We start from the raw sequence: 83,855 nt of genomic DNA, 5'->3' as shown, positions 1-83,855 counted from the left end.
GTTCAACGTTTTGCCCATCAGCTTGTACAACTGTTAGTTTTAGTTCGGGAATACGAACGTCAAAAAAAGTATTGCTTGAGCCATTAATAAACCTAAGTCTTACTTTTTCTCCAACTTTAAACATTCCTCGCCAATTTGACATTGGCGTACTACCGTTCATTAAAAAGGTCATTGCTGATGCAGATAAGTCAGCTAAATCTGTAGGATTCATTCTCATTTGATTCCACATTTTGCGGCGTTGCAAAGCATTCGAAACACCGCTATTTGAAACGTCATCAAAAAATTCTGGAACAGTGGGCTGATTGAAGTTAAATACATCACTCTGTATTTTTAATTTGCGGAACAGCGCCATTGGGTCATCATCAGTCCAATCAGATAATTGAATAACATGCTCGTTATCTGCACTAATAATATCTTTTTCTCGCGGTTCAATAATTAATGCACCGTACATGCCAGTCATTTCTTGAAAGCCACTATGTGAGTGATACCAATATGTACCGCTTTGTTGTAATTTAAATTTATAAACAAAGGTTTCGCCAGGCATAATGCCTTTAAAACTGATACCAGGTACGCCATCCATTTGATACGGTAAAATAATGCCATGCCAATGAATTGAACTCGGTACTGATAACTTATTTGTTACTCTAATAGTAACGTCATCGCCTTCTTTGAGGCGCAAGGTGGGGGCGGGTATAGAGCCATTGATAGTTGTCGCCATACGTACTACGCCAGTAAAGTTAACCGGCGATTCATCTATAACCAGATCAATTACTTTGCCGCTAAGTTCGGGCACAGTGCCTGTTATTGTTCCTGCTACTAAAGATGATGCAGCATGTAATACACTCGGAAAAGCAGCAAGTACACCTCCTGCAATTAAGCCTTGAACAAATCGTCTTCGTGGTGTGCTAACCTGTTGTGATGACTTTTTAAACCCCATTTCCTTACTCCTTCATACCAGAATATGTATTGAGTATAGAAAATAGACCTGTCTTAAACATGACGCGAACATTACAAAGTTGTAATGTTGGTGTCATGTTGCTGTAGTGACAGATACTGCATAATATTTGCAGAGGTAGTTGTTAGGACTTTAATGAAGGAATTGTATGCGCTTATTAGTTGTTGAAGATGAATCAAAGACAGGAGATTATTTAAAACAGGGACTAAGTGAAGCTGGTTTTCAGGTTTCTTTGGCGCGCAATGGACTTGACGGTCATCACCTAGCAATGACCGACTTATTTGATGTAATAATACTTGATGTCATGTTACCTGACGTATCCGGTTGGAAAATTTTACAGTCGCTACGTGAAGCAGATAACAAAACCCCAGTACTATTTTTATCTGCTCGCGATAGTATAGACGATAGAGTAAAGGGGCTCGAACTTGGTGCTGATGACTATTTAATAAAGCCTTTTGCTTTTGCTGAAGTTTTAGCAAGAGTACGCACTCTTATTCGCCGTGGTGTAGTACAAACAGTTGACGATATACTGATAGTTGCTGATTTAGAAATGGATATTCCAAAGCGAAAAATACAACGTGCAGGCAAGCGTATTTTATTGAGTAATAAAGAGTTTAGCTTACTTGAACTATTGTTACGGCGCGAAGGTGAAGTACTGCCACGTTCGTTAATTGCTTCTCAAGTATGGGATATGAATTTTGATAGCGACACCAATGTGATTGATGTTGCCATTCGTAGGCTAAGAGCAAAAGTTGATGATGACTTTACTGTTAAATTAATTCATACGGTTCGTGGTATGGGCTATAAATTAGAGGTTGAAACTGATGGCTATTAAGTCACGGCCTTTATCACTTACGATGCGTGTTGTGTTGTTTGTCGCTGTAACCGTTATTGCGTGCTTAACTTTAGTTGCCACCTTAATAAATAGTTCGATAAAACATCATTTTTTCCAGCAAGATAGTAGTGAACTGCATGTTATTAATCAATCTATTGAATTAGTTTTAAGACAACAGTATAAATCAAACCTGAAACTTAAAAATGAATTATCTAACGCTGTAGCGGGTCATCACGGTGTTTACTATCAGGTAAATACCGCAAAAGGAGAGCTCATTTTTCAAAGTTCTGAACGAGATTTTAGTGATTTTGTAATGAGTGCTAATGCTTCAGCTGGCTTTAACCGTAACAACATTACCTCATGGCAAAATGATACCCACACCTACCGAGCTCTGGTGAGTAATTTAAGTACTGGGCAACAGCAATACAAAATTACTACAGCGATAGACATGAGCTTTCATTTACACTTTCTCAATCAATTTCAACAAAGTCTTTGGGCTATTATGTTTGGCTCTGCGGTACTCATTTTATTGGTGGCTTGGTTTGCTATACATCAAGGATTAAACCCTTTACGAGGTTTGAGTCAGAAAATGCATGACATCCAAACTAATAAGATGGATGTAAGGCTTGATGAAAATAAAGTGCCTATTGAGCTTGTTAATATGGTGCAGTCGTTTAACTCGATGCTCGACAGGCTCCAAGGTGAATTTATTCGTTTATCAAATTTCTCTAGTGATATTGCGCATGAGTTACGTACTCCACTAACAAATATAATCACTCAAACACAGGTTGGTTTATCTAAAAAAAGACAGTTGTTAGAGTATCAAGAATTATTGTTTTCTAATCTAGAAGAGCTGGAACGACTAACTAAGATGGTTAGTGATATGCTTTGGCTTGCAAAAACTCAGAATGGACTGGTTAAACCCGTTCAAAATACCCTAAAAAGCCATGATGAAATTGAAGCATTATTTGAGTACTTTGATGCTTTGGCTGAAGACTCATTGATTACATTTAAGAAAAAAGGTCAAAACCTTTGTTTTTATTGTGACAAATTACACTTTCGCCAATTATTATCAAACCTCCTATCCAATGCAATAAGGTATGCCCCAAAAGGCTCATCAATCACAGTAAATAGTGAAATATTTACCGCTGAAAAAATATGTATTTCAGTGATTAATACTGGGGAGAGAATACCTTCTGAGCATTTACCTTATTTATTTGACCGCTTTTATCGACCCGATAAATCGCGCCAACGACACAGCGATGGAGCTGGTTTAGGGCTTGCAATAGTTAAAGCTCTAGCGCAAGCAAACGGTGGAAATATAGAGGCCAGTTCAAATAATCAAACTACCAGCTTTAAAGTTTTTCTAAATTTAGCTAAAAGCTAATTATTAAATTTAATAACCCAATGTTTGCTTGTACCTCTAGACTTCCCAGCTTTCATTAAACACCGGTTTATAAACTTAAAGTACAAAACGGAAGTAAACTTCCGGTTTCTAACCCAATATTGCTATATTTCGGAAGCAAACTTCCGTTTATAGGAATTCAAAGGTAGTTATCGGAAATATACTTCTGTTTTTTGAAAGCGTTAACCTAGATAGCTATATGAGCCATTTTTCGGGGCCTTATTTGAGCGATCAGCGGTCATTGAGATTGGATAAATTTTAAAAATAACCAATATAGTTTATAAATACAGCAACCCAGACGACTGAACATATCAATAGCGCAATTAGTACTGCTGCGGAGCCTAAATCTTTAGCGAGACCAGACAATGGATGAATTTCTAAGCCAACTCTGTCTATTGTTGCTTCTATTGCTGTATTAACAATCTCTGCGAATATCACAAACAAAACAGAGATTAGGAGCATGACCTTTTCGTAAATACCTATCTGCCAAATAGAAATAATAGTTAGCGATAAAGCAAGTAATAAAAGCTCTTGTTTAAAAGCAGCTTCATTTTTGGCAAGCCATTTAAATGCACGCTGTGAATTTTTAAAAGCTAAAAATACTCGATTAATACCTGACGGCTTATTTACATTATCAAACTGCATTGGGAATCCCCTCATTGTAGGCTTCGGCCTTACAGGCGTTAAAAATATCGTATATAGGTTGGTACTGGTTGCTATTTACATGAGTTAATCCAAGCAAAGTGTCAAAAATATTGTCGTGTGAAAATGTTTTTGAGTGTTGCAACTCAACACAGCGATTGAATTCAGAGTCAGTAAGTTTATTACTCCAAAAAATCATTGGGATATGAGTTTGCTCGGTTGGTGCTAATGCATAAGGAAACCCATGAAGGTATAAGCCTTTTTCACCAAGTGACTCACCGTGATCTGACACATACAAGAGTGATTTTTCCGTTTCGTTACTTTCTTGTAATACTTTTATTAATTCGCTCAATATCCTGTCTGTGTATGCAATAGTGTTATCATATGTGTTTGTTAGCTCTGTTGTAGTACAGTTCTGAATATCGCTTCGATCGCAGTCAGGTTTAAACAAACTTGCGTGTTCAGGGTAACGACGATAATAAGTTGGCCCATGTGAACCTATCATATGTAGAATAATCAATTTATGCTTAACGTTACTTTTAGCTATTCTGTCTTTGAATTTCGAGACTAATATTTCATCAAAACAGTAATCACCGTCACAGAGCGAGTGCTTTTTGTTCGGCTCAATGTTTTCTGATTTGACGCGAGCACACACTCCTTTACAGCTGCTATTATTATCAATCCATGTCACTTCAACACCACTACGCTGGATAATGTCTAGGACATTTTCTTGACTATTAGCAAGGCGAGAATCATATTCTTTGCGATTAAGCCGTGAAAACATACAGGGCACGGAGATAGCCGTTGCCGTTCCACATGATGAAACATCACTAAAATATTTCACGCCCAGCTTAGAGGTATAAGCATTCGTTGCTCTACTATAGCCTTGCAGTGAAAAGTTAGCAGCCCGAGCAGTTTCGCCTACAACCATTACTGTTAGCGAGGTGGTCGTTTTATTTTCTAAAGCTGGTAAATTATCAAGTACCTTAAAAGGTAGTGGGGGGTAAAAGTAATTATCTCTCAAATATTTATAACCCGCTGTATAAAAAGCAAACGGGGTGATATAGCTTGTAAGCTGTCGGTTATTACGCCCTACAGAAGCGTACTCTTTATAAAAGGTTGCTGCTATTAAAGCACAACAAAGCAAAGCAAATAGATTTAGCTTCACAAAGCTCTTTAAACGTACTCTAAAACTACCAATAATTATGAACTTGGAAAATAAGTAAGTAGGTACAATTCCTAATAAAACTACAAATATTACAAGCTGAAAATTTAAATATGAAAATGCTTCACCTGAGTTTGTCTCAACAATATTTTGTAACATGCTTTTGTCAAAAATAACGCCATAATTAAGTGTTGAATAAAACAATAATGAGCAAAGTAAAACGCTAAATAAAAGTACGGGTTTAACAAAAGTAACTAAGGACAGCCAACTCAAAACTAAAATAGTCAATGAGAAAAGCAATAAAGGAATAGACGTGATAAAAAGCCAATTTATATGGCCTGGCTGTGTTGCAGCAATAAAGGTGTTGTATAAAAACAAGCCATTAAATACGATAACGATATACATCGAAACTAAGCAAACAAAATGACTATAACTTACATGCCAAGACGAAATGTTAAAAATTTGAAAAGCATTTTTCATAATTATTCCTTATCGCTATTTTTATCAGCTAAACGATAAAGCTGCTCTGTGTAAGCTAAGTTGCTAAATAGCACATGAGCGAGTGCTTTTTCAGCTAACGTTTTATCTGCGTTTTGCGGTTTATTTCTTTTTTGTATTTTGGTTTTTTTGTTATAGCGCCAATAGCTAGTTTGTTGATTTGGCGTTAGGATGACAGCGCGATCATTTTCTAGGTATGCAAAATTGTCGTAGTACTGCATCATCGCGCGTTCAACTGGATAATTTTTGGTGAGATCAAAGCCCACCATTGGAGTTGCTTGGTCAACTCCTAAAAGTGACAACAAAGTAACAGGTAGGTCAATTTGACTAACAAGTCTTGAGTCGCGTTTAGCCTTCATATCGCTGTTTAAAATAACCGCAGGTATGTGAAAAGACTTTAAAGGGACGGGCTCAGAGCCAAAAACACGCACATCATGGTCTGCCACAACCAAAAATACGGTGTTTTTCCAGTACGATTGTGTTTTTGCTTTATTTATAAACTTCCCTAGTGCGTAATCTGCATACTTAATTGCAAGATCACGTTTATAGTTTTCAGGGCTATACCCTTCAGGTAGCGATACCTTACCTTGTGGGATGTCAAATGGATCGTGATTGCTCGAAGTAAATACAAGACTAAAAAATGGCACTGCCGCATTACTTAGTTTAGTCAGTTCCTTATCTGCTTGTTGGAATAAGTCCTCATCACTCGCGCCCCAAGATGAGATAAACTGAGGGTTTTCAATGTGGTTGATGTCAACAATATCGTTAAATCCGTTTCCTAGGAAAAAGCTTTTCATATTGTCAAAATGACTTTCACCGCCGTAGATAAATTGGGTAATATAACCTTGTTGACTCAATACATCAGCTAATGAAAAAAAGTTATGCTGGGATTTAGATAGTTTAACTACCGAGCGAGATGGAGATGGCATAAAGCCAGTGGTAATTGCTTCAATACCTCTCACGGAGCGCGTTCCCGTAGCATAAAGGTTGTCAAACCCCCACCCTTGTTGATATAGCTCATCAAGTTCAGGAGTTATACCTAACCCACCAAGTTGTCCAACAAATCGGGCACCTAAACTTTCCTCAAGTATAATTACTAAGTTTTTTTTAACTCCAGACACAAAAGGTTTGTTATGTGCCAAGGTCGGAATATTTCCGGTGACAAACTGCTTACGATAAGAAGCCTTTTTGACTATATCTATAACTTGCTGATGAGGCATTGTGCCATACAAATTGCTAGCACTTTTTTCGTTACCCATGTTTTTCAGCGCAAACGCAACACTGTAAGTGGAGTTAAGAACAAGTGAATTTACTAGTGAATCTTGAGAAAAATAGACTAATGCAGGGTTAAGCGGCCGGTGGCTCAATGTACCTCTGGCAGCAAGGAAACAAAGCATTAAAACAGCCATAAGAATAGATAAATTAGCTACTTTTTTCAGTGGCTGTACTTGTGGTTTTGTGAATGCTCTATATAAAAGGCGATAGCTGTAAATACTTGTTATTGTCGCCACAAGTAATGTACTTAGCATTGCTAAAAGGTGACCATGAATTAGCATCGAGAATACTTCTTGTGGGTAATCAAGATATTCAATATATAACCGGTTAGGCCTTACATCATATTGAGTGATGAATGCAGCTGTTGATGTTTCTAAAATAACAACAACAGTCGCAATAATGCTACCGTAAAGCGAAAACATGCGCTGGAATAGCTTTGTTTTAGAGCGTGCAATTACATGCAGCATCAATATCAGCACTCCAATAGTTGCTAAGTATCCAACGCTACTTAAGTCTATTTTGATAGCACCTGAAATGACTGGCCAAATATCACCATCATTTAATCTTGAATGTTGCCATATCAATAGCCCAATTCGGGAAGTTATAAAGATTGATAACAATATAAGTGTAAAACGTAACAAGGGTTTTAAAACGGAAGTATTTGCTGACATAGTTGTACTCGTCTTTAAAAATTGCAGCAATACTAAAAATCGAAACTTAAGAAATCCTGATGATAAACTTAATAATGGCTATACTATAAAAACTTAAGGAAGCCTTAAGTAAAACTTAAGTTATATAGCGTAACCTAGTGATTAAGATGTATTTTCAGGTGAACAAATAGAACATGAAGTTATTAATAATTGAAGATTCAGGGTCACTGCGACGTAGTTTACGGGTTGGCTTAACAAATTTGGGCTTTGCGGTGGATGAAACCGGTGATGGCTCACAAGGGTTGAGTATGGCAATGACAGGTGAATATGAGCTTGTAATACTTGATATTATGCTACCTAGTATCGATGGCATCACTGTACTGCAAACCATAAGAACAAAACAGCTTGATACTAAAGTTTTAATTTTATCCGCAAAGCAAGAACCTGAAGACCGCGTTTTAGGGCTTCTAACCGGAGCGGATGATTACCTCACTAAACCTTTTTCATTTGATGAACTTCACGCTCGACTCTTAAATTTAATGCGTCGTGGTGGACTAAAAATGGTCAGTGATATTATAGTTATTGATAATTTAGCCCTGAATTTACAGTTAAAACTGCTAAAAGTTTCTGACAACGTTATTGATTTAACACCCAACGAGTACAAAATTGTCGAATGTTTATTTAGCAATCAAAATAAAGTGTTTAGTGCGGAAAAGCTAAGTACCTATCTTGCAGGACAGTATGATTTAATATCGAAAAACTCGATTGAAGCCCATTTATCATCTGCTCGTAAAAAAGTAAGAGTTGCAGGGGGAGAGCTACCAATTCAAACCAAACGTGGCTTTGGTTATATTGTGCAAGGGCAATGATGAAATCTATTCGCAGTAAACTAGTAATTACTCTCTCAGTAACTATAACAGGGTTAGTTTTATGCATATTGTTGGCCACTGATATTGCTGTTGATAGCTGGATAGACAATGAGTTTGATCGCAGCCTGCAATCTAAAGCAGGTATGTTAAAGACCTTAGTAAATAAGACCGATAATGGTTATTCCTATAATTTTTCCAGTGAGTTTATGCCTGAGTTCGCAGGAGAAGTTGAGCCCGAATACTTTCAAATATGGAACAAAGAAGGTACCTCCATCCGCTCAAAAAGTTTAGATTTATTTGAGGTTAAAAACCTACCATTTGAAAACTTGGAAATTGGCGAATCAAAAATACGACCTATTCAACTACCTGATGGTCGAGATGGCCGAATTTTTTACAGTCGTTTTATACCACAAGTAAAAGATAATGCATCAGTTGACACCTCTAAAAAGACAGACGGTGAGTCAATGATTTTAGCTTATACAGCATCCTCTGAGGAAGTTGATTTTGTACTTTGGTTGATTGACGTTATTTTTATAGTCACGACGATTACAGTTATTGTATTTATTCGATTGTTTGTCAGAAAGGCCATAGATACATCACTTGCGCCATTGGTACAATTAAATAAGGATATCAGTCAGTTAAGCATTATCAGTGAAGGCTCAGAGATATTTATAAAAGAGCCAGTTAAAGAGCTCTTGCCAATTGTTGAAAGTTTAAATGCCTTTATTAAAGAGAACAGGCAACTTTACCTAAGAGAGAAGCGCCTCACATCAGATATTGCCCATGAAATAAAAACGCCCATTGCCGAACTAATTAATATGGCAGAAGTCTCCATACGGTTTCCAAATGAAAAAGAGCTCAATGATGACTTTAAGCCTGAAGCTTTGAAGATAAGCCTGAGACTTAAAAATATAGTCTCAAATTTATTGCTATTACATAAATACGGGGGAGGTAAGCTGAACAAGCGAGATGCCTGTGATTTAAATCAAGTTATTAGCAGAATACTGGAAACCCATGATTTATCACGTGTAAATTTGCAGTTGGATGAAAATGCACCAGCAATTATGAGCAACTTGTTTGCCCTTGAATCAATTTTTAGCAATTTAGTTAACAACGCGAAACAATACAGTCCACTCGATTCAAAAATTTTAGTCTCCACGAGAGTTGTAAGGGATAAAAACTTAATATTATCAGTTACTAATTCCCTTAATGAACCTTTGAATGATAGCGATATAGACCAATTATTTGACCCATTATGGCAAAAAGACACTTCAAGAACATCGATTGATAACTTTGGATTAGGGCTATCAATCGCTAAGACGCTTAGTAAAGCAATTGATGCGCAATTAAGCGCGAAAGTTAGTGACAAAAAAATTACATTTTCTTTAGCCTTAACTACGGATTAGCTTATTCACTAACTACATAGAAATAAAGGCTGGGGTGTACAATTATGTGAAGAGGCTCCTATATACTTAATTTTCTGGCAGCTATAAAACAATCAACACCTTTTCTGCGGCTTAGCTGGGTGTTGTTATCACTGTCCGCTCATGGAATAAATGCGTCTGTTCGATTTGATTGACTTTATTTGTTCAAATCTGACAGTTTTGGTTAGATCTTATTAAATGAATACATTACGCGCTTATCTTGTTAAGCAAAAATGCTAACTAAATCACTGTTAAAAGAAAGTCCGCTTAAGCTATTTTCATTAACCAGAGATTTAAACGCAGCATTACAATAAAGTGCTGTCCCACCTTGCATGCATGATTTAAAAACAAGCTTTTTGTCTGATTTAAATGATAAGGATTTGAGGCCATCCTCAATACCATTCAGGTAAGCCTTTTCAGTAAGAGATTCGTCTTCTTCTTCGAAAACGAGTGGATTAAATAAAATTAGCTCTTTATCACACCTAAGCGGTATAAACTCCCCGTATACTTGCAGATAGTTCCCTAGGGCAATATACGCTTTTTGGTTCAAAACAAGGTAATTCGTAAATAAGTTTACGTCGTAGGCTTGCTTTAAAGCTTCTTTTTCAACCTTGCAGCTAAATCCGTTTTTGACTATATCCGTTATTCTAGTTTTGCCGCTTGGAAAGCCAATCTTGGCTAATATTACTGCTTCTTTATAACTGAGGTTATTTTCTTCGGCAATTTGGTCTGCCATCGATACGTTATCTAGGTCAATTATATCGTATGTTCTATCTGGTTTGTGTAATTTATAAATATCGAGTTCCTTTCCCATAAGTAATCCTTTGTGAAGTAATATTTGTGCTTATTAAAGATTAATGAAGCCAGAATATCAACTCCTTCGGCAACGCAAACAGAATCTTATTGAATATTAGCCAAATTTTATTAGGCTGGATTACTAAGAAAGTGCGCGTTAGTTATACCTGTACTCTATTCATTTATTAGCTTTTACTGTATTCATTTATTAGCTTTTACTGTATTCATTTATTAGCTTTTAATGTAGAACTAGCAATATTTACATAATACAGATTCTCATCTTTGCCTACCAAAGCCCCTAGGTATCTACCGTAATGTAGAGCTCATGACCTTTAAAAGTAAAATAGACAGATTAGAAGGCGATAATCGCCTTATTTATCTTCCATAATATCTTTAAGTGCAATGCGCTTTAGCTTAGTACCATCGCGATACCCTTTTACTAACAATTCATCTAATACAGCGCCAGTGTAGAAGGTATAGCCATTTTCTTCATCAACGGGAAGCTCGTATACAGAGCCTGATATTTGAGGCCAAATCCAATAATTCCCACAGGGTGATAAGTGAGGTAGAACCATTGAACCTGAGCTTACTCTCCATTCATCATCATTTTTCCACGAACAAAACAACACATAGCAGGGTTTGCTATCAATAGTTTGAAACGTTAAAACAACCCACCCTTCTGGCTTGTGTTTCATATGTCACTCCATCTTGTTTACAAAAAAATTTAAGCCTCCATTAACCTTAACTTAATAAACAAGAACACCCCCTCTTTTTTCTTAAAAAACACAAAAAATAAAAATGCTTAAATTAACCTAGAATTAATATCGTTGGCATTTTATGAATTTTAAAACCCAAATCAAAGACACTTAAAGAAGATAACGAGAGGTCTGACCAGTTTAACCTTCTCTATTTCTGTAATATCTGCAATCATAGTGACTGCCTTTTGAAAAGCATCAACCTTGCTGGGGGCTAGGTGTGAAATTTTAAATTTAAGCTTTTAGGAGCAGCACTGAATACTAATTTCACTTTGGGTGTTTTACTTGAACATAACAACTTCATGTTAAACACAAACATAAAATCGGTTTGGATAAGGTAAAAACAACTCGAGAAACCTTCACAGTACTTTAAAGATAAATTTTTTTTGAGAATAAATAATTTGCTCGTAGAAAAAACATTGAACTTAACTTTTGAATTTTAAAGTGAGATTAACCCTTGAAAATAAAACAAAATTTTCAGTGGCTCCAAGGATTGATAAGCCTAATTATGACGAAAGGAATAATGTAAAAATGCTTACCAAGAACAACTATTCTAAAGATAAACCTTTTAATTTATCACCCATTATCTATAGTGTAAAGACATTTATTTTTTGGGAGGTAAAATTATGACCGTTACAAAGACGAACGCTAACGTTCACAGAGGTCGATTTGTTATACGATTTTACTCCCATAAAAATCAGTGCGCACTTAATCCCGAGTCATTTCAGGAGCTGATCCTGGCTTTTAAACTGGAATGTGACCCTAATGTGAAGCTGTTTGCCACCCAGCCTGAGCAAATAGAAGTGACTATAGACAAAAAAGTTTACCGCTATACACCCGACTTCTTAGTCCTATATCATTCTGGCTTCGCTGAATATATTGAAGTTCATCATGAGTCTCAGGTTGATAAAGAGTATCACTCGAAAATTCATCTTTTTAATGAGTACACCCGAAAAAAAGCACAAATAGGTTTACGGTTAATCATCGTCGATAAGCTCAATACTATCTTTATGGCGAACCTTAATCTGATAACAATGTATTACTCGGAGCATTCATTCCCATTAACAATGCTGCCTGATGGAGATTTAACCTTTGGTGAACTCATCGAATGCTTGGAGGGTATAGCTAAAAACCCAGTGGCAGAGGCTTATGGACTAATTGCATCAAATGTATATAAATTCGATATGGAGAAGCCGTTAAACGCCTCTACTACATTGATGCGAGGTCACCTCAAATGATCGGATATGCTACGGGTACTGACTTGACTAATAAGTACGGTAACGTTGAATCTATTGCGTTTGTTGACAGTACATCAATACTCCTTTCCGGTGATGGTATAGAGACTAAGAAGCGCCTATTACCTCGAGACGACTTTGAGAAATCAATTGATGATCAAGGCTTTATATTAAGAAGCGCACAGCATCCACATATTGAACTAACAGAATATCAAAAGTTAACGGTTACATCACGATTGATTTATCAATCTATCTTGAAAGAACTGGTTAGTGAAGGATACCCTGCTACAACCAAGAAGACATATGATGAGCTCATCAAACGAGTCGAGAGCCAACATCCTGCAACTATTGCCACAAAACACCCGCAATGGAAAACGGTATGTCGCCATTGGCGCGTATGGGTTCAATCAGATTTTAATGATGAGGCGCTTGCGGGAGTGAAGCGTAATAGGCCTATACGGCTAAATGCGGCCACTGAGGCTTTCATACAGCACTACATCGCTACCGTCTATTCGTGTAATAACTCTGCTTTCAAAGGCGCATATTACAGTAACTATAAACGAGAAGCGCAAGAAGCTAGCTTGAAAAATAATGAGATTCAAATCGCATCACAACGCACCTTTTACCGCCGGTTACAAGAGCTTACTGATGCCGAAAAACTTGCTAATTTTAAAGGCCTTTCACAAGCGGAAATCAATAAGCGACTAACAACGCTACGTAAACGAATAAAAACCTATTACGCAATGCAGCGCGTTGAATGCGACCGTGTTGTGCTAAATATGTGTTTAATTGACGACAAAACAGGTCTTCCGACACCGCCTATTTCTTTGTATGTAGCAATAGACGTATACACACGCGCACCTATCTCTGTGGTGCTTAGCTTTGAACCTGAAAACTCTGCCGGTGGGCTTAACCTTTTACGTCAAATATTTATGGCGGATAGTAATCTTACAATGAATGGACGTAAACCGACTACATTGATTATGGATAATGGCCCAGGGTTTAATAATCGTTTGATAAAAAAGGCTGCGGAGCGACTAGAGTTAAATATTCATTATACACCATCAAATCAACCTGCTAAGAAGCCATTCATTGAGTCATTTTTTAATGTGTTAAGAGATCACTTTTTTTCGGGTATGAAGATTGAAACGCAAAGTGGTGAGACGAGTATTGGATTTCAAAGTTATTCAGGAAAACGTACTAACCCGAACTCACTCGACACAATTCCATTAGCTAAACGTGCGGATATAAAGGTATCTGATTTTACAAAGCTACTGAATATATTTTTGACAGAATACATGCACAAACACCATAAACAGGCTGGCCATACGCCTATCAAAAAATGGAATCAGTCCATTATTGATACGCCTATGCCTTCATTCACATATGATCAGCTACAACATTGCTTCCACGTGTCCAGAGCCCAGGCCTCACATAAATTACAGCAACGTGGAACTATCAGATGTTTAGGTCAAGATTATTACAGTGATGAGCTAAAACAACTATACGCGGCTACTAAAACAGACATGGAGCTGGGTGAAAACCCCTCTGTTTATGTGTTTCATGACGACCTAGATGCCAGAAAAGTAACAGTTCAAGCAACACTGCCTGGCGAGAACAATCCTGTGGAAATAGTGGCTGATAATATTGACCATCATGATACTAAACTACCAGTCAGCTTTGCTGAACTAAATGGCAATCAAACTCTGACCCAACTCGGAATATATACAGAAACTTTCTCCCATACTCCTACTGGTCACTATGTCGGTGAAATAACTGAATTCGTAAAGCAAAAGCCCAATCGCAAAAAGCACAGGGGCCCGAAGGTAGCGTCTTTCAATAAAAATACGAAAGAGAACTTATCCATTGTAGAGCGAATAAAAAAATCTCATAAAGTGAATGAACTTAAATCACAGATATCGCACTCAGGTGAACAAGATACCTACGCAGATACGATAGTGAGCAAAACCAGAGAAATGGCCTCTACCCGTTATAATGATGATGAAGGAAATGAAAAACAATGGTAACTATGCCCAGTACAATTTTCGCATGTGACATTCAAATGAAGATATGGCAGAGGATAGCGGAAATCCACAATATGTATCACGTACCTTCAGAGGATAAACGAGCTCAACTTATTTATGGTGCCTCGGGTGCTGGCAAGACGTATATATTAAAGCAGTATCACGCTCAGTTTTTACCTGTTACTAAGCCAGAAAAAACGACAAAACCAATCTTTTATGTCGCTTTTAAGGAGTTTAAAAAAAGTACTGCAGAGATAACTCGATTTTTAATTTCAGAGCTAGAGGGAACAACACAAAACTCTCGCACTACTGCAGCTGAATTGGATGCCCAACTTATCTCACTTCTCAAAGACCTAGAAGTGGAGCTAATCATTCTTGATGAAATTCAGAATATTGCCTCAAGTTATGATGGGATAGAGTTTCAACGAATTATTAAATATTTTTGCTATCTGATCGATAGCAACAAGATCCGTTGTTCGATTATTTTCGCCGGTACAAGCAGTGCTAAGCGCCTTATTACATTTGGTAGAACCGCCGGTAAATTTGACGATGACGAGCAGATGTCTCGTCGACAAATGCGCCCCATTGAAATTAAGCCAATCCTTCCTAAAACGAAAAACTGGATTGCCTGTTGTAATTGGTTCATTCAACAAGTTGGGTTGCCAAATTTAACAAAGGATGAGCACAGTGAGCTACTTGATCGTATTTACCTTGCGTACAGTGAGCACACCATGAGTACAATGCGCGATTTATTTTTACGTAATAACACACGAAATGCAAAAAACTATGATCAGCTTATAGAAGCCTTATTTGAAAACTTTGAGAAATATGCAATTGGGGCTGTCAATCCATTTGATTATGAACTTTTAACAAAAAAACAATTAGATGCATATCTAAATGAGCAAGATAAAAACCTTAGAAGTCAGTTCTATTCGGGGTTATGCTAATGCGTTTCCCAATAAAACCCTCTTACTATGAAGCGGAGTCAGGTATTGGTTATGTACTTCGTTTACTTAAAAGAAATGGCATACAATCAGAATCTCGCGTACTCAATAAGGCTATGCTAACCAGTATCATCAAAGGTAGATCAACAAAGAACGGACTCCTTGATCACCTTATTCCTATAACTCGCACTTTATCATCATTAAAGATAAAGTGCTGGACACATGCGAGATTGCTAACGCCACAAGTTTGTCCAGATTGTGTTAACCAATATGGGTATTTTAGGGCCCAGTGGCAAAATCCATTTTTACGACACTGTATTATTCATGAGTGTGCCCTGTTATCCGAATGCCCTCATTGCAATTCACCGCTGCAATTTACCATTAATCTTCTAAATGGCCGCTGCACATCACCTTTATGCGGCTTACGCTTAACGCATATACCATTGAATAATCAATTAAAATCACCTGAACAAGTCCACGATGCATACCTCATAGCTAAAGTGATAGTTGACGATAGTAATACACGAACGAGTTTCCCACCAAAGGAGATTACCTCCACATTATTAAATAGAGCGGCTGATATTCTTAATAACCCAGATAGTGCTAGAGTATTCTTAAGTGAAAGGGCTAAACGTGTACCAACAGATCTACCGTTGAACATTGAGTTTCACAAAATTGAAATTATTGTTCAGAATTTGCTATGTGAATGGGGGTCATTATCCACACTATATGAAATGTATAATAGCGAGTATATTCGTTCAAAAGCTCCCATAACTCAGCTTTGGTTTGAAGCTCAAACAGCCTCCTCTATAATTGGGGTAACGTTTAAACAAATCGCTCTTTTAGTCGAAGTTGGATTGATAAGAACTGATTCAAAAAAGGCCTTAAGAACAGATACTCGCGTTGAAATATCAGGTGTTTATACCTTTTTAGCCGAGTTCAGCCACAATAAAGATTACGTCCCCCTTTCTGAGCTACGTCGCTTTATGGCTCTTCATAATATCTGTATAACTGATGTACTGATAGCTGCTAAAAATAAAGAATTATTAATAACATACAAACCTTCATTAGACTTAATGCATTCCATACACGTTTTGCCTGAAGCATTCGATACCTTTTGTAAATTACATACTCAACTTATAAGAGATAAAACGATGTCCGTTGCAAACGTAGCTGAAGTCACCGGTATACCAAAGGTAGAACTAATGAGGTTGATTAATACCGGTAAGCTCAGGCCCGTTTACATTCATGGCAATAATTCAAAACGTATACTTAATTGTGATACTTTGAAGTTGGCGAAAACACAAAACAAACAGCTATCACTCGACATTTAGCACTTTGTAATTTCAACTTTAATTTTTAGGCCGAGACTTGCTCTCGGTCTATGCTTTATTAATAACAATACCGGCAGTTCACTAAAACTAACCGACTGAATATCAATAAGTTTAACTTTCCCTTTTTTAATAAAGGTTTAGTAATTTAATCCATAACTAAACCTAAATCAAACCAAATTTGAATTAACTTAACATTACAAATGAAGCTTCGCATATCTGCATTTTAGCTTTCACTTAAATGGCTTCATTTCTCTTTATCCTAAAAATCCATTTTCTAATCGATTTACTACACTTTTACTAAGTAAATATTAGCGTATAGTGTTCGCCACTAATTTACCGAATACAGAATCTACTTAATTATGTGCTCATTAATATCAAGTCAGAGTTCTTCAGTGGCAGAATGAGAATATGCAAGGCAGAATGAGAACTTTTTGGCTGGATGAGAATTTGTGTTGGGGCAGTTTTTAGCTATAAATAATTCTCAATTTAAGAGGCGCAGTACCCATAAAGAATACAAGCTAAGTTATTGTTTTGAAATCTTATTACTTGGCTGAGATTCTCAAGTTATATGGCGCCGATCAAAATGATCAGTGCCACTTAAATCGAGAATACACGGCGCGTTGAGAACTTATTGATTTATAATGAAATATGGCACTTAAATTGAGATTTATTAACTTAATTACACTCTAAAAATAATTATGTTTTTTATTAGGTAAATTTCTTAAACAACGAGAAATCGCTTGAAAACATCTATTTCAGTAAGTGATTTGAAGTGGTAATTTGCCTAGTTATTAAAACGTATACTTCTTGCTTAAACATATGGTCGAAAATTAGATGCCCTGATGAAGATTAAAACCTTGGCGGGAAAGCTTTTCAAGACCCAAAGCAACAGTATTTTATGAGTCGGTATCGTTTTTGACTCATCGGAAAATAACAATACGTAATCCTATATTCGGGGTTCATTTTTCCATTACATAAGCACTAGTGTAAAACTAATGCCTCCTTTTTCCAGATTAACTTAATCGATTAAGTAAAACCTTAATTAACCTAGTGCCGAATGATGATAAACACATTGTATTTCAGTTAAAACCTAAATGCAGAATCACAACCTTAAAGCATTAAAATTTAGTTTTACAGCATTAATATTCACACTTTTTATTTTCTCCCTCTAGGTCACTCATTAAGACCGCAAGTAAACACTAACCCATTTACCCCCATATATATGACCAAACCTTAATTCGAGATGAATTAATTGGGTTTTGTAAAAGATAATTCATGCATTAGTTTTTATATTTATATTTATGTTTATGTTTATATTTATATTATTAAATCAGTATACTCTTACTAAACATGCAACTTAATCGTTTAAGTACTAGAGAAAGTAGTATATAGTCACACTGCTAATATCAATTAGCGAGGACATTATTACGCCTGAATTTCTTGGCTAATTCCAGAAGATAAACTTTAGCCTTTGTCCGAATCGATTTCGCTTTAAAAGTCGCATACATTCAAGTGAATACAATTGGTTTTCACTGAGGATAATTGATTTAGACTAGGGTAACAGGGTGTCTTATTAGGAAGAGGCTATTCTTTTACGGGAAACATTTTCAATTTAGTGAGAAGATATTGATGGATAGTAAAATAAGTAAATCGACAATCCCAATTTTGTGTGCATTTCTGGGTTTAACAACGGCAGCTGTTGCAGAACCTTATCTACAGCCAGGTCCCGAGCCGACACTTCACACCCAAGAGGCATTTTCACCTGAGAGTAATTTCACTGCGAAGTGGACGCGGGCTGATGCACGCCAAATCAAGCGCATGTCTGATCCGACGGCAGGTTCACGTCAAAATTCGATGCCTGAAGAATATACTATGCCTGATATCCCGCAAAACTTTCCCGACATGTCGAACGAACAGGTCTGGGTATGGGACTCTTGGCCTCTTACTGACGAGAATGCTAATCAGTACAGTGTCAATGGGCAGGAGATCATTTTTTCTTTAGTAGCTGACCGTAGCCTTGGCTTTGATGACCGTCATGTTTACGCAAAGATCGGCTACTTCTATCGGCCGGCTGGGATTTCCGCTGACCAACGCCCAGAAAATGGTGGTTGGACCTATGGTGGTCTCGTGTTCGATGAAGGTGTCACCGGTGAAATTTTCGAGGACCAGTCTTATAGCCACCAGACCCAGTGGTCAGGCTCGGCGCGTATTTTTCCAGGTGGTGAAATAAAATTATTTTTCACAGATGTTGCATTCTACCGAGACCAAAACGGTGGACCGGACATCAAACCGTACGACTCTCGACTCGCCCTAAGCGTAGGCCATGTGCATGCTAATAAACACGGTGTGAGATTCACCGGGTTCAATAAAGTTACGTCGTTACTCGAGGCTGACGGCACTTACTACCAAAATGCTGAGCAAAACCCTTACTATAACTTCCGCGACCCGTTTACTTTCGAAGATCCGGCTCATCCAGGTGAGACCTATATGGTATTTGAGGGCAACACGGCGATGGATCGGGTCACTGCACAGTGTGATGCTGACGACCTTGGCTACCGGGACGGCGACCCTTATGCAGAAACCGTAACTCAAGTGAATGCATCGGGTGCGCCCTTTCAAATCGGTAACGTTGGTCTGGCCAGGGCTACGAACGACGACCTGACCGAGTGGGAATTTCTGCCGCCTATTCTATCTGCAAACTGTGTCACCGACCAGACTGAACGACCGCAGATTTACCAACAAGATGGCAAGTACTATCTTTTCACTATTAGCCACAGCACTACATATGCAACAGGTATTACTGGCCCCGAGGGCGTATATGGTTTCGTAGGCAACGGTATTCGCAGCGATTACCAGCCGATGAACCAGGGATCTGGGCTGGTGCTCGGTAACCCAACAAACCTCAATTACTGGCCAGGTAGCCCGTTTGCGCCAGACTATAATCAGCATCCAGGTCAATTCCAGTCATACTCACACTATGTGATGCCTGGTGGTTTAATCCAATCGTTCATCGACACAATCGGCACTAAAGAAAATTTTCGCCGTGGTGGGACACTTGCACCTACAGTTAGGATAAAAATTAACGGCGACTCGTCAGAGGTTGATTATTCCTATGGCGTAAATGGTTATGGGCTAGGTGGTTGGGCCGATATCCCTGCAAACCTGAATGTGAATTCGGGCGGACAGATCAAGCCACTTAAGCAATAACTTTAGTAAATTAACTTATATAGTCCTTACAAGGGGGAAGAGGAGAATGTGTTGTACCGACGTATCCTCTTCTCTCTTATTTGTACCTGACAAATAAAAGTATGCGGATTCATTGGACAGCCTCACAAACTGTCAGTCTGTTTTTTTGTTTTGCGGCAGTGACTTTTGAAGCACTGCATTTCTTTATTTTACAATTTTTTTGTACCGCCCATACCATCTATCATGCTCATTGAGTACCTTTGCGCAACTACTTTACTTTTTATCCGATTTTCCAATAAGGAGAGTTATGAATAACAATTTTATTTTAATATCTGCAAGTCGCTGGTCTTTGGCAATTTGCATGTTGGTCGCGCTGTTCAATTCAGGGGGGTCATCGGCCGTTGAATTCGGTTCCGAAGCAGCAATCAGCTCCTCACCGTTGCCCCTGTTGACAGAAAAATCATCTAAATACCAGCGTCCGACTAATTGGGCACGATATAGACCCGCAATGCACCTGACCCCCGAAAAACACTGGATGAACGATCCTCAGCGTCCAATTATGATTGACGGTATCTGGCACTACTATTACCTTTACAATGCCGATTATCCTATAGGGAATGGTACTGAGTGGTACCACGCAACCTCGGTTGACCTTGTGCACTGGCAAGATCACGGCGTGGCAATTGATAAGTATAAGAATGGCCTCGGCGATATTGAAACCGGCAGCGCAGTAATTGACATCAATAACACTGCAGGCTTCGGTCCTGGCGCGGTAATCGCCATTATGACTCAACAGCACGAGGGTGTGCAGCGTCAATCACTCTTTGTCTCGACTGACGGCGGCTATCGTTTTAAGGCGTACCAAGACAACCCTATTATGGACAATCCAGGATCCCAGCATTGGCGTGATCCTAAAATAGTCTGGGACGACACGCGCAATGAATGGTTGATGGTTCTGGCTGAGGGTCATAAGATCGGCTTTTACACATCGCCCGATTTGAAGCATTGGAAGTATCAGTCTGGGTTCAAGCGCAGCGACCTTGGAATTCTGGAATGTCCAGACCTGTTCCGGATGTCGGTCAACGGTGACACTGCAACTACACGATGGGTGCTGGTAACTGGCGCGAACGGCTTTAAAAAAGGAATGACCACGGGAACTGTGTACTGGACCGGAGAATGGGACGGAGAACATTTCACCGCTGATCACGATGAACCTCAATGGCTAGACTTGGGCGCCGACTTTTATGCCGCAGTGACATGGGACGACCCCCGCAACAATGACGCCGAACGCCTTACTTCGCGCTATGCCATCGGTTGGCTTAATAACTGGGCCTACGCCACCAAACTCCCAACCGATGACTGGCACGGGGGAGCTAACTCGGTCGTACGGCGCATCATGCTTCAGTCCGTCGACGGTAAGCCACAACTTGTATCGCAACCCATAAATGCGATCAACAAACTTGAAGGCAGTACAGTAGCTCGATCTAATATTCGGGTGACGGAAGCGTCGAAAACGACACTCCCTCAACCTCCATCCGACGCCTACCGTCTCCGTGTGAAGATTAATGCGGATTCAGATGCTAAAGAGGTCCGCTTCCGACTTAAGGAAGGAAAAAAGCACTTTTCTATCGTTGGGTACAACCTTGCGAATGATACTGTATTTATCCAACGCGATAGTGATGCTATAGCCAATGCGATGCCCAAAGTTTACCGCGAGATTCGAAAGTCGCCCGTACAAATGCGCGATGGCTTTGTCATGTTGGATATCATTGTAGATACAACATCCATTGAGGTCTTTGTAAATAACGGAGAAGTTGTACTTTCAAATCTTGTATTCGGTGCCCCCGGAGAAAATGCCCTCTCGGTCGAGTCAATTGGCGGGAATACCGAACTGAGCTTATTTGAGCTAGCTCCTTTGAAGGTTGCCCCGATCATTCGCAGTAAAGGTAATACGCGCTAGGCCTATGCTCCCGTGAAATTTTCGCCTAGATGTATTTTAAGGTGTTGCTAGTTATTGTGTAATTAATAGATATCGTTCCAATATGCTATCTCTCTAAGAACAAAGAAGCTCGACAGCTATTGAAGTGAATTGAGCTTCCTGAAAAAACAATGATGCGGGTCTAGTTGTACATCAGATTGACAAAACCAGAGAGATGTTGATAACTCTATAATTCACACGGAGTTTGATTTGAAATTTATCAACTAAAGTAGAGGGCTATATTTGTAATTCGTATCAGCTTTTTACTAACGTAATGGTAAAGTAATTTTGGACACCCATTAAGAAGGAAATATTATGCTAATAAGCATATAAATTTGGGTAAAAATCACAAAATTAAAACGCGAAACTTATTCCGCAGTAATCAAATAAGAAACTACTCAATTAGCTTAATTTAGGTTTAACGACAATTGACTCTAAGATTAAATATAAAGAACCTTAAATTGTGGCCAATATAATTGGCCACTACATTTCGAGAATCCCTCCACAAATATACATCTCAATTGTTGGATGTAGTACCACTACAATGGTGAGTACTTTGCTGAGGTTCTGACAAAAGCATTATTCATATTAAGCTTAATAGGAGCGTTATAAGGTTGCTCGATTTAAACTAAAAATGTCTTTCGTTTTAGTAAACTCACCTCCACCCAGTTTAACCTCGCTCTTTGATGCAATGGGCGCGGACTAATACCACCCACTAAATACGAGTAAATATTGCGTTGCTTGTATTGAGCTAATACTAAAAAACATAAGGCTTAATAAACTTTTAATTATCAATGCCTCAACTTACCAGTATTTAGCTAGCAGAGAAAATATAATACAAAAAAGCCGAGCTCTTAACTCGGCTCAAGTTATTAACAAGGAGAGGTTTTGTTAAACGTTCTTACTTTGGCCTTTAAATCAAATGCAGCATAAGCGGCTACAACAATAAAGCAACCTGCAGGCACCATATATGACAATGCAACGCTGTAAGTATCAATAAATACAGCTTGAATTACAGGTACTATTGCCCCACCAAGAATCGCCATAACTAAACCTGCTGCGCCTAGCTTAGCATCGTCACCTAACCCGTGTAGCGCAATTGCATATATAGTAGGAAACATTAATGACAAACAAGCAGAAATACATACTAGTGCCCAAACACCACTTATATTAGGCATTTGCACCATGTAAATACATAACATCATTGCTATAAGAGATGTAGCCATCAGTAACTTTGCAGGACGGATAAATCCCATAAGCCACGTCATTACAAAACGAGACACTAAAAATGTAATCATACTGTACTGTAAAATTGTACCGCCACTGACCTCATTTGTATTCAACGCTTCCATTACATATTGAATCGTAAAGGTCCATACACATGTCTGTGCAGCAACATTAAAAAATTGGGCTATTACACCAAAACGATAATGGGTATTTTTAAATAAGCGTTTAAAGGCTGGCTTAAAATCAACATGTTTTGAGACCTGCTTCTTTTTACAAAAATCCGGCGTTTTAGTGAACGCGATGGCAAGCCAAATAAAAACAAGCACACATGCCATACCCACATATGGCACCATTACGGCATCCAATTCGGCGCTTATTATATTTTTGAGCTGCGAAGTAGTCATGCTCGAACGCTCATCGGAAGTAGCGGTATTCAAGCTTGGTAAAATAAGAGTAGCAGCCAAAAACACCCCTATGTTTGTCCCTACCGGATTAAATGATTGCGCTAAATTCAACCTTCGAGTTGCACTTTGCTCATTCCCCATCCCCATAACATAAGGGTTTGCAGATGTTTCTAAAATAGATAGGCCACCTGCAAGTATAAATAAAGCCGCTAAAAAAAAGCCATAGGTCATTGCTTGACTAGCAGGGTAAAACATAAATGCGCCCATTGCAGCCATGCCTAGCCCAGTTAATACGCCAACTTTATAAGAAAACCGTTTGTTAATATAGGCAGCAGGAATAGCTAAGCAAAAATATGCGCCATAATAACTAAACTGCACCAATGCGGATTGCACTGAAGACATAGTAAAAATTTTACTAAAAACTTTTACTAACGGATCGGTCATATTTGCAGCTGCACCCCAAGCTGCAAAACATAATACGAGTAAAATAAAAGGCACGACCATCTCTTTTGAGACCAGAGGTGCTTTCGTGTGTGTGTGTGTGGTCATTTCAGTGTCTCAGTTGTTAACTTTAAGTAAAGCATTTAAACAGGTATATATCTGCACGTCAATAAATCAACTATAGTTATTTATTGCGCTTTTAGCTTTATATAATCTCAATATATTATTCAACAAAGTAGCAAAGCAGCTCCCATTTATACAGGTTGCTGTATCGCCAAACGGGATCTTGCGGTGTACAATAAATTAAGTTATTCAAGACAATAACCAACTAGGTAGGAATAATTATTAAAGCTAAAAACCCTCGATTTACATCACAAGAAGGCAGAAGCCAATCAGGCCTGCGTGCTTATAATGAACGTCGAATTATGACGCTGATCCGTCAGCAAGGTAGCGCTCCAAAAGCTGAAATTGCGCTGAAAACAGGGCTTTCTGCGCAAGCGGTTACAGTTATTATTAATAGCTTAGAAGCCGACTCCCTGTTAATAAGAAAAGAGCCACAACGAGGCCGTGTGGGGCAACCCACAATCCCCTTTGCACTAAACCCTGATGGCGCATTTGGTATAGGTCTAAAAGTAGGTCGCCGTAGTTTTGATTTAACACTTATTGATTTAATGGGAAATATTCGTGCTACGCTTCATGAAAATTGCGCTTACCCAACAGTAGATAGCCTACTAACCTTTTTAAGAAAAGGTATAAGCGTACTAAAAATGAGCCTTAATAAAGACCTAGCAGATAGGATTTTAGGCATAGGCGTTGCTACTCCTTACGAGATTTGGAATTGGACAGAAGAAGCCGGTGCCCCTACTGAAATAATGGAACAGTGGAAATCTTTTGATTTTAAGTTAAGAATAAATCAAATAATTGACCTACCTGTTTATGTTTGTAATGACGACACAGCTGCTTGTTCAGCTGAGTTAAGCTTTGGAAACCCTACCCGATTTACAGATTTTTTATATGTTTTTATAGGCACCTTTATTGGGGGTGGCGTAGTCATAAATGAATCATTATTTACAGGTAAAAAAGGCAATGCAGGCGCTATTGGCTCACTTCCCAAGCCTATGCTTAATAGCAAAGGTCAACTTAGTTCTCAGCAGCTTATTATGCAGTCATCTTTATATATTTTAGAAAAAATGCTTAAAAATGATGGCTACAACACCGATATACTATGGAGTTCTAATGAATATTGGGGCGACTTAGGACCTGTTTTAGAAAAATGGATAGATCAAGTTGCTGACGGCCTCGCCTATGCAGCATTATGCTCCCTTGCGATTTTTGATTTTGAAGCTGTCGTTATTGACGGCGCTATTCCCATAAACGTTAGAGAAAAAATAGTACTCGCTACCCAGATAAAATTAAGCGAAGCAGATCACCGTGGTATTAATCGCTGTGAAGTAAAAAGTGGTTCTATTGGCGCTAAAGCACAATCAATAGGCTGCGCTAACTTACCGTTACTCATAAACTTTTCACAAGACAACACTATCCTTTCACACCATTAAAGCAATTCTGAATTCACTATTAGCAGCTTGCGCTTAGCTTGAGCTGCTATATACAAAGTACCTTTTCATAAATCACATAGACTAATAAGTCACCATTATGTTTGTAAAAATTAATAAATAATAATAGTTGATTTATTAAATCAAGTTCTCTACATTCTATTCACAATTTTGAAAACACTGACTCGTTTGATTAATAAATCACAAAATTGTAAACACACACAATAAAGAGAGAACAACATGAAAAATATGTCTGCTAAAATGACCTTAATAGCTACGGCAGTTGCTATTTGCATTTCACCCAAAGCTAAGTCGCAAGCCCAAGGTTCATTAGAAACAAAGAGTGATTTAGGTTTTGAAAGAATAATCGTAACAGGTACATCTCGACCCAAAGAAAAAATTGAGTCAACGAATGCAATGACAACGTTTAACGAAGCAAAGTTAGAGCAGTTAGCGCCCCACAGTGTAGCAGAGCTCGTTAGAAGTATTCCTGGTTTTCACGCCGAAGACACCGGCGGCGAAACGGGTAATAACGTGGCCCCCAGAGGTTTCCCACTTTCAACCCAAACTGAATTTACAGCACTACTACGTGACGGTATGACTGTATTTTATAATCAAGATATTTTATTCACTCAAAATGACAGGTTTACTCGACTTTCAAGTTATGTAGGTAATGTGGAAGCAATAAGAGGCGGTGCATCCTCTATATTTGTTGGTAGTGCACCTGCAGGGTTTATTAACTTTATCTCCCGTGAAGGGGGCGATGATACTCAAGGCGATGTATTTTTTGAAACCAACAGTAATAATCGTTTAGGAGTGCAAGGTTGGGTAAGCGGCTCTATTAATGATCAAACAACCTATGCGGTAGGCGCTTGGTACCGTGAGGATGACTCAGCACGCGATCCTGGGTATACAGCAAACCAAGGTGGTGAAATAAACGCTAATATTAAATATTTTTTTGATGATGGTAATGGATTTACGCGCTTTGAAATAAACAAACAAGATGACAGTTCATTCTTTTTTATCCCACAACCACTAACGGGAAGCACTACCGATGCGCAAACAATACCTGGTGGTATGGATATAAGAGACGGAACAACAGGTAATTCAGCAGGTGCTCGCCTTTTAACGCTAAACAACACCCCAAGCGGAGACATAGATTTAGACGTAGCAGATGGCAACTACGCTGACGTCACTTATTTTGGTAACACTACCGAAATAGAAATAAACGAGAATTTAATTTTTTCTAACCAAATGCGTTATACGGATATGTTAACTACATTTACCGGTATCATAAATGTAGGTAATGCCGAATTATTATCAGATAAAGCGCAAGCCATTTATGATGCAAATGCAGACCAATTAAGTAATGCACTCGTAAACGGTAATTTAAATTTTGATATTCGTGATGCAGGTACAGGGTTTAGTGTTGCAAACTCAAGTGATGTAAACTCATATAACACAAATGGCTACGGTATTAATGCCGGCTTTTGGCACAGACGCTTCGAAGGCGATAACTTTCAAAATGAAACTAAATTAAACTACACATTCGATAACATGGGGGATGGCACTCTCTATGCAAACTTTGGGTTATTTTTCTCTAATATCAATGGTCACGTAACTGACTACCGTATTAATACATTACAATCAATTGAGCCTCTACCACAACGATTAGATATTGTTTTTACCGATGAACAAGGTAACGATATTGGCAGCGGCACATATAAAGGTATTCAGTCAGGGTCTCATGGTTATGCAGATATTGTTTACAGTGAAAAAACTCTCGCGCCGTTTGCCGATTTTGAGTACGAACTTGAAGATGTATCTTTCAATTTAGGCCTAAGATACGAAACATTAAAAGCAGATGGAGAGGCGCAAAATCAAGCAGAATATACAATAAATAGCTTTGCCAGTGATACAGATACTATTAACGGCAATATCTCCTTACCTTTTGGCGCAGGCACCTTCAGAAACTTTAACGTTGAATACAATGAACTTGCTTGGACAGTGGCCGCAAACTATAAATTTAATGATGATTTGGCTGTATTTACACGTTACGCAGATGGCTTTCGTATGCCTGATGTTGACAAGTACATGGCAATTACAGGCTTAGCAAATCAGCAGGAAATTGACGAGTTTAATAATTCCAATCGTCGAGAAACACAGCCGGCATCAACGGTAATGGCTGAGGTAGGCATCAAATATAATGAAGGCGACATAGCCGCATTTATAACGGGTTACTTTGCGGCTGCTGATGATTTATTTTTTAATGTGCCAACGGTTGAAAACGGCCAAGTTGTTCAACGCCAAGCATTTAGAAATACGGAAACTCTTGGCGTTGAAGCTGAGTTAAACTTTCAAGTTACCGAAGGCTGGCGCGTTGGTGTTTCTGCTACTTATCAATCTCCAGAGTTTGTGAACACCCCTGCCGCTCAATACCTTGATGCGAATGGTAATGCTGCGGCTATTGATATCAATGGCAACATGCCTGTACGTGTTCCTGAGCATTTTGGACAACTTACTAGTAGCTATGAATTTGATGATTTTTCTTGGGGGATGGCAACACTACATGGTAGCTATTCATGGAGTGGTAAACGTTATGCTGATGATGCCAACACTGCGGAGCTTCCTATGTATGGCATGCTAAATATTGGTTTATCGCTTGAAAATGAAAAAGGCTACTACCTTCGCGCTGATGTAAAAAACCTAAATAATTCTGAAGGGTTATCAGAGGGCGATCCACGTGCAGGTGAAACAGTTGCGGGTCAAGCAACTACGTTCAATGCACGGGTTGTGCTACCACGCACATTTAGTATTAGCATAGGTAAGCGCTTTTAATTTTATTTTTATCGCCTGCTTAGCAGGCGATAATGTTTACTATTATAGGAGTATTTACGATGGAAGTACTTGCAATCGGCGAGGCGTTAATCGATTTACTTTCAAATGAATGTATAAACGAAAACACCTCAAATCAGTCGTTTAGTTTTAACCAATTTGCAGGCGGTGCACCAGCAAATGTAGCTGTAGCAGTGGCTAAGTTAGGTGGTAAAAGTGCACTTTTAGGAAAGGTAGGTGATGACAAGTTTGGCCACTTTTTAATTAATGCCCTTAAATCCCATAACGTAAATACAGATCACCTTGGTTTATCTCTAAGGGGTAAAACTGCCATTGCTTTTGTGTCTTTAGATAAAAGCGGTGAACGTACGTTTGAGTTTTATGACAAATCCGCAGCCCATTACGACCTTCATATAACAGATCTAGATCCAACCTTATTTACGCAACCTAAAATTGTTTCATTTTGTTCAGGCTCGCTAGCCAAGCCACTCATTTACGATACCACTGTATATGCTATGCAACAGTTTAATAAAGTTGATTCTATATCCTGTATGGATATTAATTTTCGCCCGGCATTTTGGGATGCACCTCATACTGCAGCATCAGTAATATTTGAAGTTGCCAAAACAGTTAATATCATCAAAGCGAGTAAAGAAGAGCTAACTATGTTGTATGGGATAGAGCATATAGAAAGTACTATAAAAGCGTGGATTGATAGTGGTGTAACGTTAGTACTTATGAGCGATGGCGCCAAGCCAATTTCATTTACATCTCAATCTTTCAGTGGAACCTACCCTTGCCCTTATGCAAATGTTGTAGATACCACTGCTGCAGGGGACTCATTTATTGGCGGCTTTTTATATCAACTAGCTAAGCAAATTTGTAATCGTAGTGAATTTTCTACTTGGACTAATAATTTTGAAAACGTTTTAAAAGCTATTGACTTTGCGACTAAATGTGGAGCATTAACAGTCTCTAAATTTGGTGCCTTTGATGCACTGCCAACACAAAGTGAAATAGCTAACCTAAAACTTAAATCCGCAGCTGTGGCATAGCTTATAACAATAAAATCCGTAAACTAAATTTTGGTTACTAATTCCATACCAACTAGACTTTTTTGCCTTTAGTACGTATTTGTTAAAAGATAAAGCTTTCTTAAACAGAAAAAACTATCGGCAAAAAAGTATGCGTGAAAAAATAAATTTAAATCCCTTTCTACTTAGATATGTCTTTAGTAGTGCTATATCGACCCCGCTTATTTATAACTTTGAGCCATTTAAGCTTAGGGATGCGCATTATTACGAATGGCACTAGCACTTTGTTTATTAAAAACTCCTGAAATAAAAAGCCAACTAAAGCGCTTTAACGCGACACTTAATATTCTTAGCCAAAACATGCTTGCTCTTGAGAATCCGCTTAACCAAACGTAAAAAATAATTAGGCTGCACTCTTTCAAGAAAGCATGCAAATAAGCGGCTAGAGTTAAATAAGCTTTATTATAGGATTAACTAAAATGGAGTACTTTTTAAATTCACTTTATGTAATTGTACTAACAGTAGGCTTCATCAAAGTTTGTTGTTTATAACCGTAATCTAAAGCCGTAAATGTAGCGCTTACTCGTATTTGAGCCACAAACCTACCAGTCTAATATTCTTAATATTATGCAGGTGGCGTTTTTAATACCTATAAAAGGCTAATCAGTAATAGCGCTATCAAGCAGTGCAGTAACAACCACTGGTTTTATTAAGTAAAAGTTCGCTGTTAAATCCAGCTACAAGATTATTTATAACCGTTTCAACAAAACCACTGCCCTGCGCGCAGCCAAGCCCTTGAGAAAGCGGGCCGGCATAAACAAAGTCACCTTTATCGTTAATCACCACGGCAGCTGGTGTAGCAGGGAGCAGTATTTGTAAAGAGGCTGTTTGCTCAATATTGATAAGCGTAATATTTTGCGCTTTAGAAAACGCAGCCAACTGTTTTAAATGAGGCTGGGCTTGCTTGGTGCAGCCACAGTCAGGGTCAGTAACGATAATCAATGAATTATACTTTGCAGCTGTAAACCCTATGTGTTGTTTAAATTTAGTAAACCACCCTGGTTGATCAAGCACGCCATAGCTGTCAAAAACGCGCAACTGATTATATTGATAATAAACTAAACCAGAAACCGTCAATACTAACCACAGAGCAATCACTGCACTCATTTTAATGGATGAATTACTTAAATTTAGCAATGCTTTGCTCTAATACCGCAATACTTACGTCGATCATTTGTACTTTAGCGGTTAGTTTTTCTACCACTTTGGTATCTTGATATTGGCTTTGCTGCATTTGTTCTGTGCTAGAAGCTATTTGTTTTGTGTTTACAGCTTGCTCAGCAACAACTTGCGCTACAGAGTGAGTACTCTGGCTGACAGCTTTTATTTGCTCACTCATGGCGCTTATGTTTTCTTTCATGGTGGTGCTGATATGCGTTAAATCAACAACAAAATCGACACACTGGCTCATAGATTGGGTTGACGTTTTACTGTTTGTAACTAAATCTTTTAATGTTAAAGCAATTTTATCTGTCGTGGCTTTACTGCTTGTAGCAAGCGTTCTGACTTCATCGGCTACAACTGCAAAGCCGCGGCCATGCTCACCCGCTCTTGCGGCTTCAATGGCTGCGTTAAGCGCAAGTAAGTTAGTTTGCTCTGCAATGCCTGATATTTCATTCAACAACCCTGATATTACATCGCCAGCGGCCACTAAATGATTTATTTGCTCTTCTGTATGATTAAGTAAATTAAGTAGCTCCGTGCTTTTAGTGTCTGTTTGCATAACGTCATTTAAGGCGCTATTTGCAGCTTGAGTAATGTTATCTACTTGCTGCTTTAACACTTCGCTTTCATGCTCAACTAAGCTAAAGCCCTTTGCAACTTGAGCACCAGAGTCAGCTATATCATTAGTTTGTTGCTTTCTTTGCTCTGCCCCGCTTGCTAGCTCATCGTGTACGTTTATTAATTGCTGCGAATTTTGCTGCAGTGAAAGAGACTGCGTTTGCACTTGCCTAATTACATCTGATAAATAACCCAATAAAGTATTAAAGCCCGCTACTGCATTGCTATTTTTATCATCGGCCCTAAGCGAAAGCTGTATATGCTCGGGGTCTTGCATAATGGCTTCGGTCGCTTTGGTTAAAGACACGCCAGCTCGGCGCTCTTGTTGTAGAGTTTTAGCAATATAGCCTGCTACAAACACTTCTACTATTGCATAGCCGGCATGTATAAGCACCGTAGTAAACGCCAGTCTATCTGGGTCAAATACATAAAAGCCGGTGTTTTGTGTTTGTAAAAAGTAAAAGCTTAAATGATGAACGGCCACAAAAATAATGGCCGTAATAAACACCTGCCATTGCACAAACATGATCAACATGGCCATTAAGATGAATATTTCGAAGTGTATTTCTATTAACCCGAAGGCTTGTTGTATATGCAAAAAAGAAAACATCATAATTGCCGCAGCCACAACATGGCCTGTGATTGGGTTATTTTGCTGAGTTTTAAGTAACCATATAGGCATTAAACTTAAAGGTAGGCCGACTATAAATGCTTGTGTAAGTGTCCCAAAGTACAAGCCTAGGGCGATAGACTCTACAAACAAAAAAATAAATATTATGGTGAATAAACGACTTACACTATTCATAAATGCCTTTAATTATTAAAATTTTTTTGAACAAAATCAGGGGTTGTACGTATTAGCTAATAATTACGACCACATTTAATTATCAATATAGCCTAGCCTGCCAACTTTACTTAATAATTGATAAAACCGCTTTAAATTCAGGTAAGGCTGCGTTTTTTGTCCACTGAAAAATGATACTTTCTACGCTTGTAATTATTGCCCCAGCCTGTTGTAACTGCTCTAGAGCTAGCGATTTATGCATCGTATTTCGTGAACCCACAGCATCTGCCGCTACATGCACCTCAAATCCTTGGGCTATTAAATCTAAGCAGGTTTGTAAAACACATACATGCGCCTCTGTGCCTATTACTATAATTTGTGAACGCGTAAGCTTTGTAAACACAGCATTAAATGCAGGCTCATTACACGCACTAAAATGCGTTTTTTCAACAGTCTGTGCGTTTATAAGGGTGTTTTTTAAAAGGCTGTTTGTACCACCAAGCCCTTGAGGATATTGCTCAGTCACTATGCTAGGAATTTTAAAAAGGGCGCTTACTTTGGCAATTTTTATTGCCCACTCTAGTAAATCAGAAAAACCACTAATAGCGGGAGAAAGCTTATCTTGAATATCTATCACTAATAACACGCTGTTATCTGCAGACAAATTTTTGTGACTAACCATAACACCCCGCTTTTAAGTAATTATAATTAGTAAGCGTAGCTTAAATGATTATAAATAACTAAATTAGTGCTTTAATTTAGTTGTTATAAGTTGTAATCCACATTTTAAAAAATGTGCTATATTTAACTTTTATATATATATCCCTGCCCTAGAGCGAGTTTATTAGTGCGATTGAGTATTTTGTTTTTTCTCTTCACCACTGTATGTTTTCTTTGTATTACTAGCGTATCGGCCTCCACAAATTATGCTCAACAACTACAACGAATATCTACCGATGAAGGTTTATCCCAAAATTACGTAACTAAAATTTTGCAAGACGATTTAGGTTATATTTGGATAGCTACAGCGCAAGGGCTTAATCGATTTGACGGCTACACGGTAACCCCTTTTGATGGCGGATTTACCCTTAACGAAAACTTCATCACTACACTATTTAAAACGCATGCAGGCAATATAATTGTTTCTACTGAGCTTGCCGGTGCCTATTTAGTTAACCCAAAAACGTTAACTACTCGTAATATATTTTCGGGCAATCTTGCAGGTAATACAGCTAGTTACGCTTCAATTGAAGCGATAGCCCAACACCAAGATACCTTTTACCTTGCCATTTTAAACAACGTGTATTCACTTAACTCTAAAACAAATTCACTTACTTTAGAGTTTACTATAGGCAATGAAAACAGCGTGGTGCGCGCGTTAAAATATTACAAAAATACGCTATTTATAGGCACACAAACGGGTTTATTTAGTTACGACCTAAAAACAGAGTCATTAACCCCTCTTAATTTACATACTCCCGATAAACAAACAGTCGATAACAGTAATGTTAAGTTTTTATCTGTAGACCCCGCGCTAGGATTATTAGTAGGCACCGTTGAGGGCATGTACGCATTAAGTTTAAATAGCTCAGCAGGAGCAGCTGCAGATCAAAGCACTAAAAGCGTGATTGCTGATTACAATATTTGGGATTACAGCAATACACCCTATGGCGAATTTATTGCCACAGAGCATGGCTTGTTCGAATTTAACCGAGAAAAGGGCACCACTGAGTTAATTCTTAGCTTTGATCAAAGTAAATTTAATATTACCGAAAATACTATTAACGATTTAATGGTCGACTCAAGTGGCGTGTTTTGGCTGGCGTCGCGCACTCAAGGCGTGCTTACTTGGTCAATAAACACACGGCGCTTTAACAAAATCACCCTACCCGAAAACAACTATATAAACAGTATTTACCAAGACGATGATTTAACTATGTGGTACGGCACCGACAATGGCCTTGCTCATGTAAATGCTAAAAACAAAACAACCTACTACCTAACCTCGCAAGACCCTAAAGCGGTTTATGGTGAATACGCTATTTTTGCAATTAATAAAGCGCATTTAGATTCCACTTCGCGGTATTTATGGCTAACGGGGTACTACAGTTTAATTTTATTTGACAAAGAAACAGGCACTGCCGTTGCCAAAAAAGATTTAAATAACGCACTGTCTGAAGGTGCGGTTATTTATGGTTTGTCTGAGGTAGCCCCCGACACATTCGCTTTTTATAATGATCACAGTTTTTATGTTTATAATGGTAAAGCAGGCTTAACGCGCGAAATTAACGGGTTAAAACAACATGTAAACCCTTTAGAGGCCTATACTTTTCATCGACCTTTTGATGATTACCCAAATGAAGTTGTATTAAGTACAACTACCCACTTTTACCGGTTTAACGAGCAAACAAACACCCTTACCACTATTTATAAAACCAGCAAAAAAGACAGCCAAAATTACCACACAGTAGAAAACTGGTTAACCGATAAAAATAACATTTTATGGTTAGCAACAACCAGCGAAGGCCTAGTGGGTATTGATGCGCAGAGCTTTGAAAAAAAGCACCACTTTAACGTAAGTAACGCCTTAAAAACGCAGTCTATTTATTCACTTATTAGCGATGAGTATGGTTATTTATGGTTTAGCAGTAAAAATGGTTTGTACCGCTTAAATACCGATACGTTAAGGCTGCGAGTTTTTACAGTAAAAGATGGTTTATCGGTTAATTTATTTAGCACTTTAGGGGCAATTACGCTTAAAAATAACACTGTAATGTTTGGCAGCAGTTATGGTGCAATTTCGTTTAACCCCGCTGAGTTTTTACAGCAAAGCACGCAAACAGCTACCTCAATAACCGATATTACATTAATGTCGCGCGATTTAGACTATCAGCCAAATCAGTTTGCCACCTCTGCATTGCAATTAACACATGAAGATATGGGTTTGGAGGTCAGCTTTTCTAATTTTGATTTTCAAAATAGCGCGGAAACACGTTACAAAATTACGCTTCAAGGGCCTACTTCGCTAGAGTATGATGATTTAAAAGCAAACAAAATATTTTTTACAAAGCTCCCACCAGGAAATTATCAATTAAAGGCCAGCGCGTATAATTTTAATAGTGCGACTGAATCAAAGCCGGCGCTGTTAAATTTTAATGTGGCATACGCGCCGTGGAAGTCTCCTTATGCATATGCAGCTTATATTTTAATTATTATAACTGTGCTGTGTTTACTGTTTTGGCAATACAGAAGCAGACAGCTAGCCATAGCTAATGCGCAAAAAGCGACTATACACTCGCAAAAACAAACCGAGCTTGCGCTCAGTAACAATAAAAGTGGCATTTGGGATTACCATTACAGCGACGATTCAGTAAATACAAACCGGGGAAGTGAGCTTGGGTATACTAATTTGCCAAACCGTATTCCATTAAAACATTATTTAGCTTTAATTCACCCTGAAGACAAACCGCGGGTTATTTCGCACTGGTTAAACTTTACCAAACAAAAAAAGCATGAGCATTGGCAAGCAACTTACCGGTTAAAGCATAAGCTTGGCCATTGGTTGTGGTATCAAGATTTAGGGCAAATTATTTATGACGAACACACAAATAAACCGATATCTGTATCTGGCATATATACCAACATAACTGAGCAACGTGCCAATGAGCAGCAAGCCAACATTTTAGGTGAGGCGTTTGGGCAAATAAACGACTGGCTGCTTATTTTAGATAATAATTTGGTGCCGGTTTCTGCAAATAACAGTTTTATAAAAACCTTTTCGCAAACTCATAAACATCCGCTTAGCTTAAAAGTGTTTGTTAATGCGATAGGTAAAGCGCAATGTAAAAGCTATGCCAACACATTAAAAAGCTTAACAGCAAAACAAAATTGGCGAACTGATGCCGTTATTAAAACTGCAACTAACCCGCACCACCCCATACATATAAGTGCCACTGCAATTGCTAAAGATACACATAGCATAAGTTACTATGTGATTGTTATTTCGGATTTAACCGAGCAAAAAAAGGCAGAAGACGAGCTGCGCTATTTAGCCAATTTCGATCCCCTTACACAATTACCTAACCGCAGTTTAATGCATCAAAAAATTGGTAAATCGATTAAAAAAGCTCACCAGCAGCTCACTCAAAGCGCTTTACTATTTATAGATTTAGACAAATTTAAACCGGTAAACGACACATTTGGCCACGCAGTGGGAGATCAACTACTGTGTAATATCACCCAAAGAGTGAGCGCTATGTTGCCAAGTAATGCCACGCTAGGCCGCCAAAGCGGTGACGAATTTTTAGTGCTTATTGATAACGTAGAAGACATAGCCGCACTTAATAACATAGTCAAAAGTATCAGCTCAGAACTTGCCAATAAGGTCATTATCGAAGATTTTTCTATTAATATATCAGCCAGTATTGGCGTGGCTTTATACCCATTTGATGCCAGCTCGACCGATTTACTGATCAGAAACGCCGATGTAGCCATGATGCATGCAAAGCAAGCAGGCAGAAACGGGTTTAAGTTTTTTAACGACTCGATGAACGAGCAAATAAAACAAAAGCTCATCCTCGAAAACGATTTAAAAGACGCCGCGAAAGATAATCTATTATTTAATCACTACCAACCCATAATAGACACGCACGCACAAACAATAAATGGGGTTGAATTACTTATGCGCTGGGAAAATAACGGCCAATTTGTCTCGCCGGCTTTATTTATCCCTATTGCTGAAGAAACAGGCCTGATAGAAGCATTAACTGAGCAAGCTTTAGAGCGCGCGCTAACTGAGCTAGCCCCTACATTGGCCAGCAACCCATTGTTTTATATTTCACTTAACTTGTCGCCAAAGCACATTTTAAGGACGAATATAGCAACCAAGCTGACCAATATATTAAAACAGCATCAAATGAGCCCAGTGCAACTGCGCCTAGAAATAACAGAAAACATACTGCTAGAAGACAAGCAAAAAGCCGCAAAGCAACTACAAAAGTTAAAATCGGCTGGTTTTAAGCTGTTACTCGATGATTTTGGCACCGGCTACTCATCACTTACTTATTTGAGCCAGTTCCCTATTGATGTCATTAAAATTGATCAAAGCTTTGTAAACAGCATTGGGGTTGATAAAAGTGATGAGTCGATCATCAAAACCATTTACACTTTGGCTCAAAACTTAGAGCTTTATTGCATAGCCGAAGGCGTTGAAACTAAGCAACAAAAAGCCTTTTTAGAAGGGTTAGGTTGTCATGTTTTACAAGGTTATTATTTTGCAAAACCAATGAGGGCAGAGCAATTACAAAACCCCGAAACACATGAGCATATTCACACTTTAATAAAAAGTTAGCTATGAATATGCTGGCATTCGTGGCTTTCTATTTGTAGTACGCTGCTTTTAACATTAAAACGCGCAGCGAGAAGTTTTTCTATTTTTAAGCGGCAGGCTTCATCGTGCTTTTCAATTGTACAATGCTCTTTTAACACCACGTGAGCGCCGACAATAATATCGCTGTCTTTGCGCGAGACCGTCACATTATGTACGTTATGCACATGCTCTAACTCGGTAATTGACTGCTCAATATCCTTCACTTTAGGCAACTTAGCGTTATTAAAGAACAGCCCCTTAATACAGCTCGTGATCACTTTACCACCGGTAAATAACACAAACGAGGCAATTAGCATGCTCGATAAAATATCAATAATGCTCCAGCCCGTAAAATAAATAAGTACGCCAGCTATAAACGTAGAAATGGTCGATATAATGTCAAAAAACGAATGTAAAAATACAGCGTACACATTAATGCTTGCTTTGCGCCCTTTATAAAGTACCCACGCTGCAGCACCATGAAATAAAAACCCCACAGAGGCAATACTCGACATTAAAAAGCTGTTTATTGCTAAATCATGGCCATCGTTATGATGGGAAATTCTCTCTACACCTTCATATAAAATAACGGAGCTTATCGCCAAATACAGTAAACCATTAATTAAACCACCAATGAGCTCAGCGCGTTGATAGCCATCGTTATAGGTTTTAGCAAAATGAATTGCTAAGCTTGAGGCAATAAGGGCAATAAATAGCGAGCTATTATGCACAAATAAGTGCCCTGCATCGGCAAGTACAGCAAGCGAATTAGCGTAATAAGCGCCAATTACCTGAATTACCATAAATGAACATGTTATCGCTAAAGCGATAAGTAACCGACGACGAGACGCCTGGTGTGTAGTGATTTCTGTCATGAAATGCTTGAAAAACCTATACTTAAAATGCAAATAAGCCGTCAGGTGGCTTAGAGTAGAAAAGGGTAATGATATACAGTAGCAATTGTAATACGAAGCCCTCTTAAACGCACTAAAAACTTAGCAAAATAGCTAAAGTTGTACTAAATAACATAGTAGGAACAATTAAATTGTATGTAAAATCAACTGGAGCAATGAGTGGGCTTAAAACCAATCGAAGATATGTGGAGTACTATAAAGCTTATTCCGTTTGCCGTTGTACTTTATGATGCTAAAACACAAGCCTATAAAGCAAACACTCAAGCGCAGAGTATATTTGATTTACCCTCACAGCCAACCTTAAAAGATGCAGACTTTAAGCACCTCACGCTAAGTAGTCCAGAAAGTAAAAAACAATTTACTGTTGCGCAATTGTTTGAAAAATACTTAGTTATAAATACTAACTGCCACGTATTTTTACAAAAACAAACACACGGCCTATTACTAAACGCCAAACTTGCCTCGCTAAATAGTCACTTATACATTGCTACGTTTGAGATAATTGAACACAACGAAGATGCGCAATATAACTTTGATAAAATTATTTCAAAAATTTCTACCGACTTAATAGATATTCAAATTGACGATATTGATACTCATATAGAGTTTGCGCTTAAAGCCATTGGCACTGTATGCCATGCCGATAGAAGCTACTTATTTAAATTTTCTGACGATGGTAAGTCAATGCGCAACACCCATGAATGGGTTAATCAAGGTATTCAGCCATTTAAAGATCAACTACAGCACATACCAAAAAACTCACTCCCCTACTTTGCTAATTTAATGGGCACCACACACTTATTTAAAGTGAATGATGTTGCAAGCCTCCCAGAAAAAGCGATTAAAGAAAAACAAGAACTTGAGCGTGAAGGTATTCAATCGGTACTGTGTATTGGCCTTCGCTACGATAAGGAGCTAGTAGGCTTTATTGGTTGTGATTGTGTAAAGCAAAAACGTGAGTGGACAGACTTAGACTTAATTAGGATAAAACTAGTAGGTGAAATAATCGCTAATGCGTTTAAAAACTTAAACTACAAGCAAGAGCTTCAGCATATTCAACAACAGCTAATTACCGCAAATCAAAAACTTAACCACCTTGTTAATACCGACAGCCTCACCACAATTGCAAATAGACGTTGTTTTGACAAAGCACTAGAGAGCGAAATTAAACGCTGCGCACGTGCTAAGCAAACCGTTAGCTTAATTATGTGCGATATAGATTTTTTTAAAAATTACAACGACAGCTACGGCCATCAACAAGGCGATGAAGCCTTAGTTAAGGTGGCAGCTGCGCTTAAGTCGCAATGCCGACGCGAAGGCGATTTAGCCGCGCGCTATGGCGGTGAAGAATTTGCCGTCATTTTACCGGCAACTGATGAGCAAGACTGCCAGCAATTTACCCGCTTAATTCAACAAGCAATTAACGCGGCAGGCATAAAACACAATAATTCTACCGTAAGTGAGTACTTAACATTAAGTATCGGTTTTTATTCAGCCACGCCTGATAAAAATAGCACGCCACAGTGCTTTATAAGCAAAGCCGATCAAGCACTCTATACCGCAAAAGAAACAGGCCGTAATAAGGTGTGCCAATTTACATAACTAAATCTATTATAAAGTAACGGGCGGCTCTAGCTGCCCGTTTTTTATGCCTGATATTTTAAATACATTACCTTGTAATGACTGGTTAGTTTTTACATTACTGTCATCTGCAGAAGTTACAAATAGCCACTGTGCGTTATTGCCACCAAAGGCAACGCTTGTAGGTTTTGTTGCAGCAAGTGGTAGTGTGTTTAAAACCTCCCCATCTGGCGATAAACACATAACGCAGCCCATATCCCATACCGCAAGCCATAAGTTGCCAAGGGCATCAATCACACAGCCATCTGGGTCTACTTGGGTATTTTTAAATTGATAAAAAACTTGGGCGGGTAATATAGGCTCGCCGCTGTCTGGGTTTACATTTAAAGTAAAAATACAGCTGGCTTTAGAGTCGCAGTAATAAGCACGTGAGCGCGCTTTATCAAAACATAACCCGTTGGGAATGGTTAAACCTTGCACCACGCAATTAAGCGAATTTTGATAAAAACGGTAAATCTTACCTTCGCCTGAGCGGGCGTTTGTATCCATAGTGCTTAGCCAAAAACCACCCCAAGGGTCTGCCCGGCCATCGTTAGAGCGCCGTGTGGACTGGGTATTTTCTAAAAATGTGAGCGTTTGGCGCACCCCAGAAGCTATATGGTATTTATATATACCCGTACTGGTGCCAATAATAAGGTGTGCTTTATCAAGCCACGCTAAAGCCGAAACCGTATCTTGCATTTCAACTTGTGTTAGTGAGTCAGGCTTTGTTAAACACTTACTTAGCAGAAGGTTTTTTTCTATATCTACCCAAAATAGCGTTTCAAGCAAAGGGTGCCAAAGCGGGCTTTCACCTAACTTATTTTGCAAATTACTAAATACGGTCACACTTAAGTCAGTCATAAATAACGATTCTTTAATATTAACAAAGCCTTGTATTAATAAATACTTTATCAGAAATACCCAACACTTACGATTAAACAAAACACATAAGCAGCTAAACGCTTTTGCTAAGCCAAACAGTGCACTAATAGCAAATAGCTTAATTAAGTGATTTAGTTTTAAATACTAAACCATGTTGATTACAGGGTAAAAGCTTCGTTATTGCTCTGTTTATATCAAAATTTTTAGCGCCGTTAGCGCCAAGTTTAATCCCTTAAGTGAATTAAGTAATGTGGCAAATGGGTATAATTATTTCAGCATTTTATCGCGCTTTACATGGTTAGTTGGTAATATCATCAAAAGGGAGGTAATAGTATGATTAATAATAACAATAAACATTCTTTAGTGGTTGAGGGAGGTGCAATGCGCGGTATTTTTGCCGCCGGCGTACTGGATGAATTTTTAGCGCAGCGCTATCAACCTTTTACTAATTACTTTGGGGTTTCTGCTGGCGCTACCAATATAGCCGCTTATTTATGCCAACAACCTAAACGAAATTACCATGTTATTACCGATTTTTCGTGTCGGCCTGAATTTATTAACTTAGCGCGCTTTATCAAAGGCGGCCACTTATTTGATTTAGATTGGCTGTGGCAAGCAACCATTAAAGAGATCCCCCTCAATACAGAAGCCTTTGCAAAGGCTGCTCACGAATTTTATATCGTCTCTACAGCTATCTCCACAGGGCAGCCCCATTACCTCAAAGCAAGTAGTGATGCGATGGTAGAGCAACTTAAGGCATCGTGCGCGATTCCAATTGCGTATCGCAACTACCCTATAATTAATGATATTGCAATGACCGATGGCGGCGTAGCAGACTCTATTCCCGTAATAAAAGCATACGAAATGGGCGCTCAAGAAATAACCGTGGTGCTTTCTCAGCCACTAGGCTATAGAAAAAAGCCAAGTAAATCTCAGTGGTTAACTAAAAAACTTTATAAAAACTACCCTGCTTTAATTAATAGCTCGATTAACAGAGCGCATGTTTATAACAGCAGCATAGATTTTATTAATAACCCGCCTGAAGATTGCAAAATAAATATTATTGCTCCACCGCCCCAATTTAGAGTGGGCCGTACAACAAAAAATGTTAAACGCCTTAACGATGGGTACAAAATGGGAATTGATACAGCCAAAGCCTTTTTAAGCTAAGTGTGTTGTTTCCCTTTAGAAAGTGCAACCAGTATGCCCATTACAGTAAACGCTGCAATGGTGCATACAATCCCAGCTAGCACAGCGTAAACATGTATAAAGCACGCTAAGGCAATAGCTATTAAAGCACTACAATACAGCCATTTATAGGCTACTTTGTAGAGCTTACTTCTCATTAATAATAAAGCGGCCAGTAAACACGCTAGTGCAATAACTATCATAACAGTGTTCATGCTGCTTTTACCTCTGCAAGTGCTATGGCATCAGGTTTTGTTTTTAAGTATCCCCATAAAAACGCCAGTCCAACAATTAAAAAGCTAATATCTGTAAATGCCACTAGGGTACTGTTTGCGTTAATAACATTATTAACGCCCAATACACTATTAAGTGGTAAAACACTTATTAAGAATAAGGCGCAAAGCAACAAGGTTGCTCTGAAGTAGTTTTTATAGTTTTGCCAAAATGCTGCAATTACTAGCCATACTAACCACGTGTAAAAAAATACCGGCCCAAAGTAAGCATTGTGTTCAACACCAGCCACGGCATAGTTTAAAAGTACTTGCACAGGGAATAACACACAACAAGCAAGCACTAAACCACCACAACTGCCTATAATAAAGCGGTTCCACCTTGCATACGCGCCAGCGCTAAGTGTTGGTGTGCTGCCTCTGGTACGCTTTGCTAGCCACATCATCATGCCAGAAAGTGGCATTAAGGCACATGCTAAGCCAAGCATTACCCAAAGTAACTTCACAAATAAACCTGCAAAATTACCAAAATGGAGTGGGAAGAGTATTTCAATAATTTTAATTGATACCCCTGCAATATCGCCAAAGCTACTCATTGAAGTGATGTACTCCCCTTGCCCATTGTAATGCAATAACTGAGAAGCCACGGCTTCGCCTCCTAAAAGGCGTAAATACACTTGTGCGTTAGCATCGTTATGCGCCATTACCGTGGCATCTAAAACAACGGCATGTGGGTAGCGTTGCTGCGCATCACTTAAAATAGCGGTTATGTTAGTCGGCTGATTTACATGACTAATTATTGGCTCAGGAATAGCTGTAAAAGTTTCTATCAACTTATCTTGGTCGCCTCCAAAGCTAACGAAAGCTGCTGCAGGTAGTAAAATTACGGTTGCGAGCCCTAAAAATGCGCCGCTAAAGCCAATTACAATATTAAAAATACTGCCCCAAATGCCCATTACTTTGTGGCCGTCACTTATGGTTACATCTAAGCCTTTGTGCCACCTAAAGGTAAACAGCTCTTTAATTAATTTACGATGTATAAATAAGCCAGTTACCGTACTTACTAATAATGTTAAACCTAAAAACCCAGTTAAAATAAGCCCTATAGGTCGCCCTAAATGTAAGTCAGCGTGAAACTCACCAATGTAGCTGGCTGCATCTGTTTTTCTATTGGCATAATATTGCTTACTGGGGCCATAGTAGGTATTTACCAACGCTAAGCTTGCTGGGTCAAATTCAAATGCCCGAAGTACTTCTTGCTGGTAATTTTCATCACCATGGTGCGATTCAAATACTAAAGCCAGTAAGTGAAAATTATGCCCTGTTGGCATAAACACATGAATGTTTTCACCAAACTCTTTGGGCACTTGAGCGTGGTATGTATTAACTAATGTGCTTATTTCGCTATTAGGAATATGTTGAGTTTGCTGCAGTGATTGGTTGGCCCAAATTTTTAGCTCAGGCCTTGCAAGTACTGCTAACGCGCCGGTAAATGCCACAACAAACAATAAAACGGCGGTTACTACGCCCACCCAACTATGTAATAAAAATAGCTTTTTTAAAGTAATTGATTTCATCCTTGCCCTTGCATTAATGCAAAATAACTTAAAATTCCATGCACTAAACACAAAGTGATCATGACTAAAAATGGCTGCCATGCTTTTTCGCTAATGTAGGCATATATAAAAAGCCCAACCCAAATAATTGGAAACAGTAAAATAGGCAGTAAAATTTGTTCACTCATTTGTAATGGCAAGTAGGTAGTCATCCCGGTGATCATCACCGTAGCGGTTACCAATGCCAATACGCACGCCATTAAATGGCGACGCTTTGTAGCGCTAAAGGTTTTTTTATTATTCATTTTTAGCTCATTTAATAAATAGCAGGCGCGCACATCTGCACATGCAAATAACAACTATTTGCATTATATTGCGCATTTGTAAATTTATGCAACATATTATCGTTACTTAATAAGCGAACAAGCTCCTTTTTATTCGCACAATCAATGCCTGTTTATTTATAAAATTACATTTTTTGAGCATACTTGGTATTTAGGTAGGTAAATATGATGGGCTGAAACTGTTTTTAAATAATCCCAAAAACAACTGCGTTATCATACTGATCAGTGCTTAACTGCTTAGCCCATTAAAATAACGACTAAACAGGCAAATTTTTAACTTTAACAGTCAACAAACTCTATAATTATTGTTATTTTGTTAAGGCATATGCAAAAAGCTAATTGTCCCTAGGCAGGCTCTTTTAGCAGCTGTTAAACAAATCACTATACATTGATAAAATGAGAGAAATTTATGAGCGATAAAATCAATCCAGACGCGTTACACGCACTAAAAATTGCATTTACTTACATGCCGCAAGCAATTGAAGTAACAAAGTACGAATATGGCGAGCGCTATCAAACGGTGCTTGATCATATTGAAGCCGTGCGCGAAGTGTTGCTTATAAACGATGTAGACCCAGAAGAAGTAGGCGGCGACATAAACCCAGAATACACGCCTAATTCTACCTATTAATGGGAAAAGTTTGCTAATTGAGCAAAACAATTAAGTTCGCGTGTTGATAGCCTAACACCCATTACTCAATATATTGCTCAACGGTTTACGCCTGTTGGTATAAACTGTTAAAAACATATAAATAAATGTGCCTATCTACCGATACGCATAACGATATAAAATACAATTAAGGTAATTGCGGTGAACTTTTTAAGGCGTTTTCACGATATAGTCTCAGACCAAACTCTGGATTTTAATTCTAAAATTAAAAACCTACTCGCGTTTGGCCTAGAAGTGTTCAGCCTTGATGTAGCAATAATTAGTAAAATTGATGCTAATACGTACACAGTATTACATGCTCTAACACCCGATAACGCCTTATTACCCGGTACACAATTTGAGCTAGATGGCACCTATTGCGTCCATACTTTATCAGCGGGCTCGGCGCTTTCGTTTCATAAAGCCTCACAAAGTACGATTGCAACTCACCCTTGTTACATAAATTTTCAACTTGAGTCCTACATTGGCGCACCTATAAAAGTAGCCGATAAAACCTTTGGCACTGTTAACTTTTCATCGCCTAACGAGTCACCTGCATTTAGCGACGAAGCCTACGATTACATTGAGCTATTTGCCCAATGGTTAGGATCTGAATTTGCAAAAATAGACACGAAAGAGCAACTTTTAAAAAATAGCTACACCCTTTCAAAGCTCGAAAACATCGCTAATATCGGCACTTGGGAGGTCGATTTAATCGAGAACAAAGTTTATTGGAGTAAGCAAACTAAACGCATTCATCAGGTAGCCGATGACTACCAGCCAATAGTTGATAACGCAATTGAGTTTTACAAAGAGGGCCCCAGCAGAGAAGCCATAAATAAAGCGGTAGAAAACGCCATAAACAAAGGTGAAAAATGGGATTTAGAACTTGAGGTTATCACTGCACAAAACCAAGAAATTTGGATTTCGACTTTTGGAGAAGCCGAGTTTCACGAAGGTAATTGCATAAGGCTATTTGGTACATTTCAAGACATTACCGAATCTATATTACTTAGAGAAGCGCTAAAAAAGAAAAAAGCCGAAGCAGAGCATATGTTAGAAGATAGAAGTATGCTATTTGCTAAAATTAGCCACGAGTTACGCACCCCGCTAAATGGCATAACTGGCATGCTCACCACCTTAACAGATGAAAAAGACACTGAAAAACGAGACGAAAAAATAAAAATAGCGCTACGCAGCGCTGATATTTTACTTAATATTATCAACGAAGTACTCGATTTTTCTAAAATTAATCATGGTGAATTAAAACTAGAGCCAACCGATGTACTGCTTAAAACCATATTTAGTGATTTAGCCTCTTTATATACCCCGTTATTTAAAGAAACCCATGTTGAATTAATCATAGAAAATACAATTGATGATAGCTGCTGGGCCTTTTGCGACAGTACACGCCTGAGCCAAATTACCTCTAACTTATTAAGTAACGCATTAAAATTTACCGAGCAAGGCCATGTAAAACTTAAAACACAGCTCATAAATAATAACGATGCGCTATCTCTTGGTATTACAGTTTCTGACACTGGTCGCGGAATGACCCCTGCCTTTTTAGAGTCTTTATTTTCGCCGTTTACACAAGAGGTTGACGCTAAAAATAATAAAGGGGGCACAGGGCTTGGCCTAGCAATTATAAAAGAGCTTGTAGAATACATGGGCGGCACAATAAAGGTGACGAGTGAACTACAAAAAGGCTCAACGTTTAGTATTAATATTCCGCTAGAGCTTGGTAAAGAGCAAATAATAGACGACATTCAATCAAAAATTGAGTTAAACAGCCACTCGCTCAGTGTACTTATTGTTGATGACAACGATATAAACCGCCGTGTGCTTGATGCCTCTCTTGATAAGTTAAACGTAAAAGCCGACTGCGCCATTGATGGCCAAGACGCTATTTTTAAGTGTAAGCAAAAGCATTACGACCTTATTTTTATGGATTGCATTATGCCAATCCTGGATGGTTTTGAAGCCACTAAAACGCTGAGAGCGCAACGTATTTGCCCTAGCGAAAGCACCTACATTGTAGCGCTAACTGCTAATACATCGTCGCAAGATAAACTAGCTTGCCAGCAAGCAGGCATGAATATGTTTGTCTCTAAGCCGTTTAAGCTTCCGCACATAGAAAAAGCGCTTTCTAATGCCTTAGAACATACAGCTAAAGTAAATTCGCTTTAATTTAGTAAGGACATACTATGAGAAATATAATAAGAACATTACTTTTTACTGTACTGTTGTTAGCCATATTTAAAGGCATTTCTACAGGGCAATGGGGTTCATCAATAATCGTTGTTATTGTATCAAGCGTATTGCTATTAGTTACGTTTATCAGTGGTAAGGCATCACAAGGCCGTTCAACTTATACAAGCACTGACTCTTCAATTTATGCTAGTAATAACTCACACTCTAATAATGATTGCGGTGGGGATTCTGGTGGCTGTGATTAATAGAGATATTGTTATAAGCATTAAAAAAGCCGCCTTTGGAGAGGGCGGCTTGGGTTAACAAACAGCTTTTGGGTGTACCTATTGCTGTTACATCAAGAGACGATTTGCCTATTAAGCTGCATTTTGGTCTTGGTTGCTTTGCTCGCTATGGCGAATTAAGTAATCAAACGCCCCTAAGCTTGCTGTTGCACCACTACCCATTGCAATAATGATTTGCTTAAACGGCGTATTTGTCGCGTCACCCGCACCGTAAACGCCCGGTAATGAGGTTGCGCCTTTAGCGTCAATTTCTATCTCGCCAAACTTGCTTAGTGTAAGGTCGCTCTCTTTTAACCATTCGGTATTAGGGATCAAACCTATTTGTACAAAAATACCTGCAAGTGCTAATGATTTTTCCTCACCTGTTACACGGTCAGTGTAATTAAGTCCGGTTACTTTTTTACCATCGCCTACTACTTCAGTGGTTTGCGCATTTTTAATAATAGTGATGTTGCTTAAGCTATTCGCTTTACGAATAAGTACTTCGTCAGCGCGCAGCGTATCAGCAAACTCAAGTACCGTTACATGCTCTACAATGTTAGCTAAGTCGATAGCCGCCTCTATACCCGAGTTACCACCACCAATAACAGCAACAGGCTTACCCTTAAATAGCGGACCATCACAGTGTGGGCAGTAAGCTACGCCATGGCCGCGATATTCTTGCTCACCAGGTACGTTCATTTCACGCCAGCGTGCACCGGTTGCTAAAACAAGCGATTTAGCTTTTAAAGTAGCCCCGTTTTCAAGGGTAATTTCATAACCATTACTACCGCGACCAAGCCCTGCTGCGCGTTGGTTATGCATTACATCTACATCGTATTCTTTAACATGCTCTTCAAGCTGAGCAACAAGCTTTGGACCTTCAGTGGCTTTTACCGAAATAAAGTTTTCGATAGCCAACGTATCGGCAACTTGGCCACCAAATCTATCGGCAACTATACCGGTGTTTAACCCTTTACGAGCAGAGTAAATAGCGGCTGAGGCACCCGCAGGTCCGCCACCGACTACTAATACATCAAACTCGTCTTTTTCGCTTAGTGCTGCAGCTTGCTTAGCAGCGCCTTTAGAGTCTACTTTATTTAAAATGTCGGTCAGGCTTAATGCACCTTGGCTAAATGGTTCGCCATTTAAGTACACAGCTGGTACTGCTAAAATATTGCGCTCTTCTACTTCGTCTTGAAAGAGTGCGCCGTCAATCATTGTTGCTTTAATTTTGCTGTTTGTTGCTGCCATTGTATTTAGCGCCTGCACTACTTGCGGGCATGTTTGGCAACTTAAGCTTATGTATACTTCAAAATTAAGTTCTTGATTGAGTGATTCTATTTGTTCAATGTCTTCGCTTTTTGCTTTGCTTGCGTGTCCGCCAGTGTGTAAAAGCGCTAACACTAAACTTGTAAATTCGTGACCCATAGGTACGCCAGCAAACGTAATGTGGGTGTTTTTTTCAGGTGAATGCACAACCATAGATGGGCGACGTGCGCTCGAATCAGGGTTGCTCACTACCGTAAACTTGTCGCTTAATGATGCTAAGTCGTTTGCTAAGCTTTCTACTTCTGCTGATTTTTTGCTGTCATCCAAGGCAATAAGCAGCTCAACAGGTTGAGTAAGCGATTCAAAATGGCTTTTTAATTGATTTTTAATGTTGTTATCTAACATGGCTTAACCCTTTTTAGGAAAATTTAAACAGCAAGCCTCCCATGCCAACTAATGCATGTGCTAATGAGTCCGAGTTGAGATAGGAGGCACCAACAAACGAAATGATGTTGGTTTAAGGGCAGTTACCTGCCCTCATAAAAGTGGGTAAACTTGTACTTAGATTTTACCAACTAGGTCTAGTGAAGGAGCAAGTGTGTCTTCACCTGGCTGCCAAGATGCAGGGCAAACTTCACCGTCGTGAGTTGCAATGTATTGTGCAGCTTGTACTTTACGTACTAACTCTTTAGCGCTACGGCCAATACCTAAATCGTGAGTTTCGATTACTTTGATTTCGCCCTCTGGGTTCATTACAAAAGTACCGCGAAGTGCAAGGCCGTCATCTTCAATCATAACGCCAAAGCTGCGAGTAATACGGCCAGTTGGGTCGCCAATCATTGGAAATTTAATTTTACCAATAGTGTCTGACGTGTCATGCCATGCTTTATGCGTGAAGTGAGTATCAGTTGATACTGAGTAAACTTCTACACCCATTTCTTGTAGCTGCTCGTAGTAATCAGCAACATCGCCAAGCTCAGTAGGACATACAAACGTGAAATCTGCAGGGTAAAAGAAGAAGATTGACCACTTACCTAGTACGTCTTTTTCAGACACTTCTACAAAGTCACCATTGTGGTATGCAGTTGCGTTAAAAGGTTGAATTTTTGTGTTGATCAATGAAGTGCTCATAGTATTCCTCATTTATATTTAAAGTGTTTTAAAGTTACTCAACGCAGCCAAAATGTGTGGCCTTTCGCGTTGGCTTGATTAATACAATAAGCCCATTGGTAAACTAAATAAAATTGATTGTTTAGATTAAAACAATCGATTTTTAAGATTGAACTATCTAGCTCTTCTATTCGTAAACGATTTATTACCTGTAAGTGCTAAGAATACTGCTACAATAGCCGCGCTAAAAAACACACAACATAAGGCATGCTGTAATGGAAAAATTTGTTAATCATATTCAACTTGGCTATTTGGGGTTACTACCCTTTTTGGGCTGTGTAGCGTGGCCGCTTATGTTTGGCAGTAATAGCGTTAACTTGGAGTTTTTTACTTTTTATAGCATTGCTATACTGGCATTTATGGCGGGCAATTTATGGCGCGCTGGGATGCAAAGCTACAGCGATGCAATTAAAGCGGTTGTGCCTGTTATACCCGTACCATTTTTATCGTTTATCCCGCTGGAGTGGGCGCTTGCCTGGTTAGGGGCTAGTTTTTGGTTAGTTCTTATCTTTGAAAAAGCCACACCACAATGGCAAACCTACCATCGCGATTATCAAAAAATGCGCTTTATTCTTACCTCAGTGGTATTTGTGTGTCACATACTCACCATTGGTATGAGCCTTTACCCAAAATAACCTTGCGCTGCTTAACCTACTAGGCGTAATAGTGTAACATCCGCGCACTGCTATTTAAGGACGCACCATGATTGATACATTACGCCAGCAGCTTAACGAGCTTGGCGAAAACTACGTAGAAAAAAACGCCGCTTTTAAAATTAAAGTTATTCCGTTTTTTTGCGCTATTAGTATTAAAAAAGATCACAAAAATGAAGGCCGGCTCAGCTTTTACTCAAACCAATTAATAGAAATACTGTTAGTGGTGTTATTTATATTGTTTGGGCTTACGCTTTATAACCCAGAGGCGGGTTTTACACATGGCCCTATTCATATTGTGTTTGCTATTTTAATTACCTTTAATTTAATTTTAAAACAAATAGCCATTGAAGGGCTTAAAACACGCCTTGCGTTTCATCGTTTGCATGGTGCTAATACAGCGCAAAATACTCAAAGTGCAGATCAAAACACTCACAAATCTAATTAAGTTATGTATTTAAATCCTAATTGGCGAATTCTCACCGTAGGCGATGGCGATCTATCGTTCACTAATGCGGTGGTTAATCATATAAAACCGGCAAAGTTAGTCGCATCTACTTATGATAGCGCCAAAACCATAGAGCAAAAATACCAGCACAATGCGCTAAGTAGTTTAAAAAAGTGTCATGTTGAGGTTATTAATTGCTTTGATGTAACGGACCCTTTATGTTGGCAAAAATTAGCTGCCCACCAGCACAGCTTTGATGTAGTTATTTTTCAGTTTCCGCTTATTCCAGCCTTTGTAGGGCGCGAAGCATTTGAAAGCAACACTCAAAAAACCAGCATGAACGTGCTTAATCGCGCGTTACTACATCAATTTATTAAATACGCTAACAAATACGCGCTCGACAAAAGCGGCCCTATGCTTTGCTACATAACCTCAAAAGATGTAAAACCCTATCGCGAGTGGAATATTGAAGGCAGCTTAAGTAATGGCCTTCAGGCTAAGTACGCGGGCCAAATGCCTTTTGATATTAACCAGTTTGATGGTTACAAAATAAGAAACGTAGACCGTGACAAACACGTAAAAGACACCAGTGGCATCACTTATGTATTTACGCCTAAAGCAATCTCGGCGCAATCTGACGAACTAAGCACTCACCTTACAAAGCCTGCGTATTTAGATGAAAATCATTGCTCGCTTTGTCGGGTAGGCCCTTTTATTGCTACCGAAGATGAAAACAAACACCTTAACGCTAAAAAGCACCAACAAATGCTTAAGCTAGAAGATGACTGGCAGGCGTGGCTTACTCACTTTTACAACCGCACCTTATAACCCTGTTTTATAGCTCAATTTAATTAAATCAGCGGCCTTTTCAGCAATGGCAATAACTGGTGCGTTTGTGTTACCTGTTACTATGGTAGGCATAACTGAGGCATCAATAACCCTTAAACTGCGTATCCCGTGTACTTGTAGTTTGCTATTAACCACCGCCATATTGTCGGTGCCCATTTTACAGGTGCCAACAGGGTGATACTCGGTATCGGCAGTTTGGCGAATAAATTCAATAAGCTGGGAATCGTTATTTACATCAAGCGGGTAAACAAAGTTACCACGAATTTTATCAAAGGCGGGGCTTTGCATAATACGCAGCGCTTTTTTAAGCCCTGCAAGCATAAGCGATAAATCATCAGGGTGGCTTAAATAATTAGGGTCGATAAGCGGCGCACTGCGTGGATCGCTATTGGCAAGCCTTATTGTCCCTCGGCTTTTGGGGCGCATAATACTACTGTGAATACTATAGCCATGGCCAAGGTGAACTTTGCGACTATGATCGTCCACCAACCCAATTACAAACTCAAGTTGAATATCCGGCGCAGGCGAATTATCCAACACATTAATAAACGCATGTGACTCAGCAAAATTACTGGTTAATATTCCGCTGCGTTTACTAAACCACTGCGCACACCCTTTAATAATACTTGCAGCGCCTTTTACACTTACCCCAAAGGTGCCTTTTGCAGTATTTGCTTTACACAAAGGCACCACGGTTAAGTGATCTTGTAAATTACCCCCTACTCCTTCCAGTGCATGTTCCAGTGGTATGTTATGCGCTGCTAAATGCGCTTTAGGGCCAATTCCTGAAAGCATTAACACCTGCGGAGAGTTAATTGCACCGGCGCTCAAAAGCACCTCCTTTTTGGCCATTAATGTAATAATTTTACCGCCGCGCTCAAGCTCTACGCCGTGGGCGACCTTATTTTTTATTATAATCTTATTAACGTGGCTGTGGGTAAACACACTAAGGTTAGGCCTGTTTAAGTGCGGTGTTAAATACGCTTTTGCAGCACTACAGCGCTCACCATTATGTTGCGTAACCTGCGAAAGCCGTGCTCCATGTTGCTCAGCGCCATTTATATCGTCATTTAACTGTATTCCTTGCTCAACACACGCCTTTAAAAAGCAAGAGTTTACCGCACTTGGCTTAGTCAGCTCATGCACATGCAATGGCCCTTTTGTGCCATGTAACGCGTTATTAAACGTTTTATTGTTTTCGGCTTTTATAAAATAGGGTAATAAACTGTTGTAGTCCCACCCAAGGTTGCCATTTTGTGCCCAGTTATCGTAATCGTATTTATTACCGCGTATATACACCATGGCATTCGTAGAGCTAGACCCACCTAGCACTTTACCCCGCGGCACAAAGCCACATCGGTTATTAAGCGCCTTTTGCGGTACCGTGTTGTAATGCCAACTATTTATTCCGTATGGCACACTGGCCGCAATACCCGCAGGCATTTGTATTAAAGCGCTCTTATCGCTACCACCCGACTCTATTAAGCACACACTTATATGCTGATCTTCTGATAAACGCGCTGCCAGTACACAACCCGCACTGCCTGCGCCAATAATAATATAATCAAACGTGTGGTTACTCATAGGTGCCTTTGCATCATCACTATTTAGTTCTTATTGGTAGCTGCTTCTGCTTTGTGCATCCATGCAGTTGTAAATAAGCAGTTTTATTGCAGCAAGCTATTCGCTCTATAGTGCATAGATTAAATCCTAAAAACTTGATATTTTTAGACACCTTCTTTAATTTACAGCGCCAGTGTATGAGCAGCCCAATACGTGCCACCTCTTTATATTCAATAGACTCGTTAATTAAAGAACTTGGCGCAGACCCCGCAAGCGTAATGAAAACCTGTAAGGTCACTGTCGACTTTAATAACCTTGAAAACCAATATTTACCCTATTTGAGCTATGCAAATTTATTAGAGTACTGCAGCCACACGCTTAACTGCCCAAGCTTTGGGCTTAAATTAGCAAATAAACAAAACTTTGATATTTTAGGCCACATAGCCATAGCCGCTAAAAGTGGGACTAATTTAGAAGAAGCGCTTAGCTGGGTGGTTAAATATTTACACTTACACAGCCCCGCATTGTGCTTAACAACGCACTCATTAGATAATGACGAGAGCTTATTTTTATCGTTTGAATTTAACCTAAAGCCCCTTCCACAAATAAACCAAGCCATAGAGCTCACGCTTGGCTTAGCCATGAGCATAATAAAAAAATTAAGTAATAATCAGTGCAAGCCTCGCACTGTGTTTTTACCGCAAAAGCTGACAACTAATACACTCGCATACAAAACCTATTTTGGCTGTAAAGTAATAGAGCACCGCAACAGTGCGGGCATTGTAATAAACAAAGCCGACTTATCGATAAAGCTTAACCACAATAACCTTAATAAAACCGACGCGGCCTTTAATTTTTTAGCTAAACGCAACGAACATAGTCAGTCATTACCTGCCCAAGTAAGCGCACTAATAAGGCCAATGCTGCCTATTTATCAGTGTTCAAACCAAACTATTGCCGAGGCACTTAATATGCACCCGCGTACCTTGCACCGTGAATTGGCTAAACATAACACCAGCTTTGTAAAACTTAAAGACACCACACGCCGGGCGCTAGCGGCGCATTACTTGCTTCAAAAACAATACTCTATCAGTACTATTTCAATGCTTTTAGGCTATCACGAACAAGCAACCTTATGCGCAAGTGTTAAACGCTGGTTTGGGTATTCTCCTAGGGCGTGTCGAACTTTGTGGATTGAAATTTATTCAATCTAGGGGCGATTTAATCGCGGCGCGAGGTTTGTAACCTAGTGGGCTAAGTAAAAATCGAGCAACAAAGAGTCAATCGTCCCTAGAAAGAACCCATAGGGCAGCGCATGTTTGGTCTTTATGCTGCGTTATCGCCTATTTATGGGGAATAACCACACTACATAGGCTCTGCCTGGCCTAAAAACCAAACATACTGCTGTAAATTCAACCACCAAAGGTCAACACGCCCTAAAGCATACAGGGCAAAAAAAATGTTAAAGTAACGGCTCTTATTATTTAAGCTAAGGAGCAGGCATGAACTTTGTCATTGTCGGTACAAATTTTATTAGTGATACCCTATTAAGCGCAGCAAATACGTTACCTGCATTTAATTTATACGGTGTGTGCTCACGCAAGCAATCAAGCGGCGAAGCCTTTTTATCTAATCACCCCAATACCGATGTAAAAATTTTCACCTCAATTGAGCAGGTATGCCAAGACCCCGATGTTGATGCGGTGTATATTGCAGCGCCAAATAGCCTACACAAGCAATATGCAGTAATGTGCCTTGAAGCAGGCAAACATGTACTAGGCGAAAAGCCTTCAGCCGCTAATAGCCAAGAGCTAAACGCTATTTTAACTGCCGCTAATGCCAATAAACGCCTTTACATGGAAGCAATGATGACCACGCATTTGCCAAACTTTGCGCGACTTAAAAATGCGCTGAGTAAAATTGGTAAACCCCGTAAGTTTATTGGCCAATACAGTCAGTACTCATCACGCTACGATAAATACAAAAACGGCGAACGCCCAAATACCTTTTTACCGGAATTTGCCAATGGCGCTTTGCTCGATTTAGGTGTGTATCCGCTTTACCTACTTATAGCACTTTGGGGCGCCCCACAGCGCGTGAGTGCCAGTGGGGTGCTATTAGATACAGGCGTAGATGGCGCAGGCGACGTATTATTAAATTACGATGATAAACAAGCCGTTATTAGCTACTCTAAAATTTCTCAAGGCGATAACATCACCGAAATACAAGGTGAGCGCGGACGCTTACGAATACATGCCGTGTCGCAGTTAAAACACATAGAGTTTGTTGCCAATAACGGGGAGGTTGAGGTTATTTCTGATAAATTTGATGAGCACTTTATGAAATACGAAGTTGCGCACTTTATGCAAACCATAAACGCGCAAAAGCGAGAGTCAGATGTTAATACACATCAGCTTGCCCGCGACGTAATGAACGTACTTGATACCGCAAGAAAGCAGCTTGGGGTAGTTTACCCTAATGATAAAAACGCAGCAGCGGACTAAAGTTGACCCCCATCCGTGGGCAATCAAGGCAAGAGCCTAGTTGTAATTATGCGCTTACTTATTTTTTATTAGGTACAGCTAAATTACACAGGCTCTTTATTAAAGCGTGTAGATTTTTAATGGTTTAATTTGCATAAATCTATTCACCATTCAACCAAGGCAGCGCCTGTGCAGTATGGTTGCGCGACACATTTAGGTGCTCACGCTGCGCCAGTTATTAGGCGCACTAGGTTACTCACCTCGCACCACCATTAACCCAAGCCTAGATTGCACACATTTCAACCCATTAAAGTTAGCTTGCTCTAAGCACGCTTATATAAATGAGCAAAGTTAACTTAGCACACAAAAACATGACCAATCAAGCTAGCCAATTATTAAAATTTATACTAAATTGGTAACATAAATAGGTTAACACTCATTTGTAATATTATATGACCGTTACATCACTTTAGAATTTTGACATAATAGTGAATTTTGGGGTAACCTCTGCTAATAACAGTAGGTTTAGGCTATTTGAGCCTATTAGCCGCTATTCCTTAAGGTAATAAAGGTAGAATATGGGAAACCGTCGCTTATTTTGGCGCATTGTTGATAAAGTTGAAGCTTTGATAAACCAAGGAGAGTTTTCTGCTGGGAGTCGTTTACCACCAGAGCGAGAACTTGCCGACATGTTTGACGTAAGCCGCCCAACAATTCGTGAAGCTATTATTGCATTAGAAGTACGAGGCCGCGTAGAGGTTAAAACCGGCTCAGGCGTTTATGTAATAGAACAACAAGAAACATCTGTAAAAACAAAAGAGATCAGCGCTTTTGAGCTAACACAAGCTCGCGCACTCATTGAAGGTGAAATAGCCGCACTTGCCGCTCAATCAATCACCGATGAAGAACTAGCTCAATTAAAGCAAACGCTAATAGCCATGGAAAAAGGCTTATATGTAGAACAAGCAGACCGCGAGTTTCATGAAATTATAGCGCGTGCTACACGTAATAAAGCCCTTGAGTATGCAGTGGCAAATTTATGGGATTTACGTTTAAACAATTCACAAATTGTGGCTGATTACGGCAGTGTGTGTAAAAACAATAACGATTGCGTAATGGATGAGCACACCGCTATTTATAATGCGCTGCAAACACACGATGCAAGCGCCGCACGTACCGCAATGCATAAACACTTTAACCGTTTAATTAATGCATTATTTGACGCTGTAGAAGCGCGCGCGCTTGAAGAAATCAAACGTAAAAATGATGAAAAACGTGGCCTTTATTCTTTAGATGGCCTAGTTAAAAGTGCTAGCAAAACACACTAAAACGACCTAAACGTTTATAAGCCAGCGATCTATTCGCTGGCTTTTTTATTTTAAGGCACTCAGCGTTTGCCTTTAGTTATGCATAATCAGCTACGCTAATTCATCGCACATATTACTCACTCCCTCCCAAATTTAATGTGTATGCCATACAAGCTATTACTTAGCCAATAAAAAACAGATACACTGCGCAAAACTAGACGATTGTTACCAAGGAAAACAATGCAATCATCCACTAAAGACTTTTTGCTCGCGCTTGTGTGCGTTATTTTAGCAATGATCACAATTCAATCTGGCGCATCATTTGCTAAGCAGTTATTTCCTGTTGTTGGCCCCGAAGGCACTACTTCACTTAGGCTTGGCTTTTCTGCACTTATTTTGTGTTTAATATTTAAACCGTGGAAACACCTACCAGCTAAAGGTAATCGGTTATCAATTGTGGTATACGGTTTAAGCCTAGGCGGAATGAACATTTTATTTTATTACGCCATTGAACGTATCCCTTTAGGAATTGGTGTGGCGCTTGAATTTACCGGCCCATTAGCGGTGGCGTTATTTAGCTCACGCGCTAAGCGCGACTTATTTTGGGTGGCGTGTGCAATTGCGGGTATTTTACTGTTACTGCCCGATATGAGCAGCCAAGAAAGTCTAGACCCAATTGGCGTAATACTCGCTCTAGGTGCCGGTGCTTGCTGGGCAGCCTATATTTTATTTGGCAAAAAAACCGGCACGCAAAGCTCGGGCGGCGCAACGGTCGCACTCGGCATGACCGTAGCAGCCATTGTACTTGTACCTTATGGCGGCATATTACAAAGTAGTGCATTTACATGGAGTGTTATACCGCTGGGCATTGGCATTGCCATTTTATCAAGTGCACTGCCCTATACACTTGAAATGGTTGCACTGCGTAATATGCCCGCTCAAGGGTTTAGCATTATGCTAAGTTTAGAGCCTGCATTTGCCGCCCTTGCTGGGTTTATTATACTTGGCGAGTTATTAACCTTGTGGCAATGGTTGGCTATATTATTGGTGATTATAGCCTCGGTGGGTAGCTCATTTTCGAGTGTTAAAAAACAATAATCGCCTCTATAAAAAGGCCAGCACATAACTGCGCTGGCCTTTTAAATAGCAAAATATTATATAACTTGTATCGCGCTACTTTTTACTTGTCATTAAATAGCCGACTAGTGATATAACTGGCATACCCGCTGCCACTAACGCCACGCTTTCCCAGCCACCAGCTTCGTATAGGGGGCTTGCCATTAACGAGCCAAGCGCTCCGCCAACAAAAATACTGGTCATGTATATGGCATTTAAGCGAGCTCGGCTTTGCGGCTCTAATGAATATACCACCCGCTGACCCAGCACCATATTTGCCTGCACAGCAAAATCAATAAACATGCCCGTAAGCGCTAAAATAATAATACCGTGCGGAAGCTCAAATATACTGGGTAAAAAGCACGCAGCAGCAATCACTTTTGCAAGTAACGATAACTGATGCGTGTAACCTTTGTCGGCTAAACGCCCAACAATAGGGGCTGCAATAGCACCAGCTGCGCCTACTAAAGCAAATAAGGCGATTTGCGATTGCGATAAGCCATATTCTCTGGCTAATACAACCGGTACGCTGGTCCAAAATAAGCTAAAAGAGGCAAACATAAGCGCCTGATACAATGCCCGCTGACGCAGCACTGGCTGCTGTATTATTAGCTGCTTAAGCGATTTTAATAACTTAAAGTACGTTGTATTGTGTGCCGGTTGCCTGCTCGGTATAGCAAAATATATAACACTGGCTATAAATGCCATACAGCCTGCGGCAAAATAAAATACGGCTCGCCAACCAAAGTGATCGGCTATTAAACTTGCAACTGGCCTGGCTAATAAAATACCCAGTAACAACCCCGCCATTATATTGCCCAGTACTTGCCCGCGTTTTTCATCTGAGGATAAATGCGCAGCAAGCGGTATTAATACTTGCACCGATACAGAGCTCGCCCCCACCAATAAGCATAATAGCAACATTACACTTGGGCTTTGCGCCAAGCCTGCGCCTATTAAACTTAAAAATGTTATGGCTAAGGTAATGAGCATTAAGCGTTTGTTTTCGACTAAATCAGCCAATGGCACTAAAAAAAACAGTCCCATTGCATAGCCAATTTGTGTAAGCGACACAATAAAACTGGCGCTGTGCGCACTTAAACCCACATCGGGCGCTAATAACTCAATAATAGGTTGGGCATAATAAATATTTGCCACAATAAGGCCACAGCACAGAGCAATAATGCTCACTAAGGTATTGCTTATTTGCACTGGCTGTGCACGTGATTGGTTCATAAATAACTCTAATTTATAAATAATAAAACCCACTGCATATAAATGCAGTGGGTAGCCATGGTAAATGTAAAAATGTAAGTTACTTAATAGGTGAAGGCTGCCCAGGTGGGCTAGATCGCAAGTACTGTTTAGGCGCATTAACGGTTGCGCCAAGCTGCGCTGCAGCATGCCAAGGCCAATGCGGGTTATACAAAATACCTCGCGCAAGTGCTACGCCATCGGCTTGCTGCTCGCTAATAATATCTTCGGCTTGTTGTGGCTCCGTGATTAAACCTACGGCTATTACCGGCATACTTACTACCTCTTTAATAGCAGTTGCAAATGGTACCTGAAAGTTAGGTTTAACCGGAATTTGTTGCTCTGGGCTTAGCCCTGCTGTACTTACGTGAATAAAATCGCAGCCAAGCTTGTCTAATGCTTTAGCAAGCTCAATAGATTGTGCTAAATCCCAGCCACCTTCTACCCAATCAGTCGCAGAGATTCGAATGCCTACCGGTTTATGGCTTGCAAATTCAGCTCTTAATGCTTTAAACACCTCAAGCACAAGGCGCATACGGTTTTGCAAACTGCCCCCGTATTCATCATCACGCTTGTTTGAAAGAGGCGATAAAAACTGGTGTAACAAATAACCATGCGCACCATGTAGCTCAATTAAATCAAGCCCTAGCTCATCAGCGCGTTTTGCTGAGCTTACAAAATCGTTTATTAGCTGGGTTATATCCGATTTTGTCATAGCCTTTGGTTGATAGGCGCTGTCATCGTAGGCTATGGCAGAAGGCGCAAGTGTTTGCCAGCCTTTGTCTTCGCTAGGTGCAATTGCACCACCGCCATCCCACGGTTTTTCAGTAGATGCTTTTCGCCCTGCATGCGCAAGCTGAACGCCAATAGGCATAGGACTGTATTGCCTAAGCGCTTTTAAGCTTTTGCCCAGTGCTTGCTGGGTTTCGTTATTCCAAAGCCCTAAATCGGCGTAACTAATCCGCCCCTCTGGGCTTACCGCGGTGGCCTCTAATATCAATAACCCTGCACCACTTAAGCTCAATTGCCCTAAATGAATAGTGTGCCAATCACTAGCAGACCCCTGATTTGCTGAGTACTGGCACATAGGCGCAATAATAATGCGGTTGTCTAAAGTGAGTTCACCGAGCTTTAAAGGTGAGAATAATTGGCTCATAAATATTCCTTAAATACGCGTACTTTAGTACGAAATGCTATAGCTTACGGTATGAAGGGTTAATGGGGATCAAACTTCACTTTTATAGTGTCAAAACGAGAATAAATACCGTTGAGCAAAACATTCAAAAGGGTCTTATAGGTTTTTTAACCGTATTAATATTCAGGTAATTAACCAATATGAATGGCTATTTACATTTGCTCAACGAGTAAAATATGCTTCCTTGTACCTTAATTAGCCAATTACTTGGATGTTATACATATTTATATAATTTTTTGTTGTGCAACTAGCTATATTTATTCCAAAAAAGTGAATTAAAATTCAATTTTGATATTCCCACCACTTTAACTCCCTGATAAACTGATTAACTTATATTAACTGGTGTTAAATTTTGAATCTGGGGATCACTTTTTATGTTTAAACCAAGCTTGCTAACCTTGGCTATTTCGAGCGCTGTATCTAGCGCATTTTTATTTTCTAACTCGGCTGTGGCACAACAAGAAACCACCGCTAAAAACAAATCACTCGAAGTAATCGAAGTTACAGCAACAAGACGCAGCGGTTCGGTACAAAATGCACCGCTAAACATTACCGCACTTGATGCCGATGTAATGAAAGATCAAAACATTGGCGAATTAGCCGATGTAGCGCGTTGGGTACCTGGTTTAACAATTACCGATCAAGGTGGTCGCTCAGGCTCACCGATTATAGTTCGTGGTTTAAACACTAACTCGTCGGGTCCATCATCAGACGGCGGCACCGTAGCCACATACGTTAACGAAATTCCAGTGTCAGTTGATATGCGTTTAGTCGACATAGAGCGCGTAGAAGTACTTATTGGGCCACAAGGTACCCTTTATGGTGCAGGCACATTAGGCGGCGCAATTCGTTACATGCTTAAAGAGCCAGAGCTTGATTTTACAACGGTAGAAATATTTGGCGATATGTTTCAAACTCAAGAAAGTGACTCGTTAGGCGGCGAAGGCGGCTTTATAGTAAACTTGCCACTTATCGAAGATGAACTTGCAGTACGTGCAAGCTTAAACGTATACGAAGACCCAGGCTTTATTGATTATGCTTACACAGTGCGTGAGCCAGGTGTATCGCTACCGGACCCTGATTGGAGCAACGCCGACGAAGTAAACAACAATATTAAAAATGTTGAAGATGCTAACGGCGAAACAACTACAACAGGCCGTATTTCTGTACGTTGGAAACCAAGCGAAACATTTGAAGGGACACTTAATTACTTTTACCAAAACCAAGACAGCGAAGGCCGTTCAATTGTTCATTACAACAGCCTAAACGACGATAACGGTTTAAGCGATATTGTAGGTAAATACGAGTCGGCTTATCGTTATGAAGAGCCGCGCGAAAAAGAAGATCAACTACTAAGCCTTGAGCTAAAAGCCGACCTAGGTTTTGCAGAGCTTGTATCGGCAACCGGTATTTCAAGCTTTGATGCCGACGGCCAGCGTGACCAAACAGATTTACTTATCCGCCTAGATTACGGTTATGAAGAGTTCCCTGCGTTTTCATCATACACACGTGAAATTGACGAAGAAGATACCTTCACGCAAGAGCTTCGTTTAGTATCGCAAAGCGACAGCGACCTAAATTGGATTGTAGGCGCGTTTTACAACAAAATAGAAACAGACGCCTCAAGTAAAGAATTTACCCCAGGCTTTGGTGATTATGCCGTAGAAAACTTTGGCGCATCGCAATCTCGTCCAGATCAACTTGAGTACTTTTCTGTAGACCGTACAGAAATTACAGAGTCGGCTTTGTTTGGTGAAGTAGGTTACCAAGTAACAGAAAAACTAGATGTAACCATTGGTATGCGTTTGTACCAGTACGACGTTGAATCAGAATCTGCTGTCGACTTCCCGCTATTTAATACCCTATTTGATGGCGCAGCACCTGATGCGATTTCATTAAATTTTGAAAAAAATGAAGCAGACGACAACGGCAGCCTATTTAAATTTAACGCTAAATACCAGTTCACTCCATCAGTAATGGGTTATGCAACGGTAAGTGAAGGCTTTAGAATTGGTGGCTCAAATGGTTTAGCACCGTGCCCTGATCCATTACCAGCTAACCAAGCAGGTTGTGGTAGCCCAGAAGAAATGCTTTACGATGCCGATACCACAACAAACTACGAGCTAGGCCTTAAAAGCACCTGGTTTAGAAGCCAATTACACTTTAACGCCGCTTTATTTAATGTAGATTGGGAAGATGCGCAAATTGCAGGCGCAACAGATGTAGGCCAATTACCGTACTTGTCTAACGCAGGCTCGGCCAACGCAAAAGGTATTGAGCTATCTACCCGTGCTATTTTATCTGACTCGTTTACCGTGTACGCAACATACGCATACACTAAAGCAGAGCTAACCTCAGACGCCCCATTTTTATTTAATGCCGATGGCACCGATGGCGCAGAAGACGGCGACCGTTTACCGGGCTCCCCAGAGCACCAGTTCTCAATGGGTGTAAACTATCAAACAGATGTATTTAGCGATAAAACCCTTGATATTAACTACGGTTTAACCGCCCAAAGCGATGTAATCACAAGAGTAGGCCTGCACGACAACGGTGAAACCCTGCCAGGTTATAGCTTAAGTAATATTTCTGCTAAGTTAACAGCCGATGAGTGGTCAACAACTCTTTATGTTGATAACCTATTCAACAAATATGCATTTACATCAGTACGTCGCTCAGATGCAGACATAACATCAGCAAATGGCGCCGACATACAACGTAACTACGGCCACTATATTAATCGCCCACTAACAGTAGGCGTTAAATTTAACTACAAATTTGAAATATAATTTATAGTCACTTTTAAACAATGTTATAAGGCTCAAATTTATTTGAGCCTTTTTTCTTTATTAACACATAAATAAAACAAACATCATGCAGCCAAACTTAAAGCACCTTCATCAAAGCGCCATTGAGTATTTAAACCAAGGTAATATACAACGTGCCCATAAAGCCCTCGTTGAATTAGTGACTCAAAAAAGCGACTTTGCCGATGGCTACTTTTTACTGGCCATGGTTAATTTACGCGTTGGGCAAATTCACAAAGCCATAAAGCTAATAGAAAAAGCCCTTAGCCTTGGTAAAAGCATTGAATACACCGCGCAGCTTGCAAAGTGTTACGCATTAACCGGTGAGCTTACCAAAGCCAAAAACACCGCTTTAGCGATACCCGTTGAGCAAATAAAAAAGAGTCTTGATGCCGACACCCTAGGTGTTGCACTTACGCAAGCAGGCCTACACAAAGAGGCACTAAACTATTTTAACTGCGCTATTGAGCTGGCTAACCATGCAAATAAACCGCAACCTCAGTTTTATTATAATTTAGGGGTAAGCGCTAAATTTTTAGGCCAATTTGAACAAGCCAAAAATGCCTTTGAAAGCGCCATTGCGCTAAATTCACTGCACCATGCAAGTCATTTCGCATTAAGCGACTTAACCAAAGCCACACAACAAAATAATCATATAGCGCGCTTAAAAAACGTCTTTGAGCAAGTAACACACCCCGATGCAAAATTACACATTGGCCACGCACTTGCAAAAGAGTACCAAGACATAGGCAAGTTTGATGATGCGTTTAACAGCCTAGAGCAAGGAAAAGCCACTAAACGCGCTATGCAGCCTTTTGATCATAAAAGCTCAGCCGCATTATTTGAACACATTAAACATTTAAGTGAGCAGAATAAACACGCGCTAACACACGGCAGCCCAACGCAAGAGCCTATTTTTGTATTAGGTATGCCCCGCTCTGGCACCACATTGGTTGAGCGTATTTTATCGAGCCACAGCGACGTACAATCAGCCGGTGAATTACAAGACTTTGGCCTAAGCGTTAAAAAATTAAGCCAAACTCAAACACCGCATGTACTCGATACTCAAACACTCACTAAAGCGTATGAGCTTGATTTTAATCAGCTTGGGACAACGTATTTAAACGCCACTCGCGTAACCACCGGCAGCCATAAGCACTTTATAGATAAACTCCCGTTTAACTTTTTTTATATCGACTTAATAACTAAAGCCCTACCAAACGCTAAAATTATTTGTATGCTACGCGACCCAATGGACACCTGCATTGGTAACTACCGCCAGCTATTTACTATAAATAACCCCTACTACGCATACTCGCTCGATTTACTCGACACTGCCAAATTTTACAGCCGCTTTTACAAACTCATGCAGCACTTTGGCGCCCTGCACAGCAATATAAAATTAGTAAAATACGAAGAACTAGTCGCCCAGCCCGAGCAGCAAATAAAAGAGCTAGTTAGCTTTTGTAATTTAGAGTGGCAAGCACAGTGTATAAACTTTCACTTAAACACCGCGCCGGTATCTACGGCTAGTAAAGTACAAGTACGCCAACCACTTAACAACAAAGCAATCGGCCGTTGGAAGGCGTTTAAGCCCCATACTAATGCAGCAGTGGAGTACCTTTTAAGCCAAGGTATTAGTGTTGAATAAGCGTTTTTTTGGGTAGTAAGTGAACCCAAATAAGCGACTTGTGTAAGTGTAGGTCGGATAAGCGAAGCGCCATCCGACACAGTAAAATACCTTGCCAATTATTATCACATTTTATGTTGTCGAGTGGCTGAAGAGTGCCATGAGCGGACCTTCACACGAAACTCGTTTCTGCCCCAAAACGAGTTAGGGTAAATCCTCTAATGGCTGCTTTGAGCGAAGCTGGTATTCAAAGTGTTAATGAATAAATAATCGGTTATAGGAAAGTCTAAACAATTGTAATTTCTTTAGGTTCTGTGTAAGTTATTAATTATTTGATTAATAAAAATCGTATTTTGATAATTCTGGAAATTGACACATTGAGTGTTAACGGGAATTCTCGGTAATACGCCGTTAGGCTTCAAGGAGAAAGGTGTCAAATTTTGAGCATGGAAAGTGTCATTTCAATAATCGGATCTATCGCTTCAATAGGTGGTGCTATATGGGCATTTGTCGAAGCTAAGAAATCGGTAAACGCAGCCAGTAAAGCAGAAAAGCTTCGTGACGAACTTATAAGCCGTAGAAAAATGGTTGAAGTATCACAAGTTCACTCCGAAACAAAGCGTGTTTTATCTGTCGTATCAAAAGTCGGTCCTTCATGTAATGCCAAACTTCTCAAGGGAGTTAACTGCGCTGATATTGCAAAAGAAGTTGAGGTGTATGCTAGTTTCATTTTTGAACAAAGCGGTCATTTCACTGATTTTTTTGAGAACAAAGCAAAAGAACTTTGTAATGATTTAAAAGATGACATTGAATCATTGTCTGAAGCAATTAATTTTGAAGACAAAAAAAGTTATGGCAAAAGTATCTACTACAAAATTCAAAACTTTATGCCCTTTGTTAAACAGCTTTCCGATGAAAAAAAAGAACGGGCTTAAGGAAAAAGTAAAGGAAAAACTATGAAACTATCAGACGGCGAAAAATTAATTGTTTTAATGCTTAGCGAGCTTTATGAAAAACTAGATGTTAAAGGTGAAATAGAACCAGATTTTATTAAATCAGCTATTTTCAGTGATCAACTATGGGGCGTAAAATGGAAATACAGCGGTATTCCATTTGAAGAGTCTGACGATCCTGAAATTGTTAAAGAGGTTGTTGATATTTTAGATATGTGGAGCTTTATAGAACACGCCTATAGCAAGCTGAACGAAGAAGAAAAAGCCAAACTAGAATCTGATGTTCCTTATTTTGGTAAAGCCCCAAAATTCATTGGTTTTGATGGTAATAACGAAACTGAGTATATGGGAACAGCAATGTTTCTAGTTAACGAATTGGAAAGATTTCAAGAGTTTAGTGGTCGGAGCTTCAATAGTCATTGCCCTTCAATTGACGGTCATAAAAGAATGTTAAGAGCATTTGAACCAATAAGAAAAACTTTGTCTTATGAGCCGTTAAACCTTGCGCAATTGACTTCTATTTTGAAAGAAAAAGTTCACCCAAGTCGAAGAGAATCCTAACAAACGCTTCAACAAAGGACGTAAAAAAGCTTGGCTTGCGTCACTTTGTTCCTAATCTTAGCCAAGCATTTTCCGCCAGTTAAACGGGCGTTAAATTTTTGGAGAATAAATTGAGCATTCGTAAAACATTTTCCCTGCTAGGCCTCGTTATTTGCCTTTATGGTTGCAGCGATAGACCTGAAGAGTTTCTCGGAGGCTTTTCAGAGTATGAAATTGTAGAATTACATGATAATAACTATACCCCTAAAAACTCATATTCCTATGCATTGGGCCACAGTTACTCCTCAACTGAGGATGCCATTGAAGGAATTTCTAAAATAGTAAGTAGCAGCGATTCGACGAAAGCTACGGCAAATGTATTTCATGTTGCTAATAGCAATAAAAAACAATGTGTAATTGTTCATCGAGAGAACATGTCTCAACTTACTCTAAATCATGAACTAGGACACTGTTTTCACCCTATCTTATTTAGTCACTTAGAAATTAAGGCACCTACTATTTTGAAGGGTATTGAAGATGATAAAAAATGGTCTGATTATTATTTAGAAAGTTTTGCTGAAATTGTAGCGGGAACTAGATCTTTTAGTCTAGATGGTGACAAGTCCTATATTATAAAAAGAATTCAGGAGATTGAGAGTAGTTCAGATAGCGAGAAAATGCTTCCTTATAAAAGATCTATACCTCTACTAAAACATCTTTCCGATTTTCTTGATAGCGCAGATCTTCCAGCTTCACCTGAAGAACAAGTTAACCTAATTTTAGAGAAAATCTATTTTGAACCTAAATTTAACAAAGTATTGCAGCGGGTAAACCGCTGAATGCGGCGTTACAGAATAAATACTCTAACTCAAAATTGTCCAAAAACGAGTTTACTCGACCGTCTGCTTCTCGCTCATAACGGCCCTTTAAAAACTTAATTTAGTTAGCCTGAACACACCACCACAACACTTATTTACTTTTATGTCGGTTCAACTGCAAATAATGTCGATTCAGATAAACATTAATGAAGCAGGTTAAAAAACTCGCTAAATTTCTTATCAACAAAACGCCAAATACCTATTTATTGATAAGGAATATAGTCATGAACATTATTACAAAAACAGTTATAGCACTGAGTTTAACAAGCCACTTTAGTGCGCACGCCATTGACCTGCGGGTCGACAACATTCGTTTATACCAAAGTAGTTCGCAAAGTTTTTCTGCGCCGAGTTCGCTGTATATTGATGATGGTAAAATAGTAAGTATTACTAAAGCGACTGACCCACTACAAAACGCAGATAAAACTATTGATGCTAACAACCAATATGCAATACCTGGTTTAATTGATTTACATGTACATTTAGGCTCATCGGGTAGTAACTTTACTAAGTTTCAGTATTTGCCGGTTCAATCGCACTTTAATTCTAATTTGTATTTAGGCGTAACTAATATTGTTGATTTGTTTTCGTTTGAGCAAACCCTAAACGAAGCCGCTCAATTAAAAGAAGCCCAACTAACCCCTAACCTTTTTTATGCGGGTACTTTGTTTACCAACCCTGGCGGGCATGGCACGCAGTTTGGCGGTCACGCATACGAAATTGCAAAAAATGAAGACATAGCAGCACTATGGCAAAAACATATAAGCACTAATCCACATGTAACTAAAGCGGTTATTGAAACCTTTGGCGGTGTGGGTAAATCGTTAACTGATAGCCAATTAAGCGAGCTAGGTAAACGCTCTAAAGCGGCTAATTTACCGTATTTTGTGCATGTTTCTACATTAAATGATGCTAAACGCGCTATTAAAGCCGGTGCAACGGCTTTAGCGCACGGTATTAATAGCGAAGCGATTGACGATGAATTTATTACGCTAATGAAACAGCATAATGTAACCTATATTCCTACCCTTGCGGTGTATCATAACCATAGCGATGAAAAGCATAACCATACTATTAGCTCACAAAGCGAGTTACTAAAAACCATTCCCGAAAAGCTTCAAGGGTGTTTGTTTGATAACGTGCCTGCACCTTCAAAATGGAAAGAGCACGCGTGGGAGGAGCGAAAAACCGCTTATGCAAATATACAAAAGCTACATAAAGCTAATATTACTATAGGCACAGGATCTGATGCCGGAAACCCTTACACGCTGCACGGTACTGGGTTACATAACGAGTTAGATGCACTTAAAAAAGCAGGCTTAACTAATAGTGAAATAATTAATGCAGCCACAGTTAACGGCGCAAAAGCGATTAATAAAGCCGAGAGCATTGGCAAGCTGGCTAATGGCTTTGAGGCAAGCTTTGTACTGCTTAAGCAAAACCCGCTTGATGATATAAACCACATTCACACTATCTCAGAGGTTTACAAATCAGGTATACAAGTAGACCGCCCAGCCTTAATTGCGCAAAACAAGGCTATAACACCACAAGGCCCCACTTGTAATGAAGAAGTTAAAAGCCGCCAAGCTCAGCATGTTATTGATGATTTTACCGGTGATACACCATGGCAAGCCTTGAGCGACTCGGTAATGGGTGGTCAGTCTGTGGCAACACTTACCACGCATAAAAACAGCTTAACTATTGATACAACCATTACAAAGCCAACCAGCTTTGGCGCGTGGGCAGGCGCTGAAATAAAATTTACATCGCCGGCTGATGCCTCTGCATTTAAAGGTATTCGACTAACGTATAAAGGTTCAACCACGCCTTTTGCTTTGTCTGTTTATCATAGTGATGTAAAAGATTGGGATCACTTTAGTGTACTTTTAAAACCGCGCGATGAGTGGACAACGCTTGATATTCCTTTCACTACATTTAAACAATTTGGCTTTGGTAGCCCCGTTATGTGGTCGGCCACTCAATTAACTGGAGTAAACTTAATGTGGCGTAAAATGCCAGGCGCAAGCAATGAGCCATTAAAAAATACACTACAAATCAAAGAGCTAACTTACTTTTAAAAGAGTAGCGGTCAAAACACAAACTCTTTGGGCTTTGACTGTTTTTTGTTATGGTTTAATCAATTACAAAAAGAAGCACCTATTATGCTCAAACATCCTTTTTATAAATACAGCTTTTTTATTTTACTTGTTGTAGATATCGCTTATGCCCTTGGGCTCATAATTGCTAACTCTGCGCCCTTTACTGCGGGTAGTGCACTCGCTGCTACCGTGTGGTTTGTTACTTTTTACTGGGTTCCTGTTTGGAGTGCGGCAGCGGTTATTTTTTACCTGCGCAATAAACACATTAACAAAATAGCGTTTGAATGGTTAATTGCAGTTGTATTTATGGCACTTGGTAATGTGCTTACCGATATAGTACTCACACAGCTTTTTGATGGGCACAGTTCGATGGGGGTATTTGTTGTTTTTAACGGCTTACTTTGGGGCTCGTGTATTTACTTTACCAGTATTTTTATTGAAAACAAAAAACGCGCAACAGCCGAAAAACACGCGCTTAAACAAGCCCAACTTGCTACATTGCGCTACCAACTAAACCCACATTTTATGTTTAATAGCTTAAATACAATTTCGGCTTATATTCATACAAACCCTGATTTAGCCGATGAAGTACTGCATGAACTGGCTGACATTTTAAGGTACTCTCTCGACACCGCAGAGCAACAACAAATACCTTTACAGCAAGAGCTTACAATAATAGAAAAGTATCTAAATATTGAAAAAGCCCGCTTTGGCGATAAACTTCAGGTTAATTACCACATTCCCAATACGCTTAAAAACATATCGCTGCCCCCGCTACTTATTCAACCAATTATTGAAAACGCCATTAAACACAACGCCCAACAAACGTCGTTAATACTTAATATAACGCTTAGTGAGCTACCTAACGGCGTTAAAATACAAATTAGCGATAATGGTAAAGGGTTTTCGAGCGATGTTATAAAACACGGCCATGGCAGTGGTGTAGGAATGAAAAACATACTAAAACGCGTTAAACAACTTGGTAAAAGTAAGGTACTACTGAGCAATAATAATGGTGCAGTGGTTACGTTGGAGCTAACACTATGAGCAGCAAAAACCAGCCAAACACAATGACTAAAATGCGCGTATTATTTGCCGATGACGAGCTTCCCGCTCGCGAGAAATTAAGCCACCAATTGAGTTTAATGGAGCATGTTGAAGTAGTGGGTATGGCCACAAATGGCAAAGAGGCCATTTCATTAATTAATGAGCTAACTCCGGATGTGGTATTACTTGATATACAAATGCCTGAAATTAACGGCTTAGAGCTTATTGATTTACTTAACTACCAGCCCATTATTATTTACACAACCGCGTATGACCAATTTGCAATTGAAGCATTCGAGCACGCCTCAACTGACTACTTACTCAAACCTTTTCCTATTGCTAGGCTAAAAAAAGCTCTCGGCAAAGCGCAGCAGCAACTAGAGCAACAACGTGCACATACCCTAGTCAATCACGAACCCAACGAGCAAGCGTTTACATTAACCAAAAACACTATAAATAAGCTCATTAGTAAAAACGGTGAGCGGATATTTTTACTCTCCCCAAGTGACATTAAATTTATTAAATCGGAGCAAGGCAATAGTTTGGCATGGAATGGCGATAGATTTCATCATTTAAGCGATACGCTCGATCAGCTCGAACTTGCTTTAGCAGAACATAATTTTGTACGAATTCATCGAAGCTATTTGGTTAACGTTGACCACATTAAAGAAATACAGCGTTGGTTTAACGGTAAGCTAATGGTGATTGTAAATGACGAAATTAAATCTGAACTAAGCACCAGCAGAGCCGGTGCCGATAAACTAAAGCAATTGCTACATATTTAACTTATTTTAAAACATGTTACTGATCATTACTGGTATACACACTTAAAATAGGAAACGTATGCTCAGCAAACGATACCGTTACCGACTGTGTTTGATTGCCTTTAAAGCCTAATTTAAATTCACTTGGTGTTAGCCTGCTGCCATCTGCAAACAGCGCTAACACGTGTTCTTGATTAAGCTCTCGCTTGCCAGAGGCTAAATTAGTAAGGGTTATAACCGCCCAACGCTCTCCTATTTCGTTGCTCATAAGTACATAGTTTGCAATAGAAAAGTCAGACTTTTTAGGCGTTATATTATTATCGTTTGGAAACGACAAGTGCATGCTATTTGGTATGGCTCGGTCAACGTTTAGTACATTATTTTGCGCTGCACACACATTGGCGCAAAGTACCAATAAAAATAAAAAGCTAACTACAATTTTTGCCACAATTAAACGTCCTTTTAAATTTAGATGCTTTAATACTTGATTGAAATTTATACTCGCAGTTTTTACCTATTATGTAAACACTCTATTAAACGCTCAGCAAACTAACTAAGCGCTCATTCAGTGACACCCCATTAGTATTAATACTTTGCGGCACGTTAATAAACACATGGTTATTAAACAGGAGTAAATTACATGGCAACCACACCTAAAAATTCACATGAGGTTAGTAATGCGCAATCGGCTTTATTAAACCCTGAGCACAGCATTCAAGTAAGAGGCGCACGTGTTCATAACTTAAAAGATGTGGATGTAGACTTGCCCCGTAATTCACTTGTTGTTTTTACCGGGATATCGGGCTCGGGTAAATCATCGCTCGCCTTTGGAACATTATTTGCCGAATCACAACACCGCTATCTTGATTCGGTATCGCCTTATGCGCGCAGGTTAATAGACCAAGTAGATGAGCCCGATGTAGATTCGATTGAAGGGCTGCCACCCGCAGTAGCACTACAACAACAGCGTGGAGCACCCTCGGTACGTTCATCGGTGGGTAGCGTAACCACTATTTCTAACGCGCTGCGAATGCTTTACTCACGCGCAGGCGAATACCCCAAAGGGCAAGGTATACTGTATGCCGATGCGTTTTCGCCTAACACGCCACAAGGTGCCTGCCCAGAGTGCCATGGTATCGGCCGCGTATTTAACGTAACCGAAGAGCTGTTAGTGCCCGAGCCTACTAAATCAATTAAAGAGCGCGCCATTGCAGCATGGCCGCCGGCTTGGCAAGGTAAAAACCTAAGCCGCATTCTTACTTCTTTAGGTTACGATATTAATAAACCGTGGAATACCCTGCCTAAAAAAGCCCGTGATTGGATTTTGTTTACCGACGACACACCCACAGTACCCGTGTTTCCCGAGTACACGCTTGAGCAAACCCAAGCGGCTATTAAAAATGAAGAAAGCCCCAGCTACATGGGTACATTTATAAGTGCTAAACGCTTTGTTTTACAATCGTTTGCCAGTACCCAAAGCCCACGCACAAAAAAGCGCGTATCGCAGTATATGCAAATATCACAATGCCCGCAGTGCGAAGGCAAAAAACTTAAAAAAGAGTCGTTATCGGTTAAGGTAGCAAGCCTTGATATAGGCGAAATTTCGCAGTTAACACTTGGCGAGCTGGCAGAAAAACTCAGCATTGCTGCCAATAACCCCGCTAAAAGTAACGCAGCCAACCCCGAAAAAGCCATTGTGGCAAAGCGCATCACAAGCGACATTATTAAACGCGTAGAAGCACTCACTAAGCTTGGTTTAGGGTATTTATCGCTTGAGCGTACTACGCCATCGTTATCAGCTGGTGAATTACAACGCTTGCGGCTTGCAACGCAAATTCGCTCAAAATTATTTGGTGTTGTGTATGTGCTAGATGAACCTTCGGCAGGTTTACACCCAGCCGATACGCAAGCACTTTTAAGCGCCCTAGATGAGCTAATAGCGGCTGGTAACTCAGTATTTGTGGTGGAGCACGATACAAGTGTAATTCGCCACGCCGATTGGATGGTTGATGTAGGGCCAAATGCGGGTTCGCATGGCGGTAATATTGTTTACAGCGGCCCAGTTGAAGGCTTAGAGCAAGTGAGCAACTCACATACAAGTCAGTATCTTTTTAAGCATAACAATAACGCAAAGCCAAATCATCAAACACAACGTACGCCAGCAGCCTGGCTTAAGCTAAGTGGTATTGAGCGCAACAATTTACACAACATCGGTGCCGAATTTCCGCTTGGGGTTATTACAAGTGTTACGGGGGTTTCTGGCTCAGGTAAATCAAGCTTAGTAAGCCAAGCCTTAGTCGAGCTTATTCAAGATGCTTTAGGACAAAAAACGCCGCCGCCAATGCCTACCGATGAAGCCGACTTGCTTGATCAAGAACTCCAAACACCAACCCATGGCAAAATTACCGAGGGCCTTGAGCATATAAAGCGCCTAATAACGGTTGATCAAAAAGCCATTGGCCGCACGCCTCGCTCAAACCTTGCTACTTACACTGGTTTGTTCGATCACGTACGTAAATTGTTTGCCAATACCAAAGAGGCAAAAGCGCGTAAATACGATGCAGGTCGTTTTTCGTTTAATGTGAAAAAAGGCCGTTGCGACAACTGCGAAGGCGTAGGCTTTGTAAGCATTGAGCTGTTATTTTTACCGAGCGTGTATTCGCCGTGCCCCATGTGTAACGCTAAGCGCTATAACCAAAAAACACTCGACATTACCTATAAAGATAAAACCATTGCCGATGTGCTTAATTTAACGGTGGAGTCAGCGCATACTTTTTTTGCCGATGAACCTGCTATTTTACGTGCGCTAAACGCGCTCTTACAAGTAGGCCTTGGCTATTTACGTTTAGGGCAACCGGCTACTGAGCTTTCGGGCGGAGAGGCCCAGCGCATAAAACTTGCCACAGAGCTGCAACGTGCGCAGCGCGGCGATACGCTGTATATTTTAGATGAACCAACCACCGGCCTACACCCAAAAGATGTAGCCATGTTGATGGCGCAGTTAAATGGCTTAGTTGATGCGGGCAACACCGTTATTATGGTTGAGCACGATATGCAAGTAGCCAGTAACAGCGATTGGGTTATTGATATTGGCCCAGGAGCCGGGGACGAAGGCGGCTTAATTGTTGCTCAAGGTAAACCAGAAGATGTGGCTCAATCTGAGCATAGCCGCACGGCAACATTTTTAAAAAGCGCACTTTAGCTTTTTAAAAATCGCTCTAATTTAGGTTTTACAGTAACCGACATAACAAGCATTAATGTTAAACCAATGGGTAGCGCGGCTAATAACCCCTCTACCCACGCGGTATAAAATAAGCGCATATTGGCAAAACCTATATTGTTACTAGCGGTTACAAACGCCATTAGCGACTCCATGGTAAGCGCCATAAAAACACTAATTACTAAATTACGTTTTAGCTCGCTTGCTCTTGGTAATAATTTAGCCACCAAGGTATTCATAAGGGCTGTCATTGCTAACCCCACAGGGGCCATAACCAACACCGCACTTAAAAACGAGGTAAACCAATCTATATAAAAATGCTCAGTTATACCTACATTTGTGTAAGTCATAATGCCTGTTAAGCTGCCGCCTACAAAAACAATAATACTTACCATCACCATTATTTTATAAATTACAGGTGTTTTTTTAGGCTCTACGAGCGCAGAATTTACTAAAGCAGGCGTATTCATTAAACAGGTATTTCTCTTAAAATAGATGACAATATCAACTGTTATTTAATTACCCTAATGCCAGCCATATGCCTACTAGCACCATAAGGCTGCCTGCAATTCGGTTCATCCATTTTATATTATCACCACGGCTTAAAAATAAACGTAGGCTTTTACCGCCTGTGGCGTACGCTAACATGCAGATAAATTCGCTTATCATAATAACTAAAACAAGCACTAACAGTTGCGGGGCGAGTGCGTGTTCAACGCTAATAAATGGCGGTAGTAAAGAGATCATAAACGCCCAGCCCTTTGGGTTAGCAATGGCAGTCACAAAGCCTTGCGTAAATAGCGACTGGCGACTTACATCATGCGGTTTTTGTGTATCAATCGACATTTTACCTTTTGCGCGCCACATATTTATACCTATATAAATTAAGTATGCACCGCCTACCCATTTTAAAATATCGAACGCATTAGGGTAATTTAGCATTACGCTTGCAACACCTAATACCGCAGCAATAGCAACACTTGCGACCCCTAACAGCTCACCTATCATCATCCATAATGTGCGCCTTACACCTATGCTCATACCTAATGTCATGGCAAGGGTCATACACATACCCGGTGTGATAGATACAAAAAAGAAGGTAGGAATAAAAACGGCAAGCGCTGCAACATCAATCATTTTTTCTCTCTATATTAAAAGCAAAAAACGCGGCTAAAGTAGCCGCGCTATTGGTTACCTATTATCTACTATTGTTCAGCAATCGGTATTGGCTCTGCTACTTGCTCAGTAGTAACATTTTCCGGCTCTTCAACAGAATCACTTAATAAGTACTTATCTAGCCACTGCTCTTGCTCCCACAGTACATGCAATAAGCTTTTACGAGCGCGGTAACCATGTGCCTCATAAGGGAGCATAACTAAGCGAGCGTCTTTACCTAAGCCTTTTAGGGCGGCGTACATGCGCTCACTTTGCATTGGGAAAGTTCCAGAGTTAGGATCTTCTTTGCCATGAATCATCAGCATTGGCTCATTAATTTTTTCAGCATGGAAAAACGGCGACATGTTAGCGTACACACTTTGTGCTTGCCAAAAATCACGCTCTTCACCCTGAAAACCAAACGGCGTTAGGGTACGGTTGTAAGCACCACTGCGAGCAATACCGGTTTTAAATAAATCACTATGCGCTAATAGGTTTGCCACCATAAATGCACCGTACGAGTGCCCTGCTATAGCAATGTTGTTTTTATCGGCAATGCCTTTTTTAACCAGCACATCAACCGCAGCTTGCGCACTTGAAACTAGCTGCTGTCTAAAGTTATCATTTGGCTCGCTGCCATCAACACCTACAATAGGCATTTTAGGGTCGTCAAATACGGCAATACCTTTAGCAAGGTAAGGCATAGGGCCCCAATAACCAATGTAAGTAAATTCGTATGGCGATTCGCGCACTTGTGATGCTACGGCTTTATCTTTGTATTCAAGTGGGTACGCCCACATAAGTACGGGTAACGGGCCTTGGGTTACATCGTAACCTGGTGGTAAATAAAGCGTGCCCGAAAGCTCAACCCCGTCATCGCGTTTATAACGTAACTGCTCTTTTGTAACCCCTTTAAATGCTGGGTACGGATGAGCAAAATTAGTAAGCTGCGTAAGAGTATCGTTATCTAAATCACGAATAAAAAAGTTAGGTTGCTCGGTTTTAGACTCTCGCACAGTTATAAAGCGCTCGCCTTCGTCGTCAAGCAATGCACGAACACGCTCGTAGTATGGCGCTTGTGATTGCCATAAACGCTTGCTGCTATTCGTTTTTACATCGTACTGGTCTAAAAACGGAATATTACCTTGCTCAGACGCGCCGTTACCGCGCAGATACATATAACGCCCGCCAACAATTTTAATAACGTTGGCGCCTAAATCGTTACGCTCGTATATAAAGCTACCCGGGTTTTTATACGCATCGTTATAGCTTCGCTCAGAAAAAAGCACACGGTTTTTATCTGCATTGCGTGGCTGAATAACATACGTACGCACTTGGCGGTCGCTAAAGCGCCAGTCGCTAAGCATGGCAATATTTTGATTGCCCCAAACTATACCAGCATAGCGGCGCTCTACTTTAGCAAACAGTTTAGGCTCGCGTTTAAACGGCGCGCGTAGGCTGTAAATATAATCATGGTGCTTAACATCAGTTTTCATGTCGCCGCCATCTTGCGCTTCGGCCCAAATAACTTCTGCGCCTTGATCCGCGCGCCATTCAAAATCGCGGCGGCCGGTGCGAACACTGTCATAGCCTTGTGGAATGTTATCGGCAAGCGGTTGTTTTACAAGTTCGGCTAATGCGTAACCGCGCATCCCCCATATTTGCCAAGTGCTGGCAAAACGGCTGTACGGTACTTGATACGAAAACGGCTCGTTTATCGCAGCAACTAATATATTGGTTGAATCTGGCGATACCGAAAACGATTTAAATAATGCAGGGCTGCCAATGGCTTGTGTATTGCCATCGAGCGTTACGTAAGCTAATTGCCCTTGGCCGTAAAATTTAAACTGTGCTTCGTCAAACGGGCTGGTTAATAAGTTTTGATAGGTACGCGCTGGGGCTTTTTCGCCTGTGCTTTGTTGTATTACAGGCACTACATTTTGACTGCTGTTTTTTAACGCGGGTTTACCTATATTAACCGCTAAATTTGCAACCAGTGCGCTGCTATCGGGCAGCCATTGGTAAGGCGTAGCGGTAATAACTGAGTTAAGCGCTGCATTTGAGAGCATTTTTGCTTGCTTTGTCTCTACACTATAAAGCCATAAATTTGCTTGGTTTTGTTGCTCTACAACAAATGCTAAATATTTACTGTTAGATGACCATTTAGGCGAGCGAATAATACCGTTTGGTAAATTATTAATATTAATAACGGTGCCGCTTTGCACATGCTTAAGCTCAAGCGCGCTGTATTTAGCGCTAACACGCGAGCGTGAAAAGTTAGCAGGGTTTAGCTTTATACCCGCAAGTTTAAGTTCATCTTTAGCAAGCTCGTCAAGCGTCTCTACGCGCTTACGCTCAAATAAAGCAAGCCATTGGCCATCGCTCGATAAAAAACTAGTGGGTGCTAATTTGGCATCTACCACAGCGGCTAGCTCAGGCGAAGGTGTTTGATAACCTTGCTCAGCATAGCTGTTTGGCATTATTACAACACAACAAATAAAGGCAACTAACAGCCTAAATGCGTTCATGTTTTTATCCTTTTGTTATTTTTAAGATTATAAAAGGTATATAAACATGTTTTGCTCTGTTCATAAAGTATTAAGCTTTAAATTACAGGGCTAAAAGATGACTTAAACGCATTATATACGCTACACTACGCAGCTATTTACTCACTACTGCGCGCTTAAAATACCATGCCTAACAAAGCTAAATCGGTCACTATTTTTGATGTTGCTCACCGTGCGGGGGTGTCTAAATCGACCGTATCGCTGGTGCTTACACACAGCAATAAAGTAGCCGATAAAAGCAAACAAAAAGTGTTACAAGCCATAGATGAGCTAGGCTATGTGTATAATCGCGATGCAGCAGCTATGCGCTCAGGGCGCTCTAATTTAGTGGTTGTAGTGATTGACGATTTAACAAACCCGCTTATGGCATTGCTTGCTAAAAATATAGAGCAGGCTTTAAGCGAAGCTTTTTTTCAGGCCATTATTGTTAGTAGTAACAACAGCGTAGAGCGCCAAACGCAGCTAATAAATAATTTAAAAGAATACAAAGTGGCTGCATTTATAATTTGCCCTGTGGCTAATACCTGTGCGCAGTGGCTCGACAACCTTGCTGCTGCCTACCATGTTATTAGCCTAATGCACGAAGTACCTTACAGCTCAGCCCCGTGTGTTTTACCTGACTACACTAAAGCAAGCCATGTAGTAACATTGCAGCTAATAAATGATTCGCCTAAAAACATACTGTTTATGGGTGATGAAAGCTTATCTGCACAAGGTTTATTAAGTGGCTTTAATAGCGCGTGTAAAAAACACAATATAACCCCTGAGCCAGCTATTACGTGCACAAAAAGCACCCCATTACATGCTAAGCAAATATTTAGTAGCACATTACTTACTAATCCGAGTATTGACGCGGTTGTATGCGCTAATAATATAATTGCGCATGGCGTTTTAGCCGCCGCCCCGCATTTAAAAAACAATATAGTAAGCTGCTTACATATTCCTGATATTACCGAAATTCAACCTCGCTTTACTTGCGCCAATATAAACACGCAAGAGCTTGCTAAGCGCAGTATTTTAGTGCTGCAAGAACAACTTCAAACAAACACTGCGCCAGTAAAAACGCTGGTAAATGTAAACCTACAAATTAGAGAAACACCGTAATGAAAAAAGTGCTGGTAATTGGTTACGTATGGCCAGAGCCAAATTCGTCTGCTGCGGGTACGCACATGATGTCGTTATTAAATGCGTTTAAAGCGCAAAATTGGCAAGTAGAATTTGCCACCCCAGCACAACGCACCGAGCACATGGTAAACCTAGATCACTTTGGTATAACCAGTCAAAGCATTGCCCTAAACTGCGAAAGTTTTGATGAGTACGTTAAAGCGTACAACCCAGACATAGTGATGTTTGACCGCTTTATGATGGAAGAGCAATTTGGCTGGCGTGTAGATAAACATTGCCCCAATGCCATTAAAATACTCGATACCGAAGATTTACAATGCCTACGTAATGCGCGCCACGAAGCGCACAAAGGCGAGCGAGAATTTACCACCAGCGATTTACATTCAGACATAGCAAAACGCGAAATAGCCGCAATATTGCGCTGCGACCTAAGCTTAATTATTTCAAGCTTTGAAATGCAATTACTTAGTAATGTATTTAACGTAGAAGCCAGTTTATTACATCATCTCCCTTTTATGGTCGATTTAACTGCTTTACCTGCTCAAACTAAATCGTTTGAACAACGAGAGCACTTTATGACCATAGGTAACTTTAGACACGCCCCCAACTGGGATGCCGTGCTGTACTTACAAAAAATATGGCCACTTATTCGCAAGCAATTACCAAAAGCAGAACTGCATATTTATGGCTCTTACCCGCCACCAAAAGCAACAGCACTTAATAACCCTAAAACCGGTTTTTTAATAAAAGGCTGGGCCGATAACGCCTATGAGGTAATGCAAAGCGCACGCGTATGTTTAGCCCCTCTTCGTTTTGGCGCAGGTATAAAAGGCAAGCTGCTAGAAGCAATGATAATGCAAACCCCCAGTGTAACTACCAATATAGGCAGTGAGGGCATGCACAACGAACTACCATGGCCTGGTAAAGTGGCTAATAATACCGACGACTTTGCAAATGCAGCCGTTGAGCTTTACAACAATCAAGCCGATTTTGAACACGCGCAACAAGCTGGCAATACGCTACTTAATACCTTGTACGACAAAGTAAAATTAAGCGCGGCGTTAATTAATAAAATTGACTCTATAAGCAACGATTTAAAAGCGCATAGGGAAAAAAACTTCACCGGACAAATGTTAAAACACCATACTATGCGCAGTACGCAATATATGGCGCAATGGATTGCTGAAAAAAATAAAAAATTAGATTAAAAATGACTAGACTCCTACAGATTTGTGTTTAAAATCGCGCCCATTACAAATGGGCGTTTTAGCCTATACTTTTAGCTAATTTATTTACACACTGGTCCATACAAGATTTGAAAACTGCAACCTTTACTGAAAAACGCAAATTTATCGTTAAATTAGGTAAAATGCTTCATAAGTACGGCACCCCAGCGTACCGCCTAGAAGCACACTTAATGGAAGTGGCCACTTACTTAGGACTTAAATCGTCTTTTGTTATGTCGCCAACTTCGGTAACGTTTGTAATTTGGACTGATGGCCACGAAGACGAATACACCCACGTGGCACGCGTAGACCCAGGCGATCACGACTTAGGCTCACTTGCCGACACCGACGACTTAGTTAATCAAATGCTCGACGACAAGCTCACCTTACAAGAAGTTGATGCTCAGCTTGATGCCATTTACGACATGCCAAACCCGTACAATAAATTTGTTACCGGTATTGCTTTTGCAACATCGGGGGGGGCATTTGCCATGCTAATGGGTACCAGCTGGACAGACGTTATTTGGTCTGCGTTGCTTACTTTAGTGGTATATGTGTTTGTACTGTGGTCGGGGCGCTCAAAACGGGTTGCTCACATGCTAGAGCCCCTTGTTGCTATAGTATCGGCAGTGCTGGCTTGTGCAATAAGTGTGTATATTTCGCCCGATATAAATATACGGTTAGTGGTGCTTTCAGCCATTATTGTATTTATACCCGGTTTAGCGCTAGCGCTTGGTTTAGCAGAGCTTGCCGCTAGGCATTTGGTGTCGGGTACGGCGCGGGTTATGGACTCGTTTATGCTGTTATTTAAACTGTACTTTGGCGCCTTTATTGGCATAGGCATTGGCTTTGCCATATTTGGCCAAACCGATTTTGTACAGCCCGAGCCACTACCGCGCTGGACTGCGTGGCTGGCAATATTTTTACTTTGTAGCAGCTTAATAGTGATATTTAGAACCAAACTTAAACATGCTGGATGGTCAATCGCATCTGGTTTTATAGCCTATGGCACGAGTATTGGTTCGGCTATGTACCTTGACTACACGTTAGGCACGTTTGTTGGTGCGCTTTCGGTTGGAGTGTTTAGTAACTTATTTAACCGCGTTGCAAATGCGCCAGCTTCCATTGTTGCTATGCAAGGCTTAATTGTACTGGTACCCGGCAGTAAAACGTATATTGGCTTAAACTCGCTTATTGAAGGCCAAGACTTTGTTTATGCCGAGCATATAGGCCAGCAAACGTTTTTAATATTTATGTCGCTTGTAGCAGGGCTAATATTTGCAAACGTAGCTTTACCGCCTAAAAAAAGCTTATAAGCTTGTTACCATTAAAAAGCCCGCTTACTTTGCAACGGGCTTTGTTGTTTAACGCGCTATTCGCTATGGGGGATAGTGAGTACAATTTTTCCTACGTGTTGTTTTTGTGCAAACACTTTTTGCGCTATAACAATTTCGCTCAATGGGAATGTTTGCGCCACCATAGGCTTAATTTTTTCTTGTTCAATAAAGTTAACTAAACTTTTAAATACCTCAGGCTCTATAACTGTACAGCCAAAAAAAGTTAAATCTTTTAAGTACAAAGTACGTATATCAAGCTCTACTAATGCCCCGCCAATAGCGCCCGACACCGCATAACGCCCCTTTGGTTTTAATACCTCCAGCAGTGCAGGCCATTGCTCGCCGGCAACAAGGTCAATGACTACATCAACACTGTTTTTACCTAAGGCTTGAATTAAATCATCTTCACGAAATATAACTTTATCAGCACCTAACTCTTTGAGCTGCTGCGCCTTACTTTTACTCGTAATAGCAATAACAAAAGCGCCACGTGCTTTAGCTAATTGCACCGCCGCTGAACCAACACCGCCAGAAGCGCCTGTAATTAAAACAGTTTGCCCTTGCTGTGGGTTTGAGCGAAACAACATGTTTTCGGCCGTAGAATATGAGCACGGAAAAGAGGCCAGCTCTTCATCACTATAGTTACTATTGATTTTATAAGCGTGAATAGAGTCAACGCGGGTAAACTGTGCAAAGCCGCCATCACACTCAGAGCCAAAATACCATGGCGATTTAAGCGTTTCACCATTAGCTTTAATTAAACATGGCTCAACAATAACGCGCTCACCAATACGGCTTTGATCTACGTTTTTACCAACAGCCACAATTACGCCGCATACATCTGCCCCTTGAATACGAGGAAAAACAAACGCATCACCAGACCAACTTGCATCGTCTTTACTGCTTTGTTTTTTAGCGTACCACGCCGTGCGGGTATTAAGATCTGTGTTATTAACACCTGCCGCCATGACTTTTATAAGTACATCTGTTTGTGCAAGCGCTGGCAACGGTAAGTTAGTTGCATACTTTAATACATCAAAATCGCCATGTTCGGTAAGCTGTACAGCGTGCATTGTGCCAGGTAAATTTGCCATTGGTTGCTCCATTATATTAATTTAAGAATACTGTTTTTTGCTGATGTAACCGCCTCATCGCCCATAACTGGCCATGCACTCGACACTCCCTCGTGCAGCAAAAACAAGCTACTAGCCAACGATGAATTTAAACCTTGCTCACCTAGCAGTTTTTTTACGTCATTTTTATGTGTTTGCACCGCAAGGCTAATAGCTTCATCTTCAGGAAACGCCGACAACGCATTAATAGATAAACAGCCATTAGGCGCAAATTGCACCATCCACGCTTTTAGTTGATCAAACATGTGCAAAACCGCCTCAACTCCCGGAGCAGGTGCATCTTTAAGTAAAAAATTAATATAGCGATTATGGCGGTACTCAAGCGCAGCAATGATCATTGCCTGCTTTGACGGGTAATATTTATAAAGGGTGCGCAAACTAACGCCACTGAGTTTTTGCAGCTTAGCCACACTAGGCTCAGCAAAACCATGTTGACTAAAGGCCACCTCAAGTGCAGCAGCTATATCTTGTTTTAGCATAGTGTTTAACCCATGTAGAATGAATGCTCTACCCAATATGGTAGAGCATTCATTCTACATGTCAACCAATACAGATTTATACAAAATAATAACTATTAATAACTATGACACCCATTATTAATTACTTTGACACCCATAGCCAGATTCAAGGTCGAAGTGCACCACCTTTACTAAACTATAAGTTCAGGAGGTGTGCCATGGGTACCCAATATTCACATTTATCTAACTTTGAACGTTGTCGTTTATTTGAGTGGTATCATTACCA

At 39.9% G+C, this 83,855-nt stretch carries 64 protein-coding genes; 38 read left to right on the top strand and 26 right to left on the bottom strand.

The features are described from left to right. A partial coding sequence (locus PSH50_RS19720) for a multicopper oxidase domain-containing protein (protein WP_273609990.1) occupies positions 1-937 on the bottom strand: 937 nt, incomplete at its 3' end. A 166-nt stretch (positions 938-1,103) separates the two neighbouring features. Here PSH50_RS19720 and PSH50_RS19715 point away from each other — a divergent pair. Next, positions 1,104-1,790, top strand: coding sequence for a heavy metal response regulator transcription factor (locus tag PSH50_RS19715; RefSeq protein ID WP_004588805.1), 687 nt, complete (start codon positions 1,104-1,106; stop codon positions 1,788-1,790). After that, on the top strand, positions 1,780-3,177 hold the full coding sequence (locus tag PSH50_RS19710) for a heavy metal sensor histidine kinase (RefSeq protein ID WP_064387016.1): 1,398 nt from the start codon (positions 1,780-1,782) through the stop codon (positions 3,175-3,177). Before PSH50_RS19715 ends, PSH50_RS19710 begins: the two co-directional genes overlap by 11 nt. 276 nt (positions 3,178-3,453) lie before the next feature. On the opposite strand, the gene PSH50_RS19705 is transcribed toward PSH50_RS19710, so the two are convergent. From PSH50_RS19705 to PSH50_RS19695, 3 genes are read right to left on the bottom strand one after another with little or no spacing between them, the layout of a single operon-like run. Further along, positions 3,454-3,840 carry a diacylglycerol kinase gene (locus tag PSH50_RS19705; RefSeq protein ID WP_024032690.1) on the bottom strand — a complete coding sequence of 129 codons (387 nt, stop codon included), beginning with the start codon at positions 3,838-3,840 and terminating at the stop codon, positions 3,454-3,456. Beyond that, positions 3,830-5,482, bottom strand: a complete 1,653-nt coding sequence (locus PSH50_RS19700) for a phosphoethanolamine transferase (RefSeq protein WP_273609989.1) — start codon at positions 5,480-5,482, stop codon at positions 3,830-3,832. Before PSH50_RS19700 ends, PSH50_RS19705 begins: the two co-directional genes overlap by 11 nt. Before the next feature lie 2 nt (positions 5,483-5,484). After that, entirely contained in the window at positions 5,485-7,446 is a 1,962-nt protein-coding gene (locus PSH50_RS19695) for an LTA synthase family protein (protein WP_273609988.1), read from the bottom strand. A gap of 173 nt (positions 7,447-7,619) precedes the next feature. Between PSH50_RS19695 and PSH50_RS19690 the strand changes: the two genes are divergently transcribed. Beyond that, positions 7,620-8,294 (top strand): response regulator transcription factor, encoded by a 675-nt coding sequence (locus PSH50_RS19690; protein WP_024032693.1) that lies wholly within the window; start codon positions 7,620-7,622, stop codon positions 8,292-8,294. Further along, positions 8,291-9,700 (top strand): cell wall metabolism sensor histidine kinase WalK, encoded by a 1,410-nt coding sequence (locus tag PSH50_RS19685; RefSeq protein ID WP_223866400.1) that lies wholly within the window; start codon positions 8,291-8,293, stop codon positions 9,698-9,700. Before PSH50_RS19690 ends, PSH50_RS19685 begins: the two co-directional genes overlap by 4 nt. 241 nt (positions 9,701-9,941) lie before the next feature. Here PSH50_RS19685 and PSH50_RS19680 read toward each other — a convergent pair whose 3' ends face one another. Beyond that, positions 9,942-10,532, bottom strand: a complete 591-nt coding sequence (locus tag PSH50_RS19680; protein WP_273609987.1) for a hypothetical protein — start codon at positions 10,530-10,532, stop codon at positions 9,942-9,944. A gap of 352 nt (positions 10,533-10,884) precedes the next feature. Then, entirely contained in the window at positions 10,885-11,208 is a 324-nt protein-coding gene (locus PSH50_RS19675; protein ID WP_024032696.1) for a hypothetical protein, read from the bottom strand. A 686-nt stretch (positions 11,209-11,894) separates the two neighbouring features. On the opposite strand from PSH50_RS19675, the gene PSH50_RS19670 reads away from it, so the two are divergent. From PSH50_RS19670 to PSH50_RS19645, 6 genes are all read left to right on the top strand, one after another. Continuing rightward, complete coding sequence (locus PSH50_RS19670) at positions 11,895-12,506, top strand: TnsA endonuclease N-terminal domain-containing protein (protein ID WP_024032698.1); 612 nt, start codon at positions 11,895-11,897, stop codon at positions 12,504-12,506. Further along, the gene (locus PSH50_RS19665) at positions 12,503-14,530 is read left to right on the top strand and encodes a hypothetical protein (RefSeq protein WP_273609986.1); all 2,028 of its coding nucleotides are present in this window, start codon (positions 12,503-12,505) and stop codon (positions 14,528-14,530) included. The genes PSH50_RS19670 and PSH50_RS19665 overlap by 4 nt, the downstream gene beginning before the upstream one ends. Beyond that, a complete protein-coding gene (locus PSH50_RS19660; protein WP_024032700.1) occupies positions 14,524-15,474 on the top strand; it encodes a TniB family NTP-binding protein in 951 nt (316 codons plus the stop codon). The genes PSH50_RS19665 and PSH50_RS19660 overlap by 7 nt, the downstream gene beginning before the upstream one ends. A 440-nt stretch (positions 15,475-15,914) precedes the next feature. Next, a complete protein-coding gene (locus PSH50_RS19655) occupies positions 15,915-16,805 on the top strand; it encodes a hypothetical protein (RefSeq protein ID WP_096042864.1) in 891 nt (296 codons plus the stop codon). A gap of 1,629 nt (positions 16,806-18,434) precedes the next feature. Beyond that, a complete protein-coding gene (locus PSH50_RS19650; RefSeq protein WP_273587025.1) occupies positions 18,435-20,012 on the top strand; it encodes a glycoside hydrolase family 68 protein in 1,578 nt (525 codons plus the stop codon). A gap of 286 nt (positions 20,013-20,298) precedes the next feature. Further along, complete coding sequence (locus tag PSH50_RS19645; RefSeq protein ID WP_273587024.1) at positions 20,299-21,951, top strand: glycoside hydrolase family 32 protein; 1,653 nt, start codon at positions 20,299-20,301, stop codon at positions 21,949-21,951. Positions 21,952-22,841: 890 nt separating this feature from the next. On the opposite strand, the gene fucP is transcribed toward PSH50_RS19645, so the two are convergent. After that, positions 22,842-24,149, bottom strand: a complete 1,308-nt coding sequence (fucP, locus tag PSH50_RS19640) for an L-fucose:H+ symporter permease (RefSeq protein ID WP_273587023.1) — start codon at positions 24,147-24,149, stop codon at positions 22,842-22,844. 230 nt (positions 24,150-24,379) lie between these two features. Between fucP and PSH50_RS19635 the strand changes: the two genes are divergently transcribed. The 3 genes from PSH50_RS19635 to PSH50_RS19625 all read left to right on the top strand — a co-directional run bounded on the left by PSH50_RS19635 (position 24,380) and on the right by PSH50_RS19625 (position 29,484). Beyond that, positions 24,380-25,597 carry an ROK family transcriptional regulator gene (locus tag PSH50_RS19635; protein ID WP_337939021.1) on the top strand — a complete coding sequence of 406 codons (1,218 nt, stop codon included), beginning with the start codon at positions 24,380-24,382 and terminating at the stop codon, positions 25,595-25,597. Positions 25,598-25,834: 237 nt separating this feature from the next. After that, positions 25,835-28,432, top strand: a complete 2,598-nt coding sequence (locus tag PSH50_RS19630) for a TonB-dependent receptor (protein ID WP_273587022.1) — start codon at positions 25,835-25,837, stop codon at positions 28,430-28,432. Between the two features lie 32 nt (positions 28,433-28,464). Further along, positions 28,465-29,484, top strand: a complete 1,020-nt coding sequence (locus PSH50_RS19625) for a carbohydrate kinase (RefSeq protein WP_273587021.1) — start codon at positions 28,465-28,467, stop codon at positions 29,482-29,484. Between the two features lie 657 nt (positions 29,485-30,141). Here PSH50_RS19625 and PSH50_RS19620 read toward each other — a convergent pair. The 3 genes from PSH50_RS19620 to PSH50_RS19610 form a co-directional block, all read right to left on the bottom strand. Beyond that, the gene (locus PSH50_RS19620; RefSeq protein ID WP_273587020.1) at positions 30,142-30,630 is read right to left on the bottom strand and encodes a DUF6436 domain-containing protein; all 489 of its coding nucleotides are present in this window, start codon (positions 30,628-30,630) and stop codon (positions 30,142-30,144) included. A 13-nt stretch (positions 30,631-30,643) separates the two neighbouring features. Further along, positions 30,644-32,110, bottom strand: a complete 1,467-nt coding sequence (locus PSH50_RS19615; protein ID WP_273587019.1) for a methyl-accepting chemotaxis protein — start codon at positions 32,108-32,110, stop codon at positions 30,644-30,646. A 106-nt stretch (positions 32,111-32,216) separates the two neighbouring features. Beyond that, entirely contained in the window at positions 32,217-32,771 is a 555-nt protein-coding gene (locus tag PSH50_RS19610) for a hydrolase (protein WP_273587018.1), read from the bottom strand. 180 nt (positions 32,772-32,951) lie between these two features. Between PSH50_RS19610 and PSH50_RS19605 the strand changes: the two genes are divergently transcribed. Next, complete coding sequence (locus tag PSH50_RS19605) at positions 32,952-37,439, top strand: EAL domain-containing protein (protein ID WP_273587017.1); 4,488 nt, start codon at positions 32,952-32,954, stop codon at positions 37,437-37,439. Here PSH50_RS19605 and PSH50_RS19600 read toward each other — a convergent pair. Continuing rightward, on the bottom strand, positions 37,436-38,332 hold the full coding sequence (locus PSH50_RS19600) for a cation diffusion facilitator family transporter (protein WP_273587016.1): 897 nt from the start codon (positions 38,330-38,332) through the stop codon (positions 37,436-37,438). The two genes, PSH50_RS19605 and PSH50_RS19600, sit on opposite strands and share 4 nt — an antisense overlap. 198 nt (positions 38,333-38,530) lie before the next feature. Here PSH50_RS19600 and PSH50_RS19595 point away from each other — a divergent pair, with 198 nt between their 5' ends. Then, on the top strand, positions 38,531-39,973 hold the full coding sequence (locus PSH50_RS19595; protein ID WP_273609985.1) for a diguanylate cyclase: 1,443 nt from the start codon (positions 38,531-38,533) through the stop codon (positions 39,971-39,973). A 9-nt stretch (positions 39,974-39,982) separates the two neighbouring features. Here PSH50_RS19595 and PSH50_RS19590 read toward each other — a convergent pair whose 3' ends face one another. After that, complete coding sequence (locus PSH50_RS19590; protein WP_273587014.1) at positions 39,983-40,855, bottom strand: SMP-30/gluconolactonase/LRE family protein; 873 nt, start codon at positions 40,853-40,855, stop codon at positions 39,983-39,985. A 354-nt stretch (positions 40,856-41,209) separates the two neighbouring features. Between PSH50_RS19590 and PSH50_RS19585 the strand changes: the two genes are divergently transcribed. Continuing rightward, positions 41,210-42,046: a patatin family protein gene (locus tag PSH50_RS19585; protein ID WP_273587013.1), complete on the top strand. Its 837-nt coding sequence runs from the start codon at positions 41,210-41,212 to the stop codon at positions 42,044-42,046. Here the strand turns inward: PSH50_RS19585 and PSH50_RS19580 are convergent. From PSH50_RS19580 to PSH50_RS19570, 3 genes are read right to left on the bottom strand one after another with little or no spacing between them, the layout of a single operon-like run. After that, positions 42,043-42,279: a hypothetical protein gene (locus tag PSH50_RS19580; protein ID WP_248461899.1), complete on the bottom strand. Its 237-nt coding sequence runs from the start codon at positions 42,277-42,279 to the stop codon at positions 42,043-42,045. The two genes, PSH50_RS19585 and PSH50_RS19580, sit on opposite strands and share 4 nt — an antisense overlap. Next, positions 42,276-43,871: a PepSY domain-containing protein gene (locus PSH50_RS19575; protein ID WP_273587012.1), complete on the bottom strand. Its 1,596-nt coding sequence runs from the start codon at positions 43,869-43,871 to the stop codon at positions 42,276-42,278. Before PSH50_RS19575 ends, PSH50_RS19580 begins: the two co-directional genes overlap by 4 nt. Beyond that, a complete protein-coding gene (locus tag PSH50_RS19570) occupies positions 43,868-44,155 on the bottom strand; it encodes a hypothetical protein (RefSeq protein ID WP_273587011.1) in 288 nt (95 codons plus the stop codon). The genes PSH50_RS19575 and PSH50_RS19570 overlap by 4 nt, the downstream gene beginning before the upstream one ends. A gap of 448 nt (positions 44,156-44,603) precedes the next feature. Between PSH50_RS19570 and PSH50_RS19565 the strand changes: the two genes are divergently transcribed. The 3 genes from PSH50_RS19565 to PSH50_RS19555 all read left to right on the top strand — a co-directional run bounded on the left by PSH50_RS19565 (position 44,604) and on the right by PSH50_RS19555 (position 47,302). Continuing rightward, complete coding sequence (locus PSH50_RS19565) at positions 44,604-44,825, top strand: hypothetical protein (RefSeq protein WP_024032720.1); 222 nt, start codon at positions 44,604-44,606, stop codon at positions 44,823-44,825. 180 nt (positions 44,826-45,005) lie between these two features. Then, a complete protein-coding gene (locus tag PSH50_RS19560) occupies positions 45,006-47,033 on the top strand; it encodes an ATP-binding protein (RefSeq protein ID WP_273587010.1) in 2,028 nt (675 codons plus the stop codon). Positions 47,034-47,050: 17 nt separating this feature from the next. Continuing rightward, the gene (locus PSH50_RS19555) at positions 47,051-47,302 is read left to right on the top strand and encodes a hypothetical protein (RefSeq protein WP_004587115.1); all 252 of its coding nucleotides are present in this window, start codon (positions 47,051-47,053) and stop codon (positions 47,300-47,302) included. 111 nt (positions 47,303-47,413) lie between these two features. On the opposite strand, the gene ahpF is transcribed toward PSH50_RS19555, so the two are convergent. Further along, complete coding sequence (gene ahpF, locus PSH50_RS19550) at positions 47,414-48,997, bottom strand: alkyl hydroperoxide reductase subunit F (RefSeq protein ID WP_273587009.1); 1,584 nt, start codon at positions 48,995-48,997, stop codon at positions 47,414-47,416. 156 nt (positions 48,998-49,153) lie between these two features. After that, complete coding sequence (gene ahpC / locus PSH50_RS19545) at positions 49,154-49,723, bottom strand: alkyl hydroperoxide reductase subunit C (RefSeq protein ID WP_004587118.1); 570 nt, start codon at positions 49,721-49,723, stop codon at positions 49,154-49,156. Positions 49,724-49,977: 254 nt separating this feature from the next. On the opposite strand from ahpC, the gene PSH50_RS19540 reads away from it, so the two are divergent. From PSH50_RS19540 to PSH50_RS19530, 3 genes are all read left to right on the top strand, one after another. After that, on the top strand, positions 49,978-50,397 hold the full coding sequence (locus PSH50_RS19540; protein ID WP_054981772.1) for a DUF3429 domain-containing protein: 420 nt from the start codon (positions 49,978-49,980) through the stop codon (positions 50,395-50,397). A 67-nt stretch (positions 50,398-50,464) separates the two neighbouring features. Further along, complete coding sequence (locus PSH50_RS19535) at positions 50,465-50,863, top strand: hypothetical protein (protein ID WP_273587008.1); 399 nt, start codon at positions 50,465-50,467, stop codon at positions 50,861-50,863. Positions 50,864-50,866: 3 nt separating this feature from the next. Then, complete coding sequence (locus tag PSH50_RS19530; protein WP_273587007.1) at positions 50,867-51,691, top strand: class I SAM-dependent methyltransferase; 825 nt, start codon at positions 50,867-50,869, stop codon at positions 51,689-51,691. On the opposite strand, the gene PSH50_RS19525 is transcribed toward PSH50_RS19530, so the two are convergent. Continuing rightward, positions 51,686-53,296, bottom strand: coding sequence for a GMC family oxidoreductase (locus tag PSH50_RS19525; protein WP_273587006.1), 1,611 nt, complete (start codon positions 53,294-53,296; stop codon positions 51,686-51,688). The two genes, PSH50_RS19530 and PSH50_RS19525, sit on opposite strands and share 6 nt — an antisense overlap. 176 nt (positions 53,297-53,472) lie before the next feature. On the opposite strand from PSH50_RS19525, the gene PSH50_RS19520 reads away from it, so the two are divergent. The 4 genes from PSH50_RS19520 to PSH50_RS19505 all read left to right on the top strand — a co-directional run bounded on the left by PSH50_RS19520 (position 53,473) and on the right by PSH50_RS19505 (position 58,163). Next, complete coding sequence (locus PSH50_RS19520) at positions 53,473-54,489, top strand: AraC family transcriptional regulator (RefSeq protein ID WP_273587005.1); 1,017 nt, start codon at positions 53,473-53,475, stop codon at positions 54,487-54,489. 288 nt (positions 54,490-54,777) lie between these two features. After that, the gene (locus PSH50_RS19515) at positions 54,778-55,779 is read left to right on the top strand and encodes a Gfo/Idh/MocA family protein (RefSeq protein ID WP_054981768.1); all 1,002 of its coding nucleotides are present in this window, start codon (positions 54,778-54,780) and stop codon (positions 55,777-55,779) included. 557 nt (positions 55,780-56,336) lie between these two features. Continuing rightward, positions 56,337-57,086 (top strand): FadR/GntR family transcriptional regulator, encoded by a 750-nt coding sequence (locus PSH50_RS19510; protein ID WP_004587131.1) that lies wholly within the window; start codon positions 56,337-56,339, stop codon positions 57,084-57,086. Between the two features lie 219 nt (positions 57,087-57,305). After that, entirely contained in the window at positions 57,306-58,163 is an 858-nt protein-coding gene (locus tag PSH50_RS19505; protein ID WP_273587004.1) for a DMT family transporter, read from the top strand. A 75-nt stretch (positions 58,164-58,238) separates the two neighbouring features. Here PSH50_RS19505 and PSH50_RS19500 read toward each other — a convergent pair whose 3' ends face one another. Continuing rightward, entirely contained in the window at positions 58,239-59,417 is a 1,179-nt protein-coding gene (locus PSH50_RS19500; protein WP_024032731.1) for an MFS transporter, read from the bottom strand. 79 nt (positions 59,418-59,496) lie between these two features. Beyond that, entirely contained in the window at positions 59,497-60,591 is a 1,095-nt protein-coding gene (locus PSH50_RS19495; RefSeq protein ID WP_273587003.1) for an NADH:flavin oxidoreductase/NADH oxidase, read from the bottom strand. A 413-nt stretch (positions 60,592-61,004) separates the two neighbouring features. Between PSH50_RS19495 and PSH50_RS19490 the strand changes: the two genes are divergently transcribed. The 8 genes from PSH50_RS19490 to PSH50_RS19455 all read left to right on the top strand — a co-directional run bounded on the left by PSH50_RS19490 (position 61,005) and on the right by PSH50_RS19455 (position 71,369). Continuing rightward, positions 61,005-63,419, top strand: a complete 2,415-nt coding sequence (locus PSH50_RS19490) for a TonB-dependent receptor (RefSeq protein WP_273587002.1) — start codon at positions 61,005-61,007, stop codon at positions 63,417-63,419. An 85-nt stretch (positions 63,420-63,504) separates the two neighbouring features. Then, on the top strand, positions 63,505-65,088 hold the full coding sequence (locus PSH50_RS19485) for a tetratricopeptide repeat-containing sulfotransferase family protein (RefSeq protein WP_273587001.1): 1,584 nt from the start codon (positions 63,505-63,507) through the stop codon (positions 65,086-65,088). A gap of 425 nt (positions 65,089-65,513) precedes the next feature. Continuing rightward, complete coding sequence (locus PSH50_RS19480; RefSeq protein ID WP_273587000.1) at positions 65,514-66,002, top strand: hypothetical protein; 489 nt, start codon at positions 65,514-65,516, stop codon at positions 66,000-66,002. 21 nt (positions 66,003-66,023) lie between these two features. Further along, complete coding sequence (locus PSH50_RS19475) at positions 66,024-66,581, top strand: YfbU family protein (protein WP_248442823.1); 558 nt, start codon at positions 66,024-66,026, stop codon at positions 66,579-66,581. Positions 66,582-66,691: 110 nt separating this feature from the next. After that, positions 66,692-67,399: a hypothetical protein gene (locus tag PSH50_RS19470; protein WP_273586999.1), complete on the top strand. Its 708-nt coding sequence runs from the start codon at positions 66,692-66,694 to the stop codon at positions 67,397-67,399. 263 nt (positions 67,400-67,662) lie between these two features. Further along, the gene (locus PSH50_RS19465; RefSeq protein ID WP_273586998.1) at positions 67,663-69,516 is read left to right on the top strand and encodes a CIA30 family protein; all 1,854 of its coding nucleotides are present in this window, start codon (positions 67,663-67,665) and stop codon (positions 69,514-69,516) included. Between the two features lie 27 nt (positions 69,517-69,543). Further along, entirely contained in the window at positions 69,544-70,584 is a 1,041-nt protein-coding gene (locus tag PSH50_RS19460; protein ID WP_337938987.1) for a histidine kinase, read from the top strand. Next, on the top strand, positions 70,581-71,369 hold the full coding sequence (locus PSH50_RS19455; protein ID WP_273586996.1) for a LytTR family DNA-binding domain-containing protein: 789 nt from the start codon (positions 70,581-70,583) through the stop codon (positions 71,367-71,369). The genes PSH50_RS19460 and PSH50_RS19455 overlap by 4 nt, the downstream gene beginning before the upstream one ends. A 16-nt stretch (positions 71,370-71,385) precedes the next feature. On the opposite strand, the gene PSH50_RS19450 is transcribed toward PSH50_RS19455, so the two are convergent. After that, a complete protein-coding gene (locus tag PSH50_RS19450; protein WP_004589556.1) occupies positions 71,386-71,796 on the bottom strand; it encodes a hypothetical protein in 411 nt (136 codons plus the stop codon). A gap of 192 nt (positions 71,797-71,988) precedes the next feature. Between PSH50_RS19450 and uvrA the strand changes: the two genes are divergently transcribed. Then, the gene (gene uvrA, locus PSH50_RS19445; protein WP_273586995.1) at positions 71,989-74,550 is read left to right on the top strand and encodes an excinuclease ABC subunit UvrA; all 2,562 of its coding nucleotides are present in this window, start codon (positions 71,989-71,991) and stop codon (positions 74,548-74,550) included. Here the strand turns inward: uvrA and PSH50_RS19440 are convergent. The 3 genes from PSH50_RS19440 to PSH50_RS19430 form a co-directional block, all read right to left on the bottom strand. After that, the gene (locus PSH50_RS19440) at positions 74,547-75,038 is read right to left on the bottom strand and encodes a DUF2798 domain-containing protein (protein WP_126009208.1); all 492 of its coding nucleotides are present in this window, start codon (positions 75,036-75,038) and stop codon (positions 74,547-74,549) included. The two genes, uvrA and PSH50_RS19440, sit on opposite strands and share 4 nt — an antisense overlap. Positions 75,039-75,087: 49 nt before the next feature. Continuing rightward, positions 75,088-75,705, bottom strand: coding sequence for a LysE family translocator (locus PSH50_RS19435; protein WP_064387054.1), 618 nt, complete (start codon positions 75,703-75,705; stop codon positions 75,088-75,090). Between the two features lie 68 nt (positions 75,706-75,773). After that, positions 75,774-78,251, bottom strand: coding sequence for a prolyl oligopeptidase family serine peptidase (locus PSH50_RS19430; protein ID WP_273586994.1), 2,478 nt, complete (start codon positions 78,249-78,251; stop codon positions 75,774-75,776). 165 nt (positions 78,252-78,416) lie between these two features. Here PSH50_RS19430 and PSH50_RS19425 point away from each other — a divergent pair, with 165 nt between their 5' ends. The 3 genes from PSH50_RS19425 to PSH50_RS19415 all read left to right on the top strand — a co-directional run bounded on the left by PSH50_RS19425 (position 78,417) and on the right by PSH50_RS19415 (position 81,957). Continuing rightward, positions 78,417-79,394: a LacI family DNA-binding transcriptional regulator gene (locus tag PSH50_RS19425; protein ID WP_273586993.1), complete on the top strand. Its 978-nt coding sequence runs from the start codon at positions 78,417-78,419 to the stop codon at positions 79,392-79,394. Then, a complete protein-coding gene (locus tag PSH50_RS19420; RefSeq protein ID WP_273586992.1) occupies positions 79,394-80,623 on the top strand; it encodes a glycosyltransferase in 1,230 nt (409 codons plus the stop codon). The genes PSH50_RS19425 and PSH50_RS19420 overlap by 1 nt, the downstream gene beginning before the upstream one ends. Before the next feature lie 107 nt (positions 80,624-80,730). Continuing rightward, positions 80,731-81,957 (top strand): threonine/serine exporter ThrE family protein, encoded by a 1,227-nt coding sequence (locus tag PSH50_RS19415; RefSeq protein ID WP_029773039.1) that lies wholly within the window; start codon positions 80,731-80,733, stop codon positions 81,955-81,957. 56 nt (positions 81,958-82,013) lie between these two features. Here PSH50_RS19415 and PSH50_RS19410 read toward each other — a convergent pair whose 3' ends face one another. Both PSH50_RS19410 and PSH50_RS19405 read right to left on the bottom strand, forming a co-directional pair. After that, on the bottom strand, positions 82,014-83,072 hold the full coding sequence (locus PSH50_RS19410) for an alcohol dehydrogenase family protein (protein ID WP_273609984.1): 1,059 nt from the start codon (positions 83,070-83,072) through the stop codon (positions 82,014-82,016). 11 nt (positions 83,073-83,083) lie between these two features. Further along, positions 83,084-83,590, bottom strand: a complete 507-nt coding sequence (locus tag PSH50_RS19405) for a TetR/AcrR family transcriptional regulator (protein ID WP_039972541.1) — start codon at positions 83,588-83,590, stop codon at positions 83,084-83,086. Positions 83,591-83,855: the final 265 nt, after the last annotated feature.

It is taken from the genome of Pseudoalteromonas sp. Angola-7, from assembly GCF_028599255.1.
Classification (GTDB): Bacteria; Pseudomonadota; Gammaproteobacteria; order Enterobacterales; family Alteromonadaceae; genus Pseudoalteromonas; species Pseudoalteromonas atlantica.
Note: the sequence above shows the minus strand (reverse complement) of the source record. Positions and strands in the feature narration are given on the sequence as shown.

What these genes read in the sequence shown, in the direction of transcription:
- PSH50_RS19455 (WP_273586996.1), top strand. Translation starts at nt 70,581, where the DNA reads ATGAGCAGCAAAAACCAGCCAAACACAATGACTAAAATGCGCGTATTA.
- PSH50_RS19615 (WP_273587019.1), bottom strand. Translation starts at nt 32,110, where the DNA reads ATGAATAGTGTAAGTCGTTTATTCACCATAATATTTATTTTTTTGTTT.
- PSH50_RS19645 (WP_273587024.1), top strand. Translation starts at nt 20,299, where the DNA reads ATGAATAACAATTTTATTTTAATATCTGCAAGTCGCTGGTCTTTGGCA.
- PSH50_RS19625 (WP_273587021.1), top strand. Translation starts at nt 28,465, where the DNA reads ATGTTTACTATTATAGGAGTATTTACGATGGAAGTACTTGCAATCGGC.
- PSH50_RS19490 (WP_273587002.1), top strand. Translation starts at nt 61,005, where the DNA reads ATGTTTAAACCAAGCTTGCTAACCTTGGCTATTTCGAGCGCTGTATCT.
- PSH50_RS19515 (WP_054981768.1), top strand. Translation starts at nt 54,778, where the DNA reads ATGAACTTTGTCATTGTCGGTACAAATTTTATTAGTGATACCCTATTA.
- PSH50_RS19570 (WP_273587011.1), bottom strand. Translation starts at nt 44,155, where the DNA reads ATGAATAATAAAAAAACCTTTAGCGCTACAAAGCGTCGCCATTTAATG.
- PSH50_RS19685 (WP_223866400.1), top strand. Translation starts at nt 8,291, where the DNA reads ATGATGAAATCTATTCGCAGTAAACTAGTAATTACTCTCTCAGTAACT.
- PSH50_RS19610 (WP_273587018.1), bottom strand. Translation starts at nt 32,771, where the DNA reads ATGGTTAGTCACAAAAATTTGTCTGCAGATAACAGCGTGTTATTAGTG.
- PSH50_RS19405 (WP_039972541.1), bottom strand. Translation starts at nt 83,590, where the DNA reads ATGCTAAAACAAGATATAGCTGCTGCACTTGAGGTGGCCTTTAGTCAA.
- PSH50_RS19580 (WP_248461899.1), bottom strand. Translation starts at nt 42,279, where the DNA reads ATGAACACTGTTATGATAGTTATTGCACTAGCGTGTTTACTGGCCGCT.
- PSH50_RS19420 (WP_273586992.1), top strand. Translation starts at nt 79,394, where the DNA reads ATGAAAAAAGTGCTGGTAATTGGTTACGTATGGCCAGAGCCAAATTCG.
- PSH50_RS19525 (WP_273587006.1), bottom strand. Translation starts at nt 53,296, where the DNA reads ATGAGTAACCACACGTTTGATTATATTATTATTGGCGCAGGCAGTGCG.
- PSH50_RS19430 (WP_273586994.1), bottom strand. Translation starts at nt 78,251, where the DNA reads ATGAACGCATTTAGGCTGTTAGTTGCCTTTATTTGTTGTGTTGTAATA.
- PSH50_RS19630 (WP_273587022.1), top strand. Translation starts at nt 25,835, where the DNA reads ATGAAAAATATGTCTGCTAAAATGACCTTAATAGCTACGGCAGTTGCT.
- uvrA (WP_273586995.1), top strand. Translation starts at nt 71,989, where the DNA reads ATGGCAACCACACCTAAAAATTCACATGAGGTTAGTAATGCGCAATCG.
- PSH50_RS19620 (WP_273587020.1), bottom strand. Translation starts at nt 30,630, where the DNA reads ATGAGTGCAGTGATTGCTCTGTGGTTAGTATTGACGGTTTCTGGTTTA.
- PSH50_RS19485 (WP_273587001.1), top strand. Translation starts at nt 63,505, where the DNA reads ATGCAGCCAAACTTAAAGCACCTTCATCAAAGCGCCATTGAGTATTTA.
- ahpF (WP_273587009.1), bottom strand. Translation starts at nt 48,997, where the DNA reads ATGTTAGATAACAACATTAAAAATCAATTAAAAAGCCATTTTGAATCG.
- PSH50_RS19505 (WP_273587004.1), top strand. Translation starts at nt 57,306, where the DNA reads ATGCAATCATCCACTAAAGACTTTTTGCTCGCGCTTGTGTGCGTTATT.
- PSH50_RS19680 (WP_273609987.1), bottom strand. Translation starts at nt 10,532, where the DNA reads ATGGGAAAGGAACTCGATATTTATAAATTACACAAACCAGATAGAACA.
- PSH50_RS19665 (WP_273609986.1), top strand. Translation starts at nt 12,503, where the DNA reads ATGATCGGATATGCTACGGGTACTGACTTGACTAATAAGTACGGTAAC.
- PSH50_RS19690 (WP_024032693.1), top strand. Translation starts at nt 7,620, where the DNA reads ATGAAGTTATTAATAATTGAAGATTCAGGGTCACTGCGACGTAGTTTA.
- PSH50_RS19700 (WP_273609989.1), bottom strand. Translation starts at nt 5,482, where the DNA reads ATGAAAAATGCTTTTCAAATTTTTAACATTTCGTCTTGGCATGTAAGT.
- PSH50_RS19510 (WP_004587131.1), top strand. Translation starts at nt 56,337, where the DNA reads ATGGGAAACCGTCGCTTATTTTGGCGCATTGTTGATAAAGTTGAAGCT.
- PSH50_RS19695 (WP_273609988.1), bottom strand. Translation starts at nt 7,446, where the DNA reads ATGTCAGCAAATACTTCCGTTTTAAAACCCTTGTTACGTTTTACACTT.
- PSH50_RS19705 (WP_024032690.1), bottom strand. Translation starts at nt 3,840, where the DNA reads ATGCAGTTTGATAATGTAAATAAGCCGTCAGGTATTAATCGAGTATTT.
- fucP (WP_273587023.1), bottom strand. Translation starts at nt 24,149, where the DNA reads ATGACCACACACACACACACGAAAGCACCTCTGGTCTCAAAAGAGATG.
- PSH50_RS19500 (WP_024032731.1), bottom strand. Translation starts at nt 59,417, where the DNA reads ATGAACCAATCACGTGCACAGCCAGTGCAAATAAGCAATACCTTAGTG.
- PSH50_RS19475 (WP_248442823.1), top strand. Translation starts at nt 66,024, where the DNA reads ATGAAACTATCAGACGGCGAAAAATTAATTGTTTTAATGCTTAGCGAG.
- PSH50_RS19530 (WP_273587007.1), top strand. Translation starts at nt 50,867, where the DNA reads ATGTATTTAAATCCTAATTGGCGAATTCTCACCGTAGGCGATGGCGAT.
- PSH50_RS19465 (WP_273586998.1), top strand. Translation starts at nt 67,663, where the DNA reads ATGAACATTATTACAAAAACAGTTATAGCACTGAGTTTAACAAGCCAC.
- PSH50_RS19710 (WP_064387016.1), top strand. Translation starts at nt 1,780, where the DNA reads ATGGCTATTAAGTCACGGCCTTTATCACTTACGATGCGTGTTGTGTTG.
- PSH50_RS19675 (WP_024032696.1), bottom strand. Translation starts at nt 11,208, where the DNA reads ATGAAACACAAGCCAGAAGGGTGGGTTGTTTTAACGTTTCAAACTATT.
- PSH50_RS19600 (WP_273587016.1), bottom strand. Translation starts at nt 38,332, where the DNA reads ATGACAGAAATCACTACACACCAGGCGTCTCGTCGTCGGTTACTTATC.
- PSH50_RS19565 (WP_024032720.1), top strand. Translation starts at nt 44,604, where the DNA reads ATGAGCGATAAAATCAATCCAGACGCGTTACACGCACTAAAAATTGCA.
- PSH50_RS19440 (WP_126009208.1), bottom strand. Translation starts at nt 75,038, where the DNA reads ATGAATACGCCTGCTTTAGTAAATTCTGCGCTCGTAGAGCCTAAAAAA.
- PSH50_RS19650 (WP_273587025.1), top strand. Translation starts at nt 18,435, where the DNA reads ATGGATAGTAAAATAAGTAAATCGACAATCCCAATTTTGTGTGCATTT.
- PSH50_RS19670 (WP_024032698.1), top strand. Translation starts at nt 11,895, where the DNA reads ATGACCGTTACAAAGACGAACGCTAACGTTCACAGAGGTCGATTTGTT.
- ahpC (WP_004587118.1), bottom strand. Translation starts at nt 49,723, where the DNA reads ATGAGCACTTCATTGATCAACACAAAAATTCAACCTTTTAACGCAACT.
- PSH50_RS19555 (WP_004587115.1), top strand. Translation starts at nt 47,051, where the DNA reads ATGAGAAATATAATAAGAACATTACTTTTTACTGTACTGTTGTTAGCC.
- PSH50_RS19585 (WP_273587013.1), top strand. Translation starts at nt 41,210, where the DNA reads ATGATTAATAATAACAATAAACATTCTTTAGTGGTTGAGGGAGGTGCA.
- PSH50_RS19435 (WP_064387054.1), bottom strand. Translation starts at nt 75,705, where the DNA reads ATGATTGATGTTGCAGCGCTTGCCGTTTTTATTCCTACCTTCTTTTTT.
- PSH50_RS19425 (WP_273586993.1), top strand. Translation starts at nt 78,417, where the DNA reads ATGCCTAACAAAGCTAAATCGGTCACTATTTTTGATGTTGCTCACCGT.
- PSH50_RS19480 (WP_273587000.1), top strand. Translation starts at nt 65,514, where the DNA reads ATGGAAAGTGTCATTTCAATAATCGGATCTATCGCTTCAATAGGTGGT.
- PSH50_RS19495 (WP_273587003.1), bottom strand. Translation starts at nt 60,591, where the DNA reads ATGAGCCAATTATTCTCACCTTTAAAGCTCGGTGAACTCACTTTAGAC.
- PSH50_RS19535 (WP_273587008.1), top strand. Translation starts at nt 50,465, where the DNA reads ATGATTGATACATTACGCCAGCAGCTTAACGAGCTTGGCGAAAACTAC.
- PSH50_RS19660 (WP_024032700.1), top strand. Translation starts at nt 14,524, where the DNA reads ATGGTAACTATGCCCAGTACAATTTTCGCATGTGACATTCAAATGAAG.
- PSH50_RS19520 (WP_273587005.1), top strand. Translation starts at nt 53,473, where the DNA reads ATGAGCAGCCCAATACGTGCCACCTCTTTATATTCAATAGACTCGTTA.
- PSH50_RS19410 (WP_273609984.1), bottom strand. Translation starts at nt 83,072, where the DNA reads ATGGCAAATTTACCTGGCACAATGCACGCTGTACAGCTTACCGAACAT.
- PSH50_RS19590 (WP_273587014.1), bottom strand. Translation starts at nt 40,855, where the DNA reads ATGACTGACTTAAGTGTGACCGTATTTAGTAATTTGCAAAATAAGTTA.
- PSH50_RS19575 (WP_273587012.1), bottom strand. Translation starts at nt 43,871, where the DNA reads ATGAAATCAATTACTTTAAAAAAGCTATTTTTATTACATAGTTGGGTG.
- PSH50_RS19715 (WP_004588805.1), top strand. Translation starts at nt 1,104, where the DNA reads ATGCGCTTATTAGTTGTTGAAGATGAATCAAAGACAGGAGATTATTTA.
- PSH50_RS19540 (WP_054981772.1), top strand. Translation starts at nt 49,978, where the DNA reads ATGGAAAAATTTGTTAATCATATTCAACTTGGCTATTTGGGGTTACTA.